At 41.2% G+C, this 115,343-nt stretch carries 102 protein-coding genes, 1 pseudogene and 1 riboswitch (2 of these 104 only partly in view); of the genes and pseudogenes, 43 read left to right on the forward strand and 60 right to left on the reverse strand.

Annotation, left to right across the window (positions count from 1 at the left end; genetic code table 11):
- Positions 1–378 carry the 5' portion of a hypothetical protein gene (locus tag ACSC9N_RS08110; protein ID WP_010326695.1) on the reverse strand. It extends 108 nt beyond the left edge of the window, so 378 of the gene's 486 nt are visible here — the first part of the coding sequence; its start codon is at positions 376–378; its stop codon lies beyond the left edge, outside the window.
- A gap of 210 nt (positions 379–588) precedes the next feature.
- On the opposite strand from ACSC9N_RS08110, the gene ACSC9N_RS08115 reads away from it, so the two are divergent.
- Positions 589–1,287 carry a DUF1826 domain-containing protein gene (locus ACSC9N_RS08115; RefSeq protein WP_010326694.1) on the forward strand — a complete coding sequence of 233 codons (699 nt, stop codon included), beginning with the start codon at positions 589–591 and terminating at the stop codon, positions 1,285–1,287.
- A gap of 118 nt (positions 1,288–1,405) precedes the next feature.
- On the opposite strand, the gene ACSC9N_RS08120 is transcribed toward ACSC9N_RS08115, so the two are convergent.
- The 3 genes from ACSC9N_RS08120 to ACSC9N_RS08130 form a co-directional block, all read right to left on the reverse strand.
- Positions 1,406–2,464: an asparaginase gene (locus tag ACSC9N_RS08120; RefSeq protein WP_010326693.1), complete on the reverse strand. Its 1,059-nt coding sequence runs from the start codon at positions 2,462–2,464 to the stop codon at positions 1,406–1,408.
- Positions 2,465–2,798: 334 nt separating this feature from the next.
- Positions 2,799–3,506 carry an SDR family oxidoreductase gene (locus tag ACSC9N_RS08125; protein WP_010326692.1) on the reverse strand — a complete coding sequence of 236 codons (708 nt, stop codon included), beginning with the start codon at positions 3,504–3,506 and terminating at the stop codon, positions 2,799–2,801.
- A 277-nt stretch (positions 3,507–3,783) separates the two neighbouring features.
- Positions 3,784–5,940, reverse strand: coding sequence for a TonB-dependent siderophore receptor (locus tag ACSC9N_RS08130; RefSeq protein ID WP_010326691.1), 2,157 nt, complete (start codon positions 5,938–5,940; stop codon positions 3,784–3,786).
- Positions 5,941–6,342: 402 nt separating this feature from the next.
- Here ACSC9N_RS08130 and ACSC9N_RS08135 point away from each other — a divergent pair, with 402 nt between their 5' ends.
- A complete protein-coding gene (locus ACSC9N_RS08135) occupies positions 6,343–8,436 on the forward strand; it encodes a TonB-dependent siderophore receptor (RefSeq protein WP_010326690.1) in 2,094 nt (697 codons plus the stop codon).
- A gap of 114 nt (positions 8,437–8,550) precedes the next feature.
- Here ACSC9N_RS08135 and ACSC9N_RS08140 read toward each other — a convergent pair whose 3' ends face one another.
- From ACSC9N_RS08140 to ACSC9N_RS08190, 11 genes are all read right to left on the reverse strand, one after another.
- Positions 8,551–8,664 (reverse strand): hypothetical protein, encoded by a 114-nt coding sequence (locus ACSC9N_RS08140; protein ID WP_010326689.1) that lies wholly within the window; start codon positions 8,662–8,664, stop codon positions 8,551–8,553.
- Between the two features lie 205 nt (positions 8,665–8,869).
- Positions 8,870–12,016 (reverse strand): efflux RND transporter permease subunit, encoded by a 3,147-nt coding sequence (locus ACSC9N_RS08145; protein ID WP_029575020.1) that lies wholly within the window; start codon positions 12,014–12,016, stop codon positions 8,870–8,872.
- Positions 12,006–13,232, reverse strand: coding sequence for an efflux RND transporter periplasmic adaptor subunit (locus tag ACSC9N_RS08150; RefSeq protein WP_010326687.1), 1,227 nt, complete (start codon positions 13,230–13,232; stop codon positions 12,006–12,008). The genes ACSC9N_RS08145 and ACSC9N_RS08150 overlap by 11 nt, the downstream gene beginning before the upstream one ends.
- Position 13,233: 1 nt before the next feature.
- Positions 13,234–14,556 (reverse strand): TolC family protein, encoded by a 1,323-nt coding sequence (locus ACSC9N_RS08155; RefSeq protein WP_004693168.1) that lies wholly within the window; start codon positions 14,554–14,556, stop codon positions 13,234–13,236.
- A gap of 47 nt (positions 14,557–14,603) precedes the next feature.
- Complete coding sequence (locus tag ACSC9N_RS08160) at positions 14,604–15,032, reverse strand: cation efflux protein, CzcI-like (RefSeq protein ID WP_004693170.1); 429 nt, start codon at positions 15,030–15,032, stop codon at positions 14,604–14,606.
- A gap of 65 nt (positions 15,033–15,097) precedes the next feature.
- The gene (locus ACSC9N_RS08165) at positions 15,098–16,006 is read right to left on the reverse strand and encodes a cation diffusion facilitator family transporter (RefSeq protein WP_004693172.1); all 909 of its coding nucleotides are present in this window, start codon (positions 16,004–16,006) and stop codon (positions 15,098–15,100) included.
- Positions 16,007–16,136: 130 nt separating this feature from the next.
- On the reverse strand, positions 16,137–16,973 hold the full coding sequence (locus tag ACSC9N_RS08170) for an SDR family NAD(P)-dependent oxidoreductase (RefSeq protein WP_010326685.1): 837 nt from the start codon (positions 16,971–16,973) through the stop codon (positions 16,137–16,139).
- Positions 16,974–17,729: 756 nt separating this feature from the next.
- Entirely contained in the window at positions 17,730–18,617 is an 888-nt protein-coding gene (locus tag ACSC9N_RS08175) for a DMT family transporter (protein ID WP_058951991.1), read from the reverse strand.
- 265 nt (positions 18,618–18,882) lie between these two features.
- Positions 18,883–20,160: a DcaP family trimeric outer membrane transporter gene (locus ACSC9N_RS08180; RefSeq protein WP_029575018.1), complete on the reverse strand. Its 1,278-nt coding sequence runs from the start codon at positions 20,158–20,160 to the stop codon at positions 18,883–18,885.
- Positions 20,161–20,400: 240 nt separating this feature from the next.
- Positions 20,401–21,768 carry an MFS transporter gene (locus ACSC9N_RS08185; protein WP_010326682.1) on the reverse strand — a complete coding sequence of 456 codons (1,368 nt, stop codon included), beginning with the start codon at positions 21,766–21,768 and terminating at the stop codon, positions 20,401–20,403.
- Between the two features lie 281 nt (positions 21,769–22,049).
- Positions 22,050–22,964, reverse strand: a complete 915-nt coding sequence (locus ACSC9N_RS08190; protein WP_005399482.1) for a LysR family transcriptional regulator — start codon at positions 22,962–22,964, stop codon at positions 22,050–22,052.
- 115 nt (positions 22,965–23,079) lie between these two features.
- Between ACSC9N_RS08190 and ACSC9N_RS08195 the strand changes: the two genes are divergently transcribed.
- From ACSC9N_RS08195 to accC, 15 genes are all read left to right on the forward strand, one after another.
- Positions 23,080–24,189: a muconate/chloromuconate family cycloisomerase gene (locus ACSC9N_RS08195; RefSeq protein WP_010326681.1), complete on the forward strand. Its 1,110-nt coding sequence runs from the start codon at positions 23,080–23,082 to the stop codon at positions 24,187–24,189.
- A 29-nt stretch (positions 24,190–24,218) separates the two neighbouring features.
- Entirely contained in the window at positions 24,219–24,509 is a 291-nt protein-coding gene (gene catC, locus ACSC9N_RS08200) for a muconolactone Delta-isomerase (protein WP_010326680.1), read from the forward strand.
- A gap of 145 nt (positions 24,510–24,654) precedes the next feature.
- Positions 24,655–25,575, forward strand: coding sequence for a catechol 1,2-dioxygenase (gene catA / locus ACSC9N_RS08205; protein WP_004979728.1), 921 nt, complete (start codon positions 24,655–24,657; stop codon positions 25,573–25,575).
- Between the two features lie 78 nt (positions 25,576–25,653).
- Positions 25,654–27,051, forward strand: a complete 1,398-nt coding sequence (gene benA, locus ACSC9N_RS08210) for a benzoate 1,2-dioxygenase large subunit (protein WP_130235425.1) — start codon at positions 25,654–25,656, stop codon at positions 27,049–27,051.
- On the forward strand, positions 27,048–27,557 hold the full coding sequence (gene benB, locus ACSC9N_RS08215) for a benzoate 1,2-dioxygenase small subunit (RefSeq protein WP_395475140.1): 510 nt from the start codon (positions 27,048–27,050) through the stop codon (positions 27,555–27,557). The genes benA and benB overlap by 4 nt, the downstream gene beginning before the upstream one ends.
- Before the next feature lie 90 nt (positions 27,558–27,647).
- The gene (benC, locus tag ACSC9N_RS08220; protein WP_010326677.1) at positions 27,648–28,664 is read left to right on the forward strand and encodes a benzoate 1,2-dioxygenase electron transfer component BenC; all 1,017 of its coding nucleotides are present in this window, start codon (positions 27,648–27,650) and stop codon (positions 28,662–28,664) included.
- Between the two features lie 15 nt (positions 28,665–28,679).
- Positions 28,680–29,465, forward strand: a complete 786-nt coding sequence (gene benD / locus ACSC9N_RS08225; protein WP_010326676.1) for a benzoate diol dehydrogenase BenD — start codon at positions 28,680–28,682, stop codon at positions 29,463–29,465.
- 53 nt (positions 29,466–29,518) lie between these two features.
- Positions 29,519–30,751 carry a benzoate/H(+) symporter BenE gene (benE, locus tag ACSC9N_RS08230; RefSeq protein WP_010326675.1) on the forward strand — a complete coding sequence of 411 codons (1,233 nt, stop codon included), beginning with the start codon at positions 29,519–29,521 and terminating at the stop codon, positions 30,749–30,751.
- Between the two features lie 27 nt (positions 30,752–30,778).
- Positions 30,779–31,459 (forward strand): 3-oxoacid CoA-transferase subunit A, encoded by a 681-nt coding sequence (locus tag ACSC9N_RS08235; RefSeq protein WP_010326674.1) that lies wholly within the window; start codon positions 30,779–30,781, stop codon positions 31,457–31,459.
- A gap of 13 nt (positions 31,460–31,472) precedes the next feature.
- Positions 31,473–32,123: a 3-oxoacid CoA-transferase subunit B gene (locus ACSC9N_RS08240; protein WP_010326673.1), complete on the forward strand. Its 651-nt coding sequence runs from the start codon at positions 31,473–31,475 to the stop codon at positions 32,121–32,123.
- A gap of 251 nt (positions 32,124–32,374) precedes the next feature.
- Positions 32,375–33,580, forward strand: a complete 1,206-nt coding sequence (pcaF, locus tag ACSC9N_RS08245; RefSeq protein WP_010326672.1) for a 3-oxoadipyl-CoA thiolase — start codon at positions 32,375–32,377, stop codon at positions 33,578–33,580.
- 99 nt (positions 33,581–33,679) lie between these two features.
- Complete coding sequence (gene pcaD, locus ACSC9N_RS08250) at positions 33,680–34,456, forward strand: 3-oxoadipate enol-lactonase (RefSeq protein WP_010326671.1); 777 nt, start codon at positions 33,680–33,682, stop codon at positions 34,454–34,456.
- Between the two features lie 1,090 nt (positions 34,457–35,546).
- Positions 35,547–36,002, forward strand: a complete 456-nt coding sequence (gene aroQ, locus ACSC9N_RS08255) for a type II 3-dehydroquinate dehydratase (RefSeq protein ID WP_010326669.1) — start codon at positions 35,547–35,549, stop codon at positions 36,000–36,002.
- Between the two features lie 16 nt (positions 36,003–36,018).
- Complete coding sequence (gene accB, locus ACSC9N_RS08260) at positions 36,019–36,438, forward strand: acetyl-CoA carboxylase biotin carboxyl carrier protein (protein ID WP_010326668.1); 420 nt, start codon at positions 36,019–36,021, stop codon at positions 36,436–36,438.
- Between the two features lie 16 nt (positions 36,439–36,454).
- Complete coding sequence (gene accC / locus ACSC9N_RS08265; protein ID WP_005399493.1) at positions 36,455–37,816, forward strand: acetyl-CoA carboxylase biotin carboxylase subunit; 1,362 nt, start codon at positions 36,455–36,457, stop codon at positions 37,814–37,816.
- 63 nt (positions 37,817–37,879) lie between these two features.
- Here the strand turns inward: accC and ACSC9N_RS08270 are convergent, their stop codons facing one another.
- From ACSC9N_RS08270 to ACSC9N_RS08295, 6 genes are all read right to left on the reverse strand, one after another.
- Positions 37,880–38,347 (reverse strand): hypothetical protein, encoded by a 468-nt coding sequence (locus tag ACSC9N_RS08270; RefSeq protein ID WP_010326667.1) that lies wholly within the window; start codon positions 38,345–38,347, stop codon positions 37,880–37,882.
- A 211-nt stretch (positions 38,348–38,558) separates the two neighbouring features.
- Positions 38,559–42,164 (reverse strand): urea carboxylase, encoded by a 3,606-nt coding sequence (gene uca, locus ACSC9N_RS08275; protein WP_010326666.1) that lies wholly within the window; start codon positions 42,162–42,164, stop codon positions 38,559–38,561.
- Positions 42,165–42,169: 5 nt separating this feature from the next.
- Entirely contained in the window at positions 42,170–42,820 is a 651-nt protein-coding gene (locus ACSC9N_RS08280; protein ID WP_010326665.1) for an urea amidolyase associated protein UAAP2, read from the reverse strand.
- Between the two features lie 17 nt (positions 42,821–42,837).
- Positions 42,838–43,578, reverse strand: coding sequence for an urea amidolyase associated protein UAAP1 (locus ACSC9N_RS08285; protein ID WP_010326664.1), 741 nt, complete (start codon positions 43,576–43,578; stop codon positions 42,838–42,840).
- A 27-nt stretch (positions 43,579–43,605) separates the two neighbouring features.
- Positions 43,606–43,709: riboswitch (guanidine-I (ykkC/yxkD leader) on the reverse strand.
- Positions 43,710–43,853: 144 nt separating this feature from the next.
- Complete coding sequence (locus ACSC9N_RS08290) at positions 43,854–44,747, reverse strand: LysR substrate-binding domain-containing protein (protein WP_010326663.1); 894 nt, start codon at positions 44,745–44,747, stop codon at positions 43,854–43,856.
- 319 nt (positions 44,748–45,066) lie between these two features.
- Complete coding sequence (locus ACSC9N_RS08295; RefSeq protein ID WP_010326662.1) at positions 45,067–46,239, reverse strand: thiolase family protein; 1,173 nt, start codon at positions 46,237–46,239, stop codon at positions 45,067–45,069.
- A 521-nt stretch (positions 46,240–46,760) separates the two neighbouring features.
- Here ACSC9N_RS08295 and ACSC9N_RS08300 point away from each other — a divergent pair.
- Complete coding sequence (locus tag ACSC9N_RS08300) at positions 46,761–47,372, forward strand: TetR/AcrR family transcriptional regulator (RefSeq protein ID WP_004693224.1); 612 nt, start codon at positions 46,761–46,763, stop codon at positions 47,370–47,372.
- 61 nt (positions 47,373–47,433) lie between these two features.
- Here the strand turns inward: ACSC9N_RS08300 and cysK are convergent, their stop codons facing one another.
- The 8 genes from cysK to rutD all read right to left on the reverse strand — a co-directional run bounded on the left by cysK (position 47,434) and on the right by rutD (position 54,898).
- Positions 47,434–48,432: a cysteine synthase A gene (gene cysK, locus ACSC9N_RS08305; protein WP_010326661.1), complete on the reverse strand. Its 999-nt coding sequence runs from the start codon at positions 48,430–48,432 to the stop codon at positions 47,434–47,436.
- 161 nt (positions 48,433–48,593) lie between these two features.
- Positions 48,594–49,430 (reverse strand): NAD(P)-dependent oxidoreductase, encoded by an 837-nt coding sequence (locus ACSC9N_RS08310; RefSeq protein WP_010326660.1) that lies wholly within the window; start codon positions 49,428–49,430, stop codon positions 48,594–48,596.
- 45 nt (positions 49,431–49,475) lie between these two features.
- Positions 49,476–50,831 (reverse strand): pyrimidine utilization transport protein G, encoded by a 1,356-nt coding sequence (gene rutG, locus ACSC9N_RS08315; protein ID WP_010326659.1) that lies wholly within the window; start codon positions 50,829–50,831, stop codon positions 49,476–49,478.
- Positions 50,832–50,867: 36 nt separating this feature from the next.
- Positions 50,868–51,404, reverse strand: a complete 537-nt coding sequence (rutF, locus tag ACSC9N_RS08320) for an NADH-dependent FMN reductase RutF (RefSeq protein ID WP_228127605.1) — start codon at positions 51,402–51,404, stop codon at positions 50,868–50,870.
- Positions 51,405–51,477: 73 nt separating this feature from the next.
- A complete protein-coding gene (gene rutC, locus ACSC9N_RS08325; RefSeq protein WP_010326657.1) occupies positions 51,478–51,861 on the reverse strand; it encodes a pyrimidine utilization protein C in 384 nt (127 codons plus the stop codon).
- 30 nt (positions 51,862–51,891) lie between these two features.
- On the reverse strand, positions 51,892–52,641 hold the full coding sequence (rutB, locus tag ACSC9N_RS08330; RefSeq protein ID WP_010326656.1) for a pyrimidine utilization protein B: 750 nt from the start codon (positions 52,639–52,641) through the stop codon (positions 51,892–51,894).
- A complete protein-coding gene (rutA, locus tag ACSC9N_RS08335) occupies positions 52,638–53,750 on the reverse strand; it encodes a pyrimidine utilization protein A (protein ID WP_010326655.1) in 1,113 nt (370 codons plus the stop codon). The genes rutB and rutA overlap by 4 nt, the downstream gene beginning before the upstream one ends.
- 344 nt (positions 53,751–54,094) lie before the next feature.
- Complete coding sequence (gene rutD, locus ACSC9N_RS08340; RefSeq protein ID WP_029575017.1) at positions 54,095–54,898, reverse strand: pyrimidine utilization protein D; 804 nt, start codon at positions 54,896–54,898, stop codon at positions 54,095–54,097.
- 389 nt (positions 54,899–55,287) lie between these two features.
- Here rutD and ACSC9N_RS08345 point away from each other — a divergent pair, with 389 nt between their 5' ends.
- The 11 genes and pseudogenes from ACSC9N_RS08345 (at position 55,288) to ACSC9N_RS08395 (ending at position 67,397) form a co-directional block, all read left to right on the forward strand.
- On the forward strand, positions 55,288–55,605 hold the full coding sequence (locus ACSC9N_RS08345) for an ArsR/SmtB family transcription factor (RefSeq protein ID WP_004693230.1): 318 nt from the start codon (positions 55,288–55,290) through the stop codon (positions 55,603–55,605).
- A 100-nt stretch (positions 55,606–55,705) separates the two neighbouring features.
- Positions 55,706–57,439 (forward strand): SulP family inorganic anion transporter, encoded by a 1,734-nt coding sequence (locus tag ACSC9N_RS08350; RefSeq protein ID WP_010326652.1) that lies wholly within the window; start codon positions 55,706–55,708, stop codon positions 57,437–57,439.
- A 233-nt stretch (positions 57,440–57,672) separates the two neighbouring features.
- Positions 57,673–58,866 (forward strand): serine/threonine transporter SstT, encoded by a 1,194-nt coding sequence (gene sstT, locus ACSC9N_RS08355; RefSeq protein ID WP_004979798.1) that lies wholly within the window; start codon positions 57,673–57,675, stop codon positions 58,864–58,866.
- 39 nt (positions 58,867–58,905) lie between these two features.
- Entirely contained in the window at positions 58,906–59,574 is a 669-nt protein-coding gene (locus ACSC9N_RS08360) for a YoaK family protein (protein ID WP_058951996.1), read from the forward strand.
- 20 nt (positions 59,575–59,594) lie between these two features.
- Positions 59,595–60,131 carry a DUF2058 domain-containing protein gene (locus tag ACSC9N_RS08365; RefSeq protein ID WP_005399509.1) on the forward strand — a complete coding sequence of 179 codons (537 nt, stop codon included), beginning with the start codon at positions 59,595–59,597 and terminating at the stop codon, positions 60,129–60,131.
- A gap of 263 nt (positions 60,132–60,394) precedes the next feature.
- Positions 60,395–61,633, forward strand: a complete 1,239-nt coding sequence (locus ACSC9N_RS08370; RefSeq protein ID WP_010326650.1) for a mechanosensitive ion channel family protein — start codon at positions 60,395–60,397, stop codon at positions 61,631–61,633.
- A 278-nt stretch (positions 61,634–61,911) separates the two neighbouring features.
- Complete coding sequence (locus ACSC9N_RS08375; protein ID WP_010326649.1) at positions 61,912–62,094, forward strand: hypothetical protein; 183 nt, start codon at positions 61,912–61,914, stop codon at positions 62,092–62,094.
- Between the two features lie 237 nt (positions 62,095–62,331).
- Entirely contained in the window at positions 62,332–64,182 is a 1,851-nt protein-coding gene (locus tag ACSC9N_RS08380) for an ABC transporter ATP-binding protein (RefSeq protein ID WP_010326648.1), read from the forward strand.
- Between the two features lie 303 nt (positions 64,183–64,485).
- On the forward strand, positions 64,486–65,514 hold the full coding sequence (locus ACSC9N_RS08385) for an AraC family transcriptional regulator (RefSeq protein ID WP_004693238.1): 1,029 nt from the start codon (positions 64,486–64,488) through the stop codon (positions 65,512–65,514).
- A gap of 71 nt (positions 65,515–65,585) precedes the next feature.
- A complete protein-coding gene (gcvH, locus tag ACSC9N_RS08390; RefSeq protein WP_058951997.1) occupies positions 65,586–65,966 on the forward strand; it encodes a glycine cleavage system protein GcvH in 381 nt (126 codons plus the stop codon).
- A gap of 252 nt (positions 65,967–66,218) precedes the next feature.
- A pseudogene (locus ACSC9N_RS08395) lies at positions 66,219–67,397 on the forward strand (MFS transporter).
- A 47-nt stretch (positions 67,398–67,444) separates the two neighbouring features.
- On the opposite strand, the gene ACSC9N_RS08400 reads toward ACSC9N_RS08395, so the two are convergent.
- Complete coding sequence (locus ACSC9N_RS08400) at positions 67,445–68,638, reverse strand: PilT/PilU family type 4a pilus ATPase (protein WP_010326644.1); 1,194 nt, start codon at positions 68,636–68,638, stop codon at positions 67,445–67,447.
- 239 nt (positions 68,639–68,877) lie between these two features.
- Positions 68,878–69,939 carry a 3-deoxy-7-phosphoheptulonate synthase gene (locus ACSC9N_RS08405; protein WP_010326643.1) on the reverse strand — a complete coding sequence of 354 codons (1,062 nt, stop codon included), beginning with the start codon at positions 69,937–69,939 and terminating at the stop codon, positions 68,878–68,880.
- Here ACSC9N_RS08405 and ACSC9N_RS08410 point away from each other — a divergent pair.
- Positions 69,918–70,031, forward strand: coding sequence for a hypothetical protein (locus ACSC9N_RS08410; protein ID WP_157843581.1), 114 nt, complete (start codon positions 69,918–69,920; stop codon positions 70,029–70,031). The two genes, ACSC9N_RS08405 and ACSC9N_RS08410, sit on opposite strands and share 22 nt — an antisense overlap.
- Positions 70,032–70,417: 386 nt before the next feature.
- On the opposite strand, the gene ACSC9N_RS08415 is transcribed toward ACSC9N_RS08410, so the two are convergent.
- Complete coding sequence (locus ACSC9N_RS08415; protein ID WP_131230358.1) at positions 70,418–72,517, reverse strand: sensor domain-containing protein; 2,100 nt, start codon at positions 72,515–72,517, stop codon at positions 70,418–70,420.
- A 123-nt stretch (positions 72,518–72,640) separates the two neighbouring features.
- On the opposite strand from ACSC9N_RS08415, the gene ACSC9N_RS08420 reads away from it, so the two are divergent.
- Complete coding sequence (locus ACSC9N_RS08420) at positions 72,641–73,342, forward strand: IS1 family transposase (protein ID WP_005005861.1); 702 nt, start codon at positions 72,641–72,643, stop codon at positions 73,340–73,342.
- Positions 73,343–73,789: 447 nt separating this feature from the next.
- On the opposite strand, the gene ACSC9N_RS08425 is transcribed toward ACSC9N_RS08420, so the two are convergent.
- The 3 genes from ACSC9N_RS08425 to ACSC9N_RS08435 form a co-directional block, all read right to left on the reverse strand.
- Positions 73,790–74,959, reverse strand: coding sequence for a fatty acid desaturase family protein (locus ACSC9N_RS08425; protein WP_010326640.1), 1,170 nt, complete (start codon positions 74,957–74,959; stop codon positions 73,790–73,792).
- A 12-nt stretch (positions 74,960–74,971) separates the two neighbouring features.
- Positions 74,972–76,000 carry a flavin reductase family protein gene (locus ACSC9N_RS08430; RefSeq protein WP_010326639.1) on the reverse strand — a complete coding sequence of 343 codons (1,029 nt, stop codon included), beginning with the start codon at positions 75,998–76,000 and terminating at the stop codon, positions 74,972–74,974.
- Between the two features lie 227 nt (positions 76,001–76,227).
- A complete protein-coding gene (locus ACSC9N_RS08435; protein ID WP_010326638.1) occupies positions 76,228–77,343 on the reverse strand; it encodes an S-(hydroxymethyl)glutathione dehydrogenase/class III alcohol dehydrogenase in 1,116 nt (371 codons plus the stop codon).
- A 118-nt stretch (positions 77,344–77,461) separates the two neighbouring features.
- Here ACSC9N_RS08435 and ACSC9N_RS08440 point away from each other — a divergent pair, with 118 nt between their 5' ends.
- Positions 77,462–79,015 carry a phospholipase D family protein gene (locus ACSC9N_RS08440; RefSeq protein ID WP_058951999.1) on the forward strand — a complete coding sequence of 518 codons (1,554 nt, stop codon included), beginning with the start codon at positions 77,462–77,464 and terminating at the stop codon, positions 79,013–79,015.
- A gap of 258 nt (positions 79,016–79,273) precedes the next feature.
- A complete protein-coding gene (locus ACSC9N_RS08445) occupies positions 79,274–79,711 on the forward strand; it encodes a hypothetical protein (protein WP_010326636.1) in 438 nt (145 codons plus the stop codon).
- A 61-nt stretch (positions 79,712–79,772) separates the two neighbouring features.
- Here the strand turns inward: ACSC9N_RS08445 and ACSC9N_RS08450 are convergent, their stop codons facing one another.
- From ACSC9N_RS08450 to ACSC9N_RS08480, 7 genes are all read right to left on the reverse strand, one after another.
- On the reverse strand, positions 79,773–80,366 hold the full coding sequence (locus ACSC9N_RS08450; RefSeq protein ID WP_010326635.1) for a uracil-DNA glycosylase family protein: 594 nt from the start codon (positions 80,364–80,366) through the stop codon (positions 79,773–79,775).
- Positions 80,367–80,396: 30 nt separating this feature from the next.
- Positions 80,397–81,107, reverse strand: coding sequence for an SGNH/GDSL hydrolase family protein (locus ACSC9N_RS08455; protein ID WP_010326634.1), 711 nt, complete (start codon positions 81,105–81,107; stop codon positions 80,397–80,399).
- Between the two features lie 178 nt (positions 81,108–81,285).
- Complete coding sequence (locus ACSC9N_RS08460) at positions 81,286–81,609, reverse strand: pyrimidine/purine nucleoside phosphorylase (RefSeq protein ID WP_010326633.1); 324 nt, start codon at positions 81,607–81,609, stop codon at positions 81,286–81,288.
- 151 nt (positions 81,610–81,760) lie between these two features.
- Positions 81,761–82,504 carry an SDR family oxidoreductase gene (locus tag ACSC9N_RS08465; protein ID WP_005399526.1) on the reverse strand — a complete coding sequence of 248 codons (744 nt, stop codon included), beginning with the start codon at positions 82,502–82,504 and terminating at the stop codon, positions 81,761–81,763.
- Positions 82,505–82,519: 15 nt separating this feature from the next.
- Positions 82,520–83,218 carry a histidine phosphatase family protein gene (locus tag ACSC9N_RS08470; RefSeq protein WP_010326632.1) on the reverse strand — a complete coding sequence of 233 codons (699 nt, stop codon included), beginning with the start codon at positions 83,216–83,218 and terminating at the stop codon, positions 82,520–82,522.
- Positions 83,215–84,336 carry a phosphotransferase family protein gene (locus ACSC9N_RS08475; RefSeq protein WP_439036021.1) on the reverse strand — a complete coding sequence of 374 codons (1,122 nt, stop codon included), beginning with the start codon at positions 84,334–84,336 and terminating at the stop codon, positions 83,215–83,217. Before ACSC9N_RS08475 ends, ACSC9N_RS08470 begins: the two co-directional genes overlap by 4 nt.
- Positions 84,337–84,432: 96 nt before the next feature.
- Complete coding sequence (locus ACSC9N_RS08480) at positions 84,433–85,674, reverse strand: acyl-CoA dehydrogenase family protein (protein WP_010326630.1); 1,242 nt, start codon at positions 85,672–85,674, stop codon at positions 84,433–84,435.
- A gap of 94 nt (positions 85,675–85,768) precedes the next feature.
- On the opposite strand from ACSC9N_RS08480, the gene ACSC9N_RS08485 reads away from it, so the two are divergent.
- A complete protein-coding gene (locus ACSC9N_RS08485) occupies positions 85,769–86,686 on the forward strand; it encodes a LysR family transcriptional regulator (protein ID WP_010326629.1) in 918 nt (305 codons plus the stop codon).
- Positions 86,687–86,922: 236 nt separating this feature from the next.
- Positions 86,923–87,477, forward strand: coding sequence for a thermonuclease family protein (locus ACSC9N_RS08490; RefSeq protein ID WP_004979847.1), 555 nt, complete (start codon positions 86,923–86,925; stop codon positions 87,475–87,477).
- A gap of 64 nt (positions 87,478–87,541) precedes the next feature.
- On the opposite strand, the gene ACSC9N_RS08495 is transcribed toward ACSC9N_RS08490, so the two are convergent.
- The 4 genes from ACSC9N_RS08495 to ACSC9N_RS08510 form a co-directional block, all read right to left on the reverse strand.
- Positions 87,542–88,144, reverse strand: coding sequence for a nitroreductase family protein (locus ACSC9N_RS08495; protein ID WP_010326628.1), 603 nt, complete (start codon positions 88,142–88,144; stop codon positions 87,542–87,544).
- A 187-nt stretch (positions 88,145–88,331) separates the two neighbouring features.
- Positions 88,332–88,823 (reverse strand): hypothetical protein, encoded by a 492-nt coding sequence (locus tag ACSC9N_RS08500; RefSeq protein WP_010326627.1) that lies wholly within the window; start codon positions 88,821–88,823, stop codon positions 88,332–88,334.
- A gap of 107 nt (positions 88,824–88,930) precedes the next feature.
- Complete coding sequence (gene fumC, locus ACSC9N_RS08505; protein ID WP_439036022.1) at positions 88,931–90,325, reverse strand: class II fumarate hydratase; 1,395 nt, start codon at positions 90,323–90,325, stop codon at positions 88,931–88,933.
- A 111-nt stretch (positions 90,326–90,436) separates the two neighbouring features.
- Complete coding sequence (locus ACSC9N_RS08510) at positions 90,437–91,444, reverse strand: NAD-dependent epimerase/dehydratase family protein (RefSeq protein WP_010326625.1); 1,008 nt, start codon at positions 91,442–91,444, stop codon at positions 90,437–90,439.
- A gap of 71 nt (positions 91,445–91,515) precedes the next feature.
- Between ACSC9N_RS08510 and tusD the strand changes: the two genes are divergently transcribed.
- Genes tusD through ACSC9N_RS08530 form a run of 4 tightly spaced genes read left to right on the forward strand, consistent with a single transcriptional unit; the run spans position 91,516 to position 92,897 of the window.
- On the forward strand, positions 91,516–91,884 hold the full coding sequence (tusD, locus tag ACSC9N_RS08515) for a sulfurtransferase complex subunit TusD (RefSeq protein WP_010326624.1): 369 nt from the start codon (positions 91,516–91,518) through the stop codon (positions 91,882–91,884).
- A gap of 44 nt (positions 91,885–91,928) precedes the next feature.
- Positions 91,929–92,279: a hypothetical protein gene (locus ACSC9N_RS08520; protein ID WP_010326623.1), complete on the forward strand. Its 351-nt coding sequence runs from the start codon at positions 91,929–91,931 to the stop codon at positions 92,277–92,279.
- Positions 92,280–92,289: 10 nt separating this feature from the next.
- Positions 92,290–92,571 carry a DsrH/TusB family sulfur metabolism protein gene (locus ACSC9N_RS08525; RefSeq protein WP_010326622.1) on the forward strand — a complete coding sequence of 94 codons (282 nt, stop codon included), beginning with the start codon at positions 92,290–92,292 and terminating at the stop codon, positions 92,569–92,571.
- Between the two features lie 14 nt (positions 92,572–92,585).
- Entirely contained in the window at positions 92,586–92,897 is a 312-nt protein-coding gene (locus ACSC9N_RS08530; protein WP_004979945.1) for a TusE/DsrC/DsvC family sulfur relay protein, read from the forward strand.
- A gap of 2 nt (positions 92,898–92,899) precedes the next feature.
- On the opposite strand, the gene ACSC9N_RS08535 is transcribed toward ACSC9N_RS08530, so the two are convergent.
- From ACSC9N_RS08535 to ACSC9N_RS08545, 3 genes are all read right to left on the reverse strand, one after another.
- Entirely contained in the window at positions 92,900–93,388 is a 489-nt protein-coding gene (locus tag ACSC9N_RS08535; RefSeq protein ID WP_010326621.1) for a winged helix-turn-helix transcriptional regulator, read from the reverse strand.
- 133 nt (positions 93,389–93,521) lie between these two features.
- The gene (gene mtlD, locus ACSC9N_RS08540; protein ID WP_010326620.1) at positions 93,522–95,663 is read right to left on the reverse strand and encodes a bifunctional mannitol-1-phosphate dehydrogenase/phosphatase; all 2,142 of its coding nucleotides are present in this window, start codon (positions 95,661–95,663) and stop codon (positions 93,522–93,524) included.
- 205 nt (positions 95,664–95,868) lie between these two features.
- On the reverse strand, positions 95,869–96,768 hold the full coding sequence (locus tag ACSC9N_RS08545; RefSeq protein WP_005399541.1) for a LysR substrate-binding domain-containing protein: 900 nt from the start codon (positions 96,766–96,768) through the stop codon (positions 95,869–95,871).
- A 100-nt stretch (positions 96,769–96,868) separates the two neighbouring features.
- Here ACSC9N_RS08545 and ACSC9N_RS08550 point away from each other — a divergent pair, with 100 nt between their 5' ends.
- Both ACSC9N_RS08550 and ACSC9N_RS08555 read left to right on the forward strand, forming a co-directional pair.
- Positions 96,869–97,285 carry a CidA/LrgA family protein gene (locus tag ACSC9N_RS08550; protein ID WP_010326619.1) on the forward strand — a complete coding sequence of 139 codons (417 nt, stop codon included), beginning with the start codon at positions 96,869–96,871 and terminating at the stop codon, positions 97,283–97,285.
- 9 nt (positions 97,286–97,294) lie between these two features.
- Entirely contained in the window at positions 97,295–97,996 is a 702-nt protein-coding gene (locus tag ACSC9N_RS08555; RefSeq protein ID WP_010326618.1) for an LrgB family protein, read from the forward strand.
- Positions 97,997–98,015: 19 nt separating this feature from the next.
- Here the strand turns inward: ACSC9N_RS08555 and ACSC9N_RS08560 are convergent, their stop codons facing one another.
- The 10 genes from ACSC9N_RS08560 to ACSC9N_RS08605 form a co-directional block, all read right to left on the reverse strand.
- A complete protein-coding gene (locus tag ACSC9N_RS08560) occupies positions 98,016–99,242 on the reverse strand; it encodes an MFS transporter (protein ID WP_010326617.1) in 1,227 nt (408 codons plus the stop codon).
- 75 nt (positions 99,243–99,317) lie between these two features.
- Complete coding sequence (locus tag ACSC9N_RS08565; RefSeq protein WP_010326616.1) at positions 99,318–101,582, reverse strand: TonB-dependent receptor; 2,265 nt, start codon at positions 101,580–101,582, stop codon at positions 99,318–99,320.
- Positions 101,583–101,597: 15 nt separating this feature from the next.
- Positions 101,598–102,857 (reverse strand): MFS transporter, encoded by a 1,260-nt coding sequence (locus ACSC9N_RS08570; protein ID WP_130235416.1) that lies wholly within the window; start codon positions 102,855–102,857, stop codon positions 101,598–101,600.
- Positions 102,845–103,225: a hypothetical protein gene (locus ACSC9N_RS08575; protein WP_130235415.1), complete on the reverse strand. Its 381-nt coding sequence runs from the start codon at positions 103,223–103,225 to the stop codon at positions 102,845–102,847. The genes ACSC9N_RS08570 and ACSC9N_RS08575 overlap by 13 nt, the downstream gene beginning before the upstream one ends.
- Positions 103,222–103,866, reverse strand: a complete 645-nt coding sequence (locus ACSC9N_RS08580; RefSeq protein ID WP_130235414.1) for a GNAT family N-acetyltransferase — start codon at positions 103,864–103,866, stop codon at positions 103,222–103,224. Before ACSC9N_RS08580 ends, ACSC9N_RS08575 begins: the two co-directional genes overlap by 4 nt.
- A gap of 27 nt (positions 103,867–103,893) precedes the next feature.
- Positions 103,894–105,729 carry an IucA/IucC family protein gene (locus tag ACSC9N_RS08585; RefSeq protein WP_130235413.1) on the reverse strand — a complete coding sequence of 612 codons (1,836 nt, stop codon included), beginning with the start codon at positions 105,727–105,729 and terminating at the stop codon, positions 103,894–103,896.
- The gene (locus ACSC9N_RS08590; protein WP_130235412.1) at positions 105,726–107,177 is read right to left on the reverse strand and encodes a lysine N(6)-hydroxylase/L-ornithine N(5)-oxygenase family protein; all 1,452 of its coding nucleotides are present in this window, start codon (positions 107,175–107,177) and stop codon (positions 105,726–105,728) included. Before ACSC9N_RS08590 ends, ACSC9N_RS08585 begins: the two co-directional genes overlap by 4 nt.
- The gene (locus ACSC9N_RS08595; RefSeq protein ID WP_130235411.1) at positions 107,170–108,954 is read right to left on the reverse strand and encodes an IucA/IucC family protein; all 1,785 of its coding nucleotides are present in this window, start codon (positions 108,952–108,954) and stop codon (positions 107,170–107,172) included. Before ACSC9N_RS08595 ends, ACSC9N_RS08590 begins: the two co-directional genes overlap by 8 nt.
- 418 nt (positions 108,955–109,372) lie before the next feature.
- Entirely contained in the window at positions 109,373–109,840 is a 468-nt protein-coding gene (gene ybaK / locus ACSC9N_RS08600; RefSeq protein ID WP_010326609.1) for a Cys-tRNA(Pro) deacylase, read from the reverse strand.
- A 167-nt stretch (positions 109,841–110,007) separates the two neighbouring features.
- Positions 110,008–111,204, reverse strand: a complete 1,197-nt coding sequence (locus tag ACSC9N_RS08605) for an alkane 1-monooxygenase (protein WP_010326608.1) — start codon at positions 111,202–111,204, stop codon at positions 110,008–110,010.
- A 169-nt stretch (positions 111,205–111,373) separates the two neighbouring features.
- Between ACSC9N_RS08605 and ACSC9N_RS08610 the strand changes: the two genes are divergently transcribed.
- The gene (locus ACSC9N_RS08610; RefSeq protein WP_010326607.1) at positions 111,374–112,306 is read left to right on the forward strand and encodes a helix-turn-helix transcriptional regulator; all 933 of its coding nucleotides are present in this window, start codon (positions 111,374–111,376) and stop codon (positions 112,304–112,306) included.
- A gap of 282 nt (positions 112,307–112,588) precedes the next feature.
- On the forward strand, positions 112,589–114,793 hold the full coding sequence (locus ACSC9N_RS08615; protein ID WP_010326606.1) for an OsmC domain/YcaO domain-containing protein: 2,205 nt from the start codon (positions 112,589–112,591) through the stop codon (positions 114,791–114,793).
- Between the two features lie 69 nt (positions 114,794–114,862).
- Here ACSC9N_RS08615 and lpxB read toward each other — a convergent pair whose 3' ends face one another.
- On the reverse strand, positions 114,863–115,343 hold the 3' end of the coding sequence (lpxB, locus tag ACSC9N_RS08620; RefSeq protein WP_010326605.1) for a lipid-A-disaccharide synthase. It continues 692 nt past the right edge of the window; only the last 481 of its 1,173 coding nucleotides appear in the window; its start codon lies beyond the right edge, outside the window — the gene reads right to left on this strand; the stop codon is at positions 114,863–114,865.

A 115,343-nucleotide genomic window follows, 5' to 3' on the forward strand; every position in this document is an offset into this window, starting at 1 on the left:
ATTTTTTTCGAAAGCACCATAAAGATAATATTTCAAAGGTTCAAGATCATCGATCGATATCTTAAAATTTACGCGGTGGCTAATTTTATTTCTTATCTTATTCATAGCCTTAATTGAGGGTATAAGTTCCTTATAAGGCTCAGAAATTTGAAAATTAGATAATAAATTTATTTTTTGAGCAAAGGTCAACTTACAGTCATCCCAACTTAAAGTCTTATATTCAGCTTTTAAATACTCATCAAGATAGTGTTCTATTATTAAATGGCATGACAAAAAATACCCTAATTCCTCATAGTTAATATTATCTAATCGTTGCCATGTTATAGATCCTTCCGAAATATTCCCGACTAAAGGTGGAAGCCCTTTCTCGTTTCTCATTAATTAACCTTATTTGATTTAAGCCGTATAACTTCATTTTATGTTAAATCGAAATATCGTAATCTGAACTGTGCAGCTACGCAAGTCTCGGTGGCAAGGGCTTCTATTACAGATGATATTCTTCTTCAAGAAATTACCCAGCTATTTTTAAATGCAATATACCTAAAGCTAGATGTTATGATTACATCCTGTTTATGATCTAATTCTCATATGAAAAATCCATTTTCTGACAACGCCCAAATTAGTGTAGTTTCTAACTTCTCTAAACTTGTAAATTCGAATTTTCAAGGAGAAATGAATGCTATCTGCTGGCGTAGAGATTTGGTTGGCGATTTTAAAGAAATTGTGGCTAAACTTGAGTTAAAAGAGAATATTACAGAAGTTTCCGTTGAAGATCTTTTAGCTTTACAACTTTCAGAAAAAGGGAATCTCGCAAGGGAAATCATTTTAAAAGATATACAGCTATTAACCGATTTTGGCGCATCCCCTGCACTTAACTTATTGAAATGTTATGAACGTGATGACGAGCTAGATTTTATTTCAACAGATGTATATTCGTTTCATATTGATCGTTCACCCATAGAAACAGATACTTTCTTATGTACCTACCACGGTGCTGTAAGTGATATCGTGCCCAATGCTCAAGTTGAGAAAAAAGTTCTCATTCCCGAAATCAGAGAAAAGCTTAAAAAGCGGCATGATGGCCCAGAAACAGAGTTTGAAACTTTCCTAGAAGAGTACTTTTTCGACCTGCATTATCAACCTAAACCGAATGCAAAACCTGTGAATTTAGGCTTAGGACATCTTTGGCGCTTGGCGGTAGATCATCCGACGCAACAGGTCTTGCCTTGTGTGCATAGAGCGCCTGTCGAAAAAGATGGTGAGTATAGGTTGCTATTGATTTGTTAAATATTTATTCGATATAGAGTCGATGAATTTAATCTATTTATAGACGGTAAAAAAGCACCTTAAATTTTTAAGGTGCTTAACTGAAAAGCATTACTATGCAAGTTCACAGTTATTGATTTTAGTAATCCCAAAAAATGCGTTGGATTTCCTTGGCATCTTTTGTTTTTGTTAAAGCAAGTGCAGCAAGTAATTTAGCTTTTTGCGGGTTAAGATCATGTGCGACCACCCAACCATATTTGTCATCTGGTTGTTCTGCATTTCTAAGAATAAAACCTTGAGGTACGCGAGATGAACGAATAATTTGCACACCTTGTTTTTGTAAGTCAGTTAATGTTGGAACAATATAATTGGCTACCGATCCATTCCCTGTACCTGCATGAATAATAGCTTTTGCCCCTGCTTTAGCATAAGCCGTGTATGCATCCGGCAACATATTGCCTGAACCATAAACAATTTGTACCAGCGGTAAGCTATCACCTTTAATATTTTCAATATTAAATTCTGAGCTCTTATTATGACGTTTTGCTGTATTTCTGAACCAGTAAGGTTTTCCTTCGACTAAGGTCCCGAGTGCACCCCATTGGCTCATAAATGCATTGGTATGGATATTAATTGTTTTTGAAACATCTCGTGCTGCAAAAATGTCGTCATTCATGAGCACAAAAGTTCCTTTACCTTTTGCACTATCGTCGGCAGCAAGTGCAACCGCACTATAAAGGTTCAACGGGCCATCAGCAGAAAGTGCAGTACTTGGACGCATTGACCCGACCAATACAATCGGCTTATCTGAATGAATCACTAAATTTAAAAAGAAAGCTGTTTCTTCTAGTGTGTCTGTTCCATGTGTAATCACGACACCATTCACATCAGACTTTTTAAGTAAGTCATTGACTTGACGTGCAAGGGATAATAATTCTTTATCCGTAATACTTTCTGATGCAACTTGCATGGCCTGCACACCAGTCACATTGGCAAGGTTTTGAATCTGGGGAACCGCATTTAATAATGCATCCACAGGAACTTTTGCCGCAGTATAGGTTGCACTATTGGTAGAGCTTGCTCCAGCACCTGCAATCGTTCCACCAGTAGCGACAACAACGACATTATTTTTGGCAAATGCTGCACATGGGAGTAATAGGCTTAAACTTAATGTCAAAGCTGAAATCGTTTTTTTCATAGGTCATCCTTTTTGAGTCATTTTATTCTTAGCATTTTTCATACCATAGTAAAATTACTGGAAAAAGATAGGATTGTATAGGTGTAGAAATTGTATTTTTTGTCCATCACATTTCTTAAATACGATTAATCATGGTGCATCTCTTGTAGTTTTGAGATGAGTCCTATTTACCCAATACAGAACAGTTGCAAGAAAATATTCAAAATACGGTACGACTATTTTTAAATGGTTATCGCACTTTTTAGCAAGTTGTTATTTTATTTAGGATGAAAGCAATATGCAGTCCCTCCAAGAATGAAAAACTGCACCGTATTATTTAGGCGGTGGCTATTTATTACCACGTTATTTCATGACCTTGAAAGTCGACAAACTGTTGTTCATTTTTACCAATAAAATCTTCAACCACACGTACAATGCCCGTTGTGCTTTCTTTTACGTTGATGGGTGCATGGCTTCCGCCCATTTCAGTTTGCACCCAGCCTGGATGTAAGTTCAGCACGCCTATTTGGGCAGGAATTGCCTCATTTATCGCAAAGCCCCGTGTGATACTATTGAGAGCAGCCTTGCTTGCGCGATACAGCTCCATACTTCCATCATCGTTTAAAGCAACGCTTCCCATGCGAGAACTCATAAATGCAATGACACTCTTTTCTTTCATCAAAGGAAGAAGTGTTCTCGCAATCGTCACGGGTGCAATGCTATTTACCCAAAACAGATTGGCAATCTCATTGGGCGTGCACTGCTCAACGCGTTGATGTTTTGGCCCAAGAATGCCCGCGGAAACCAACAGTAGGTCGATGGATTTTTCATGATATTTACTGAGTAAACGGTCTGCCGTTTGTACATAGCTTAAATCTAATTCGGTTAATTCAAGTCGGTCGGGATACTCAGAAAGCAGTTGATTTAAGCCTGTAGAGACTTGGTCTATGTCTCGGATGGTCGCGATAACCTGCCAGTGCTGATTAAGCAGCTCACGAACCAGACCTAGGCCAATCCCTCTAGAAGCTCCAACCACGATTGCCCGTTTATTCTTATCAGACATAAAATGTTCCTCTATCACGATAATTCAAGGTGTTAAAAACGCTTGAGCTCAAACCTTCAAAGTTTGCTTTGGGATATTGATTCACAAGCTTAAGAATTCGCTTTGATCATAGTGCAGTAAGAATTTTTTATACAAACCTATTTCTGTAGACTTATTCAACCTTCATCATTCATTCAATGAATAAGCCCACAACTAACACATGAGTCTTACCAGCAATAGGTTTTCCTACGACCCAAAATTGGAGAATTTAGAAAACCTAAAACCTAGCGATTTCTGTCTAGAAGTTCACAGTCCATGAAAATTGTGCTGTACGTGGTGTACCCAGAAATAAATAGTCATCCCCGAAAAAGCTTCCTGCATCTCGCCAATATTTTTTATTGAACAGGTTGTCCACATTCAGGCGAAGCATATTGTCATAACCATAAGCACGGAAGTTATAAGCTGCACCCGCATCGAATACGGTATAGCCTGAAACTTTAACCGTACCCGTTTTGTTGGCGTATTTACTGCTGCTGTATTGCATACCTGCGAGTAAACGTAAACCTTCTACTTGAGGCATTTGATAAGACACATGACTGGCAAAACGAACTGTCGGTACGTTTTGAGTTTGATGCCCTTTATAAGCATCGACCTGTATATCTTCCAAACGTGAACGGGTCAGTGCCAAAGTCGATGTCATATCCAGATTTTCAGCAACACGACCTTGCAAGCCCAATTCCAAACCTAGATTATGCTGTTCACCATCGGTGACATAGTAATTGTCTAAGTTGGTATATTGATGGTCTTGTGTTAAGTCAAACAAAGCGGCAGTAAATAGTAGCTCTTGCCATTGCTGTTTAAGACCTAATTCATATTGAGTTGAACGTCTTGGTGCTAAAGTTTCAAAGGCATTTCCTACGATACCTTTATCCTCATTACCATAGGCAGACCACGGCGCTTGACTGCCGTCACTTATCCCTTTGGCATAAGAAGCATACAGATGAGTGTTCTGCCAAGGCTGATACATCAACGCGAGCTGTGGCAAGAAGCGATTGAAGTCGGTGTCACGAATACTGTTGCCATCCGCAGCATAGGCACTTTCATTTAAATGCAAAAGCTTACCGCCCAGCAAAACTGACCATGCATCATTAAATTCGATTTGATCCAACAGGTTGAGGGCTGTTTGTTGACTATCTAACGATTTGTAATGATTACCTAAGGCTTTGTCCGTAGGCGTATATGTAATAGGATCATTATAAATATTTCCTGAACCTATCCATTCATTGATTGCATCATACTGAGTATGGCGTTTGTAGGCATGTGACAACTCTAAACTCAGGTTATGTTGCCATGCTCCAGTGTTGAATTTTCCGTTTAAGCCCGTTTTAAATTGATTGGTTAGATAACTATCATCTGGGCTGCGGAAATCATAAATATCGTAGTTACCATCAGTGTCAAAGGTGTAGGCAAAGGCTGAGTAATCATCTACGACCACACGACTTTGTGAAACAGACAGATTGCCGTTCCATTTATCATTGATTTGATAACTATATTTCAGACTCGTATTTAGACTTTCATTGGTGATTGGTTTGCTCCAGCTTTGATAACCCAGCAAACGATCCCATTCCACTCCTGTCGGTACAGTTTCACCACCAAGTAGCTGATAACCTGGTACTGAACGTTGTTTTTGACGCTGTGATTCAAGATCAAATTCAAGTTTTGAACGATCTGAAATTTTCCAGTCTAAAGCCAAGGAGCCAAACAAACGTTTTCCATCGGCATGTTCAACATACGGGTGAATGTCTTCATAAGCTGCATTCACGCGATAACCAAATTGTTGATTGTCTCCAAGCCATCCACCAAGGTCGGTTGCCACACGGCTACCGCCATGACTGTCTGCTTCGATGGTTAAAGATTGGACATCTTTGGGGCGTTTACTCACATAGTTCACTACACCGCCTGGCGTGGACATACCACTTTGAATCGCACTCATGCCTTTTAGGATTTCAACTTGTTCTTTATTTTCAAGCGCCACGTTTTGCTCACCGCGTAGCAAATTACCGTTCAGTAAATAACTTGATCCCGCATTTAAGCTAAATCCACGCATCACAAAGTTTGCATAGTAACCAATAGGTGCATAGCCATCCCCAACAGACGCATCGTTCTTTACCACATCGCTCAGTGTTTTCGCATGTTGATCTGCGATCAGTTCAGCAGTAACGGTGTGAATAGATGCAGGAATTGCTGCAAGGTTTTGCTGACTAAAGCCAGACAAATTAACTTTGGGTTGATAATAAGCCAGTTGTTCAGTCTGAGCAGTAGTTGTAATGGTTGCGAGTTGCTCTACATCACTCTCTTCTGCCGCATGTACCCATACCGAGTTCAGCCCTAGACATGAAAATGAACCAACCGCCAATAATGCTTTTTGTAAACGAGAAAATGGATACGTTTTCACTGTCGTTGCTAACCCCAAAAGATAAATTTACAGCCTGAATTTTGCGGCATGAGTATTCACAATTTTCTTAAAATGAACAAGCACATTATTCAACATATCTCAGCTTTTTTTTAAAATTATCTGGCAATAGCTTTGAGTGTGTAGATTTTGAAATTGAGTTTAACTATCTGATTTTAAATTATAACGTTGATCTGCGTTCAATATCTTCAGCCGTATTTGATACAGCATATGGTAGATGGGAATTTATCTGAATTGAAACAGTGTATTGTGGATTGGAACCTAAAAGCTTAGGTTGATTTATTTCATTTTTTTAAGATATTTTTTAATTTTAGAGTGATTTTTTAACTATAAATCCATTAAAATGTTATAACATAACAATACAAGTCTAAACTACTCTCCTTCATGATGAATAAATTCTCTCTTTTTTCCTCAAGCATATATTTAAGCCTGCTGAGTTCTTTCACTTGGGCCGAAACTTCAACAGAAGTACTCCAGACCATCCAATTACAAGCCGAAACTGAGGGTGAAAACCTTCAACAAAGCACAGCAATGACTAAGTTTTCACATGACATTTTAGACGTGCCATTTAGTCGAAGTGTGTTATCCAAAGCTTTAATTCAACAACAAGATGTGCAACGTATTGACGATGCATTAACACAAGTGAGCGGGGTCTATAATCAAACCAATTATGGTGGCGGCTTTTGGGATAACTTTTCATTTAGAGGTTTTAGTACAGACCCCAATATTGGGGCACAAATCATCAGAAATGGTCTAAGTGTCAACCGTGGACTCAGCGCTCCGCGAGATATGGTGAATATTGAATCCCTCGACTTTTTAAAAGGCCCAATGGCTGCGCTCTATGGCCGCGGGGAAGCTGGCGGTCTACTGAATATCAACACTAAAAAGCCTGAATGGGAAAGTTCTTCAGAAGTGAATTTACGCGCCAATAGTTTAGAAAAATACCGTGCTAGTTTTGAACATACTGCCCCAATCAGTGATCGTGTGGCTTATCGTATTGCGGTCGCACATGAAGATAATCAAAGTTTTCGTGATCATGTGCAGAGTGAGCGTTGGTTTTTCTCCCCCCAACTCACATGGAAAATTTCAGATTCAACCCAATTAGATTTTGACAGCGAATTTACCCGACAAGATGGAACCTTCGACCGTGGTGTAAGTAGTTATCAAAAACAATTCGTGATGGACCCTAAAACATTTACAGGCGAACCTGATGATGGTGATCATATTCAAAAAGATCATTTCTATCAGCTTCGACTTGCACATCAGTTTAATGATGACTGGAAAATGAATAATGCTCTTAGTGTGAAAGATACTCAGCTCAAAGGCTTTTCCAGTGAACCTCGTCGTATTCAAAGTGATGGACGTACATTAGAGCGCCAGCGTCGCTACCGTGACAATAAAAGTGATGACATTCTCTTTCAAACTGAACTACTGGGGACGATCCAACAAGACTGGGCCCGTCATGAAGTACTTTTGAGCACTGAACTTGGGCAGATGAAGTACCGTCAATTACAACTGCGTCGAAACCACAGCAGTAGCGTGCCAAATAGCATTGATATCTATACTCCTATTTATGGACAATACTTACCCGAGCTTCCACTTTTCATTAATACCGAAGAACAGCAACGCTATTTTGCACTGAATATACAAGATCAAATTTTCCTTAATGATCAATGGAGTGTGCTATTTGGAGCACGCTTTGATCACGTCACCCAAGACTTTCAAAATAAACTTGCAGGTACATCCAGTAAAAAGGATTTACAACAAACCAGTCCACGTTTGGGTTTAAACTACCGACTGAATGATCGTTGGTCATGGTATGCCAACTATGGAGAATCCTTTGCACTCAACAGTGGCATGGACCGAAACGGCGATGTGTTTAACCCTGAAAAAGGCAAAAGCTATGAGATTGGTGGGAAATATCGGATTACCCCACAGAGTTTGCTGAGCTTAGCCCTCTTTAAAATGGATAAAGAGAATGTCTTAACCACAGATCCAGCAGATAGTAACTATCAAATTACCGCTGGAGAAGTCTCAAGTAAGGGACTAGAGTTCGATCTAGAGACACAGCTCAATGATCAATTTTCTATACGTGCCAACTATAGCTACACAGACGCTCAAGTGGAAAAAGACCAAAGTCTTGCTAAGGGTTCACGACTTAGCAATGTTCCGAAGCACAGCGGCTCTATCAGTAGCAACTATGAATGGACCCTTGCCAATGCGGACAAAGTTGGACTCGGTGCAACAGCAATCTATGTGGGCAAACGTAGTGGACACAGTACAGATAACGGCTTCAGCTTTCCTGAGTACACTTTGTTGAATCTAAACGCTTATTATGCGCCAACAGATCAGCTACGCTACCAGTTCAATGTGCACAATCTCTTAGACGAAACGTACTATGTTGCAAGCTATAGTGATATGTGGATTCAACCCGGAGATCCTTTAAATGCATCTGTCTCGGTGCAATGGAAGTTTTAAAGTTTAAAAAACCAGACTTGTCTCGTAGGAGTTGAGTCTGGTGTTAGAAAAATAAGATTCTGATTAGTTTCTGAAGTATTAGCTGCCTTAGTTTTCTTTAGCGTTACTATGTACTTACTTCAAAAAGTATTCCCAAATGATAAATCCAAGAAAAAATCCAAGAAACGAATATAAAGTAATGATAAAGAATACAAACCAAGCTCTATTTTTCTTCAGTAAAAAGTTCATTTTCAATACCTCAACGCTCTATCTATATTCATTATTCTAAGGTTTCCTATACGAAAGGACAGATACAGTTCTTTGTGAAAAAAATATAACAGACTATAACAGATTTGCCATTTTTAACTCTCCAAAGCGATCAGACTGATATCAAGTAGTATAAAAAAGTATGAGGAGACTATTTTGCCTCCCCATGCTTCAACTGATTAAGGGATTAAACTTTCGTTTCTTTTTTTGCATTCATCCAACGATACAACACTGGCAATAGCACCAAGGTCAATAACGTCGAAGAAATAATTCCACCAATCACCACGGTCGCCAGTGGACGTTGAACCTCTGCTCCTGTGCCTGTGGCAAGCGCCATCGGCACAAAACCTAAGGACGCCACACAAGCGGTCATTAAAACAGGCCTTAATCGCAAAATCGCTCCCTGCCAAACGGCTTCATGTAAGCGGTATTGCCCTCTTAACTCTTTAATGAAGGTCAGCATGACCAAACCATTTAAAACGGCAACGCCAGACAAGGCAATGAAACCAATGCCCGCCGACATTGACAAAGGAATGTCTCTTAACCACAAGAAAAGCACACCACCAGTTAGGGCAAATGGAACACCCGTGAACACCAGCAAGCTTTCTTTGATGTTATGGAAAACAGCCATCAGCAAAATAAAGATCGTCAATAATGCCAGTGGAATCACAATCTGCATTCGAGCCTGTGCCGAGGCCAAATTTTCAAACTGACCACCATATTCAATCCAGTAGCCACTTGGAAGTGGGTATTGTTTAAGCTGACTTTGTACTTCTGTGACAAAAGAACCTAAATCGCGCCCTTCCACATTCGCTGTGACAATCACACGACGTTTGCCATTTTCACGGCTGACTTGGTTGATGCCATCCATCATTTTTACAGTGGCAATATCGGTGAGTAAAATACTGCCACCATTCGGAAGCTGTATTGGCAGTTGCGCGATCCCACTGACACTACGGTCTTGTTCACTAAGTCGAATCACAAAGTCAAAACGGCGGTCACCCTGTAAAATTTCACCAACATTTTGTCCGCCAATGCTTGCTGATACATAGTCTTGTATGGTTTTGACACTTAGGCCGTATTGCGCCGCCAAGCTTTTATCAATTTCAACATTGAGCAAAGGTAAACCCGACGTTTGTTCAACTTTAACGGCGGTACTGCCTGAAACCTGTTGAATCAATTTACTGATTTTTTCAGCTTCCGTATTTAATACTTGCATGTCATCGCCAAAGATTTTGACACCGACATCGCTACGTACACCCGATATTAACTCATTGAAACGCAGTTCAATTGGCTGAGAAAACTCACTGTTGTTACCGGGCAATGTTGCTAAATAGGCCTGCATACGGCTACGCAGTTCATCGAGTGTTTCTTTTGGATTTGGCCATGCATCACGGGGTTTCAGCATGACGTAACCATCTGAAATATTCGGTGGCATCACATCGGTCGCCACTTCAGCCGTGCCTGTTCGCGCAAAAATAGCCTGTATTTCAGGGAATTTCTTCAGAAGTAGCTTTTCCGTATTTTCCTGAATACGAAGTGATTCTTCTAAGCCTGTGCTTGGAGAGCGCAGTTGCTGTACAGCAAAGTCACCTTCACTCAGTTGCGGTGCAAACTCACTGCCGATACGTGTTGCAAGTAATCCCGTCAACACCAATAAGCACAGTGCGAAGGTCAAAACCACCGCTTTATACTGATAGGTACAGTCCAATACTCGCTGATATCGCTCTTTTAGCCACAGCATCCAACGGCTTTCAGTTTCTTTAATGTCACCTTTGACAAAAAGTGCGACAGCCGCAGGTACAAAGCTGATCGACAAAATAATGGCTGCAACGAGTGCAAGTACAACAGTCAAAGCCATTGGGTGGAACATTTTTGCCTCTACACCAGTCAGTGCAAAAATCGGTAAATACACCACTAAAATAATCAGCTGACCAAAAATGAGTGGACGGCGGGCTTGACGCGCTGCCAAAAACACTTCTTTAAAACGTTCCGACTGAGTCAACGGTCGTTTGAGTAACTGCTGGGCATGGGCTAAACGGCGAATACAGTTTTCAACAATTACCACTGCACCGTCGACAATAATCCCGAAATCCAATGCCCCTAAACTCATCAGGTTGGCACTGATGTTCTGCTGTGCCATACCCGTTAAAGTAAACAGCATAGACAGTGGAATCACACAGGCTGTAATTAACGCCGCACGAATATTACCTAAGAATAAAAAGAGGATCACAATCACCAAGATTGCGCCTTCAACCAAGTTCTTTTGCACCGTTTTAATGGCTTTTTCCACCAAAGTCGTGCGGTCATAAACCGTTTCTATTGTGACACCTTGCGGTAAACTGCTTTGCACCTCCTGAATTTTGGCATCTACAGCTTTAGACACCGTTCGACTATTTTCCCCCATCATCATCATAGCGATGCCGAGTACAGTTTCTTCGCCGTTATAGGTTGCTCCTCCTGTTCGGAGGTCATGATCAATTGAAACCTGCGCAATATCCGCGACACGAATGGGGTTCCCATTTGGGCTGGCAACCGTTGTATTTTCAATGTCTGCAAGACTGTTGAGTGTCCCCGGAACACGGACTGTGAGCTGCTGACCATTTTCCTCAATATAACCAGCGCCACGGTTTTCATTATTTTCCTGTAAAGCAGTTTGTAGTTGGCTTAAGGAAATATTCAACTGTTGCATACGGTTTAAGTCGGGAGCAACCACATAGGTTTTATTAAACCCGCCAATACTGTTGACCTCGGCAACCCCCGCAACACGTTGCAATTGTGGACGAACGATCCAATCTTGGATCTCCCGCAAGTCCATCGCGCTATAAGCCGTACCATCCACTTTTTTGGCATTCGGTTCAGCTTTAATGACCCATTGATAAATTTCACCTAAACCCGTCGAAACTGGTGACATGGTTGGGGAAACATCGCTAGGTAAGTCCGCTTTGACCTCTTGCACCCGTTGATTAATCTGCTGACGTGCCCAATAGATGTCTGTGCCATCCTCAAATACAATGGTGACTTGGGACAAACCATAGCGTGAAATAGATCGAGTCAGCTGTAAATCTGGAATACCCGCCATTGCAGTTTCAATTGGATAGGTAATCCGCTGCTCAACCTCCAATGCGGTAAAACCATTGGCTTGGGTATTAATTTGTACTTGCGTATTGGTAATATCGGGCACTGCATCAATCGGCAGTTTTTGATAGCTATAAACCCCGACCGCAATCCATGTACAGACAAAGAGCATGACCCAAATTGCATTTTGAATAGAGAACTGAATAATTCGTTCAAACAAACCCTCAGGCTTGGGTAAATCATGATTAGTGTGCATGATCAGCCTCGCCTTTTTCTAATTCAGACTTAAGAACAAAGCTGCCTTGACTGACATAGCGTTGTCCTGCTGTTAGGCCTGAAATCACTTCCACCCATTGAACATCATTTGAAGCTTGCCCAAGTTGAACGGGCTGCGCTTTCAAATGCACTTGTCCTTTTTGTTCAGCGTCGACCACAAATACCGAAGTTTGACCTTCAATGTTTTGAATAGCACTTTTATGGACGCGAAGTGCTGTTTTTGAACTGGTATTGTCTAAAAAGATATTCACTAAAACATTTGGACGTAGTTCAGCCGCTTGGCTTTTTAATTTAGCACGTACCACCAAGCGTCCTGTTTGTGCATCGGCTTGAGAGGTTAAGCTTTGGATAATGGCTTCATATTTTTGTTCAGAAGCATTCGGCTTAAATGTCAGACTCTGATTGGCTTGTAACTGACCTGAGTACTGAGCAGGCAGATTAAACTCAAGCCATAACTCTTTAAATTGTTCAATCACAAAAAGCTGATCGGCCAATTGTACGTTTTCACCCACTACGATATCTTTTTGGCTAATCACACCTGAAATGGGTGCTTTAATGGCAAAACGACCATTTACTCCACCTGTTGCCCCTAGGGCGTTTAAGCGGCTTTGCACCGATTGCACAGTAATCTGCGCTTGTCGGTAAGCATTTTCTGCCCGTTGGTAATCCTGCTTGGCGGAAATGCCCTGTGACCATAACTGCTGTTCACGTTGATAATCTTGACGTGCCAAATCCAAACTGGCTTGAGCCATCCGCAAATTGGCCTGTTGATCAATCAGTTCTGGGACGGACAGTACAGCTAAGGTTTGTCCTTTTTGTACGTTTTGACCAAGTTCAACATTCACCTGTTCCACATGCCCACCAAAGTTTGGCGAAATATGTGCTTGCTGATCGGTATTAACCACAAGCTTTCCAGGCAGAACGGTAACTTGAGACACCACGCCTTGTTGAGCTGAAGCGATTTGAATGCCTTGCTCTGTCAGTTGCTGTGCCGTCAGTTGAATTTCACCTTCCTCGGCATGTCCTTTTTCTGCCTCGGGTTCATCAGCATGTTCAGATTCTTCATGCGCATGTTCATCAGTGGTTGTATCTTTCGAGCTAAACCAAATTCCAACAGCGATGAGAAATGTAATGAGGAGCAAAAGCCCAATCATCAATGGCTGTGATATTTTTCCAAATTGGTTTTTTAGTTGCATATTATTGTGCTCCGCCAAGGATGAGGTCTTGTATTTGTGCGATTGAATTTTTACTGATTTGGCTATAAGCATCTGAACTACTGATCTGCTCATAGCTAGTACCGAGGCTGAGTGCTTCTGCGCTCAATGCAGTCTGCCAAGCTTGACGTAATAACTGCAACTGCCCAAGGCGTATGCTTTGCAGCTGTAAGTTGGCTTGTTGAATGTCGGTAATGGACAGCTTTCCCGCTTTAAAACCTTGCAGCGTGCGGACTTGCACTTGTTCTGCCAAAGACGTTTGTTGACTCATCGAACTAAACTGTTTATTTAGTCCTTTGAGTTCATGCATGGCATTGGCGATATCTAAAATTTGCTGTTTTAACTCACGCTGTTGCTGCTGATTCAACAGGCTTTGCTGACGCTGGGCCATCGGAATGCTGTATTGCTGACGGTTAAAAATATTCAGCGGAATATCCACGCCGACACCTAATGTGGTATCGCTACTTTCATTCGGTGCTTGGCTCCGTTTCATGCCGACATTTAAGGTCGGATTGGGACGTGCCTGCACTTTTAAACTTTCAATGTTTAAATTGGACTGTTGAATGTTCAGTGCATATAGCTTTTCCAACCAACCTTCAGCAATATAGCGCTGTACTGTGGCATCGCTTTGATCTGGCCATGGCATTGAGGTCGCATTGAGTTGAATATCGGCTTTGGTTTCGCCCCAAAGGTTTGAGAGTTGACGCTGTGCTACTTGTTCTGACAGTACCGCTTGTTGGTATAAGCGCTGCATATCCAAACTTTCGATTTGCGCACGTTCATAGTCAACCAAAGCAATACTGCCCGCCTGATAACGTTTTTTGGCACTGTCTAAATTGTTTTGACTCACTTTGAGTTGTGCTGCGTACAGCGATTTTTCAACTTGTGCCAAAGCCAACTGAGACCATGCAAATTTCACCACCAATTGGCTTTGTGCTGTCCACAGTTGTTGTTGTAACTGTCCTTGTTGCTGCGCTGTTTCTGCGAGTTTTTGATTAAGCTTACGCTGTCCAAAAACATCTAAGGGCTGACTGATGGCAATACTGAGCTCTTGATTGGTATTTGAACCCAAACCATCTTGATTGATATTTAAGCTAGGATTTTGCCATAGGCCACTGTTTTTGATGTTCAGCTCTGAAATGCTTTGACGCTGTTGCCCAATGTCGCTTTGGTTTTGATAGCGCTCTACTTTTGCTAAAGCTTCATCCAAAGTCTTGATCGGTTCGGCAAAACTCCATTGCATTGCGGCTGTTGTTATGCCCACAGCAAGGGCTTGGCGTATAAACGCCTTAAATTGATTCGACATGTTTTTTCCCACTAATTTTTAGAAGAAGTGGTGGGAAATGTTTTAGGCTACCCCACCATTAGCGGGGAAAGTTCAGGAGGAGGATGTTGCCCCAATAAATCAGGGGCTTGATAGGCATTGTGCCAAAAAAACTGCGGACGCTCACGAACTTCAAACGCGAGCGGCATTTGATAGTTTATTTCTTTCGGAATAATCAAATGTGCCATTGAAGGCAAATGATCTTGATGGTCTTGATGGTCTTCACCCAATTCAAACTGATCATTTGCCGTTTGAGTATGGCTATCGGCACTGCTTTGCTGGTGTGCCTTATCATCAGACACACACAAGGTGGTTTGATGATGCCCAAAATGAAAATTTTGTTGCGTCACGACTTGAGTTTTTTGTTCTTCATGGACGCAAAAAGCTGCCGCCACGTTCCAAAGACTTTGGAACATGAATAAAGCAACTAAGACGCTAATCCACGTGGTAGAACGCATAATGTCGTACTGAAATAAAGTGACGCTATTGTAAAGCCTAGACTAAGTCTAAGGTCAAGTCTTTTTTAATGACTATGTTCATGTTGGTGTGGATGGCATTCATCTTCTTCAATCTGCAAAGTCACTTGCGTAATCCCATGCTCATGCCCCAATAACTCCACAGCTTGGTGGTATAAAGCTCTCTGATCTACATCAGGTGCAATCAAATGCGCTGTTAAATGCACATTCTTAGAGGTAATGGCCCAAACTTTAAGCTGGTGAATACCTTGTACACCCTCTAAAGCCAGCAAATCATTGCGTAAAGATTCGATATCAATTTCACTTGGTACACCTTCGAGCAAAATATTGATACTTTGTTTCAGTAGCACCCAAGTTCTAGGTAAGACCCAAAAGCCAATCAACACCGCAATAACGGTATCTACCCACATCCAACCTGTGAAATAAATCACCAGTGCGCCAATGATCACACCCACAGAGCCCAAGGCATCACTGAGCACTTCAAGATAAGCCCCTTTCACATTTAAGCTGTCTTGACTGCTCGACACCAAAATCTTCATTGAAATCAGGTTAATGATTAAACCCAGAACCGCAACAACCAACATACCCAAGCTTTGAATTTCAGGTGGCTGACTAAAACGCTGATAGGCTTCATATAAAATGTAAATGGCTACCACAAACAACATCATGGCATTAAACAAAGCTGCCAAGATTTCAAACCGTTGATAGCCAAAAGTACGTTTATCATCGGCAGGTTTTTGCCCAATTTTGATGGCTGCTAAAGCAATCGCTAAAGCAGCGGCATCGGTAAACATATGCGCTGCATCGGACAGTAAGGCCAAGCTTTGCGTGATAAATCCTGCGACCACTTCTACAATTAAGAAGGTAAACGTCAGGGCAAGTGCGATGGTTAATTTCTTGGCATTTTTTGCAGTCACTTCAACATGACTGTGATCATGGTTATGAGAACCACTCATGTAGGACTCCTTATCATTTTATTTAACGGAATGCTTTAGCATTGAAATCGAAGCTTTTTTTAATTTAAAAATTACTCGATTTAGTATACTCGGTTAAAACAATAAAATCATCTTTCATGTGAATACGTCTTTATTTACGGCGTTTTTTCCCTGTCAAAAAGCTCATGGCCTGCGTATAGCCTGTTGGTGTAATACGCTGTACCAGATCGATAATTTTGGCATCTGTTCCAATTAAGACACGGCGCTCATCTTTTTTTACAGCCTTTAAAATGGCCTGTGCTGCCACATCTGGCGGGGTTTTAAGCATTTTATTGAAAGAACGGCTAGCACGCTCTGGGTTCATACCCAGCGCACGAATACTGTCACTCATTCGAGCACTATTGGCAATATTGGTACGTATCCCACCCGGGTGAACACAAGTTGCACTGACACCACAGTTTTCTAGGTCTAGTTCTTGGCGTAGTGCCTCGGTAAAACCACGGACAGCAAACTTTGTCGCATTATAGGCACTCTGAGTAGGTTGAGCAGTGAGCCCAAATAGACTTGAAATATTCACAATATGCCCAGAGCCACTTTGTTTTAAGTAGGGTAAAAAAGCTTTGGTTCCATACACCACACCCCAAAAGTTGATGTTGAAAATCCACTCGGCATCTTCATAGCTCAGACCTTCAACAGTACTCGCTAACGCGACCCCTGCATTATTAAAAACTAAATTGACCTGCCCGAAATCCTGCTCACACTGCTTTGCCCAATCCTCTACTGCTTTACGGTCTGAAACGTTCAGTTTTGTGAGCGTGACTGAAACAGGATAATCTTTGACGTGGTTTAAGGTTTCCGCCAAACCTTGTTCATTGAGATCACTGAGTGCCAAATGTGTACCTTGTTTAGCCAGTTGAATCGCCAACTGCTGCCCAATGCCTGAACCTGCGCCTGTGATCGCTGCCACTTTATTTTCAAAATTTTTCATAATGCTCTCTAAATATCGTTTTAAACTTAAACGCCATGCTGAAGGTTCAAGTACTTTAGTTCTACGCAGACAAGGTCTATTTTAGTTAATGTACAAAAATTACAGTCATGAATGAAATGATCATTTCTAATGATTCAGTATGTATAAAATTCATGAGTGGTATTTTAAATATAAGATCATTTTTAATTTTCTTGTATTTTCAAGTGATAGGACTCTGAAAACAAGTTACTGATATCTACATAGTGTGTCACATAGGCTTTAGACTATAACAGTCCTGAGCAATTCTGCTTCATCTGTTATATTTTTTTAATCTTGTTTTTGTACCTGTTTCATCAGTCGTTTGCTTTACATAATGTACTCATCACCTCAGTTGAGTGCAGTAACCATGAAAGATCTAGACTCAAAAAAACCAGCAAAATATGCAGATAGTTCAATTTCAGATAAAGCATTTAAAAACATGATTATCTGGTTCGCGATTTACTGTGGGCTTTTTTGTATAGGTGTGATTTTCTTTGTCGGTGCAGATCAAAACTACCTTCTTCAATAAGAATCTGAAGTTTGCTGCACTAATATCAACATCTAAATTCGGGCCTCAAAATTAAACTCCACGAGAAAATACACTTTGGAGATTAAACCTAGACATGGGTTTAATCTCTATTTTTTTGAGTTGAAGACTAGTAAAACGGCAGTTACATTACATTTTGAATGGTTAATGTCATTACAAATGAATGACAGGGGCTGTGTAAAGATCAGACTTCAAGCCCAAATCACTAAAAATGCAGCAACCACCACCAATACAATACCGAGATGTTCAGCACGTGCCAGCTTTTCTTTAAAGAAGTAGGCTGAAATCAACATACTAAAAATAATCTCAACCTGCCCCAAAGTTTTTACAATGGGCACTGACTGCATACTCATGGCACTAAACCAACCCAGTGACGCCAAAAAACTACATAAGCTGACACGAAATGTAAGTCCAATACGCTGCCACATGGCCCATAATGTTGCACGGCGAAATATACCCAAATACATTAAAAGTAAACAGCACTGTGTCCCAATCACCATTAAGAGCACCCAAGCTGCACGGTGAATAAACGGTAAATTATCTAGTTCTAAACTGGCCTCACGTACCAAGAGCGAGGTAATGGCAAAACATAAACCACTACCGATACCTATACACAAGGTTTGCACCGAAAAATCAGAAAAGTCCCGCCCTTTGGACATTAAAAAAACTGCGAAGCCTCCGACAGCAACCCCAAACCAGCCTAAAAGGCTTAAATGATCGGATAAAAAGAGCACGGCAATAATCGCGGCAAGTACTGCTTCACTTTTAGCAAGACCCACTCCAATTGCATAATTTTTTTGCTTAAAAAGCTGAACCATCAATGCTGTTGCTGCAATTTGGCTCAACGCCGCAATAAGCACATAGATAGCAAAACGGAGATTGAAATGGACGGACTCTGTCACAGGTTGGAAATGGTAAAGGCAACTGATGTAAATCAGTGCTAAAGGTAAAGCAAAGATGAACCGCGCTAGAGTCACTCCATAAACATCTACAGTAGTACTGAGTTGCTTTTGAAAAGCGTTGCGCCAAGCCTGCATGAAAGCGGCCATAAGCGTAAAAAGAATCCATGTTATTGTCATCAAGTACTCTATATACAGTTACTTACCTCACATAATGTAACCCGTTGATGGCAGCACATGTGCTTTATTTTCATGACTTATTCTTATGTGACAAATAACTTAAGTTCTGACGAAACTTCGACTATTGCATGACTTTCGCAACATTTCCTCAAAACTGAGTATCGAGCAAAACATAAAAAGCCGAAGGGGTTATCCTTCGGCTTCTATGTGAAATTTCACTTCGATCTATACATATCAAAGTGAAAACGGGTTATCACTTAAAGTATTAGAAGTTATAAATCGCAACCAAGTTCACACGGTTGTCTTCACCTTTTTTACTACCATTTGCCGCAGGTGCAAACGCTTCACGCTCACCGTAGACATACTCTACGCCAAGGCTAACAGGCTGAACTGGGCTATAGAATAAATTACCCCATGCCTGCCATAAGTTTTTATTGATTTTGGTATCATCAGCTACAGCATCAAGGTAGTCCTGATTTTTATCAAAAGTCATATAACCATAAGCCAAAGTACCACGTAATTTGTCATTAAACTTCTGTGTTAAACCGACAGTAATTGAGTAAAACTCACTTTGTTCAATACTTGTGCCTGTTGCAACTACGCCAGGGTTAGTAAAGGATACAAAGCTGCTATCGCCTTTAACATGGTAGTAGTCGGCTTTCACAGAAGTCACAGGGGTGATGTCAAATTTGGCACCAACACCTACGCCATACGCCCACTCTTCTTGATTTTGAATGCGTTTTTCATGCGCCATTGCACGCCCACTGACTGAAAGTGCATCATTAAACTTATGATTCAGTCGTCCTGTAAATGCTGGCATACGTTGGCTCATGCTGGCATCTTTCGGGTCTTCCACTGCCGCGACTAAGTTAGTATTTGGCGTAAATTTATGGGTATAACGCACTTGAGGTGTACGTTTAATTGAAGCACCCACATAAGCCAAAGCATCAATCGTTTCAGGGATGTAGTCTGGAGTCGCAAAGTTTGACCACGTTTGACCAATTAACCAGTTACCATAGTTTAAATACGCATGACGAATACGTAAATTATCAAGGTTTGCGCCGCCTAAAAAGTCGACCTCAATTTTGGCATTTAAGTTCTGATCGGCGACTGGCGCTTTAAAGTCCAAACCTAATCGCGTTGCTGAAAGGGTTGATCTTAAGCGATCGCTATTTTCAGCATTTCCTTCTAAAGGCACGCTATTGATTTGGTTATAGGGCATATCACGAGAGCCACCTTCGGCCTGATACGATGCGTCCGCGCGAACATTACCGTATAAGTTGAACTCTGCCCCACCTTTGGTCAAACCTAAACCCGTTTTTTCAACCGTTTTTGGCGTCGTCAACACTTGACGTTCAACAGCGCTCAATTGAACAGCTTGCTGCTGTTGTTGCTGAGTATTCTGTTGAAGCATTTGTTTTAACGCATTAATTTCATTTCTAAGTTGCTCAATCTCTGTCGTCGTATTGCTTTGTGCATGTAATGCTGCACTGCTTAACATCGATAAAGTGACAACTAAAACGTTCTTCTTAAATTGTTTCATTTAACACGGGTCCTGTGTATTTAAGTCTGTCCTGACTTTTACTCTTTAATATTTAGCTCTATTTTTCATCGCTGTTTTCTAACGCAATGCATTTCTTTTAATACTTTAAAATGAAACTTTTTATTGCATTAAAAATCGCGTTAAAAAACAACTTATAAAAAGCAAATTGATTTTAACAGTTCATACAGTTTTTGAAATGAGCCTACTACTAATGCACTAGACTCATGGGTTCGGTATTCTTTAATTGGCTGTGGATTTAACTGCATCAAACACTTGTTTTGATTTGGTTTTTTCACCATCTACAGATACTTTTAAGTTGACCATAAACACGGCCAAAGCCGCAATCACCCCAGGTATCGCAATCACGAGAAAATTCATTTGATGTGGCAACTCAAAAGTTAACAATGCACCTGTCAGTACAGGTCCAACAATTGCGCCAATGCGTCCTATGCCTGAAGCCCAGCCCATACCTGTAGAGCGCACAGCAGTTGGATAGAACTGTGCGACAAAGGTATACAGTAGAATTTGTGAACCAATGGTTGCTGCGCCTGCAATCGCAATTAAACCGTACAGCACCATTTGTGGACTGTTGAAACCGAGTAGAATCAGCGCAATAGCACCCAAGGTGAACATGGTTGTCAAAACTGGTTTTAAGTGGAAACGGTCTGCGAGCGCACCACCGCCAATCGCTCCAACCATACCGCCAATATTTAAAGCAAATAAGAAAATCATACTTGCACCAAGCGAATAGCCTGCTTGAATCATTAGTTTTGGTAACCAGCTTCCAAGCGCATAGACCATGAGTAAGCACATAAAGAATGCCACCCAAAACATCATGGTGCTAAAGGTACGGCCTTGTTGGAACAATGCCTTTAATGGAGCGTCATCACCAGCAACAGGTTCGTTGAGCTTAAATGTCGTTTCTGGCTGAATCGCTTGCTCCGGTGCAATTTTTTGCACAATTTCACGGACTTTTTCAGTTTCACCCTTTTTAGTCAGGAACATTAAAGACTCAGGTAGAAACTTCCAAAGAATCGGCAAAGCCAGAAATGGAATGATGGCGATATAGAACATGATTTTCCAACCATAGTCTGTTACCAACCATGCACCCAGTAAAGCTGACGTCATGCCGCCAATAGCATAGCCACTGAACATAACCGCAACGAGTGTGCTACGAATACGCTTCGGAGCATATTCAGTCATGAGTGCGACCACGTTTGGCATCACCCCACCAATACCAAGTCCCGCAAGAAAACGTAAAATACCAAACTCAATAGGATTACTTGCAAATGCGCCTAGAAAGGTGAAGCCACTAAAAATAGCCACACAAATCATAATGGTCTTTTTACGGCCCAATTTGTCAGACAACGTACCAAAACTCATCGCACCGAACATCATGCCAAACAAGGCTGTACTCGCAAGTAAACCTGCTTGTACTGCACTGAGTCCCCACTCTTGCATCAGAAGTGGCAATGCCACGCCATAGATGACTAAATCATAACCGTCAAAAATAATAATCAGTAGACACCAAATGAGTACACTCCAATGAAAGGGCGTAAATTTGGCTTCATCGACCACCGTGTTGATGTTAACTGGATTTGTATTCACTTTAAGCCTCCTGCTTGCGAATGTTTGTTGCTGTGCACATTGCAGCAAAAGTAGCTTTCTTGTCCAAAACCGAATAACTCTATATTTATACCTTTAAGGTCGGTTAAGGTTTTTATTGTTTTAAATAAATAGGTTATATAACTAATGTTTTAAGTGGGAGACAGAAAATAAGCAAAACCAAGTGAAAATGACTATAAAAAAAGCCATCCCCTAAGGATGGCTGAAAGGGTTCGTTTTAAAATGTAGACTTTAAAAGTATTGTGAAATTTAAATTCCCAAGTTTAGATAAATGCGCGGTCATATTTGATCGCTTCAAGGTCATAGACCTGATAAATACAATCAAATAACGAACGAATGTCCTCGCTTTCATCCATGGAACGAATGGCGAGAAAAATGGGGCTAGTCGCTGCATCATCTAAGATTGGAATATAGTTCAAATGCGGCAGTTGAATGGTTCGTGCACTTTCTGGAACCACACAAATTCCTTCTCCGGCTGCAACTAACCCTAGTGCCAACTGTATTTCACGGACTTCTTTTAAATGTTTGGGTTCCAGTCCATATTCTGAAAACAGCCCTTGGACTTGGGTAGAAAAGTTTGGCTTGGGATGACTTGGATAAAGAAATAAGTTTTGATCGACCAAGTCCGACAGATACACACCTTGTTTTTGCGCCGTCAAAGGATGACTAGAATGTGCCGCCAACATCAGCGGTTCTTCACGCAGTAAAACCCGACGCACAGCAGGATCTGAAATACGTAAGCGTCCAAAACCAACATCAATCCGCCCTTCTTTTAAGGCCTGAATTTGATCCTTGGTACTCATTTCGATCAATTCGATTTTTAAATGCGGTTGTTGCTGCCGAAATAAATACACAATTTTAGGCAATAAACCATATAACAATGAACCCACAAAGCCCATAGTCACCGTTTTTTCAACCAAGCCTACACGTTGTGTCATGGCTTTGACTTCTTCGGCATTAGACAAAAGTTTAACAGCGTGTTGATAGAAGAATTGTCCTGCTTCCGTGGTTTTGAGTGGACGGCTGCCACGTTCAAATAATTGCACCCCCAATTCAGCCTCCAGGTTTTGTATCTGGCGGCTTAAAGGAGGCTGTGCAATGAATAATTTTTCAGCAGCTTTGGTAAAACTCTGCTCTTCTACAACAGCTACATAGTAGCGGAGGTGTCTCAATTCCATGACTATTTATACCTTTAAGATATATTAAAATGCTAATTTGATCTTCGACAGTTCATATTTATTCTTTTAAGGTATATCAAATCAGGTACACAACGCAAGGCTGCGCAGAGTTAAGATGTATAAATCTATAGAAACCTTACTCGTCGAAATCCCCACTATTCGCCCACACAAAATGGCGGTAGCGACTATGCAAACGCAAACGCTTGTCTTGGTGAAAATCAGCACTGAAGATGGCTTTGTCGGTTGGGGTGAAGCGACAACAATTGGCGGACTGGGCTACGGTGAAGAAAGCCCAGAAAGTATTAAGACCAATATTGAAACTTATTTTGCACCTTTATTGAAGTCCCTTAAAGCTCAAAATATTGCACAAACCATGCGTGCTTTGAAAAAAAATATTAATGGTAACCGTTTTGCCAAATGTGCAATTCAAACGGCTCTACTCGACATCCAAGCGCAACGTTTAGATTTACCCCTTTCTGAAGTATTGGGTGGCCGCTTACGTGACAGCTTACCTGTACTTTGGGTATTGGCATCTGGTGACACTGAAAAAGATATTGCTGAAGGCCGAAAAATGATTGAGGCAAAACGCCACAATATTTTCAAACTTAAAATTGGTTCACGCCGTGTAGAAGAAGATGTCGAACATGTTCTTGCGATTAAACAAGCACTGGGTTCAGACATTTCCATCCGTGTCGATGTGAACCGTGCATGGTCTGAGCTAGATGCGATTAAGGGTATTCAACTCCTACAAAATGGTGGTGTTGACCTGATTGAGCAGCCGTGTGCGATCGACAACATTGATGCGATGCAGCGTTTAACACGACGTTTTGATCTTGCCATCATGGCGGATGAATCGCTCATGGGACCAAGCTCAGCCTACCGTTTAGCCAAAACCAATGCGGCCTCTGTTTTTGCAGTGAAAGTGGCTCAGTCTGGTGGACTAATCGAAGGTCATGAAGTGGCGAAGATTGCCAACTTAGCCGGTATAGATTTGTATGGCGGAACCATGCTTGAAGGTGCAGTCGGCACGATTGCTTCGGCACATTTGTTCTCGACTTTTGAAAATTTAGCTTATGGCACCGAGCTATTCGGCCCACTGCTCTTAACCCAAGATATTTTAAAAACCCCACTTCAATACACTGACTTCGCTTTGCACTTACCTCAAGGCAAAGGACTCGGTATTGAGTTGGATGAAAACAAGATTGATCAGCTGCGCCGCGCTTAAGCGACGTCTTAACCGTTTAGGAGTTACACATGCTTTTTCACGTACGTATGGATGTAAACATTCCACTGGATATGGCTGCTGAAACTGCCAGTAAAATTAAAGCAGTCGAAAAAGCATATTCGCAAGAGCTACAAGCTCAAGGCAAATGGCGACATATTTGGCGCATTACAGGTCAGTACTCAAACATCAGCATTTTTGATGTAGACAGCAATGAAGAGCTACACAACATTTTGCAAGGTTTACCCCTGTACCCGTATATGAACATTGAAGTGATGCCTTTGAACCGACATCCATCGTCTATTCGCGAAGATGATCGTTAATTGAAAAAAGATTTTATGCAATTTAATCACTGGAACCTAATGAATGATCTAGTGAAAGAAATTAACAAGGAACGTGGCAGCTAAGCTTTTCAACCTATTCATAAAGCTAGCCACCACACAGCAAACATACTTAAGGAGCAATAGTATGAATCGTCAACAGATTGATGCATTAGTCAAAACAATGAATGTGGATACAGCAACCGGTTCTGTAGACGCACGTACTCAACAAATTGTGGTTCGCCTATTGGGTGACTTATTCCAAGCGATTGAAGACTTAGATTTGAGCCAAACTGAAGTTTGGAAAGGTCTTGAATACTTTACGGATGCAGGTCAAGCCAATGAACTTGGTTTACTTGCGGCTGGTCTTGGTCTTGAGCATTACCTCGACTTACGTGCAGATGAAGCCGATGCCAAAGCAGGCATTACAGGCGGAACGCCACGTACCATCGAGGGTCCTTTATACGTAGCTGGTGCACCTGAATCGGTTGGTTTTGCACGTATGGATGATGGTTCTGAAGAAGGCAAAATTCCGACTTTAATTATTGAAGGGACAGTGACTGACACTGATGGTCAGATTATTGAAGGTGCAAAAGTTGAAGTTTGGCATGCCAATAGCTTAGGCAACTATTCTTTCTTCGATAAGTCACAATCAGACTTCAATCTACGTCGTTCAATCATGAGTGACCAAGATGGTAAATACGTTGCTCTCACCACGATGCCTGTTGGTTATGGTTGCCCACCAGAAGGGACAACTCAATTTGTATTGAACAAGTTAGGCCGTCACGGTAACCGCCCTTCGCACGTACATTACTTCGTATCTGCGCCAGGCTACCGTAAGTTAACCACCCAATTCAACATTGAGGGTGACCAATACCTGTGGGATGACTTTGCATTTGCAACACGTGAAGGCTTAGTGGCTACCGCTGTTGATATCACCGATGAAGCCGAAATTGCGCGCCGTGGTTTAACTGGTCCATTCAAACACATTCAATTCAATGTTGAACTTGTGAAAGACCAAGCGGCTGCACCATCAACTGAAGTTGAGCGTCGTCGCGCCAGCGCTTAATTACCCTTGGAACCGAAATAGCCACTGCAAAGTCGCATTTCGGGGACTTCCTCACTTTTGGAAAGTCGGAGAACGGACATGCCACGTATCCCAGTTATTAATACTAGCCATCTCGATCGTATCGACGAATTACTTGTCGACAACTTTGAAACAGGCGAATTCAAACTTCATCGTTCAGTGTTTACTGATCAAGCCCTTTTTGACCTAGAAATGAAGTATATCTTCGAGGGTAACTGGGTTTACTTGGCACATGAAAGCCAAATTCCAAATAACAATGACTATTACACGACGTATATTGGCCGTCAGCCTATTCTGATTGCACGTAACCGTAATGGTGAACTCAATGCCATGATCAATGCCTGTTCACACCGTGGTGCACAGCTTTGTCGTAATAAACGTGGCAATAAAGCAACCTATACATGCCCTTTCCACGGTTGGACATTTAACAACTCTGGCAAACTTTTAAAAGTTAAAGATCCAGCAGATGCAGGTTATTCAGACTGTTTTAACCATGAAGGTTCACATGATCTGAAAAAAGTTGCACGTTTTGGCAACTATAAAGGTTTCTTGTTCGGTAGCTTAAATCCAGATGTCCCCTCTTTAGAAGAATACTTAGGCGAAACCAGCAAAATCATTGACATGATTGTGGATCAGTCTGAACAAGGTCTTGAAGTTTTACGTGGCGCGTCTACCTACACTTATGAAGGCAACTGGAAACTCACTGCAGAAAATGGTGCAGATGGTTATCACGTTTCTGCGGTGCACTGGAACTATGCAGCGACCACCCAACAACGTAAAGAAAAACAAGCGGGTGACAACATCCGTGCTATGAGCGCAGGCGCTTGGGGTAAACAAGGCGGTGGTTCATACGGTTTTGACAATGGTCACATGCTGCTTTGGACACAATGGGCCAACCCAGAAGACCGTCCAAACTTCCCGAAAGCCAACGAATACTCTGAAAAATTTGGCGAAGCAATGTCGAAGTGGATGATTGAGCGCTCACGCAACCTTTGTCTTTATCCAAATGTCTATTTGATGGATCAATTCGGTTCTCAAATTCGTGTACTGCGCCCAATTTCAGTCAATAAAACTGAAGTCACGATTTACTGTATTGCCCTTGTAGGCGAAAACGCGGAAGCACGTACACGCCGTATTCGCCAATATGAAGACTTCTTCAATGCCTCAGGTATGGCTACACCAGATGATTTAGAAGAATTCCGTGCATGCCAAGCAGGTTACGCAGGCATTGAACTGGAATGGAATGATATGTGCCGCGGTTCAAAACATTGGATTCATGGCCCAGATGATGCTGCCAATGAAATTGATCTAAAACCAAAACTTTCAGGTGTGAAAACTGAAGATGAAGGCCTCTACCTTGCACAGCACCAACACTGGTTAGACATGATGAAAATTGCAATTGCCAATGAAAAGGCATTGGCTGTTGAAACTGCAAATGAACAAGGAGAAGTGGCATGAATGCTCCTACAACACTCAACACCGTTAGTATCGAACAAGTCAGTCAGTTTCTATATCAAGAAGCGCGTTTTTTAGATGATGAGCAATGGGATGATTGGCTTGCATGTTATGCCCCTTCTGCATCATTTTGGATGCCTGCATGGGATGACGACGATACCCTGACTACAGATCCGCAGTCTGAAATTTCACTGATTTACTACCCAGACCGCCAAGGTTTAGAAGACCGTGTGTTCCGGATTAAAACTGAACGCTCTTCTGCGACCATGCCAGACACACGTACTTGTCACAATGTGAACAATATCGAAGTGATTGAGCGTGATGGCGACAAAGTTACCGTCCGTTTTAACTGGAATACGCTGAGCTTCCGCTACAAAACCAGTTATAGCTACTTTGGTATGTCGCGTTATGAAATCGACTTTTCAGGTGAAAAACCACAAATTTTAAGTAAATACGTGGTACTGAAAAACGATTACATCAACCAAGTGATTGATGTTTATCACATCTAAGTTTTAGCCACACATCCTTAGTATGCTTTCAGCCAAATGGAGTTTTGGCTGAAAGTTCCAAGTTTCAACGTTTTTAAAGGATATTCAGCCATGTCAAACCACAATGTTGCACTTCAATTTGAAGATGGCGTAACGCGTTTTATTACCGTGACTCAAGGTGAGTCTTTATCAGATGCCGCTTACCGCCAAAAAATTAACATTCCGCTAGACTGCCGTGATGGTGCATGTGGGACTTGCCGTGCATTTTGCGAATCTGGTAGTTATGACATGCCTGAAGAGACGTATATTGAAGATGCGTTAACACCAGAAGAAGCGGAACAAGGCTATATTTTGGCTTGCCAATGCCGTCCAAGCTCGGATGCCGTATTCCAAATTCAAGCTTCATCTGAAGTCTGCAAAACCGAAATTCATCAGTATCAAGGCACTTTAGTCGCTGTTGAAAACTTATCAGAATCGACCATTACTTTTGATATTCAGCTTGATGAAGGTCAACCTGACATTCACTTCCTTGCTGGTCAATATGTCAACGTCGGAATTCCAGAGACAGCAGAAACTCGTTCCTATTCATTTAGCTCGAAACCGGGCAACCGTTTAACTGGCTTTGTGGTACGTAATGTGCCGAATGGCAAAATGAGTAGCTTTTTAAGTAGTGCTGCCAAAACTGGCGACAAAATGACCTTTACAGGTCCATTTGGTAGCTTCTACCTGCGTAATGTGGTTCGTCCTGTTGTCATGCTTGCGGGAGGTACAGGTATTGCCCCTTTTATGTCTATGCTACAGATTTTAGAAGAAAAAGGCGCTGAACACCCTGTTCGTTTGGTGTTTGGTGTCACCAATGACTTCGACTTAGTTGCTTTAGAACAACTGGATGCACTTCAAGCTAAACTCCCATGGTTTGAATACCGTACTGTGGTTGCAAGTCCAGACTCTGCGCATGAGCGTAAAGGTTATGTGACTGGGCACATTGACAATGAATGGCTCAATGGCGGTGATGTTGATGTCTACCTTTGTGGTCCTGTCCCTATGGTTGATGCCGTTCGTGGTTGGTTAGATAGCGAAGGTGTAAAACCTGCAAACTTCCTGTTTGAAAAATTCTCTGCAAACTGATTGGGGCCACTTATCATGTCTGATCGTCAAAGATTTTTAAACAAAGTCGTGATTGTGACTGGTGCCGCTCAAGGCATTGGTCGCGGTGTTGCACTCCAAGTGGCGGATGAAGGTGCGCAAGTTGTCTTAGCCGACTTATCTGACTATGTCGATGAAACATTAGCAGAAATTGAAGCACATCAAGGCGATGCAATAACAGTCAAAACCAACCTTGAAACCTTCGCAGGTGCTCAAAGTGTTGTAGACAAAGCACTTGAAGTCTATGGCCGTGTCGATGTGCTCATCAATAACGTCGGCGGTGCAATTTGGATGAAACCTTTTGAAGAGTTTTCTGAAGAAGAAATCATCAAAGAAGTAAATCGTTCATTATTTCCAACGCTGTGGTGTTGTCGTGCTGTTTTACCTGAAATGATTAAAAATCAGAAAGGTACGATTGTAAATGTGTCTTCTATAGCGACTCGTGGCATTAACCGTGTGCCTTATTCGGCATCCAAAGGTGGGGTTAATGCCCTTACTGCATCACTTGCTTTTGAGCATGCCAAAGATGGGATCCGAGTGAATGCAGTTGCGACAGGTGGAACCGAAGCGCCGCCGCGTAAAGTGCCACGTAATGCAAATCCACTGTCTGAAAATGAAAAGTCGTGGATGCAACAAGTGGTCGATCAAACTATTGATCGTAGTTTTATGAACCGTTATGGCACGATTCAGGAACAAGTGAATGCGATTGTATTCCTTGCTTCAGATGATTCGTCATATATGACAGGTACAGTTGTTCCTGTCGGCGGTGGCGATCAAGGTTAATTGATTGTTACATTATTTTATATACAGGATCATGTCTGCATGGAGGCAAATGAATGGCTACCCTGTTTAAAACTTTGAAAGAAGATTGGTCTATTTCAGCCACTGTCGCAGGATTTTTGGCCGTGCTGATTTCCTATTCAGGACCACTCATTATCTTCTTTCAGGCTGCGCAACAAGCTCAGGTTTCCCCGGCCATGATGATTTCATGGATTTGGGGTATTTCTATTGGAGCAGCCGTGGCAGGAATCTTTCTTTCCATTAAGTTCAAAGTCCCTGTGATTACCGCATGGTCTGCGCCAGGTACGGCTTTATTGGTCACCCTGTTCCCGAATATTAGTCTGAATGAAGCTGTAGCCGCTTATATTACCTCAGCCGTGGTGATTTTTCTGATCGGGATCAGTGGTTACTTCGATAAATTATTGAAATGGATTCCGCAGTCAGTAGCCGCTGGAATGATGGCAGGTATTCTATTTCAGTTTGGTTTAGGTCTATTTAGTGCCACTAACAGCATGCCGATTATTGTGTTTAGCATGCTGTTTGTCTTTTTAGTCGCAAAACGAATTTCACCGCGTTATAGCATGCTTTGGGTACTGCTTTCAGGTGTGGCCTTGAGCTTTGGGCTTGGTGAAATGAATGCGGTGAGTTTAGATTTCCAACTTGCTATTCCTCAGTTCATTAGCCCTGAATGGACTTGGCACTCAACCTTAAACCTTGCCCTGCCTTTGATTTTAGTCAGCCTGACAGGACAGTTTTTACCGGGCATGGCCATCATGAAACTGAGCGGTTATGACATGCCTGCCAAGCCGATTATCACCACCACCAGTATTGCGTCTTTAGCTGTTGCATGTGTCGGCGGTATCACCATTGTTTTAGCGTCAATTACGGCTGCACTGTGTATGGGCAAAGATGCGCATGAGTTAAAAGAAAAGCGTTATATCGCAGGCGTTGCTAACGGCATTTTCTATATTTTAGGTGGTTTGTTTGCAGGCAGTATCGTTCTGCTCTTCAGCTTGCTACCGAAAGAGCTTGTTGCTGCTTTGGCTGGCTTGGCTTTATTAGGTGCAATTTCAACCAATATCGCTGTAGCCATGAAAGATGAATCTCAACGAGATTCCGCACTCATTACCTTTTTAGCTACAGCTTCAGGTATGCACTTTTTAGGTCTAAGTTCCGTTTTTTGGGGCATCGTTATTGGTTTAACTGCGCATCTAATTTTAAGTAAACGTAGTCCTGATATTTCAGCTTTAGCTTCAACTCCAAGCTCAAATCCAAGTTCCAAAAGTTAATAGGTACGCTGTGCCTAGGACAATATTATGATTGATAAAAGTTCAGCTTCTTTAACAGAAGCACTTTCGCAAATAAAGGATGGTTCCACCATCATGATTGGTGGTTTTGGTACCGCAGGACAACCTGCTGAACTGATCGATGGCTTAATTCAACTCGGCATTAAAGACCTCACCATCGTTAGCAACAATGCTGGTAATGGCGACTATGGTTTAGCCAAGCTACTCAAAGCGGGTGCTGTGAAAAAAGTCATCTGTTCGTTTCCGCGTCAGTCCGACTCTTGGGTCTTCGATGAACTCTATCGTGCAGGCAAAATCGAATTGGAACTGGTGCCTCAAGGCAACTTGGCTTGTCGTATTCAAGCCGCAGGTATGGGACTTGGTGCAGTGTTTACCCCCACTGGCTACGGTACCTTATTGGCTGAAGGCAAAGAAACCCGTCACATCGACGGGAAAGATTATGTGTTGGAATATCCAATCAAAGCCGACTTCGCTTTGATTAAAGCACAACAAGGCGACCGTTGGGGTAACTTGGTCTACCGCAAATCGGCACGTAACTTCGGCCCGATTATGGCCATGGCCGCAGGTGTAACCATTGCACAAGTGTCTGAAGTGGTGGACTTGGGTGAATTAGACCCTGAACACATCATCACCGCAGGTATTTTTGTTCAACACGTGGTACAGGTTCAACCTGAACCTGTTGCTGTGTAATCGGGAGAATATCATGAGCTATCAAAAACTCAGCCGTAACCAAATTGCAGAACGTGTCGCACAAGATATTCCAGATGGTGCTTATGTCAATTTAGGCATCGGTTTACCGACCAAGATTGCCAGTTACCTGCCAAGTGACAAAGACGTGTTCTTACATTCTGAAAATGGCTTATTGGCTTTTGGTCCACCACCTGAAAAAGGTCAAGAAGACCCTGAACTGATCAATGCAGGTAAAGAATATGTGACCATGCTGCAAGGTGGTGCCTTTTTCCATCATGGGGATTCTTTTGCCATGATGCGTGGTGGTCACTTAGATATCGCAGTATTAGGTGCCTTCCAAGTGGCAGCCAATGGTGACTTGGCCAATTGGCATACAGGTGCGCCTGATGCGATTCCCGCTGTCGGTGGTGCGATGGACTTAGCCGTTGGTGCCAAGAAAGTGTTTATCACCACCGACCATGTGACCAAACAAGGTGAACCAAAGATTGTGGCTGAACTGAGCTACCCAGCAACAGGTTTGAAATGTGTTGATCGCATCTACACCGACTTGTGTGTGATTGATGTCACCGCAGACGGTTTAAAAGTGATTGAGAAAGTCCACGGCTTAAGCTTTGCAGAATTGCAGGCAATGACCGGTGCAACTTTAGTGGATGCGACACTGTAAATTTCAGAAAAATTTGCTAGAGCTTATAGTCATCAACAACCTGTCGAGCGCTTTAAAAGTATTGTTTTTGCAACAGCAGTGGAAAATTGCTGTGAGTGAACAGGTTTTGTTGATGACAACGTTTTTGGTCACTTTTTTAAAAAAGTGACGAGAACGAGCTACTTCTATTTGACTGAACACGGTAAGACTCCGTCGTGACTAGATACAGTTGATCTGTCAGCAGAGTCCCGTTTTAAAGGACAAGATTAAAAATGAAAAATGCTTATATCATCGATGCCATCCGTACCCCATTCGGCCGTTATGCAGGTGGACTCGCTCCAGTGCGTGCCGATGACTTGGGCGCAGTGCCGATTCAAGCCTTAATACAACGTAATCCAAGCGTAGATTGGAGCCAAGTCGATGACGTGATTTACGGCTGTGCCAACCAAGCGGGTGAAGACAACCGTAATGTCGGACGTATGTCAGCATTGTTGGCAGGTTTACCAGTTGAAGTCCCAGCCACGACCGTAAACCGTTTATGTGGTTCATCCCTAGATGCCATTGCGATGGCAGCCCGTGCAATTAAAGCCGGCGAAGCAGATTTAATCATCGCAGGTGGCGTCGAAAGTATGTCTCGTGCACCTTTTGTCATGGGTAAATCAGAAACCGCTTATGGCCGTAGCCAGAAGATTGAAGACACCACTATGGGCTGGCGTTTTATTAATCCTAAGCTCAAAGCGATGTATGGTGTAGAGACCATGCCGCAAACCGCGGAGAACGTGGCACAACAATTTAATATTGATCGAGCCGATCAAGACCAGTTTGCCTTGGCGAGTCAACAGCGCACCGCAACCGCGCAAGCTCAAGGCTTTTTTACGCATGAGATCATCCCTGTGAATATTCCACAGCGTAAGGGTGATCCGATTGTGGTCGACACGGATGAACATCCACGTGCATCAACCACCTTGGAAGCTTTGGCAAAACTGAAGCCAGTCGTGACAGCAGAAGGCACCGTCACTGCAGGAAACGCATCAGGCATCAATGACGGTGCGGCTGCTGTACTGATTGCTTCAGAACAAGCGATTCAAGTGTACCAGCTTAAACCGCGTGCCAAAATCATTGCTTCAACAGCAGTGGGTGTAGAACCGCGCATCATGGGCTTTGCACCAGCACCTGCCATCAAAAAGTTACTCAAACAAGCCAATCTCACAATCGAGGAGATGGATGTGATTGAACTGAATGAAGCTTTTGCGGCACAAGCACTGGCCGTTACACGTGACCTAGGTCTAGCGGATGACACCACACAAGTGAATCCGAATGGTGGTGCGATTGCGATTGGTCATCCACTCGGTGCTTCAGGGGCACGTTTGGTGACAACTGCATTGAATCAATTGGAACAAACCGGTGGCACTTATGCCCTGTGTTCAATGTGTATTGGTGTTGGTCAAGGCATTGCCATGATTATTCAGCGGGTTTAACCCTTCTTCTGATCTGACGTGGTGTTTTTGCTCATAACACTTTTTGCTGATAACAACAGTGGAAACACTCAAAATTTTTAATGAATTAAGGAAAAGCATATGCCAAGTTTTACTTCAAATAATGCCGAAATTCACTATCAAACTTTTGGTGACCCAAAAAATCCCGCGATCGTTTTTTCAAACTCGCTAGGCACGAACTTCAACATGTGGAAACCACAAATTACTTTTTTCCAGAAAAATTATTTTGTGATTTGCTATGACACTCGCGGGCATGGCCGGTCTTCTGCGCCTCAAGGGCCTTATGATATTGAACAACTTGGTCTAGACCTGATCCATTTACTGGATCATTTAAACATTGAGAAAGCCATTTTTTGCGGTATCTCAATGGGCGGACTTACAGGTCAGTGGTTAGTCATTCATAAACCTGAACGTTTTCACCGTGCCATTGTATGTAATACCTCTGCCAAAATTGGCAATGAACAGGCATGGAATGATCGCGCATCATTAGTACGCACCCAAGGTTTAGAACCCATTGCATCAACGGCTGCGAGCCGTTGGTTTACCGAACCCTTTATCCAAAGCAACGCAGCAACTGTAGCAGCGCTTTCAAACGACTTAGGTGCTGGCAGCCCAGAAGGTTATGCGAGTTGTTGTGAAGCTTTGGCTAAAGCGGATTTACGTGAAAAACTCGAAAGTATTTACGTGCCTTTACTTGTTATTGCAGGGCGTAAAGACCCCGTAACAACAGTCTCAGATGCACAGTACATGGTGAATCACATCCGAAGTAGTGCCCTATTTGAAATCGATGCCTCTCATATTTCAAATATCGAACAGCCCAAAGCCTTCAATCAGGCCATCTTAGACTTTATTGCTTAATGATCTAGGTCTGAACTCAAAACAGCCCTACATGGGCTGTTTTTTTCGTACCTATCTAAAGAAAGCGATAGGAATGCTTAAAACTCATTATTAAAAATATGCTGGCTTTGGTTCATTCTATTTTTCCTCTTAAAATCATCAAAACTCAAAAATTGTATATAAAACAAACTGAAATTATTATGATTTCAAAATCATATCTTCAGAATTTCACTTATTGCCAATCCTAAACTCACTAGATCCCATCATGTATAGCCACATCTACCCAGTTAAAATGAGCAAAATAGCCAATCGTTTTGTTTTATAAATTTTCTCGCACAGCAAAAGCCAATACTCAACAAGAGGATATTTTTTCAGTACATTCCACTACTCAGCAATTTTTCTACAGTTTTTTGCTTATTTAACGGCAAAATTTTTCAGTGAAGAGGATGCTGAAAAACACCGTTAGAAACCTGAATTTTCCTTTTACTGTTTCAAGTTTTTCAGTTTTTTTCTAAAAGATCATGGCATCAGCTAAATAGACCTTAACAACAGACAAAAATGTCTATATACATTTCAACGTAACAAGTTGATGTTTTAATTGATGAAAGTGATATTTTTCAAGTTCAATATTGATCCAATAAAGCTGAGAAGCTGTATTGATCATGGTCGTCCAGCCAGCCAAAAGAGCTGGAATAAATTGATCAGATAATGCACATATACAAACCATATCAGACTTTAGTTTTATTTTGATATACAGTTTAGTCATATAAGAATTGATCTAGATCTGATGTAGCGTGAGCTACCGACTAAGAAGTCTGAGTTGCCCTCTTTTCAAGACTTGAGTTGTACCTGTGGCATAAAACGAAAACAAATCTGCTGCTTTTAGTCAATTTGGCTTACAATGTAAAAAAGAGTAATAATCCGAAAATTTGTAATCTTTTAACATTGCCAATTCCTTGCAAAATTTACATTATATTGCCGAAGTTTGGCACTAAGCATCTACGTCAATTCAAACAAACTATAAAAAAAATGTAGAACTTTATGCCATAATACGCAAACTTTGCAGCCATCTTGCAAAGATATATTGCAATTTATAAATGGAGCAAGCTAAATGAGTTCGACCATTTTGGTTATTCATGGACCGAATCTAAATTTGCTAGGAAAGCGCGAACCAGAAGTATATGGTTCTCTAACGCTGAACGACATCAATCAGCAACTCATTGCACAAGCTGAAAATGCTTCAATTTCTCTCGACACTTTCCAAAGTAATTGGGAAGGTGCCATTGTTGACCGTATTCATCAAGCCCAAGCGGATGGCGTCCAATTTATTATTATTAACCCTGCTGCACTCACGCATACCTCTGTTGCTCTACGTGATGCCCTGCTTGGTGTAGCCATCCCATTTATTGAAGTTCATTTATCAAATGTTCATGCGCGCGAAGCGTTTAGACATCATTCATATTTATCAGATAAAGCCGTTGGCGTTATTTGTGGCTTAGGTGCTCAAGGTTATAGCGCTGCGCTCAATTACGCTCTCACTAAAATTCAACCCTCTACGCAATCATAATTAGGAATACTGTCACATGGATATTCGTAAAATCAAGAAACTCATCGACCTGATGATTGAATCTGACTTACAAGCGATTGAAGTTAAAGAAGGCGATCAATCGATTGCACTGACTCGTCGTAGTCCAGTTGTTGCAGCTGGTGCTCCTGTTGCTATGGCAGCTCCTGTTGCTCAAGCTCCAGCGGCTAAAGCACCACGTGGTGCTGTAGAAACTTCTCCAATGGTTGGTGTGTTCTACGCGGCTCCAAGCCCAGGTGAAGCGCCATTTGTTAAAGTCGGTCAAACCATCACTGCTGGTGAAACACTTGGTATTATCGAAGCAATGAAAATCATGAACCCGATTGAAGCAACGCAAAGCGGCGTGGTTGAAGAAATTTTAGTGAAAAACGGCGAAGTGATCCAATTCGGTCAACCATTATTCCGCTACCGCGCGTAATAGACGGGGACTTATAATGTTGCAAAAAGTTTTAATTGCAAACCGTGGTGAAATTGCCCTGCGCATCACCCGTGCCTGCAAAACTTTAGGGATTAAGACTGTAGGAATCTATTCAGATGCCGACAAAGACTTAATGCACCTACGTTTTGTAGACGAAGCAGTATGTATTGGACCGGGTGCGAGCAGTGAAAGCTACTTGAACATTCCTGCCATTATTACAGCGGCTGAAATTTCAGGTGCAGATGCCATTCACCCAGGTTATGGCTTCTTATCAGAAAATGCTGAATTTGCTGAAATTGTAGAAAACTCAGGTTTTATTTTTATTGGACCACGCCCTGAACACATCCGTTTGATGGGTAACAAAGTTTCTGCGATTACTGCAATGCGTAAAGCAGGTGTTCCAACTGTACCGGGTTCTGCAAATGCGGTTACACCGCAAAATGCACTGGCTGAAGCTAAAGAAATTGGTTTCCCATTGATCGTGAAAGCTGCCTCTGGTGGTGGTGGTCGTGGTATGCGTATTGTAGAACGTGTCGACACCCTGCTTGAATCCGTTCAAGCCGCACAGCGTGATGCTGAAATGTGGTTTGGCGATGACACGGTGTATATGGAACGTTTTCTACAAACACCTCGTCACGTTGAAGTTCAAGTTCTTGCTGACGGTAATGGCCATGCGATTCATCTCTATGACCGCGACTGCTCTTTACAGCGTCGCCATCAAAAAGTGTTAGAAGAAGCGCCTGCGCCAAACTTACCTGAACAAGCACGTGCTGACATTTTAGAAGCTTGCGTAAATGCTTGTAAATTAATGCAGTACCGTGGTGCAGGTACATTCGAGTTTTTGTTTGAAGATGGTGAATTCTTCTTTATTGAGATGAATACACGTGTTCAAGTTGAACACCCTGTAACTGAAATGGTGACAGGTATTGACATTATTGAACAACAGCTCCGCATTGCTGGTGGCTTAGGTCTTGAAATTGAACAAGATCAAGTTGAAGTCAAAGGTCATGCGATTGAATGCCGTATCAATGCTGAAGATCCAACGACCTTCTTACCATCACCAGGTAAAATTGAGAATTTTTATGTGCCAGGTGGTGCAGGTATTCGTCTTGATTCACATATCTATCAAGGCTATAGCATTCCGCCATACTATGACTCGATGATTGCGAAGCTGATCGCACACGGTAAGGATCGTAAAACATCACTTGCTCGCATGCGTCAAGCGCTTGATGAAATGATTCTGACCGGTATTAAAACCAATATTCCATTGCATAAAGATTTGATTCTTCAAGATGAAAAATTCTGTGAACAAGCAATGGATATTCACTACCTTGAAAAGCATTTGTTAAAGCAAATTGAAGGAAATCAAGATAAATAATTGTCTTGATTCTTAAATAAAAAACCGCGATAAATCGCGGTTTTTTATTTATAAAAGAATTAATTAAGGCAGCACACGACGTAGTGTTGCAAAACATTGTTGTGCTTTATCATTGGCACAAAAATTAATGGTCGATGGACTTTGCCATTTCACAAAATACTGAGACATTTCACCAGTCTGATCTTCTTGAGACCCAGAACAATCCACTTGGTTATTGTCAAATTTGACCTGTAAAATCAAAGCAGGCAGTTGTACATTTTTATCGGTAGATGGCTGGTAATCATAAATTCCCGTGGACCATTCTTCCCCACTTTTAATCACAACATCACTATTACTTTTAAAATTATAGTATTCAACGCATTTACGATTATTTGGAATTTCCATTCCCCATAAGCCCACAATTTCAGGGCGAGTCGTTACACGAATATTATTTTGATTTGATGCTTGAGTATCCTCAGCCTGACTTGGTGTATTTGCCATAAGCACTGATGAAGTTAACATGAATAACATGCCGAGTAATGTTTTTTTCATACAAGCCATAATGTTTTTAAGCGTCTCACTAAATTAGCATATTTTGATTCAAAACATCATTTTATAACCATTTCATAACAATCTATTTTTTGTTATGGGTTGCAATCTTAATTTAACAAAACGATTTATTGTCAGTACTAGATAAATTCTCCTTTCAGAATCGAAAAAAGACCGCTTAAGCAGTCTTTTTTGTATTTCTTGATATTTGAGTTTAGGCTACAGGTGCCAGTGTAAACAGCACCTGACCTGTTTTTACCGTTTGCCCTTTTGCAATGGTAATGGCTTCAACCTTCATCCGCTCAGGTGCAATAATGGGAATTTCAATTTTCATGGCTTCAATCACGGCCAAAGTTGCCCCTTCTTCCACAATGTCTCCAGAGGTACATTCAATTTTCCAAATAGAACCCGGCATATGCGACTCTACTGCACAACCACCTTCAGGAATTTGAATTTCACTGTCATCTAAAACAGCATCTAGGCTTTCAGAAACATGTTCAGCCAAACCAGCCTCATGCCAGCGACGGCGTTCCTCTTCAAAGTTCGCTTGCTGTACCGCTTTAAAACTCGAAATGGATGCCGCATTTTCAATGAGGAAGTCATTATATTCTTTTAGGTTTAAAACCCCATCTTCTACGTGAAGCTTTAAGCGCCCCGCTTTAAAGTCTTCCCGCATTTGCATCAGTTCTGTTTCAGACACTTCATAAAATTTAATTTGATCAAAGAAGCGCAGTAGCCATGGTTTTCCTTGTTCAAAGTCTGGATTTTTGCGGTAACGACTCCACATTTGGGTTGTACGCCCAACAAACTGATAACCGCCCGGGCCTTCCATACCATAGACACACATATATGCGCCACCAATACCGACTGCATTTTCAGGCGTCCATGTACGTGCAGGATTATATTTAGTAGTCACTAAACGATGACGTGGGTCCAGCGGCGTTGCCACAGGTGCCCCCAAGTACACATCTCCCAAGCCCATCACCAAATAATTGGTGCTGAATACGATATCCTTCACTGCTTGCTTTGAGTCTAGCCCATTGATACGACGAATAAACTCAACATTGTCAGGACACCACGGCGCATCTGGACGTACTGTTTGCATATAACGTTCAGTCGCCAACTGAGTTTGCGAATCTTCCCAAGCCAAAGGCAAATAGACTGTGCGCGACGGGACTTCCATTGCGGTCACATCAGGCAATTCACTTTCTGCATGCTGTAAAAGGTCCAATAAATGTTTTTGATCTAGCACCAATGAATCAAAATGAATTTGCAGCGAACGAATACCCGGTGTTAAGTCTATAATCCCTTCTATACTTTGATCTTTGACCCATTGCATTAAAGCATGAATACGGAAACGTAAATTGAGGTCTAGAACCAACTCTCCATATTCAACCAGTAAATAACTGTTCCCTGCGGGACGATAAATCACATCAGGTCTAACGTTCTCACCTTTTTGGGCCGCTAAAACTGCATCTGAGAGGGTTTCCATTTCAGCATGAAAGCTTGGAGAAAATTCTACATTTTCAGTCGTATCTGCGGTTAACGCTGCGCTATATTTTTGATTCAATACTTGTGCTTGATCATAAGAAATTGGGATAAATTTAACTTTATCACCCGCTTTGAGCTGACCAATTTTCCATAGTTCTGAGCTGACCACCACCGCAGGACAAACAAAACCGCCTAAGCTTGGACCATCAGGCCCTAAAATAATTGGCATATCTCCAGTGAAATCAATCGCGCCAATGGCATAAGCATTATCATGAATATTCGAAGGATGTAGTCCTGCCTCACCACCATCGGTACGTGCCCATTCAGGTTTTTCACCGACTAAACGAATGCCTGTACGACTTGAGTTAAAGTGAATTTCAAATTCTTGCTCAAAGAAGCGCTCAATATCGCGTTTGGTGAAAAAGTCGGGCGCTCCATGTGGTCCATACATCACTGCAATTTGCCAAGTCTGGCTAAAGCTCGGCACCTGCGCTGCACCAAGTGCAACGGTTTCTACTGAAGTATAAGCCGTAATGGGCAACATATCTCCAATGAGTAAATTCCGTCCTGCATGACCACCAAACTGACCTAAAGTAAAAGTCGCTTGCGAGCCTAAATAGGCAGGTACATTGAATCCGCCTTTAATACCAATATAACTGCGACAACCTGTGGTGATTTTACCTGTTTTAAGAATTTGCCCTTTTTTAACATTAAGGGTCTGCCACATGGCAACGTCGACACCATCCAATGTCGCAAGCATGTCGCCACCCGTAATCACGATTTGGCTGTCACAATGGAATTTTAAAGTTGGGCCTTGTAATGTACATTCGAGCCCTGCGGTATTAAATGGATTTCCCAATAGTTGATTAGCAACATTTAACGATAGTGGATCAATCGCACCTGATGGTGGCACTCCAACATCCCAGTACCCCAAACGACCATTGACGTCTTGTATTGACGTTTGAATACCAGACTGTAATACCTCAACTTTTTGGGTTTTCCACTCAAAAGTATTTAAGAAACGTGTAGTCTGTGTCCCTGCTTTAAACACTTCACAGTCAATAATATTTTGTAAATACTCAAGATTGGTTTCAATTCCTGCCACTGAGGTTTTTGCCAAAGTATCGCTCATGGCCTGAATTGCACTTTCACGGTTTTCGTGAGTCACAATGATTTTGGCAATCATTGGATCATAAAAGGAAGACACGTTTGAACCTGTTTCTACCCATGTTTCATTACGCGCTTGCGGATCAAACTCGACATAAGTCAATAACCCAGCACTGGGTTGAAAATTCTTAATTGGATCTTCAGCATATAAACGGACTTGGATCGAATGGCCTTTAGGTGCAAGTGTATCTGTTGGCGCAGTCCAGTCACCGCTACCTAAAGTAACCATCCATTCCACAAGGTCTACACCAAACACTTGTTCAGTCACGCCATGTTCAACTTGTAGACGTGTATTCACCTCTAAGAAATAGAATTGCTGGGTGTCAGTATCCATCACAAATTCAACCGTACCTGCCGAACGGTAATTTACTGACTGCATCAGTTGAACCGCAATACCCTGAATATAAGTACGTTGTTCAGCATTTAAATGTGGTGCTGGAGTCTCCTCGATTACTTTCTGGTTACGGCGCTGTACTGAACAGTCCCGCTCTCCCAAAGCCAGAACCAAACCTTGGCCATCACCAAAAATTTGGACTTCAATATGACGCGCATTTTCCACAAACTTTTCTAAATACAAACCTGCATCTTTAAAGTTCGCTTGTGCCAAATAAGATACCGTTGCATAAGCATCTTTAAGCTCTGCTTCATTCCACACCAATCGCATACCAATACCGCCACCACCTGCGGTACTTTTCAGCATCAAGGGATAACCGATACGATTCGCCTCTACCAGTGCTTCCGCTTCATCTGCTAAAAGTTGGCTCCCCGGTAACAATGGCACGTTCGCCTGAATGGCTAGTTCACGCGCAGTATGCTTTAAGCCAAAACTCCGCATTTGCGCTGAATTCGGCCCTAGAAACACAATGCCCTGTGACTCACACAAATCACAAAACTTCACATTTTCAGACAAGAAACCATAGCCTGGATGAATGGCTTCAGCACCCGTTTCTTTCGCGACCTGTAAAATTTTTTCAATATTTAGATAACTTTGGCTGGCTGGACTATCACCAATAAATACCGCTTCATCGGCTAACGTTACATGTAAGGAATCACGGTCTGCTTCTGAATACACCGCAACAGACTGAATGCCTAAATTCTTTAATGTACGAATTACTCGGCAGGCAATTGCCCCACGGTTGGCGATGAGAACTTTTTTAAACATGCTGCTTACTCCTTGCCTTCACGTACAATCAGTTGAATTTGGGTCGGGTTATAGGCATTACAGGGGTTGTTCAGCTGTGGGCAGTTAGAAATCAGCACGATGAGATCCATCTCTGCTTGAATTTCAACATATTTACCCGGCGCCGATATTCCATCGTCAAACTTGAGATGCCCATCACTGCTCACGGGAACATTCATAAAGAAGTTAATATTCGGCCCAATATGACGAACATTTAGTCCATGCTTTTTCGCGATTGGGTGCAAAGCTAAAGCTGTCATAAAGTTATTACGGCAACTGTGCATCGGAAATGTGTCGTGTGCATAACGTACGGTGTTACTTTCACATGAACAAGCACCGCCTAAGGTGTCATGGCGACCACAGTTATCATCATGGATCGTGGCGATTTTGTTGCCATAGTTGGTATATAGAGCTGTGCCTTTTTCTAGATAAATCTGCTGATTAATGGCTAGAGTATCGGTTGCGCTGTAACGTTCTTCAGGATTGCTCGCAGAAATCAATAAAGTATCGACTGCTTGGTTGCCTTCGAGGTCAATAATGCGGAAATACTGCCCTTTCTGGACTTCACACATCCATGCCTCACCCGCTGGACAGACTTCATTTAAAACGGTTTGATCAAATGCTTGTAAACTGGTCATATGTATTCTCCTCGGGCTTAAGCAGCATCAAATGCGTAATAACGTGCGTTGTTTTGAAAACCGCGTTGGTTTTGTGGGCATGAATCACGACAAATATCGTGTGTTGCTAAAGCGGAGGCTTTGAATAAGCGCATTTTAATATCGGCAGGCTGATACTTTGCTGCTTGGCTCAAACCATGTGGCGCAGCAGATAAGAACACCAGACAGTCCATCTCAAAACGCAGTTCAATAGTTTGATGGGTATTATCGACATCGATATAAGATAAGTTGCCTGCATCATCAGGGCGAACTTTAGAGAATAGGTTGACCGTAGCTGACAGGTCGGCTTGACCTAATGAGAATTTGGTCATTTCAAGTAACAGGCTGTCGCGTCCACTTCGAAACATCTCATTTCGCGTATCTTGAAAAGTTTGAGTGCCGAATTGTTTTTGGATCTGTTCTGTGCGACTCGGACCACATAAGGCATCATTCCAACCATGATCATCGTGAACAATTGAAGCCATAACCCGACCTAAGTCCGAATACAACACATGCCCTGTACTTAGAAATGCCGTATGTTGTGCCTTTAGGCTATCTGGCATATTAAAACGTTCGAGCTTATTTTCGCTGTTGACACAGAAAAGAGAAACGTTGGCTTGTGCCCCCAAGGCTTTAAACTGTAAGACTGTGCCGCGTTGAATACGTCCAGACCAGTGATGCCCACCCGGTAAAAGTTCAGTCCATAGTGCGTTATCGTCGTGATAAGTTATTGTGCTCATGCGCTTCTGCCTAAATCGTAACTGTTTACCTCCCGGGCTTTTATCCCTCCGTGTAGCTCTTTCGAACCGTGAACTCTCGGTCGCAGACATACATAAAATAGATATGTATCGGAACCCTAGATCACTCTTTCAGATTAGATGATGCAAAGGCTGTGCCAATTTAGTATTACGATTTTTAAACTTCGTAATACTATTTATGAGCAATAAATGGGCACTTTAGATTTCAAGCACGCATATTTTTGCTATGCGCACTAAAAAGCATCAAACTTTAAGAATTACTTCATTAAAATTTCATGGAACATGTGACGCAGCCACTGATGACTGGTTTTGTGATGACAAGACATATGCCAATACTGCTTCACCCCATAACTTGGGAAGGCAATTGGTGCATTAAAGATTTTTAAATTGCCACGTGAAAGCAGCACTTCACTTAAATAATACGGGACTGTCGCAATCGCGTCGGTTTCTTGTACCACCAAGCCTACCCCTAAATAGCTCGGTAAACGCATTAAAATGTCACGTTTTAGTTCTAAATTGAGCAGTTCGTTTTCAATATGGTAATGTCCCATGCCTGCATCAATATCGATATGTGACTCAGCCAAGTACTGCGCTGTGCTGATACAGTCACCTGTCAAACGCGGATGATCTTTGGCGGCAATCACCACATAATACTGCTCAAACAGTTGCTGTTGATAAAAGCCATTTTCCAATTGTGGTAAAAAACCCAGCGCCAAATCAATCTCACCATTTGCCATTTGATAACTGGTTTCAGAGGTGATCGGACGGATATTCAAACGAATATGCGGCGCATGTTTCTTTAAGTATTGCGAAATTTTCGGCAACAACACCAAATGCGAAACATCGGTCATGGCCAAACTAAACTGTTGCTGCGAAGTGGCTTGGTCAAAATCAATCGTAAAGTTATTGATGATTTCAACCTTGTTTAAAGCCTCACTGACCAATGGAAATAATTGTTTCGACAGCTCAGTCGGCACCATTTCATTGCCAATCCGTAAAAATAGCGGATCATTATAATGTTGGCGAATTTTATTCAGAATGTTACTCACCGTCGGTTGACTCATTTCTAAATGATCAGCCGCCAGTGACACACTTTTAAACTTATAAACGTAAAAAAAGATACTGAGTAATTTACAGTCCAGTTCAAACACGAAAAAAATGTTCCTTATATGTATGTGATGGTAGACGATCCATCATCTACCCATTATAGCGATGATCCAATGCTCAAAACTTACTTTTACAGGCATCTAGGTCTAATATCAGACATTTCAGCAATAAAAGCACATTAATTATACCTTTAGCTGTACTGAACAATCGATGCTTTCCCTGAAAAGTTATGACGCATGATCTGCATGTATTTTACAAAATAAAAAAGGCCCGAATCAATCGAACCTTTGATGAAATCAACCATGCCGAATTATAGCTATTTAAATCATTTTCTTCACAGGCATAGCTAAGGATATTACAGCTTTAGTCTAGCAGCTCGACAGCAATAGCAGTCGCCTCACCACCACCGATACATAAAGCAGCTACACCCTTTTTCCCACCAGTACGTTTCAAAGCATGCAGTAAAGTCACGATAATACGTGAACCAGATGAACCCAATGGATGACCAAGTGCACAAGCGCCACCATTCACATTGACTTTAGCAGGGTCTAAATGAAAACTATCAATGGCAAGCATTGTGACCATCGCAAATGCTTCATTGACTTCCCACAGATCTACATCACCCGCAGACCAGCCTGCTTTGGCTAAAACTTTCTCAATGGCACCTACAGGGGCAATGGTGAACTCAGATGGATGCTGGGAATTACTTGCATAAGCCACAACTTTTGCCAATGGCTTAAGACCACGTGCGTCAGCAACTTCGGATGAAGTTACAACCAATGCCGAAGCACCATCCGAAATAGAACTCGAATTTGCCGCGGTAATCGTGCCGTCTTTTTTAAATGCCGGACGTAAAGTTGGAATTTTATCCACTTTGGCATTGAGCGGCTGTTCATCCTGATCAACCACAACATCGCCTTTACGGCTACTTACCGTCACAGGCACGATTTCATCTTTAAAGAAACCACCTTGAATCGCAGCAACCGCTTTATTTAAAGAACCAATGGCATACTGATCTTGCTGCTCACGGGTATAGCCTTTTTTATCTGCCATTTCTTGAGCAAGTACACCCATCGACAAACCTGTTTCAGCATCTTCTAAACCTTCTTGGAACATGTGATCGGTGGTTTTACCATGTCCCATACGGTAACCCGCGCGTGCTTTTTCAAGTAAGTACGGCGCATTTGACATTGACTCCATACCACCGGCCACCACAATTTCAGCTGAACCTGCTTTAATCGCATCAGCCGCTTGCATGACGGCTTTCATCCCAGAACCACAAATTTTATTGATGGTTGTTGCACCCGTTGAGTCAGGTAGACCTGCGATACGCATTGCTTGACGTGCAGGGCCTTGTCTTAAACCTGCTGGAAGTACACAACCAAAGATCACTTCATCCACATCGGTCGGCTGTAAGCCAGAACGGTTTAACACTTCTTTAATTGTCACCGCACCAAGTTCAGGTGCGGTACAGCTCGCCAGTGAACCTTGAAAACCACCCATTGCTGTACGTACACCGTCTACAATAACAATCATTTTCTATTTCATCCTTTTTCGCTGTTTACTTACTTTAAGCCCAATTAAAAGGCTTAAAGACATTCCCTATCTATTTTTTCATATTGCAAAGGGGTTAATCGTTTCAGATCTTATTTTAATGTTTTTCATAGTGCTACCGTCTCAAAGCGAGTCATCTATAAAGACATTAAAATAAACACACGTGAATAAGACATCTTTCCATACGACAGATGATCCATTTATCAACCCGCACTGCATTCGAGGCTTGAGCACTAAAGGTTCTCGTCTCTAAGAACACAGTGGCTATACTGACAATAGTGTAAAAATCACGAAAAAGGAATGCAATGGCCCAAATTTGATCTCTAGAGATCAAATTTATTGACAACGAAATGCGAAAATGTTCCTGAATTTATTTCTATTGTTGAACAAGTGGATATTTTTAAAACGATTGTAGTAATATCCAAGACCTTAGTTGCATTTTCATTTTCAACCAAGTTCAATAGCCTCTCTATAGTTCTCATGGAATACACTGGAATAAGCCAATGACTTCAGTACGCCAACAAAATTTTCTATTACGCAAAGAGAAAATTTTAGCCATGGCTGAGACTTTATTATTAGACAATAATCAAGACATCACCTTAAGCGAATTAGCAACGGAACTCGATATTGCGAAGGGTACGATCTACAAGCATTTCAAAAGTAAAAATCAACTTTATTTAGAGCTGATTATCTTGAATGAAACTCGCCTGCTAGAAATTTCTCAAAAGCATAACAATGATATTAAAACGTATGTTTCCGAATACATGCTTTATAATATGTTGAACTCGAACCGTACGATTTTACTGCACGTTATTGAAGAACGTTTAACCAATAATGAACGTAAACTCAAAGAACTTTTTGAGAAGCTCTACCAAATACGTGAACAACGTATTATCGAAATTAAAGACATGACCTCTGACTATTTAAAGTCTTTAGACAGCGCAATGTCCATTCGTGACTATTTATCTTATGTATGGACAGTGACCTACGGTGCGTCATTGTTACTCAATTCAACGCATTATCAAAAATCAATCGGTTCTCGTGAGCGTCTGATTAAACTGTATGTCAACCAAGCCCTCATGACACCTGATAAAATTTCACACGCAGCCCTTTAAGCTTCTAAACGGTATAAAAAAGCTAAACATTTTATGTTTAGCTTTTTTTTCATATATTTAATTAGTCTGCGGAAATATCTTCAAACAAAACTGAAGATAAATAACGTTCACCACCGTCAGGTAAGATTACTACAATGGTTTTACCTGCATTTTCAGGGCGTGCAGCAAGTTCAGCTGCTGCTGCCATCGCTGCACCACTTGAAATACCCACCAAAATACCTTCTTGACTTGCTGTTTTACGCGCCCAATCAATTGCTGTAGCAGCATCAATGGGCATCACTTCATCAACCAAGTCGAGGTCTAAGTTTTTAGGAATAAAGTTAGCGCCAATGCCCTGAATCTTATGTGGTCCAGGCGTCAAAGTTTCACCACGTTTGGTTTGATCAATAATCGGCGATTCAGCAGGTTCTACCGCAACTGAATACAAGGCTTGTTTTTTTACTTTTTCAAAATAGCTTGAAATCCCTGAAATCGTACCGCCCGTCCCGACACCAGCAACTAAAATATCAACTTTACCACCTGTTGCATCCCAAATTTCTGGGCCAGTGGTTGCTTCATGAATAGCTGGGTTTGCTGGGTTTTCAAACTGTTGTGGCAAAAAATAAGTTTCAGGATTTTCATCCAACAAACGCTGTGCTTCTTCTACCGCACCGCGCATCCCTTTTGCAGGATCGGTGAGAACCAAATTTGCGCCCAAAGCTTTCATCACTTTACGACGTTCGATACTCATGCTTGATGGCATAGTCAGGGTTAACGCATAACCTTTTGCAGCAGCAACAAATGCCAAAGCAATGCCTGTATTGCCACTGGTTGGTTCGACAATGTGCATTCCTGCTTTCAGCACACCGCGTGCTTCCGCATCCGCAATCAGCGCAGCCCCAATACGACATTTTACTGAAAATGCAGGATTACGGCTTTCAACTTTGGCTAAAACGGTGGCTGGACTTTGTATAATTCGGTTAATACGAACCAATGGTGTGTTACCAATCGCTTCTGCATTATTACTATAAACCGCTATCCCTAAATTATTAGGCGTTGGAAAAGCTGAGTCAGTACTCATACCAATGTTTCCTATGTTGTTTTTAATGATCCACTCATTATCATACCCTGATTTTTAAATGCAAACTGACATTTGGTTGGGCTTATGTTTTTATTTGATAAATAAATCACTTAAACAGAAAAAGCATGAGTTTTCCCATGCTTTTCTCCCGCGCGACCAGCTTAAACGAGCCTTACACTATTCCACTTTTCTAACTGTGTAACGGCCGCGCTAAAATCTACTTGTGCAGCCTGTTCTCGATCTGTTTTTAAGAACAGTTCTTGTGTCACTTGAAAAACAGGTGTTTTCATCTGTCCTTCTTCGGCCAGATCCATCGCAATACCAATGTCTTTTTGCAACAGGTTTAAAGCAAAAGTTTTTTGAAAAGTTCGGCTCAAAACTTTTTGCGCCATCACCGTTTCAGACATGATACTTTTACCACTGGAGTGATTAATACAACTCAATGCTCCAGCCAAGTCAACGCCTCGATTCTTCAAAATAGACAAACCTTCAGACAGTGCCCATAAATGCGTTGCCATGAGCGTATTGTTCACCGCCTTAACCGCAAAGCCTGCACCACTTTCCCCAACGTATTCAATCAGCCCTGCAAATGCCTGAATAATAGGTTTTGCCCTTTCAAATCCAGCGATATTACCACCCAACATAACCGTCAAAGTACCGCGTTCAGCACCAATGGTTTGACCCGAAACAGGTGCATCTAAGTAAATTACTCCACGTGCTGCCAAATCAGTGGAAATTCGCTGCGCAGACTCAGGCACGCCACTGGTACAATCCACCCATAAACTGCCAGATTTGGGTGGATATAACGCCATTAAAGCTTCAACATCTGCACTGGTCGGTAAGCATGAAAATATCACATCGGCTTGCATCGCTTGTTGGAGTTCAACCTGCAAAGTACCAAAAGTTTGCGCATGTGAAGCAGCTTTTTCCGCTGTGCGATTCCACACCCAAACAGGATGACCCAGTTTTGGCAAATGGGAGGCCATATGCCAGCCCATTGCCCCAAGTCCTATAAATGCAATATTCAGACTCAAAATGTACTCCTAACTGTGTGCAATAGTGCTATTGATTTGATCTGCTGATTTTTCTACGACTGGCTCTTTTTCACTGCCTCGGTTCAAGAAAAGATTAAGCAGAATGGCTGCTAGTGTTGCGGTGCCAATACCACCTAGGTCAAAACTCCCTATTTGTAAGCTGTAATTGCCTGTTCCCATAATCAAACACACGGCCCCAATCATTAAAGTACTGTTCTTGGTGAAATCAATTTTGTTATCGACCCAAATTTTTGCGCCAGCAACGGTAATCAAACCAAAAACCACAATGGATGCACCACCCAAGAGTGCAACGGGAATTGTACTAATCACTGCACCAAACTTAGGAGAAAGCCCCAGTAAGATCGCAAATACACCTGCAAAAACAAAGATTGTGGTTGAATAAACTTTAGTGACTGCCATCACCCCAATGTTTTCAGCATAGGTGGTCATCCCTGTGCCCCCAACTGAGGCAGACAGTGTGGTACATACCCCATCTGCAAAGAAACCGCGTCCCATATAAGGAGACAAATTTTTCCCCGTCATCGCCGACACAGCTTTGAAATGTCCTAAGTTTTCAGCCACCAAAATAATCGCAACGGGTGCAATCAACATCATGGCGTTTATATCAAAGGTTGGGCTGTGGAAAGTTGGCAAACCAAACCATGCTGCTTGACCGACTTTTGCAAAGTCAATTGCAGTGCCAAAACCCATGACATTGGCGAGTAAGAAGTAAATAAAATAAGATGCAACTAAACCTAAAAGTAGCAGTAAACGGCGCACCATACCTTTGGTAAATACAGCAATGACACTAATACAAATAATCGTGATTAACGCCATCCAAGAGTCAAACTGATTGGCTGACACACTTTTGATCGCAACTGGTGCGAGGTGTAGGCCAATAATCATTACGATGGCACCTGTCACAATAGGTGGCATCAACTTTTCAATCCATGCCGTACCAGTGCGTATCACAACTAAACCGATTAACGCGTACAGCACTCCACACGCAATGGTTCCACCCAGTGCTAAAGAAAGATTTGGGTTTGCTCCAACACCTGTATAACCCGTAACTGCAACCACTGCTCCAATGAAGGCAAAGCTGGACCCCAAATAGCTTGGCATACGTCCACCGGTCATGAGGAAGAAGAGTATCGTACCAATGCCTGTAATGAAGATCGTTAGATTCGGATCAAAGCCCATCAGCAATGGGGCAAGTACGGTTGCACCGAACATGGCAAAAGCATGTTGCAACCCCAAAATAATGCTTTTTCCTGCGGGTAAATATTCATCTGTTTGCACAGGCATTGTATCTAAATCGCCTTGATAAGGCTTAAATTTTGGGAACCACGATTCTTTTGTTTGCATGGGTTTCCCCTCCTTGTAAAAGTAGGAATTTTTGAATTAGCACATTGGTAATGGCTCACAGTAACCACGGTTAAAATACATCAGCGCATTTAGTCCATAACTTTGCTTCATGGCTTTGACTTGGCAAAACAGCACGTCATGGCTACCTACAGACATAGTCTGTACCACTTCACAATCAAAGCTCACCAAGGCATCCTCCAATACAGGTGCATTGGTCAACAGTGTGGACCATGTGCCTTGAGCAAAACGTTCGGGCATTGGCGTTTTCCCCCCAAACAGATTAGATAAGTGTTGTTGCTGACTCGACAACGTGTTTACACATAACACTTGATTGGTTTTAAAAGTATCAAACACAGATGCTGAGCGGTTTAAACACACTAACAACGTTGGCGGTGTATCGGTCACACTACATACTGCCGATGCCGTAAAGCCTGCCTGACCTGCCCCCCCATCTGTTGTAATCACATTGACCGCAGCCCCCAGATTCGCCATACCTTGACGAAATGTGTGTTGATCCAACATTGCCTCTGGTGCTTTATGATTCAGCATGGTTTCAACTTGATCTTGATTCATCAGTTTTGCATTCATCGTATTCTCCATGCCCTAAAAAATCGTATATCAGGGCATTAAAATTTGATTATTCCACTTAAGCCACATGTGCAACCGAAGCGATTTCAACCAAAGCCTCTGGCTTGACCAGTCCAGTCTGTACGCAATAGCGTGCAGGTTTATCGTTTGGAAAATACTCGGCATATACAGCATTAATCGCGCCATAATCGGCCCAATCTTTCACAAAAATATGATTAAAAGTGACGTCATCCATTGTGCCTCCTGCAGTTGCAAGGACTCGTTTAATGGTTTCTAAAATATGTCGAGTCTGTGCTGCGGCATCACCAACATGAACGACGTTGTTATGTTCATCAAAGGCCAAGGTGCCTGATACATAAACGATATTGTCAGCCTTAGTTGCAGGTACAAATGGTGCAAGTGGTTTCGCTGTGCCTTCAGGCACAATAATTTCTTTAGGCATGAGGTTTCCTCTATCTTTCGTATGTATGACTTATGCTGTTTTTGCCAGTGTTTGACTGCTTGGGGTTTCAAAGGTGTTCACAAAACTTTGTGTATCAGACACCCAACCAAAAAAGGTTTTGATGTTATAGAGACTTGCTTCTTGCGCCTCGATAGGCCCAGCTTGATAGCACGCATCCTTAAGAGCGACCCCAAAATACTCCAAGAAAAAACCATCCCTTAAAGTCGACTCGACACAGACATTGGTCGCAATACCGACAAAAACTAAATTTCGGATTCCTCGCACCCGCAACATACTGTCCAACGCAGTATTAAAGAATCCACTATAGCGAGGCTTTTCTATGACTAAATCTTGTGGTTCAGGCTTGAGTGCATCAATCAACTCAAAATCCCAACCACCTTTTGCCAGTAGTTTTCCCTGCAGCTCTGGATTTTTGCGCATGGTTTTTAAAGCATTCGACTTATGGAAGTTTGGTGAATCACTCCCTCCTGCTTCACGATACTGATCATCCCAACCATTTTTAAAGTAAATCACCTGAATGCCAGCTGCATGTGCAGCAGTAATGGTTTTTTGAATGTTTTCAACCACAGGTTTGGTTTTAGATACATCAAACCCGGCCAAGTCCAAATAGCCACCTACTGAGGTATAGGCATTTTGCATATCAATCACAATCAATGCCGTGTGTTCAGGTGCTAAAGCAATATGTTCAGGTTCTGCTTTTAATGTTTTTGCTTGCAGACTTTGTTTTGTAAATTCTGCACAGACTATAGATTCATTCATGCGCTTTTCTCCAAAACAACGCGTGGTGCATCCGCTTCAACCACGATATGTTCACGGCATTTCATCAAAGGTTGTATACGCTGACCAAAGTCTTCGACCCCTTGAACAAAATCATCAAAGGTAAGCAAAATACCTTCAGTCCCCTGAATTTCACCAATTTCATCCAACATGTGAGCAACATGTTCAAACGAACCGACTAACGTTCCCATATTGATATTCACAGGCGAAACCGAGGATGCCATTTGGCGAATATTGGTATCTGTTCCAGATTTGGTATCTTTACCACCTTGGTTCATCAGCCAATTAATCGCCTCCATATCCGCACCAGCATTATATGTTTGCCATTTCGCATGCGCCTCTTCATCAGTTTCTGCAGCAATCACCATAAACAACACATAGGTTTGTACATCACGACCTGTTTTATCGGTTTGCTGTTTTAAACGCTCATTGATTTCTGCATAGGCTGTCGGTGTATTCAGCCCTTTACCGAAAACAAAGTTGTAATCGGCATATTTAGCAGAAAACTCAAGCCCTGTATCAGACTGACCCGCACAAATAATTTTCATGTCTGCTTGCGGACGTGGACTCACACGGCAGTCCTGCATAGTAAAATGCTCACCTTTAAAATCTGAACGACCTGTCGCCCAGAGTTCACGCAAAATTTCTACATATTCAGAAAGATATTCATAGCGCTGTACAAAGTATTCATCTCCTGGCCACATCCCCATTTGCGTATATTCGGGTGCTTGCCAGCCTGTCACGACATTTAAACCAAAACGACCATTTGAAATGGAATCAATGGTTGACGCCATTCGTGCCACAATTGCAGGCGGCATCACCAACGTCGCAGCTGTTGCATAGATTTGGATTTTACTTGTCACCGCAGCGAGCCCAGCCATCAAGGTAAATGTTTCTAGGTTATGATCCCAAAACTCTGTTTTCCCGCCAAAGCCACGCAGTTTGATCATCGACAAAGCAAAGTCAAAACCATAATGCTCAGCACGTTGAACAATTTTTTTGTTTAGTTCAAATGAAGGCATGTACTGTGGCGCGGTTTCCGAAAGCAGCCAGCCATTATTTCCAATCGGGCAAAATACACCTATTTTCATCTCGTTTATCCTCTACACTTATTTCATTATTCGCAGAACATCAAAGGCTAAATACAGCAAGACTTTTAACCTTTAGTTTGATAAAAATATATTTGCATAAGCTATGCCAACTATTATTTATTATTATTTTTCAATATATTAAATATTTTTAATTAATTTTATTTTTTACCAAAAAGTAAAATTAGTTTTTATTTTATGCACTATCTCTGTGAGGAGTGATCAATGATTGTGCGGTAAGTGATCCAAACTAGAGTTTTTATATTTTTAGCCTAAATAAAAAAGGTGTATAGATTTCAAAACCTATACACCTTCAATTTATAAAGCCAAATTAAACAATCGATAATCTAAACTAAACTTTCCAGCACTGTTAAAAAAGCCAACATTTCCTTATTCATCACGACTGTTTCGGTTACAGTCGCTGCATGAGCGCCCTGCTTTAAAAGAGTCAACTGTGCATGCGGAAACAACCGTTTTAGGTTTTGTGAGCGTTGGTAAGGCACAAGGAAATCATCTTGGTTTGCAATCAAATGCATCGGTATATTCTGCAAAGCGGCTCGTACCTCCTCGCTCAGTTCAAAGTCCATTAAAGCACTTAGCCGTCGCAATACATTTTCATGCGGTGGAAAGTTTTGAATTTGAAACTGTTCTTGTTTTTGAATACTTTCTATATTTGCTGAAATCCAAGCTGGTGGATATAAAAACAAGGCCTGTGCTTTGACATAAGCCTCTGTGCCTGCACATGTTAAAAGATTAATTCGGGTTTCAAAGCATTTATAGGTATGCGCATCTAACGTGTCCCACCCATTTAAAATCGTGATTGACAACATCTGATACTCGGTCGATTGGCATAAGGATGCCAACTCCGCACCAATAAAACCACCCAGTGCATGGCCGATAAAATGAAACCGTTGAATATGTTGTTGCTTTAAAATCAGCAAAAGCTGCTGGCCCAAATCGCGTATACAATAATCTGGTTTTAATAATGTACTGTTTTCATGGCAACCTTCTTGATCGTAAGTTAGGACATGAAATTTGGTTTGTAGGTCTTGAATTTGTGGCTGCCAAAACTGCGCATGTCCACCTAAACCCGATGATAAGACCACATAATCAGCATCATCTATATGGGATGGAAAAATTTGTACATTCATCTCAAAGTTTACTTTTTGGTCAAAAATATTATCTAGCAATAATTATGCCTTTTAATAAATGTTTGTATTTTTTAAATTTATAATGAATTTTTTAAAAAGCTCTGTAATTATGATTTTAATGCTCTATATGATAAAATATTCAAAGCTTATTATAAATAATCATAAAGAATGAGTTTTTAATTTAAAAAATCGGCTTAAATTATATAAATATCGAGAACTTAAGTAATATTTCGAATAACTAATTTTGATGTAAATATTAAGTATATATAACTTTAGCTAATATTTTATTTCACTAAAAGCCATGCATATTGGACTTGAAAAGACAGCATTATGAACGGCTTGGTTTTATACTAAGCACACAGTTGTTTTGTTTTATGAGTAGGTTTTAAATGAACACAGGACTTGAAATAACGTCTATGCGCGACTCTGCTGAAGTTGTTGTGAGTATTTTAAAATCTCTAGCCAATACTGATCGTTTATTAATTTTGTGTCATTTGTCGCAACAAGAACTGAATGTTTCTCAAATTGAAGAAATTACCGACATCAAACAGCCGACTCTTTCTCAACAATTAATGATGTTACGTAAAAGTGATGTGGTAAATACGCGCCGTGATGGTAAGCAAATTTATTACTCCATTAAAGATGAACGCATGATTGAAGTTTTAAATACTTTGTATAGCTTGTACTGCCCAAAACCACGTCTCTAAACCAAATCACTCTATATTTTCTGTGCTATGAAAACGAATGCTAAGACTTCTTAGCATTTTTTATGCATAATATATCTATATTTATGATTTAGATTGTTTTATGTCTGATTGGAATCGTCGTCTAATCCATTATCTCCCCGCATGGCAATGGCTCAAACACTATGACACGCCTACGTTTAAGTCAGATTTACTTGCATCTTTTATCGTTATTGCCATGTTGGTTCCTCAAGGCATGGCCTATGCCATGTTGGCAGGCTTACCGCCAATCACTGGGTTATATGCCAGCATTATCCCAATGATTATTTATGCCATCATTGGTGGCAGTCCCACACTTTCTATTGGCCCTGTTGCCATCATTTCGATGATGACCTTTGCGACTTTGAACTCGATGTTTGAAGTTGGTTCACCAGTTTATATACAAGCGGCATGTTTATTAGCCCTGATGGTCGGTGTCATTTCCCTGCTGTTGGGTTTATTTCGCTTTGGTTTCCTCATCCAACTGATTAGCCACCCCGTCATCCAAAGTTTCATTATTGCGTCTGCTTTGCTGATTGCGTTGGGTCAGTTGAAGTTTATTGTCGATCTACCTTTAAAAGCCAATAATATCCCCGAGTTTGTGGTAAGTGTTTGGCAATACATCAGTTTAACTCACATAGGTACGCTGTTGTTTGGACTGTGTGCAATCGCATTTTTAATTTATGCACCAAAGTTGCTGAATACTAATGCCTTAAAAGGTTTGTTCGGATCGACCGTATTACTTTCGCGTACTATTCCTTTATTTTTAGTGGTTGCCTCGATTGCCTTGGTCTATTTTTTCCAACTGCAAACGCTTGGAATCAAAACGGTCGGAATCATTCCATCTGGTATGCCTCCACTCGATATGCCGTATTGGAACTGGACTTTAGTTCTGCAACTTTTGCCAGGTGCAACTATGATCGCGATGATCAGTTTTGTTGAATCACTTTCCATTGCTCAAGCCACTGCTTTACAAAACCGAAGCCAACTCAACAGCAACCAAGAACTTATCGCTTTGGGGTTAGCCAATATCAGTGCAGGTTTCAGTTCGGCCTTTCCTGTAGCAGGCAGCCTTTCTCGTACTGTCGTTAATGCAGATGCAGGCGCTCAGACCCCTATGGCTGGTGTGCTCTCTTCGCTGTTGATTATTGTAGTGAGCTTATACTTTACAGGTTTCTTTCAGGACCTTCCTTTAGCTATTTTGGCTGCAACGATTATCGTCTCGATATGGAAACTTGTGGACTTTAAACCCTTCATCGAAGCATGGAAGTATTCCAAAGCAGATGGTATCGCGATGTGGATTACCTTTTTTGGTGTTGTCAGTATCGATATTTCAACCGGCCTGATCATTGGCATGATCTCAACCTTTATTTTGTTGCTTTGGCGGATTAGTCGGCCACATATTGCTGTGATTGGCTTGGTCGAGGGAACGCAACATTTTCGCAATGTTGAACGCCATCAAGTTCAAACCACGGCACAAGTACTGTCAATGCGTATAGATGAAAGCCTAACCTTCTTAAATGCCAATATATTGAAAGGCGAGCTGATCAATGCCGTGAGCCAACAACCTAAGTTAGCCCATGTGGTGATTAATTGCTCCAGTGTGAGTAGTATCGACTTGAGTGCTTTAGAAATGCTGGAAGATATTAATCTAGAATTGGCCAAGCAAAACATTCAGCTGCATTTGTCCGAAGTTAAAGGCCCTGTGATGGATCGACTGCAAAGCTCAAAACTATTGAAACATTTGAGTGGGAATGTCTTTTTAACTCACTATCAAGCCATTCAGACCCTTTCACCTCAGCTGCTTAAAACTTCATAAGAGACCGAATGTCTGCTTGCACTTTTTCAATATAGTGAGAAATATCAAGCAGGCATTTATGATAAAAATCCATTAAATATGTCATTTTTATGAATTAAAATGAATAATAAAAACTGGAATTACAACAACTTAATTTTTATATCTAAATATTTTTCAGTCAGTTAGCAAATTAGGTATAAAATGGCGCACTTAAAATCCGTATTTTGTCCTCGTAATTTCAACAAGGCGCCTCTATGTTTTCTGTTTTAGCGCGAATGAGTCTAGTTACTCGAATTATTATTGCCATTATTTTGGGTATTGGTGTAGCCCTTGTTTTCCCAGGCGTTGCACCTTATTTGAGCCTGCTAGGCGACTTATTTATTAAAGCGTTAAAATCTGTCGCGCCTGTACTTGTATTTGTCTTGGTTCTTGCTTCTATTGCAAATTTTAAAGTAGGTCATAGTGCGAATCTACGTCCTATCATCATCATGTATGCCGTGGGTATGCTACTGGCTGCTTTTTCAGCAGTTGCTGTCAGCATCGCTTTCCCAAGTACTTTGTTCTTAAATTTACCTGCAAATACTGACTTACAACCACCAAGTAGCTTGATTGAAATCTTTAAGAACCTGCTGCTGAGCTTTATTGCTAACCCTGTAACTGCCATTAGTGAAGCAAACTTCATTGGTATTTTAGCGTGGGCTGTGGCCTTGGGTGCTGCATTCCGTCATGCCAAAGACTCAACCAAAGACTTACTCAATGATACTGCACACGCAGTAAATAGCGTGATTCGTTTGGTGATTAACTTTGCGCCTATCGGTATTTTCGGTCTAGTGGCGGTAACCTTTGCAGAAACAGGTTTAAGCACATTAGCAAGCTATGCACACTTATTGGCGGTCTTACTCGGCACAATGGCTTTCGTTGCCTTAGTCATCAACCCGCTTATGGTTGCTGTGGTAACACGTAGCAATCCATATCCTTTGGTATTTCAGTGTTTACGTGAAAGTGGTATCACTGCTTTCTTCACGCGAAGTTCTGCTGCGAACATTCCTGTGAACTTAGATCTTGCAAAACGTTTGGGTGTTGCTGAATCTACAGCGAGTGTAGCCATTCCACTCGGTGCGACCATTAACATGGCCGGCGCCTCAGTGACTATTACCGTGCTTACACTGGCAGCAGTCAATACACTAGGTCTTAATGTTGACTTTACCACCATGATGATTTTATCTGTGCTTGCAACAGTTTCAGCTTGTGGTGCTTCTGGTGTCGCAGGTGGTTCTTTGCTGTTGATCCCTGTTGCGTGTGGACTGTTTGGTATTTCATCTGATATTTCAATGCAAGTGGTTGCAATTGGTATGGTGATTAGCGTACTACAAGACTCTACTGAAACCGCATTGAACTCATCAACTGACGTATTATTTACTGCAGCAGTTGACCGCGCTTCAAAATAATATATTGTAGAATCAGTATATTATTTCTTTTTTGAAGTTATGCCATTTCAACACTTACCACTTTGGATTCAACTGGGGGCATTCTTTCTTGCAGTCAATGCAGGAATGATTAATGTCTTAGGACTGGTGACTGTTTTACACCAGTCTGTTTCCCATATGACTGGTAATGTAAGTGTTTTGGCGATGTCGCTTGTACATTGGCAATCCGAAAGCATTTTATATTTGCTATTAGTAACTGTCTGCTATGTCATCGGTTCATTTTATAGCGGTGTAATTCTGGGAAATAGTCACTTTCGATTGGGACGCCGCTATGGCGTACCACTCACGTTAGTGGCTTTTTTTATTTTTCTGTGTTGGTTCTTTCTGCCTTATTTTCCACGCTATGCTTTACTCTGGGCCTGCGTCGCAATGGGTGTGCAAAATGCCATGGTGAGCCATTATAAAGGCACTATCATTCGCACTACACATTTATCGGGTGTCCTTACCGACCTCGGTTTAGCGCTTGGCTCTCGAGTGCGCGGACTCGTGGTTGAGCGTCGGCGCGTAGTTTTACATCTTTTGATTTTAAGTGGCTTTTTGATCGGTGGACTCTGTGCAAGTTGGATGTATCCCTATTTAAAACTCAATTCTTTTTTAGTTCCAACAGCATTAAGCTTGATCCTTAGTGTTGTATATTGGATCATTTACTTTCGTTATCGTCGTTTTTAAACGCAGTTGTGGAATTCGCTATGGTAAAAAATGCATTACAGGCTCAGTTACTCAAAGCCGGTTTAGTTGACAACAAAAAGGCCAAAAAACTTTCTAAACAAGCAGTGCATGAGCAAAGAACAGGTCAAAGCAGTGAAGCTGAGATCAAGGCAAAAATTGCACAAGACAAACAGCAAAAACAGGCCAAAGATCAAGCTATTGAACTTGAAAAGAAAGCGATATTGCAAGAAAAAGAGCTCAAAGCGACGATCATTCAAATGATCACGCAGCATAAAATCCGGGATACCGACGGTGACGTGGCCTATCAGTTTATTGACGATGGCAAAATCAAAAAACAATATATCAATCAACAAATTTATAATGCCTTGGTTGCTGGTAGCCTCGTGATTGCACGTGATCATGAAAGCTATGCCTTCTTACCTAAAGCTTTAGCTGATCGTATTAATGCCAAACTTGAAGGCTTTATTATCGTAAATACCTCAGAGAAAAATGAAGCAGTCACCGATGAGGAAGATCCATACGCTGCATACGTGATCCCTGATGATCTCATGTGGTAATTATTGAGCCATCAGAAGCTTCCATATTGGAAGCTTCTTTTTTCCTAGTTCATTATAAAACTAATTCACCATTCCACTGACCTGACATATCCCAACCATCAACGAGCTATACTTCACGACATCCAAATAATGACTGAAAATCGAATCGAAGAGAGTAAATAAACAAGTCGTTGAAAACATGTATAAACTTAGTGACACAATTTGCTTAATTCGTATAGCTGATTACACTATTTGCAGTGTTTTAATCAAAAGAAGATCGCATTTTGGATAATTTTCATTTTATACAGAGTTTAAAAGACTGGTCGGATCAGTATCCTTGGATCGAAATGCTGACAGGATTCTGCATACTCATTTTAGTGGCTATACTGGCATATATTATTGCCAAGCATGTTGTGGTTCGTGGTATTCGGCATCTCATCACTAAGCTAAAATTTGCCAATCACGACATCATGTCGCAGCATAGCGTGATTCGTCGAATTGCGAACATTGTCCCAGCAATCGTCATTATGAATGGTATCGTCACCGTTCCTCACCTGTCTGCGAAAATGGTCAGCTTTGTCCAAATGGCGGCACAGGCCTTTATTTTCTTAACCATTGCGCTCGCGATTGGTGAATTACTGAATATCTTCAATTTAGTTTATCAACGCAATCCGAAGTCTAGAAATAAACCCATCAAAGGCTATTTACAGCTAATCAAACTGATTATTTTCATCGTTTGTGGCTTGATGATCTTAGGGACTTTCCTGAAAAAAGATGTATTCACCTTGCTGGCGGGTTTCGGTGCTATGGCGGCAGTGCTGATGTTGGTCTTCCAAAACACCATTTTGTCTTTGGTGGCTTCTGTTCAGATTTCATCCTATGACATGGTCCGCATTGGAGATTGGATTGAAATGCCATCCCTGAATGCAGACGGTGATGTCATTGATATGTCATTACATACCATCACCGTACAGAACTTTGATAAAACCTTTACCACAATTCCAACCAACAAATTGGTCACTGATACTTTTAAAAACTGGCGGGGTATGTCACAGGCAGGCGTACGTCGTATCAAACGCTCACTTTATATTGACCAAAGTAGCGTTCACTTTATGTCTGAAGCAGAACAAAGCAAACTTAAAGAGTTTTTATTATTAGACCAATATCTAGATCACAAGAGTACAGAGCTGATTGAGTTTAATCAGAAATTGAGCAATACATCTCCTTGTAATCAGCGACGTTTAACCAATATTGGGACCTTCCGTGCGTATGTTGAGCTGTACCTTAATCAGCATCCGAACATTTCAAAACACCAATCTTTAATCGTACGTCAGTTACAACCGACTGAAAAAGGCTTGCCACTGGAAATTTATGCATTTAGCAATCAAATTGCATGGAAAGATTATGAAGCGATTCAGTCGGATATTTTCGATCATTTAATTGCCATTCTTCCCGAATTTGGTCTCAAAATTTACCAAGCACCATCGGGATATGACATGCAAATCGCAATGTCAAACCCGTAATTTTTTCACTTTGGTATGCTAAAACCACTCTAGTTTTAGCATACTAAGGTCTTAAAAACGAAGAATAGGCATTTTAATATACGTTCTAAATCACCAACTCTAGAATAAAAATTATGAAAATACATAACATTAGTTTTTCAACAACTGTGTTATTTACCTTGTGTATTATGTAAGTTAATTATGTGATTATTTACATGAAATATACCTCAATATCACAATATCAACCTTTTCTCTTCATTAAATTAGCCACTCCTTTTCACTTTGTAAGACTTTCTAAAATGAATACTTTAAATAAATCTTTATGTGCCGCCCTTTTAGCTGTAGCAGCGACATCTTCTTTTGCAGCAGAAACTCAAGTTGTAGAAACCACTCAAGCTGCTGTTGCAACTGAAAATGCAGCACCTGCTTCAGAAGCTGCTGCATCTGATGCGGTTGCGACATCAGAAGCTCAAGCAAACTAATGCTTTAAGCATCTTGGGGGATTCATTTGATTGGATTCCCTTTCATCAACCATCTCTCTCAGACTTTTTATATCTATTCATCTACATTTCTTGCTATCCATACTGCTACAACATCGTTTAGCCTCTCTTAATTTACACAGACCACTGAGGTCTTTTCATGCTAAAATTTTCAAACTCTGCTTATTTATAAAACAAGTCATTACCTTATAAATGACTTATTTTTAGAAGGTTTTATTCATGTTCAAATGGTTTGAAAAACGTGTTGATCCCTATCCAGAAGAAGGTTTAAACCAACCTTTACCGACCACGTTCTTTCCGTTTGTATGGCAGGCCGCTAAAGGTGTACGTGGCTATTTGCTGATTTTGGTTTTATTCACGGCTGGTGCTGCCAGTTTTGAAGCCTTGTTTTATGCCAAAATTGGTGACTTAGTAAACTGGCTCAGTAAAAGCCAGCCAGAAACATTTTTAGCAGAACATGGTTCAAATTTAGTCCTTTTATTCTGTATTTTATTGGCCAATATTTTATTTGCCAGTTTACAGTCGATTATTAAACACCAAATATTATTTAGCACTTTTCCGATGCGTCTGCGCTGGCGCTTTCATAATTTACTGCTGAAGCAAAGCCTCGACTTTTTTCACAATGATTTTGCAGGAAGACTCTCCGCAAAAGTCATGCAAACTGCACTGGCAATACGTGAGTTCTGGGTTATTTTGGGTGACATGTTAGCTTATGTGCTCATTTATTTTGTCACAGTCAATTTGGTACTTGCCGCTATTTCCCCACTCCTAATATTGCCTTTACTGGTCTGGTTGGCGTTGTTTATCTGTGCTGCGTATTACTTCATCCCACGTTTGAGTAAAGTTTCAAATGAACAGGCTGATGCCCGAGCTGTGATGACTGGCCGTGTTACCGATGCTTATACTAATATTCAAACAGTGAAGCTTTTTGCCCATGCAGGACGTGAAAGCTTATATGCCAAATCCTCGATGCAGGAGTTCATGGTCACCGTTTATAAACAAATGCGTTTAGGTGCTAAGTATGAAATCAGTATCCTGTTTTTAAATATAGTACTGTACGCGGGCGTATTGGGCACTGCAGTTTGGTTATGGATGAATGGGCGAGTTGAACTTGGTGTTATTGCTGCTGCAACGGCTATGATTTTAAAACTGAGCAGTATTGCTGAATTTATCATGTGGCAAACCTCAGCACTTTTTGAAAGTGTCGGCACCATTCAAGATGGCATGAAAACCCTCGGTCGTTCGATCACGATTCAAGACAAACCTGATGCCAAAGACCTTGAAGTTAAACAAGGCATGATCGAATTTAAAGACGTAACTTTTGCGTATAACAGTAAAAATGTCATCGACAATTTAAACCTACGCATCCGAGCTGGTGAAAAAATTGGGATCGTGGGTCGCTCTGGTGCAGGAAAATCAACACTGATTCAACTATTGCTACATTTTTATCAATTGAAACAAGGTGAAATTTTAATTGATGGACAGAATATTGAAGATGTCACCCAAGACAGCTTACGTCGTAATATTGCCTTAGTGACTCAAGACACCTCCCTGCTACACCGCAGTGTTGCAGAAAATATTAAATATGGCCGTCCCAATGCCAGTGATGAAGAAATGTATGCTGCTGTACGTAAAGCCAAAGCCGAAGAGTTTATTCCTCAGCTGACTGACTTACGTGGTAAATCAGGTTATGAAGCCTATGTTGGTGAGCGTGGAGTGAAACTTTCAGGTGGCCAACGCCAGCGTATCGCCATTGCTCGTGTGTTCTTGAAAGATGCACCAATCTTAATTTTAGATGAAGCCACCAGTGCCCTAGACTCAGAAGTTGAAGCTGCAATTCAATCTAGCCTTGATGACCTAATGCAAGATAAAACGGTGATTGCGATTGCTCACCGTCTTTCAACCATTGCTCAAATGGATCGTTTGATCGTGCTTGATGAAGGTCGTATTGCAGAACAAGGGACACATGAAGAGCTGATTCAAAAAAATGGTATCTATGCGCACCTTTGGCAGCGTCAAACAGGTGGATTTTTAACGGAACAACATCCAATTAAAAAGAAAGAAGCCTAGTTTTACTTTCCGTCCTCAGCACGCTTAGATCATTATCATCAATGATTTTAGCGTGCTGATTTTGAAAAGATTTTACTTAACTTTTAGCATCATTTGCTGAGCCTTTATTTTTATCGAGAGTCTTATATTTTTGCTCAGAAATTTATGATATTTATAATATCGTTCCACTAAATAAGAAATGAAAAGGATACTGAATTGATATAGGCTTGGAGCATATTGTCCAACAATATGCTCCATGAATTTGAAATATTCATGCCAATATAACTTCAGTCAGAAAAGAAAGAAAAATGCAATGGATCGCGCATGAAAACAGTTTCACTTCGCCAAGATCAAGGAATTCCTGGTGTTTATGGCTTATTGTTGTTAGATGTTGTGTCTCGTTGGGGCTATAATGCAGAGACGCTATTTTCCCCTTTTCAACTCACGAGTGAACAACTCGCAGAGCCTGAGTTCCGCATACCCGTTCATACTGCCAATGAACTTGTGAAGTTGGCCAGCCGTCTCACTGGTGAGCCCACGCTTGGCTACCATCTAGGCACGCAAATGCGTATTTCAATTCATGGCTTCATTGGCTATGCCATTATGACAACTCATGATATTGGCGAAGCCTTGGTACTTGCTAACCGTTTTATTCAACTGCGCATGCCTTTTTTGCAGCTTTTCTTTTCCACCTTTGGCGAAAAAGCGACTTTACAATTACGCTGTGATGTCGATATAGAACCGTTGCGTACCGATATTGCGATCAGTATTATTTTTGGCATTGTTTCTATGAGCAAGGCGCTCACTGGCATTGAAAATCTGGCTGGGGAAATTGATTTCGATTTTCCAGAACCCGAAGGCTTTGATCGCTATCGTGCAAAGCTACCTAACCATAGTGTTCGCTTTGATCAACCACATTTACTTTTGAGTTTTGATAAGCATTATCTAGGCTTTAAAATGGTCAATGCTGACCCACTTGCAAGCCAAATAGCCATTAATCAATGTGAAGCTGAACTCTCAGCCATGGGCGAACGCCGAAGATTATCGATGCGTGTTCGTGACATTTTAACGCGCTCAGAACAACACTATTTAAGCATCGAGCACGTAGCTGACCTCTTACACATGTCTGATCGCACACTGAAACGCCAATTGGCTGCTGAAAGCACGTCTTTTTCTACTATTGTGGATGAAGTTCGTTACCGTCATGCCACGTCACTTTTGTCACGTACAGACTATAGCTTAGAGCAAATTGCGGACGAACTGGGATATAGTGATGTGGCAAATTTCAGCCGAGCCTTTAAGCGTTGGAGTGGACGCAGCCCAAGTAATTGGCGTAAAGATCCGTATTTATAGATCTTTTGTTTTGATAGAAAAGCATGTATAAATCATGCGAAAAATGATTTTTGTATTTTAAGGAGTTATTCATGAATCATCCTTCAGAATTGAAGTATGCGAGTACACATGAATGGGTGCGTATTGAAGGTGATCTTGTTGTAACTGGTATTTCAGACCATGCACAGGATGCCTTAGGCGATTTAGTCTACGTTGAAACACCAGAAGTTGGTCAACAAATCACTGCGGGCGAACAAGCGGGTGTGGTGGAATCTGTAAAAACAGCTTCTGATATTCATGCACCAGTTTCTGGCACCGTGGTAGAAATCAATGCCAATCTGGAAGATGATCCTGACTTCGTCAATGATGACCCCTACGGCAAAGGTTGGATTTATAAAATCAAACCAGACAATATCGCAGATGTAGAACAACTCCTTTCAAGCACAGCCTATGAAGCGGGTCTAAAAGCCTAGTATTCATATTTACGGCTCAAAAAATCAGTCTGCGGACTGATTTTTTAAAAAAATTATCTTATTCTGATAAATCAACTCGATATTTATATATTCACATCAATTAAATACCTAATTTATCACTATAATTATACTTTTCACGTGCATTATCTTATAATCTGGTTGTTTCAATTTCACAGCCGTACCCTAGCTTCTGTATAAAATAATAACAACAGTTTACGTCCTGTAGCCTCATCTTCGAGCCAAGGGTTCTGCATGTCTGCTCTCAATACATCATCACTATGGAATAAGTCTTTTATTCTTTGCTTAGCGAACAATCTGTTTTTGTTCATCTTTTACTTTGCACAGACCTCAATCCTTCCAATCTATATTTTGAATGATTTGGGTGGAAGCCTTGCTCAAGCAGGCTTAGCCATGACTTTGTTCATGGCATCGTCTATCGCAGTTCGCCCTTTTAGCGGACTCATTATTGAAAAATTTGGCAATAAGAAAACGCTTTTTATCGCGAAAGCCCTATTTTGTTTGTTTTCCTTGGCCTATTTGTTTGCTGATAATTTACAACTTTTACTACTGATTCGTTTTCTACATGGCATTTGGTTCAGCATCGTCACCACAGTTGCCGTACCTATCGACAATGAGTTTATTCCAGAAAAACGTAAAGGCGAAGGCATGGGCTATTTTGTCATGTCCATTAATCTGGGGATTGTACTTGGGCCATTCCTCGGTTAAACTCTGATCCAGTCTGTATCCTATCCAATGGTCGCAGGGATTTTAGCGTTTAGTGTCTGTCTCGGTTTCTTGTTTTGCTTCTTTATCCCAATTCAGCAGACCACTCAAAAATTGACACCACCCGTGAAGCGCAAGCTCAATATCCATGACTTTGTTGAAACTAAAGCCTTGAATATTTCAATTATGGGCATGATCGTTTCTTTTTCCTATGCCAGTATCATGTCGTTCATTTCAACTTATGCAGAGTCTAAACATCTGCTGAACTATGCGAGCCTATTTTTTATCGTCTTTGCAATTTCCATGATGAGCCTACGCCCAATTACAGGCAAAATTTATGACCGTCGTGGGGCAAGTTATGTGATTTATCCAGCGATTATATTATTTAGCTTGGGGCTTATGATTCTCAGTCAGATTCAATCTCTGACGGGTTTATTGGTTGCGGCTGTATGCGTTGGCATGGGCTTTGGTTCTGCACAGCCTTGTCTACAAACTTTAGCTATTCAAGGTGCGGAAAAGCATCGGATTGGCCATGCGACCTCCACGTTCTTTACCATGTATGACTTAGGTATTGCTCTTGGCTCTGTATTGTTGGGTCTACTCATTTCTAAGCAAGGTTATAGCTTCACCTATTTATTCTGTGCACTGACAACCGTTTTAAGTTTATTGTTCTATGCCTTTATCGCGAATAGAAAGAAAACCGCTTAAAATATCAGTCCGTATGCGCATAGCAATGAACTTACGGACTCAGAAAATTAGGCGTCGGCCTTCTCTTCTTCAGCGTCTTTGGCTTTTTCAGCAACCGCTTGATCAAAAGACAAAGCACTATTTGAGTTTAACTGCGGGTTGGCACGACTACTCTTTAATTTAATCTGTAGACGTAATTCATTGACCGAGTCTGCATTTCGTAGTGCTTCTTCATAAGCGATTGCACCTTGATTGTATAAATCAAACAAAGCCTGATCAAAAGTCTGCATGCCTAACTCTCGTGATTTCGACATCACTTCTTTGAGTTCGTGGAAATTCCCTTTAAGTATCAAGTCTGACATCAACGGTGTATTGAGCATGATTTCCACTGCTGCTCGGCGGCCACGCCCATCTTCAGTTCGCACCAGACGCTGTGAAATAATCGCCTTCATATTGGAAGATAAGTCCATCAAAAGTTGATTGCGACGTTCGTCTGGGAAAAAGTTAATAATTCGATCTAAAGCCTGATTTGCATTATTGGCATGCAGTGTCCCCAGGCATAAGTGGCCTGTTTCCGCAAAAGCTATGGCATGTTCCATCGTCTCCGTGTCACGAATCTCACCAATTAAAATGACATCGGGCGCTTGGCGCAGAGTATTTTTCAAAGCATTGTGCCAAGAATGACAGTCCACACCCACTTCCCGATGAGTAATCATCGATTTCTTATGCTTGTGTACATACTCCACAGGGTCTTCAACTGTAATAATGTGCCCTGCCGAGTTTTCATTTCGATGATCAATCATGGCTGCTAAAGACGTCGATTTACCCGACCCTGTACCACCGACAACGAGGACCAAACCACGTTTTTCCATAATTACGTCTTTTAAAGACGTTGGAAGTTGTAACTTAGTGAAGTTAGGAATTTCCGCAGTAATCGTACGAATCACCATCCCCACATGCAGTTGCTGCTGAAAAACATTGACACGAAAACGCGAAACATTGGGAACGTTAATTGCAAAATTACACTCAAGCTCGGTTTCGAACTCCAATCGTTGCTTTTCGTTCATTAAACTATAAGCAAAGAGTTTGGTCTGATCAGATGGCAAATTTTGTTGACCCAATGGCTTCATGAGGCCCTGATGCTTAATACTTGGCGGAAAGTCTGCAGATATAAATAAGTCTGAACCACCATACTCAACCACTTTGCTGAGCATGTGAAACATCATCCGACGGGCTTCTTCTAAAAGTTCTGCAGAATACATAGTGTTCTCTAAAAATTAGTGCAAATAGCTGACTTTAAAAAGCATTTCTTTTCTTCAAAATACAATTTTTTATCGTGTTCTTTCAGGCTTCTGATTTTGCATAAGTTTCTGCTCTAGCTCAACCTAATTTATCGTTTGATAAATAATTTTTAGCTTATTTTTCAATTTATTATCTTCATTTATTGAACTACATCACAAAAAAAAGACCTTTCAATGAAAGGTCTTTTTGGCTGCGTTGATTAAGCACTACGTTGAACAGCGTGGCTGCGTAATGTGTCGGCAACCTCTAAAAGTACTTGCTCGGTTTTTTCCCAGCCTAAACAGCCATCCGTAACAGACTGACCATAGACCATGTCATCTGAAATTTTCTGATTACCATCAACCAAATGACTTTCAAGCATGACACCACACACATTGCTTTGCGTACGTTCTGCAACAATGCTACGCAATACATTAGGTTGATTGAGTGGATTTTTACTACTGTTACCATGACTACAGTCAATCACCAAAGCAGGTAATTCATCTTTGACTTTATCTTGCATATGACGAATATCGGCTAAAGCATAGTTAGGCCCCGAGTTTGCACCACGTAAAATCAAGTGTGGCTTCGGATTTCCTTGGGACTGAAGCATACATGCCATGCCTTGCTGCCCAATTCCCATGAACTGGTGAGGGTTTGATGCAGACTGAATCGCATCCAGAGCAATTTGAATTGAACCATCTGTGCCATTTTTGAAACCAATGCTAAACGGCATATGACTCGAAATTTCACGATGAATCTGCGACTCGCTGGTACGCGCACCAATAGCTCCCCATGCCAACAGATCGTCGAAATAAGCAGTCGCCATCGGGCTTAAAATTTCTGTAGCAATCGGCAAACCCATTTCAATAATCGCTAAATACAATGCTCGAGACTGCTCTAATCCCAACTGCATATTGGAAGATCCATCAAGTAAAGGATCGTATAAAAAACCTTTCCAGCCCACCGTAGTCCGTGGTTTTTCAATATAGGCACGCATTACGAAGAAAATCTGATCTGAAACTTTGGTTTGTAATTGTTTTAACTTTTCAGCGTATTCTAAAACCGCAATAGGGTCGTGAATGGAACACGGGCCTGTAATGACCATTAAACGATGGTCTTTGCCTTCTAATATATTTTGAATGGTTTGACGCTGTTCAGCAATTTGTAGTTTTAATGGCGTTGAAAGTGGCAACTGCGCTTTGAGTTGCTGCGGCAAACTTAAAAGTGTTTCTTGAACTGTCGTTTGAGTACTTTGTAGTGCAGTATTTAGAGCATTCATTGGTTTGTATCCTTTGGACTGTGGTGTTCAGTCCGATCTTTTATTTGAGCGTTATGGGTCTAATGGATTGCTGGGCTAAAGTCATAAATTGACTAAAGTAAAACCAATAAAAGTTGCTAAAGTATGAATAGTTAGTTGTTTTCATGAAGTACTCCAAAATTTATTAAAACAGCAGATATAAAAAAACCTGACCAGGGTTGCCGATCAGGTATTAACTAGGTGGGCAACCTCTTGATGCCCGAACGCGTTCAGGCAATTATCTAAATTGCCAGAAGTAATAATTTGCGTTAGAGATTACAGGTTGCTTTAACATTTTTATATCTTCAAAAAATATGTTATCTGAAATTTAAAATACGCTGATTTTTTTGCTTTTACAACACTTTTTTATACAAAAAATTCTGTTCTATTCCGTTTAAGCCTTTGCCTTTAACTTAATGGCCTATCATGTTTGAGTTCATGAGAACAGTCGCTATGAAGCCTAGTGTAGTTTTAGCAACTGCATTTCTGCCTGCTGAGCACAAACAGGTGGACTAAACAGATAACCTTGCCCAATACGACAGCCCATATCTCTTAACAGCTGCAATTGTGTTTCGGTTTCAATGCCTTCGGCAACGATATCCATTGATAAAATCGGGCCGAGTTTGGCTAACCCTTCGACAATGGCATAAATCGATTTATCATCACTTAAGCGTTGTACAAAAGAGCAGTCAACTTTAATAATATCAACAGGATAATCGCGCAAATGAGTAAGAGAAGAATGCCCCGTACCAAAATCATCCAGTGCTATTCGCACACCATTTGCTTTGAGTTTTTTTAAAGCACGAACCACATATTCATAGCCGCGTTCAGCCAAATGATATTCAGTAACCTCAATTTCAACAAATTTTGAGGGTATGCGGTAGGATTTGAGACGTTTTAAAAAGATCTCCGCAAAATTATCACGCATAAACTCAACAGGTGCTGCATTAATTGAAATGGGTACAATGTGTAAGCCTTTTGCCCACCATTCAGTAATCTGCTTGAAAACCTGATGCTGCATAATCTCACCAATACGGCTGGATAACTCATAATCATTAAAAGCTGCTGCGATTCGTGCAGGGCTTTGAATGTTATTCTGATCATCACGCCAGCGTAATAGCGCTTCATAACCAATAATTCGTTCTGAATCTAAACAGACCTTCGGTTGAAAGAAAGCCTCGATGGCAACATTACGAATAATTTGGTGCGCACAATTCAGTTGTTCAGATTGTTCCCGTACTGCATTAAACATATCCTGATCAAACATGCGCATACCGCCACGGCCTTGTGCTTTAACATCATTAAGTGCTGTGTCGGCACATTTGAGTAACTCACTGAGGTCATTGGCATCATCTGGATAGAGGCCACATCCAATGCTCATACCACCATTGATGTAGTTCCCCGAAAATGTGATGGGAATCTCGAGTTGTTGCAAAATCTGCTGGGCAATTTGATTGAGCTCACCGATATCCTGCACATTCGGAATAATCACACCAAACTCATCCCCACCAAGACGTGCCAAGAAAGCACGTCCTTCTAAAATTTGTTTTAAACGTTTCGATAAAATTCTTAAAAGGTGGTCACCTGCCGTATAACCCAGTGTGTCATTGATGGTTTTAAAGTGATCTAAATCCATCAACATGACGGCTAACTTTTGTTTTTTATCACGTGCACTGCTATACAGTTTTCTGATTTTTTCTTTAAACGCACGTCGGTTATTTAAACCGGTTAACTCATCACGTTCACTGCCTTGTTTTAATTTTTGTTCGGTGAGATATTGCAGCGTGATATCACGTGAAACACATAAAATACTCTGGGTCTTTCCGTCAACATCAAGTACAGGTGTCAGAACATTATCCCAATAATAAACTTTACCATCCGATAAACTCATGCCATTAAAACGGGAAATTTGGCCTTGGCCTGCATCATACAATGCTTTTTTGGCTTTTTTACGCGCCGCAGGAGGCAAAAGTTCGACCCAAGACATACCAAAGTCCTTAACATCTGCACTTCCCAATAACATGACACATGCCGACTTATTCATATGTGTGACCATACCATCTGGCTCAACTACAATAATGCAGTCTACGCTGGCATTTAACATATCCGAATGGGCACGTAACAGCGCCAAAGACTCAATATAAATTTTCATGCCCTGATGAATATCAGTGCAACTCAGTTGAAATCCAGCGGTAGAGCGATCCATTTCACCTTGGACTAAGAACCAATGATACTGGCCCTGACGATTACGAATCCTACAGGTTTTTTCAAATGTGAGCTCGGCAATTATCGGTTGATGCAAAAATTCATCTAATGCTAGTACATCTTCTGGATGAATATATTCGACCAAATTGAAGCTATCTGCGGATAAATCCATTCCTCCGACATACTGACGTAAGGATAAATTTATATATTTGCAGAGGTCATTATGAATCCAAAAAAGCTGAGGAATAATATCAATCAGATGATGGTTTTTTTTTGAAGCAGAACTCTTTCCTGCCCGTTGATCATAAGCAATATTTTTAGATTTATTCTTAGGCTGTGAATGGGTTCGAGACATAATAATTATCTGCAACTTAAACTTGCTGGTTTAGTCCATAACCAGACATATTGTTTAAAAAAGAGGTGGTGTATCAAAAAGTATGCTAAAAAAAAGCAGGTTGAATTTTGATAAAATAGAGAAATGCAAATAACTCTAGAAATCAAATGTCCAACCTGCCTCAGTGACAGTATAAAGAAAAATGGCATCAAAGTAGATGGGAAACAAAACTACCAATGCAAAGACTGCAAACGTCAGTTTATTGGTGACCATGCTCTGAGCTATCTAGGATGTAATTCTGGCATTACTCGTAAAATATTACAGTTAATGGTCAGAGGCAGCGGTATACGAGATATCGCTGAAGTTGAGCGCATTAGTATCGGTAAAGTCTTACGGACTTTAACTGAATCGGCCTATCAAATTCAGCCTAAACAAAGTCATTATGAATCTCTCGAAGTAGATGAATTCTGGACTTTTGTTGGAAATAAAAATAATAAACAATGGCTTATTTACGCCTACCATCGAGAAACAGGTGAGATTGTTGCTTATGTTTGGGGTAAGAGAGATTTAGCTACAGTCCAAAGGTTGAAGACAAAGCTTAAACAATTAGGTATTCACTACACCCGAATTGCAAGTGATCATTGGGACAGTTTCATCACTGCTTTTAAAAACTGCAAGCAAAGTATTGGTAAGTTGTTTACTGTAGGAATTGAAGGTAATAATTGCAAAATAAGGCATCGAATAAGGCGTGGTTTTAGAAGAAGTTGCAATTTCTCCAAAAAGCTTGAAAACCATTTTAAAGCCTTCGACTTAACCTTCTTTTACATCAATAATGGCTTCATTTAATGTCAGCATACTTTTTAAAACACCACCAAAAAAGAAATCAAGCAAAGTCATGAAAAACAATGAAAAAACAAAAAAGTAAATATAAGTATAATGACACTGCGTGATTACCATCACAATATGCATCATATACAACTTATATAAGCGTATACCAATGAAAAATTGCAACTATTACACAAATTAGACAAATAACTGAGAGCCGTTTTCAATAGCAAATGAGCATTCATTTGAGCAACACCGAAAAGCTAAACAACTTTCAGTGAAAAACTAATATTAACAATAATTTATTTTAAGTAAATACCGACTATTCACATAATGATTAAATTTAATCCGACTTACACAAAGACATCATATAGAGGGGTTTTACGCCCTACTTTTGTGCAAAAAAAGCAGAAACCTAATGGGTCAATATTATCCAATAAAGTTTCTGCTCTAGTACATGCTTGTGAGCTATGATTTAAAGATTCTTTTCTTCAATAAACTCAGATTGTGTTTCAGAAAAGACTGTGTAGGGTCACTTTTTTCATAACATTCATTTGGCAGTGAGTATTTAGCCAATTTCACCCAAACAGATGAAAACTGTTTGATAAAGCTCGCTTCATTGTAATGAATCCCATACTCTGCACACAGTGCTTTAATTTTGGGTGCGACTTGTGCGTAGCGATTGGCAGGCATGTATGGGAAAAGATGATGTTCGATTTGATGACTCAAGTTCCCGCTTAATATATGCAAGCCCTGTGTCCCACTAAAATTACTTGAGCCTCGAATTTGACGCAGATACCACTCGGCCCGTGTTTCATTGTCGATATTGTCCATTTCAAAGTTTTCAGCGTCTTCGGTAAAGTGACCATTAAAAATCACCGCGGATGCCCATAAACTACGAATAACATTGGCTACTGCATTACCTGCAAAGACTGGCAGTGCATTTGGCCCAGCAATGATGGGGAAAAAGACATAGTCCTTAATCACTTGGCGTTTCATTTTCTGTCTAAAATCATATGACTCTGCCCAAACTTCGCGCCAAGTTTTTGTTTTATAGGCGACCACATCCTCTATATGCAGATTTTGTATACCTACATACCATTCAAAAAACACCATCAATTGTGCAGCTAAAGGTAGATTCAACAAAAAGCGCGGTTCCCAGACCTGTGCATCGCTCACACGGACTAAGCCATAGCCGACATCATGGTCCATACCAACAATATTGGTGTAGGTATGATGGATATAATTATGCGTATGTTTCCAGTCGGGGCCTGTGGCTATAGTATCCCAGTCATAATTTGTGCCATTGAGACTCGGGTCATTCAACCAATCAAACTGACCATGCATGACATTATGCCCAAGTTCCATATTTTCTACGATTTTAGATACCCCCAATAAACCTGTGCCCAAAAGCCATACTGGAGGCAGCCATCCTGCAAACATGAGCATTGCACGTGCGCTTATTTCGCTATAACGCACAAAATTTCGGATTTTGTAAATATACTCAGCATCTTTTTCATTGAGATTTTCCATCACTTCACGACGGATCGCTTCAACTTTCACACCAAACTCTTCGATTTGTGCAGGACTTAAATATTTGGATTTACTGCTTTCACTAAAATAAACGGGAAGATTCATATCTATACCTTCTTAAAGGTTGATCACAACAGGACTAACCGCCTGTGAAATACATAATTTAATTTGTGTGTTATTGTTTTGATCAAGCTCGCCTGTGAGCAGATTCCGCACCACGCCCTGAACTTTTGTACATGAACAAGTATTACAAATGCCCATACGACAGCCATGTGCGGGACGTAAACCCGCTTGTTCTGCACTGTCTAATAAATTGCTTTGGGCTTGAAACTGTTGCTGCGAACGTTGAAACGTGACCACTTGAGCGCTCTGAGTATGATCGACAACAATTTGAAAGTATTCGGTATGCAGATGGTCAACTAAGTCTAAAGCCTGATAAATTTCTGTCAGGCTTTGCATCATATTGGCAGCACCACAGGCATAGCATTCACGTTGTTCAAAACCTTCCACCTTTTGGCTAAGCAAGTCTAGGCTCAGATGTTGTTTATCCAGCAAGGTATTTACATGATGGAATTTAAACTGCGGATAATGTTCAGTAAGTTGTTGCAGTTCTGCATGAAAGGCATCATCCCGCGTAAAGTAAATTAAATCGATATAGGAAACTGTTTGTGGTTGTTTTAATGCAGCCTTAATCAATGCGTAAATTGCGGTAATACCACTCCCCGAGGCAATCATCAATGCAGAGTGAAGCTGACTTTTTAAAACAAATTCACCTTGCGTTTGGGAAATTTCAACTACACTTTTTACAGGCTGTTGAGTGAGTGCATTTGAGACTTTGCCCTGTTGTTTGACAGCAATCACAAGATTGCCATTTTCTAAAATCTCGACAATCGAATAGCTGCGCTGCCAACGTACACCAGCAATGAGTACTGTCACTAAGATACTTTGCCCAGCGTGATAGTCGGTTGCTTTAAAATGATGATTTGGCTGTAACTGCATGTACACAAAGTCATCTGACAAGTGATGCTTTGCAACAATCCGCGCTTTGGCTTTTTTCCATGCCCATAGCGGATTTACTTTTTCAGCCAGAAAATCGATGAAATCTTCACGTACCCATTCAGGACGGTATTCAACATGCTTTCCCATAGTCACCCTCTGCTTTAGTTTATTTTTATACAAGTGTGCATTATTGAGACATCAAGATAAGGTGAGAACCTATTTTCGACTATGTCATAAAAGGACAAAATCTAACGAATTGACATTTTTTATCATTTTTGTCTAACAACATGAACAGTTTTGCCAATTCACTTTTCTTCTAATCAAAAACAAAAAAACCAAGCCGCAGCTTGGTTTTTTAAACATCTTACAGCGAATTAGTCTTCAAAATGAATCACCGTACGGATTGATTTTCCATCATGCATTAAGTCAAAGGCTTCATTGATTTTGTCGAGACCCATAGTATGCGTAACAAATGGCTCTAAACGAATGTCACCAGTCATGGCTTCTTCAACCATACCTGGCAGTTGTGAACGACCTTTTACACCACCAAAAGCCGTCCCTTTCCAGGTACGGCCAGTGACCAGTTGGAATGGACGTGTTGAAATCTCTTGGCCTGCACCCGCCACGCCAATAATCACAGACTGGCCCCAACCACGGTGTGCACATTCAAGTGCTGAGCGCATGACATTAGTGTTACCAATACATTCAAATGAGTGATCAACTCCCCAACCAGTCATTTCAACAATGACTTCTTGTACAGGACGGTCATGATCCTTAGGGTTTACAAAATCAGTTGCTCCGAATTCTGCTGCTAATTTATATTTGTCAGGGTTCGTATCAACCGCAATAATACGGCTGGCTTTGGCTTTTTTTGCACCTTGTACAACTGCTAGACCAATACCACCTAAACCAAAGACTGCAACGGTATCACCCTCTTGTACTTTGGCTGTATTTTTGACTGCACCTAAACCAGTGGTCACGCCGCAACCCAATAGGCAGACGTGTTCAGGGTTAGCATCTGGATTGATTTTAGCCAAAGACACTTCTGCAACAACGGTATATTCAGAAAAGGTTGAACAGCCCATGTAGTGATATATCGGTTGTCCATTATAAGAAAAACGCGTTGTACCATCTGGCATCAGACCTTTGCCCTGCGTCGCACGGACTGCAACACATAGATTGGTCTTGCCTGACTGGCAGAATAAACACTCGCCACACTCAGCCGTATACAGTGGAATAACATGATCACCCGGCTGAACGCTGGTTACACCTTCACCGACCTGAACTACGATACCCGCACCTTCATGGCCTAAAACTGCTGGAAAAACACCTTCAGGATCATCACCAGATAAAGTAAATGCGTCGGTATGGCATACACCTGTATGGGTAATCTTGACTAAAACTTCACCTTTTTGTGGTGGAGCGACATCAATTTCTACAATTTCCAGAGGTTGTCCAGGTCCAAAGGCAACAGCTGCACGTGATTTCATTTTCGCTATCCTTAACAGGTCTTTAACAGATGCGCTACAGTAACCGCTTTTTATTCTCTGTTTCAACCTATAACATGTGAAATATATAACTTATAAAAATTAGGTCTTTAAAAGAAATATGGCGATACTAACTCATTGTCGACCGCTGATTTTGCTTAGCACCGTTTTAACACTCGCGGGATGCCAGCTCGCCCCCAATCAGGCTAAGCCTTCAGCCCCTGTAGAGGTATATGCAGAGCATTGGCTCAATGGTCAAGATGCGTCTACACAGCAAAAACAGGGACTTACGGCTTATTTGGCGTTGTATGAGGCATTTATGAGCATTGCCTCACGCTTACACTTGATACGAGAGGCCAAGCACAGTCTAGATGTCCAATACTATATTTGGGGAGATGACTTTATAGGCCATATGATGTTGCACGAACTGCTGAATGCTGCGGATCGTGGGGTGAAAGTACGTTTATTAATTGATGACCAAAACGGCACGGCACTTGATGAAACCTTCAAAAAGTTGGCCGCTCATCCCAACTTTGAAATCAAATTATTTAACCCTTACAAATACCGCCATTTACGTGTGATTGATTATGCTTTCCGCTTCAATCACATTAACCATCGTATGCATAACAAACTGATCATTGCTGATGGTGCAATTGCGGTAACTGGTGGTCGTAACATCAGCAGTGAATACTTTGATGCCAGTGAAAAATTCCAATTTACTGATTTGGACATTTTGTTTTATGGACAAGCGGTAGAACATGCTAACAGTGTATTTCTAAATTTCTGGAATGATGATCTCAGTTATACAATTCCCCAATTAGTGGGTCGTGGAACAAAAGAAGAACTGGCTCAATTAAAACAGCACTATGAAGCGGATGCCTTAGATAAAAATGTGATTGAACAGAAAATTGATTTGGCTCGGATACAAGTCGATTCAGAGCTAACTAAACATCCTGTTAACTGGGCAAAGGCTCATTTCATTGCCGATTCTCCCAATAAAATTCGCGGCGAAGCAAAGCCTGATGAAATCATTGTCAAACAAATGTTCGATTTGATGGGCAAGCCTGAAAAGCATATGGAGTTGGTCTCCGCATATTTTGTTCCAACCACAGCAGGTGCGGACTACCTTTCCAATTTGGCAAAAAATGGAACTCGAATTCGAGTCTTAACCAATTCGTTATTGGCTAATGATGTTGCCATTGTGCATGCATTTTATAAAAAATATCGCCGTGGCTTGCTCGAAAATGGTGTCAAACTGTATGAGTTTAAACCTTATATCGAACGAGAGAAATACACATGGTATGAAGTGGTAACTGGCCATGTGATTCCAGCTAAAGGTCGAAGTTCCTCACGGCTCCATGCCAAATTTTTTGATATAGATGGAAAAGTCTTTGTCGGTTCGTTTAACTTTGACCCGCGCTCAGCCCATTTAAATACAGAAGTGGGCTTAGTGGTGGAGTCAGATCAATTGCAAAATGCAATCTCACACAAGTTAGATGAATTTCTCCCGCATATTGCATATGAGTTAAAGCTTAACCCTCAAGGCGATATCATTTGGCTTGAACATCAAAAAGATGGAACTGTCATTGAATATCAAACAGAACCTGAAACCACAAAATTTCAGCGTTTTATGATGAAAGCTGTATCATACCTACCCATTGAAGGGATGATGTAATTACAGGTGGATGACATTATCCATGCTCGCTAATGTAAGATAGCTTTCTGTTTAGGCTGAGTTGTTTTGTTTTTAATCTCAGCTTAAAAATGCTTTAGCTATTACTACTCTTAATAAACGCCATTGAATATAAGACTCGAACAGAATAATTGGCTCTGATACCTAAATTCATTCAAGGGCTTGAAAGGTTTTACTCAGTACACACTTTGATTTAACATGCAGCCCTCCTTTTTTATCACTCCTTTATAAAGTTTAGTAATGCAATTTTTTGATTTAAGTCGTCAGTTTAATCTCAGCAATATTTTAACCCCCTACAAAACACTAGAAGATCTTGCCCGACAAGAATGGTTTCTAAGTAAAGTGCGTGTTGAACATGACTGCTTGGTTGACAATGACATGGTTGAAGGACAAGTCGTTTTAAAATCCAATCAAAATATCCAAATTGAACTGGAGTGGCAAATCCAAGATACAGGCCATGAACTTTTGGTTCAGTTTAAAGGGATCGAAACAGCTGCAAGTGAAGAGACTTTTGTTTTGGTGAAAGGTGCTCAATTGATCGATGAATCGCAACAACCACTTTCGGCAGGTGCACTCAGCCTTTGGATTGATGGAACCTTATTTCCTATGCTGCCGCAACTACGTAAACAGATTAAAGCGCGGCTTAATCTCTGGGACTATGTTGAGTACGAAGACTAAAGCAGACCACTATCTACGAATGGTTGGAAGATTCAGTCATGTGGATAATCCCAAAAGTTACCTAAAGTAAGCCTATTTCAGAAAATAAGTTTTGATAAGCCTCAGCTTTTTTCTCTAAAGCCAAAGGATAGGCACGAGAAGAAGATGGCATCCGATAAAGCCTCAGGTCTCGTCCAGCAAAATGTGTCTCGGACTTCATGCCAATTTGTGGTTTTAACGTACCTGTAGGCATAGACAGCATGAGCGTATCAGTAGCTTTATCGCCAGTGGTCATCACACTATGACAATCGGGCATTTGTTCAAGTAAATGTTGTATATTGGTTGGGGTAATAATGTGCAAAAACTTATCTGAAGCATTGCCTTTTTGGCGAATCACTTCATAGGCCGTATCAAAAATCGCAATGCCCCGTTCATTTAAAAATGTACGGATCTGTTGTTCTTTAAATGTCTTCTGCTCGATATTGAGAAAATAATTTTTATCTTGGAAAAAACACAGACCAAATATTTTCCACATATCATTTTGAAAGTTTGGATAGTAAAAGTCCATTTTCCAACGGGCCTTAGGCGGTGGAAAGCTGCCCAGCATCAATAATTTGGCATTAGCTGGCAGGAAAGGTTTAAGTGGATGTTTTTCAATTTCAACTGAATGTGTCATAAGCTATAAAAAATTTGTCTTTATTGTATTTTAAAAAGATTGGCGTATTTTTTCAGTCACTTGTTTACCCCAATACTGATAAATTTCTTTGCTCGGGTGAAAGCCATCCTCTGCCATATCCAAATTCAGATTTTTAAATTTCTCTAAATCGTATTCAATCCACTCCATCTGATTTTGCTGTGCGACAAATTGACCTAATTCTAAGTTCATCGCTTTAGCATATTGACCGAACAACCATGCAAGTGGGTTTGGAAGTGCAGGAAACTGATCCATCGGGGGAATACCAGATGCAATTGTTAGTTGTGGACTAAACTTATTTTTGAGTATTTGATAAAGCTGCTTCTGTTTTGCGATCCAAGCCTGCGGCGAAGTGAATTTTGTAATGTCATTTACGCCCACAGAAGTAATGATGACATCAAAATGCTGTGTCTCAAGCATTTGGATGGACCGAATGACTTGATCTGTAGTGAAGCCTGTCGTTGCTTGTAAATAAAATTGAATACTAAATTCTGATGACAGTTCTTTTAAAATTGAACCCAATAACGCATCATCTTGAACATTTACACCAACACCCGCCGCCGCTGAATCCCCCAAAATGAGCAAAGCAAGCGACTTACCCACGCCCTTTTGTCCAATGCGCTCTCCTTCGGGTTCAGCCAATCTTGGTGTATTTTTTTTGACGGCATAACCTTGAAATAGAATGACTGGAATCAAAGCCAGGGTATAAATTTTTAATCGCATATTCAGTGACTGGGTCTAAGCTAACTGAGAGATGAAAATAGTATACGTTGAATTGCACCGATACACAGACTTAAATATTTTTCAGAAATATTGCTGCAAAGTAAATAACATAACACCTATTAAATCAATAATTTATAAGACTTAATATTATTCTAACAATTTGAGTCTTTGTCTTCGGCTATTTTTCTAAGTGACAAATATAATCTACAACTTCACTTGCCATCATACTAAAGCGGCTGTTGGCAGGAACATCAAAACTTTCACCTGCATAATACAGAGTCATTTCAGTCTGTAGCCCAATTTTAACTTGGCATTGACCTGAAACAATTTCAATATGCTCCGCAACATGCGTTTCAAACGTCAGCGGTTGATCTGTAGGCAAAATAACCCCAAGGGTCTTTTGTGAACCATCTTCACATTGAATGACATGACTGATTGAGCGCCCACCAAAATGAACATTGGGCTTTTTTCTGACTGAAACAAAGTCGAATTGTGTGGACATCTTGATCACCTTTTTCTTCAATGCTACCTCGATTTTATGACCAACTCATGAATACACTCAAATGATAATCTGGAAATAGCAACATATGTTTAGAAGGCAGTGGCATAGTTAAAAATAAAAAGGCTGATTTACAGCCTTTTTATTTCAATCATTAACCCAGTTTATTGACCAATTTCAGTGGTAAAATTTTCATTGCTAAACCCAGTGGTAACCACGGCCATTTAGGAACATAGGCTTTTACAGGGGCTTTTTCAATTTCTGCGGCCAACAGTCGTGAACCTGTTTTTTCATCCACTTCAAAAGGTAGCGGTTTGGCACCCTCATTAATTTCTGTACGAATATAGCCAGGAAAAATAGTCGTGACTTTAATTGGGGTATTGAGCAGTTCTGCACGAATACCTTCAGCCAAATGTGCAACACCCGCTTTACTTGCACCATACGCTGTCAAATGTTTCGGCATACCGCGGACTGCACTCATAGACGAGATAACAACCAAATGCCCTGCATTTTGCTCACGGAAAATTTCAACTGCAGCTTCGCACTGCGCTAGAGCTGAAATAAAGTTGGTTTCAACCGTGGCTTTATTAATCGCAAAACTGCCTTTACCAATTCGACGTCCATCTCCAATTCCAGCATTTACAATCACACGGTCTAAATGACCAAACTCTTGTTTAAATGCACGAAAAACTTCAAATACTTGATCATAATTGGTCACATCTAAAACTTTAGGGATAACTTTTATTCCATACTTACTTTCCAGTTCCTGTTTTAGGCTTTCAAGGCGATCTAAGCGTCTTGCACAAATTGCCAAGTTATAGCCTTTTTGTGCAAATTCGCGTGCCATACCTGCACCAATGCCAGAACTTGCCCCTGTAATTAAAATTGTTTTAGCCATGTCTTAATCCTGTCCTTAGATCCATGTCAGTAAGTTTGAGTTTTCGGCTTTAATAAAATGATGTTCATTCAGACTTAAAAGCTGCGGTTCATTGCCCACCAGTCGTAATGTGGTCATGCTGCTGTTGGCAATAGCCCAATTAAGCGCAAAGGTTTTATTTGGACTTAAACCCAAAAGTTTGCCTGCAACCACTGAAATTACACCACCTGAAGTAAACACCACAGCATAGCGCGGTTTGCTTTGAGCCAGTTCATCACACAAATCTTGTAAAGCGACTTCAATTCGACTTTTAAACTCAGGCCATGATTCATCGTACTCATGGTGATAGTCGCCACCTGTCCATCGTTCAATTGCCCCTTCAAATATCTTGGCCAAATATGCACGTGGGTTCGACTCTTTAGCCACATCGGCTTTTAGTAAATGTGGCTCGTTAAAACGCGGTTCGTAATGAGCAAAGACTTGCTGATGATTGAACTCATTCCATGCAGAATCTGTTAAGACATCTACTTCAGGAAAGCATTCAGCCAAAGAAATACATGCCGTTTGCTGATGTCGCTGCATGGAGCCTGACACCACCACAGGCGCTTCTTTTAAGATCTGATCAAAATATTGACCCAAAATTTTGGCTTGAAGTTCACCATTGGGAGAAAGTTGATCATAACTTTCTGCACCAAAAGATGCTTGCCCGTGGCGAATGAAATAAATAGTGGTCATTTGCCTAATATTTCCTTCATTTTAATAATGTATTTTTGAGCAACTTCATTGGCTTCAATTTTCTGTAAACTAATCAATTTAAGTGCGCGAATATGGAGAGCGTGAATCAAAATCCAAAAATCTTTGAAAGCTGGGTTATTGGTCTGTTTATGGTGATAGCGATAATAAATTTGTTGGGCAATCACAGCTAAACGGAAAATGCCAAAGACTTCGTAAAAGGTCCAATTCTCGACGTCTAAACCCGTTTTTTCTAAATAATAATCGACCACTTCTTTACGTGTGAACATGCCTTTAAGATTTGTCGGTTGACGACGTGTCGCTTTAAAAAGTGCACTATCCGACTCTTCAACCCAATATGCCAAGGCCGAACCTAAGTCCATGAGTGGATCACCAAGCGTTGCCATTTCCCAATCCAAGACACCAATAATTTGTGTCGGATGATTCGGATCTAAAATAACATTATCAAAACGCCAATCGTTATGAATTACACAAGTTTTTGAGTCTTCTGGAATGTTATCCTTCAGCCACTTACGTACATATTTAAATGAAGGGACGTTAATGGTTTTGGCTTTTTCAAAACGAGCGTCCCAACCTTCCACTTGACGACGGCAGTAACCATCACCTTTACCAAGATTCTCAAGTTCTGTGCCTTGGTATGGCACTTGATGAAGTTCGATCAGTTTATCAATCACATTGATACACAACTCACGAACTTGGGCTTCTTTAAAATCTAGCTCTCTCGGTAAATTGGCACGTGGAATAATGCCTTCTACACGTTTCATCACGTAGAAGTCACAGCCAAGAACAGATTCGTCCTGACACAATGCAACCATTTCGGGAAGTACAGGATAAAAAGGGGTTAAATGCTTTTGCACATGATATTCACGTGCCATGTCATGTGCAGATTTAGCTTTGGTACCTTTGGGTGGGCGGCGTAGAATTAGATCGACATTGTCGTATTTCAATCTATACGTCCAGTTAGATGCACCGCCTGAGTATTGCGTGACTTCAACCTGCCCTTGTAGATCGACACCTTGTGCTTTGAGCCAGTTTTCTACGGCTACAGCATCCAGTTCTTCACCCGCCCGAACTGTTCCACCTACATCAATCGCTGACATTCTTTTTTCCCAAACTCTCAATCTTTTCTTTATAACTTAGAAGATCATCTATTTTTATTTCAAAACAATGAATTAAAGAGATGATCTTCTCCTCTATTATTTTTTACGACGCGTACTATAGCCACGTTTTGCCAGTTCTAATTTAGCAATCATGCCTTTATGGACTTCATCTGGCCCATCAGCCAATCGCAGTGAACGTGCTTGAGCGAAGAAACCTGTCAAAGGTGTATCACGCGACACACCTGCTCCGCCGTGAATTTGAATCGCCATATCGACCACTTTTTCAAGCACACTTGGCGCAACGACTTTAATTGCAGAGATTTCGGTTAACGCTGCCATATTCCCTAAAGTATCCATTTTATACGCAGCATACAAGGTTAATAAACGTGCTTGATCAATTGCAACACGTGCATCAGCCACGCGCTCTAGGTTTCCACCTAATTTTAAAATTTCTTTGCCAAATGCAGTACGACTCATACCACGATCGATCATCAATTCTAAAGACTTTTCCGCAGCACCAATACAGCGCATACAGTGATGAATACGACCTGGCCCTAAACGACCTTGGGCAATTTCAAAACCTTGACCTGCGCCACCAATAAAGTTAGAAATAGGTACACGAACATTACTAAAGCTAATTTCGCCGTGACCATGTGGAGCATCGTAGTCACCAAAGACTGGTAACATTCGTTCTATTTTGACACCAGCCGTTTCAACAGGCACTAAAACCATCGAGTGTTGATGGTGGCGATCTTTCGTTTCATCTGGTGTATGTGCCATAAAAATAATAATTTTGGCATTGGGGTCGCCTAAGCCTGAAGACCACCATTTACGGCCGTTTAACACAATTTCATCGCCTTCGATCACGGCTGTTGCTTGCATATTGGTCGCATCAGATGAAGCAACGGCAGGCTCTGTCATGCAGAAAACAGAGCGAATTTTTCCATCCAAAAGCTGCGTAAGCCACTCTTGCTTTTGAGCTTCAGAGCCATAACGCCACAATACCTCCATGTTGCCACTGTCAGGCGCATTACAGTTAAACACGGTCGGCGCAAGAAGACTTCGACCTGTGAGTTCTGCAATATGAGCGTACTCTTGAACCGATAGACCTTGACCCAATTCAGGACAAGGCAAAAACATATTCCATAAACCCGCAGCTTTTGCTTTGGCTTTGAGCGTTTCAAGTTGTGCGGGCCACTGCCATTTGGTCCAGTCGCCACCTTGGTTCAGTTCATGTACCTCATGCCAAAAGTCTGTTTCGATCGGCTCAATTTCGTTTTGAATAAATTGTTTGGTACGTTCTACATAATCTTGAGCACGTGCTGAAAGTTCAAACATGGCTGCTTCCTTCGATCTATTTTGATATTTTCGCTTTACATCAACATAACCTGAAAACTAATATGAACAAAATGATTTTATTTTATAGATCAGCATGAACAACATTCATAGTAAGTCACCCATTGATATGGGACTTTTTCATCGCATCGATATCAATTTATACCCACTTTTTATTGCGATTTATGAGCAAAAAAGTATTTCAAAAGCAGCTCAAATCTTGTCGATTACGCAGTCTGCTGCCAGTCATGCCTTGCAGCGTCTACGTAGCCATTTAAAGGATGATTTATTTGTTCGCTCTGGCAGCCAAATGCTTCCAACACCTTTTGCAGAACAAAATTATCTGATTATTAAAAATGCTTTAATTGCAATCCAAAGTATTTCCATGCAGCAGCAAAGCTTCGACCCGAACATGGTTCAAAGCCTAAAAATTGCGATTCATGATGAAATAGAACCGATTGTTTTCCCAAAGTTAGTCGCTCACTTTCAAAAACTTGGATTAAGTATTCAGTTTATGAGTAGTAAGCTTGACCGTAAAACAGTAGATGCTGATTTAGTTTCTCAACAAATTGATTTTGTGATTGATTTGGAACAAAACTTTGGCGATAAAATTCAATTTGAGAGCTTGGTCAAAGACCAGTTTGTGGCTTGTACTCAGCTCCAGCAAATCAATGCTGAATTGTATTTGGCTGCACCGCATATTGGTGTGTCATCAAGGCGAACTGGTGTTTTGGTTGAAGATGTTCATTTAAATCGTAAGCAACTGTCTAGGCAGGTTTTTTTGCGTTGTCAGCACTATTCCACTGCGCTACAAATTTTAGAGCAATATCCAAATGCAATTTTAACGATTCCTCAAAATATTTTGAGCCATTTGCATGTTTCCCCTCTACTCAATATTTTTGATGTTCCTGTGAAACTGCCGCAGATGAATATTGGAATTTATTGGCATAAAAATTTAACTGAAAATAAAAGACACCATTTTTTAAGGAACGAAATTTATAAAATTTTTGCTTAGGCTATTTTTTTATCTCATAAATCCGCTTAGGCTATTGCTAGATAAATTATAAATTCACGCAACTCGACTAGTTATTGGCTTTTTTACTTCGTTAAAAATTTGTTCCAGTTTACTTGTTTAATTAAACATCTATTTTCTTATGAAAAATAAACACTTGGTATCACTTAAAGCATTTTAAATAGTGTATCTGCCATACAATGTCTTTTTGATATTTTTATTTTCTATTGCTCTCCTCTATGTTTGATCACCTGTCCAATAGCTGGCTCATCGGTATTGGCTTCGTCCTTTGCCTGATACTGGTATTTACTTTTTATAAAATACAAAATGCTCTCAGCCAATTTCTCCATCCCTTTAAAAAAGGTAAAACCTATTGGTGTCGAATTACGGCTATAAGTGATGGTGATACGCTAACATGTTATCGCTTTAACTTTCGACGCTCTGAAACCAAATTACGCTTTGCCTATATTGATGCGCCTGAGTCCACTCAAAGCTATGGGCCTGAATCCAAACGCTTAATCAAAAAAATGGTTTATCGGAAAGTGGTTCGTGTTCGCATTACAGACATTGACCGTTACGGTCGTTGTGTAGGTGAAATCTACCGTTTTCGGAGAAGTATGAATGAGGAGATGGTTAAACGTGGTGCAGCATGGGTCTATGAGGACTATATTAAGGATAAAAAGCATTTAAAACATATGAATGCTTTACAAAGTCATGCGAAAAAGCACAAGAAAGGTTTGTGGCGCGGCACCCGCCCTATTCGCCCGAGTGACTACCGCAAAATGAAGAAGTAGTCGACCTGTAAAAAACTCAGCCTAAAAAAAGCCGCTCCATCGTGTAGAGCGGCTTTTTGATTAATTATTTGAAGACTTTAAAGCGTACAGCATCATCCACAAAGCCTTTTTCTTTGGCTTCCCCCTCAACCGAGCCGAAGACCAGTTGTGCACGCAGTTTCCAACTTGCAGGCACATTCCACTCAGCATGGACTTCTTCATCTACAATTGGATTGTAATGCTGTAAAGATGCACCTAACCCTAAGGTATGTAATGCAGTCCAAGTTGCAAACTGTGCTATTGCAGTTGAATGCTCTGCCCATACTGGGAAATTTTCAGCATAAGATGGAAATTGCTCTTGTAGACCCTGAATTACATCCAGATCTTCAAAAAATAAAACTGTACCTACACCTGCTGCAAAACTGGCCATTTTTGCCGTTGTTTTAGCCGCACTTTCTTCATCTTTAGCATAAGACTTCAGTTTTTCAGCCACAAAAGTCCAGAACTTTTCATGTTGCGTATTAAATAAAATCACCGCCCGAGATGACTGTGAATTGAACGATGATGGGCTTTGTTTAATGGCAGTTTGAATCAAATCAGTTAAAAATTCAGGGCTGTACTCGACCTTTTTACCAATGGCATAAATGGTACGACGCTTTGTGATTAAGTCGATGAACTGATTTGACATATTATAAAATCCTTACGGCTATAGTGTGAATGATGACGCAATGTATCAAGCAATATTAATTCCAATATTTGACCAAATAATAAAATTTAGTGCTTTAGATGCAGTTTAAATACTTTCTTATGCTCGCAAATACATAGTTTTGCTATCGATATAAAAAATCCTCCATTTGGAGGATTTTTTGAATGACTTAAAATTTAGCTTCTAAGACTTGAGTGGAAATTTTATTTTTCCATAAGTCACGAAGAACAGGTAAATAGAACTTTTCACCCAGTTCAACCAATTCTGCATCGATCAATGCATGAATCTCATGCATAAATAAATAATCAAGTTCAACTGTTTTCAACTGTTGCTGTGCTTTTGCAAAGTCTTTGCGTTTTTGTTGTGCACGTTTCACTAGAGCATCGGCAAAATCTTTATCTTTAAACTGTTTGATCGCGTTTAAGCGTAATTCAATCACGCCCCAACCACTCAACAACAGTTTGAAAAGTTCAAAGTCAGTCGTGGTTGATTCCCATGTCATTTCTTCAAGATTTTCATTTTCAGGTAGAACAGGAAGTAATAACTCCATAACACTTGGGAAAATCTTTTTGAAATTTAAAACAAATTTAACAGGATGTTCACCCGGATAATCGTTAAATTGCACGTTTTTCTGAACATCTGTCAAATAAATATCAAGCATGGTAACTCATCAGCAGTTTATCTTTAGTCGACCATTGTACCGACTTCACCCAAAGATAAAAACTGCTGATGTTCATTTGCTCTTTAGTTGAGCATCTGGACCAAGGGCTATTTTACATTTGGGGAAATCATTTGCTCTGGACGTACCACTTCATCAAACTGCTCAGCCGTGACTAAGTTCAACTCTACGGCCACCTGTTTTAACGTTTTCCCTTCTTTATAGGCTGTTTTGGCAACTTTCGCTGCATTTTCATAGCCAATCACTGGGTTTAAAGCCGTAACTAACATCAATGAGTCATGTAAGAAGTGATCAATTTTTTCACGGTTTGGTTCAATACCCACTGCACAGTGATCATTAAAACTATTACATGCGTCACCCAAAAGCTGAATCGACTGCAACAAATTAAACGCAATCACTGGCATGAATACATTCAACTCAAAATTACCCGATGCGCCCGCAACATTAATCGTGGTGTCATTGCCTAAGACTTGAGCCACCACCATGGTCATCGCTTCACTTTGAGTCGGGTTCACTTTCCCCGGCATAATACTTGAGCCTGGTTCATTTTCAGGAATACGTAACTCGCCAAAACCACAACGTGGGCCACTTGCCAACCAGCGAATGTCATTGGCAATTTTGTTCAAGCTTACCGCAAGCGTTTTTAATGCACCTGAGGCAAACACTGCTGCATCACGCCCAGCCAATGCTTCAAATTTATTTGGTGCAGTCACAAAAGGTAGCCCTGTCAACTGTGCCAGTTGCTCTGCTGATTTTTCTGCATAATCAGGATGAGCATTCAATCCTGTACCTACAGCCGTTCCACCTAAAGGCAGCTCATACAAGCCTAAAAGTACTTGTTGTAAACGCTTTAAGCCGTGATCGAGCTGAGAAACATAACCGCTAAATTCTTGGCCTAAGGTTAAGGGTGTCGCATCTTGTAAATGAGTTCGACCAATCTTAACGATGTCTGAAAATGCTTGAGACTTTGCAGCTAAAGTATCTCGAAGCTGTGTCACCGCAGGAATCAGTAATTCATTGATCTGGATACTTGCTGCAACATGAATCGCCGTTGGGAACGAGTCATTGGTCGACTGAGCACGATTTACATGATCATTCGGGTGTACAGGTTTTTGTGCGCCTAAAGGATTGCCGATTTTCTGATTGGCGATATTGGCAATCACTTCATTACAGTTCATGTTGCTTTGTGTGCCTGAACCAGTTTGCCATACCACCAAAGGAAACTGACTATCCCACTGCCCTGCAATCACTTCATCCGCAGCACCGACGATGTATTGCGCCAATTCTTGTGGAATTTGGTTGAGCTCAGCATTGGTTAATGCTGCTGCTTTTTTCACTAAGCCCATGGCACGAATCATTGGACGTGGTAGACGTTCACTGCCAATTTTAAAGTTTTGGAAACTACGCTGAGTTTGAGCACCCCAAAGTGCTTCACTCGGTACTTCAACTTCGCCCATCGTGTCATGTTCAATACGTGTTTGCATTTTAACCTCTTCCTTTTTAACTGAATTGCAAAATGATTATTTTGCGCTTGTTTTCCTTATTTTAATGATTAAGCAAAAATATGTAAATGATAATTGTTATCAGTAAATTAATTAACGGCCATCTAAATTTTGTTGGTAGAAACGCCATCCATCTTCAAGGGTCTGTTCTAAACTGCGCTTCGCTTCCCAGTGTAAAATGTTTTTCGCTTTACTACACTCGGCTGCGACCTGATCTAATTCCACGATGTGCGAATCCTTCACATCGACTGTAGCAATATCACTTTGCGTCACGCTTTCAACTTTTTCAATCAACTGCTGTATCGACACACTTTGACCTGCAATATTAAAGGCTTCACAAGCAAACTGTTGGGTGCTTAACCATTGTAACGAAGCCGCAATCGCATCACAGGCATCGAGGATATGTAAAAAACTACGCTCTACGGTATGGTCTGTGGTTTGTGCACTTTTTCTAAGTTCAATATGATCACGCTGTTTTGCAGCGACTTGCATCAACAGTGGAATAATATTTTTCGGTAAAGGCGGGAATAGTTCTCCGAGCATCGCATTTTCAAATGCACCAGCGACATTGCCCATTCTTAAAATTGCAATTTTCCATTCATTATCCGTTTTTGCTGTATCTCGAATAATTTCTTCGACCATTTGCTGCGACTTGATATACGGGTTTGGATAGCCGAAATTCAGCTCCAAATCTTCTTCTAGATGTAGGCTGGATTCACCATAGACCGCAAGACTGGAAAGATGAACCAAAGTTCGGACACCTGTGCGCTGCATGGCACGCAGTAAACTCATGATACAACTGACATTGTCATTATAGTATTCCAAAGGCTTCAATACAGATTCTTCAAGCGATTTAAAACTTGCTGCATGCACCACCGCATCGATGGAATACTGCTCAAAAACTTTGTTTAAAGCAGGCGTATTTCGTATATCAATTTTGACAAAAGGCACGTACATGCCACTAATAAATTCTAATCGTTCAAGAGTTTGCAAGTTCGCATTGGATAAATTGTCTACAATAATGACCTCTTGCCCATGCGCCATAAAGCTCAAAGCAATATGAGAGCCTATAAAGCCTAAACCACCAGTCACTAAAATCATTGTATACTACCTTTTTATTATGAAGTCCGAATGTACCAAGCAAGATTTGGACATTCCTCTAGTGAAGTTTGATGAGTACTTTATTACTAATTACCTCCGCACCGAGTTCAATTCATGCATGGCATGCTCTAGGTTTAGCGCAAGCACTGCATGGGAAAAATGAACCCTTTCGAGTGTTTTTCTACCAAGATGCTGTTCAAGTTGCCAATGCCCTGCAATGGGTACCTGACGACCAACGGAATCTATGTTCTGAGTGGCAAAAACTCGCAATTCGCCTACCCGTTTGTGTAAGTGCAGCTTTGGCCCGAGGAATTACCGATGCCGAAAATGCACAGCGTCATCAGTTAGCACAGCATAATCTTGCTACAGGTTTTGACTTGGTAGGCCTAGGGGAACTGGCCGATGCCGTTCAATCTGCAGAGCGCTTAATTCAATTCTAAGTGCTAAGTTTTCAAGAATTTGTTGCTTTTAAAAGGTATATTGTGTGAAATCTGTACTGGTTATTTTAACTCAAGCCAATTTGAACTCTTTGCAAGTGCATGAAAGCCTGTCTGCAACCATGGTTCTTGCAACTTTTGGCTGTGAAGTCAAAGTCTTATTACAAGATGCTGCACTCAGCTTATTAAACAATGCTCAATCATTTGAACCCTTAAAACATGCTTTTAAACTGGCTTCAAACATGGTTGATAGCTTTGAGTTTTATGACTTAAGCCCAATTTGGATTGAAACCAAGAATCAAGCTTCTGCTTTTGTTCAACAAACCGAGCAAGAAATAGAATGTGTTGAACTCAATGCCAATTTAATACAGCAGTTTGACCATGTATTGTATTGGTAAGGAAACAATTATGAGCAAAACACTTTATCTCGTGCAGTCTCCATTTTCCGCGACGGAACAAGTGCTGAGTAAATTACAAAACCTCTATCAATCAGGGGATGATGTGGTTTTAATGGGTGATGCAGCCCTGTATATACAACATACTTTTATTCAGCAGCTAGCTTGTGTATTTGTGCTTGAACAGGATGCTGAAAATATTGCTGCTATCCATTCGAGTAACCTAGAAACCATCAGCTATGTTCGGTTTGCTGAGCTATGCTTAAGCCATAGTCGTTGTATCAATTTAAAATAATTTTGAGTGTTTAGATGAATTTAGAATTAGACCAAGATGGTCATTTGGTTGATTACACCATTTGGAATCAAGAGGTTGCAAAAGAGCTAGCAAAATCTTTAGAGCTTGAATTGACTGATTGGCACTTTGAAATCCTCATGGCAGTGCGTCAGTTTTACCAACAGTTTGGACACTCACCTGCAACACGTCCGCTGATTAAGTTTTTAATGAAAACAGTCAGTGCAGACATCAATAATGCCATACTGCAAGAAAAGTTTAATACTGGGCTTGTAGCGCGCCATCTGAGTCGTTTGGCAGGCGTGCCAAAACCTGCAAACTGTTTATAAACTTAAGCTTGTTTAACGTCTGATTGAGCAGCTAAAGCATCGACATAAACCTGTGTCGGTATCGCTTTGATGTCTTTGGAATGTATGGCATCACCACATTCGTTACAAACCAAATATGGCTGAATGCTATGCCCGCAGGTTTTATGGATAAATTGCACGGGACGACCTAAGCCCTCGTCCATCCATTGATCGGCCCATGTTGCCATGGACATCAGCACAGGGTATAAAGCCAAACCTTTTTCAGTCAAACAATATTCAAAGCGCTCTTGACGATCTGTATAGGGTCTTTTCTCCAAAATATCATGTTCAACCAAACGCTTTAAACGCTCAGAAAGCACATGACGAGTGACACCCAAATTTTGTTGAAAACTTTCAAAACGGCGTGCACCCAAGAATGCATTTCGTAAAATCAACATCGTCCACCGATCGCCAATCACCGACAGCGTTCGTGCAATTGAACACGGTTGTTCTCCGATCTCATCCCATTTCATTGTAAAAAACCAAGTCTCTCTTAGGTCTAACGTTAAAAGATTTAAGACCATAAGAAAAGCCCTTTTTACCCAGCTTTTCTTATGTTGTTTTCACATTTTAGTCGGCTCAAAGACATCTGAACGTCATGAAGACTTAAGCACAGCTCATTTCAGCCTTTTGAGGTTGGTCATGGATCATAAAGTCTTCCATTCCCAGCTCACCTTTTTGATATTCATTGAGACGTTTTTGAATGACATAATACAGCGCCTTTTTGTGTGCTTTTGACAGGTTCATCTGTTGAAGTTGCTGCTTCAGATGCCCTAACAATACATCCACAGGCTGGCTCTCTTCTTCCATCAAATACAGATAGCCAAAAATCGCACCACTTAATAGCGCTTCAAAAGAAAATCCGTTTGAAACATTGTACGCGACCGATGAAAATACACGTTCAAATGCACTCAACTTACGCAGTGGATCACGCCCAACCCGACTACATGGGTCTTTATAGGCATACTGGCAAGATTGATCAAAACTTCGGGCTAAACGCGTTAAATCATTTTTGCGTTTTGGCAGATAGTGCGCCAGACCTTGCGTCACTTCTGCAAGCAGTTTTTCAACATAATACTGCACTCGCGGATCGCCCATCGCTACACCAATGGTCTGATGCCCGAGTAGGCTGGCATACCACGCAGTCATGGCATGTACGCCATTCCATAAGCGGTTTTTAATAAGTTGAATATCTGAAATTTGATCTACCAAGATCATTTGACGCATTTTACTGAGTAAGGGACTTTTGTTTTCCACATAGATTGGCATATCCATTTCAGCATTGAAAAGAATTAAATCCATATGCTGTAAAATATGACTCGGTTGGAAATTTTGTCTTAAATCTTCTACATATTCACTGGCACGGCGTTCTTGATCTACGCTGAGTTTACTGACATCTTCAACTTCAATTTGATTACTCTCGTCATCAAGTTGATATTGCTTAAAAATATTGTATTTAATGCACAGTTGACGATATAGATTTTTATCGCTCAGCTTAGATACCATACGGTTCACAACCGTATCGCAGAAATAGTGCTGCTCTAAAATAAAATCAGCAACAGCATGGTCTGTTAATTCTACCAAGGCTTTACGTACCTGCTCTAGAACCAACTGCTTGGCACCAATTTTATTTAAGATAATTAACAGCGTCAGTGGAGTTTGAACTTGCTCATCTTGCGCCAGATAGCGTGCATAGAGGCCCTGTGCAATGGTTGCAGCTTCACTGGCTAATGCATTTTCAGCTAAACAAATCGCAATTAAACTCGACTCGACGTACATGGCATGCATCTGCTGTAAGTCTTCAGCATCAATAATATGCATATTTTCAATACGCTCATCATAAGACACTTGCCCATAACGTATGCAATATGCGCCAAAAGCATTTACGGCTGAACGGTATAAACTGTTACGTGTAGACGCATAGATTTTTTTAGGACGCGTATAGCCATCCCAATGCGACAGGATTTGTGCAATATAGCCTCCGCCAATGGCACCAAACCCATGAATCCCCACAGTTAGTTGATTTAAAGTTTGAGGAAAGCTTTCTTGTAAATTAGGCATTTCCAGATGTGAGCTGTAGATATCTAATTCTGTTAGATAGTCATACATATTTTCAAAATAATAATTGGCATGTGCCAACATGCTTGCATTGGGTTCTTTAATATCTTTAAACAGTACACAGATGCCCCCAGCATCATGTGCCGAGCGGATACCATTTTCAGAGTCTTCAAACATGAAACACTGCGCAGGTTCGAGGTTCAGTTTTTGCGCTGCACTTAAAAAAATTTCAGGATGTGGTTTCCCCTTTTCAACCTCATCACCACAGACCAAAACATCAAAAAACTTATAAACATTGGCATTGATTAAATACTCTTCAGCAATCGCTCTTCGGCTAGAAGTCGCCACGGCCATACGTAATCCTGCTTTACGTAAGCGTTCTAGAACTTGTACCAAACCTTTTTTAATCGGCACACCATATTGGCGCACTGTTTCTAATTCTAATTCATCTGCTCGCTTACGAATCTCTGCATAGGGAACTTCCTGTCCATATTGCTTTTGCGCCAAGGCTTCCGCACTTCGAGCGCTTAAGCCTAAACATGCCATAAGGTAGGCATCTGAAAACTCGACCCCAATTAGCTCTTTGGATGCCTGTTTCAAGGTTTGAAACCGTAAACGTTCGGTATCAAACATTGTTCCATCCATGTCAAAAAGCGCACCGTGCACAATATCATTCTTAAATTTAAACATTTAGCCTCCGTTTTTATGTTTGCACTTAGACTATACAAAAATCGGGCACAGAGACTTTGATCTGATTTTATGAAACATTTTTGTTTAATTATTGATCAATAAATTGGCATTTAGGCATTTTTTTGTAAGCATAAGGTAATCTTAGGTAATCAGAACGTAATCAAAGTGATCATTTTTTAATAAAGCGTGTTTGAAGATGAAATATCTAAAAATGAATTTGATCTTTATATTCATCAATGATCGATAACCATGCACGTGTTGCAGGATTCATCACCACGGTTGAATTCCATGCCATATTTAAGTTCCACCGCAAGCTTGGTTGTTCCACTAGACTGACGCTGAATTTTGCGCGATCTAACTGCTCACAATAAATTTGCGGCAATAAAGCAATACCGACACCTGACTCGACCATTTTGGCAATAAAGTCCCACTGGCTACTTTTGCATAACACTTTGGGTTCAAAACCAGCCGCCATCGCCGCATCTAGAATCACATGGTTTAAAGTAAAGGTGTCTGCATACAGTAAAAATGACTCTTCTTTAAGTTCAGCAAACTGTACCACATCGCGCTTTCTCCACTGTGAATCGTAGTTGGAAAGCAAACACAACGGTGAATCGATAATTTGAATGCCTTGAATGCTGGGTTTTAACTCGCCCAATAAAATCCCAACGTCAATTTTTTTGGCCAAAATGGCTTCTTCAATGCCTGTTGCACCGACTTCTAAAAAGTTCAACTCAATGTTGGGATACAATTTGTGAAATTTAACAATTAAGGAACTCAACAATACTGAGCCTAAAGGTGGCAACCCCAATCTCAGCACACCTTGTTTCAACCCACGAATTTGATCTGCTGCTTCAAAGATCTGTTGCTCCTGCTGCAAAATCTGCACGGCATGTAGATAAACTTGTTCTCCCATATAGGTCAGTTTGACTTCTCGCTTGCGCCCTGCTTCACCTTTATGAAATAGAGGCAGTCCTATCTCGTCTTCTAATTGTTTTAAAGATTTACTAATAGTGGGTTGAGTCACAGATAGTTCCTCCGCAGCAAGACTAAAACTGTGACTTTTCACCAGCTGCACAAATATTTTTAGCGCTTTAAAATCCAAAATTATTCCAATTAAGCATAATTATTATTTTATTATTCATAATTACAAGATCAGGTCAAACTTAAAATAACACCAACAACTTATACCCTGTGGTCTTCCAATGCTTTCGTTCAAATTGCCTTATCGTTCTACTCTTCAAGTAGCTTTGCTGATTGGGATTTGGTATATCGGAACGCTGATACAAGTCGCCCTGTCTTTACCGATATCAGGTGGGGTCGTGGGTCTAACGCTTTTACTTATTTCTCTGTTAGCGGGTCTATTTAAGCTGGACTGGGTTAAGTCGGGTTCGGATTTACTTTTAGCTGAACTGTTGTTGTTTTTTATTCCTTGTATTATTGGCTTAATCAAATATAAACATCTTTTTCTTACCCAAGGTTGGCAACTGGTTTTATCTATTGTCCTTGGGACCATTTGCGTGATGACCTGCACTGCCTACTGTGTTTTCTTGGGCTTTAAGCTTGAAGCCAAGTTTCAAAAAAAGTCCAAGCAGTCACATCAGCTGAAAAGTCAAATTTAAGGAACGATCATGCATATTCATTTCGTTGCCTTGATCTGTTTTATCGGAACGGTACTGGCCTATCTTTGGGGTAAAAAGTTTTATCAGAAACACCCGTATGTATTGCTCTCACCAGCGATTTTTATTCCCTGTCTGATTATTTTGTGTCTAGTGTTTTTCAACATTCAGTATGACAACTATATGTACTACAGCAAATGGTTAGTCTGGATGTTAGGCCCTGCAACGGTCGCGTTTGCCATTCCGATTTATGAATATCGCAAAGTCATTCAACAGCATGCTTTTTCAATTGCTTTAGGCATAATCGTGGGTATGTTGGTTGGTGTAGTCAGCTCTTTTTACTTGGCACGTTTATTCCATTTCGATGCTGCAACCAGTTATAGTTTGATGAGCCGCTCTATCTCTACCCCTTTTGCCATGGAGGTCACTCAAGCCGTCGGAGGCTCAGTCGAGCTGGTGATTTTATTCACTGTGATTACGGGGATCGTTGGTGGACTCTTGGCCAACACCGTATTACTTGTTCTAAAATTGGATTCTAAATTTGCTCAAGGTGCGTCATTAGGTAGTGCCGCACATGGTTTTGGTACCAGTACTGCGTTCAGACGTCATAAAGAAGAAGGTGTCGCGGCCTGTCTCAGTATGGTTTTGGCAGGTATTTTCATGGTGCTGTTTGGCCCAAGTTTAATTCACGCTGTCGTTTATCTTCTTGGTTAAACACCATCAATAAAGGATCTCATGCCACACTACTGAGATCCTTGTTGGCTTGTATGTGTTTAAAGCTAAAGTACAGCATCAGCCCCGTCATCAACGCCAATAGAAAATAATAGGGTAAATGTTGATTCCATTGATATAAGCCTGTACTTAGTAAAGGTGCAAAAACGAAACTCAGTGCTTGCGTAGCTGTGCATAAACTGGCAATTTTAGTTTGTAGCGTGGCTGGTGCGGTTTGGGCTGCCCCTGTGGTAAAAGCTGGAATTAAACAGGCCACGGCGATGCCGTAAAAAACATAAGCCGCTTGGAAAGTCCAAATCTGACCAGCACTCAGTGAAAGTAATAAACCTAAAACCATCGTCACAAGACCGATCCAAAGTAATTGTTTAATTGACCATTTAAACCATTTTGAAATCGCCAGTTGCATCAAAACGAGCGCTATCCCCACAATCAATGAACACTGAGAAAAATACACTGCACTCTGATACGTGTCGAAATGGAATCGATCTTGGATATAAAAACCAGCAGTTAAATTCAGGGTGACAATCGCGACATATAAGCTAAAACCCAGCAATAACCAAATCCCTAACTTTGACCATTGCAGCTTTTCTGTAGACACGTCTTGTAATTTAGCTGTGGTTTCGTCCCATTCTTGTGTCTGTGATGCTTGCTTTCCTTGAAAGCCTAGTACAATCCAAGCAGCCATACTCGTTAGAATAGCCACTGCGCCCCATAACGGTGTCAACATGCTCCATGTCAGCAATAATGTCGTCGCTAAAGGACCTATCACCACGCCTAAACTGTTCAGCGCGCCAAACTTCGCCATATTCTGGCTACGTTCCTGTTCACTGTGAAAAGCCGTCATGACATAACTTTGCAGCGCAATTTGTGGCATCGCCATAAAAAAGCCAGTACTGGCACGGGTCAATATCAATAAACTAAACAAAGCAGCAAATGAAATGGCATAACTCAGCCCATAACTGAGTACCGCCGCAAATAAGCCCCAAGTGATCGCCATACCGATAAAACCGATACTTAACAATTGATAAATGCTGATTTTTTGAGTTTGTTTAGAAATATAAATAGCTGAGATGGCCATCACCAAAGCACCAGCCGAAACCAACGCTCCACCTTGCAGTTCCGTCAAGCCCAGTTGCCGAATAAACGGCGCAAGTAAAGGTAAAATCATCGAAAAACAAGCGCCATTGGCAAGGCTGCCTGCAATAAAGATTTTGTTATTGCTATTCATTTTATTATTTAAACCATTTCTTAAGGCGAGATTACAAAGCAAAGAGGTAGCTGAAAGCTACCTCTGGTTGTGCAATTAGTATTTTAATGTGTAGCTCAAACCATAGGTTCGACCTTGAGCAGGTAAGCTTGAAATAGCACCATAAACTGACTCCACCGCTTGACTATAGACTGATTTGTAGTCCGTATTCCAAACGTTATATACACCAAATCCGACCGTACCTGGGCCTGCTTTGGCATTGGCTATGACGTCCATTGTTGCGAAACCTTTGATTTCAGCAGGAACCGTTGAACCGTACTTTACAGCATCTTTTTTGGCTTTATCAGTACCACCGATAGCAAGTGCTTGAACACGCAGGCTCATATCGTTGTTAAACTGCCACTCAGAAAATGCTGTACCTTTCAGTGGTGCAACACGGATTGCATCTAGCTCTTGCCACTTTCCTGCGGTATTTTTAAATTGTCCGCGGGTATAAGCCATGGTTCCACCCACTGTCCAATTTGGCTGTAGTCGATATGACAGATTTCCTTCAACACCATAAACGCGCTCATCGGTATCTAGGACTTCAATCGTGTAGTTGGGACGGCCAAATTTTAAACTTTTATCTGAGTCATTATAGAAAGTGGTGACACTCGCATTTAAACCGTTTGCAGCTTGTACACGCCATCCCAGCTCATAGTTATTGACTTTAATTGGATCAATAGTTTGACTATTCACAGTAAAACTTGCGGGTACATCACGAAGCATACGTTGAATATCAGGTAAATTGGATCCTTGAGAAAAGTTTGCAAACATTTGTTGAGCATCTGTTAAGTGATAAACCGCGCCCAAATTAAATAATGTCGCATCATGCTTTACCTTACCGCCATTTAAAGTTTTGGCTTGGTAGCCTGGCTGCAAGTCCGCTGTAATTGCCTCCATATACGGCGTCGATTCCTCTACTTGGCTTTCTACACGCTCATAACGTACCCCTGCTTTTAAACCTAAACGATCCGTTACATCAAAGTCCGTTTGCACAAAAGTACCCAACTTTTCTGTTTCTACATCAGGTCCAAAAGCATAATAATTAAAAGGTTTATAATTTAGACCGTTGCTGGCAACAAATACAGCACTATCATACATTTGAATATTTTGTTCATCTTGTTCATTTTCATAATCAATGCCGTAGCTGAGTCCCAAATTGCGACCATTTAAATCAAACTGTTTCTGCAAAGCAACACGCGCACCGTACACATCAATATCTGTTTCCGATTGATAAACGAGGTATAAACCGCCACCCATTGCTTGAGCTGAAGGAAACCAACGCGCCTGTTCGTTACGATAATACGCTTCGGCATTTAAGGTATGACCCAATACATTTTGATTTTCATATTGTGTATTAAATGCATAGCGTTCAGTTTGAGGTTGAGTCTCAAGTTGCATGCCTTTAACTGCAGCAAGGCTGGCTGTATAGGTCGGGTCTCGTTTTACATAAGCTAAATCTGGACCATAGTCAGGTCCATACTCACTGTCTTGTTCATCATTAAAATATTGTGCACCAAAACTTAAACTTTGTTCATCTGAAATATTCCACGTCAAACGACCATTGAGGTCCAATGTGTCCGTATCTTGACGGTCAGTCTGCGCAACCTCAGGTCCTATGCGGTTGCCATGGCTATCCTGAATTTCACCGCGTGTGGTATAACTTGCACCGAAGGCTCCTTGCAATGCCCCTTGATTAAATAAGACACTTTGTGATGCTTCATAAGCCATAGCATCAGCTTTAAAGTTATTACCCGCCGTCACCCCAACTTTAGTTTCAAAGCTAATTGGGTCTTGACCACCACGTTTAGTAATAATATTAATAATCCCGCCTGTTGCTCCAGAGCCATAAATACTGGTCGCCCCTGAAACCACCTCAATACGTTCAATCATAGACGGTTGAATGCTATTTAATTGGCGTGAACCATCGCGATAACCCGTTTGTGGCACACCATCAATCATGTATTGCACCACACGACCGCGCATGGTCATGCCATAGTTTGATGTTGTTCCACTACTCGGTGTAAGGGATGGAACCAGTGTTCCCAAAATATCGGCAATGCTCTTGCCAGCATTGGCCTGTTTCTCAATTTCAGCTTGATCGATGCTATAAACAGTGCCTGCAATGTCCGCAATACTCTTTGCAGAGCGGGTTGCTGTCATCACAATCGGTGCAAGTTGTGTGGTTTCTTTTTGTTGGGCTTCAACACCGCTTGTCTGACTTGCTGAATTTGTTAGAACGTTATCTTGAGCATATAACTGTGTACATACAGCCAGTGTTAAACAAGTCAACTGCATAGGTAACATAAAACGGTTCATTTCTTTTTCCTTTTATTAAACTTCTTGATTCAACAGTTTTTGTTGAGTTTTTTGATGACGTGTAATGATGTATTGGCTCAGTAGTACACTGACTACAGACGCAACCGCCAACACCACATAAAAATTGCCATAGCCAAGTGCTTTGGCTAAAAAGCCCGATGCGGCTCCCCCGATGAAATAAACCAACAGTTCAAAGCACACTAAAATGGTGAAGTCGGTGCCTGCCTGTTCTTTGGAACTGCTTTGCATGAAATAGGCATATAACGAAGTCATCGCGACATAACGAATCGCAAGCATGACAATGACAAATCCCCCCAAGAGCAGATGCCACTGGTTTAACCAACCCAAAATAATGGCTGCACCAATCAGCCCATACAACGCTGTTCGGCACCACCCCGCCCAAATGAGCAATTGTGTAGCCTGAATTTTTTTCAGTAAAAATGCGGCACTCACAGCAGCCAACAAACCAACACCTGCTCCAATCACAGACATCAGTAGCCCAATTTGGGCAAGCGTCCATTTTTGGTCAATCAGCATTGGATTGAGCATCGCCATTGCTGGTGCTTCTACCACGCGATAACACAGGATCAGTGCCAAGGCAGATAAAATTTCAGGGCGTTTAAAAGCACGGACTAAGCTTGGAGCTTGTTTAACAATATTTGCCTGTTCGTTTGCATTTTCTTGAATATAAAAAACAGCAAACATCGTTAAAGCGGTCATGAGTGCTAAACACACCAATGCGCTTTCCCAACCGTAATATTGGTATAGCCATAATGTCGCTGCACCCCCCAACATACTCCCCAAAGCAACCCCTATACTCTGGGCCATACTGCCTAGACGATATTCAGACGCTGAAAAGGTTTCTACGGTATAACCATCTATGGCAATGTCTTGAGTCGCCGCAAAGCTTGAAATCCAGAAGCCAATCACAACAAACACCACCAGCCCATAAGAGAACTGGGTAAATGCCAAGGCCAATACCCCAAGTACTAGGGCTATTTGTGTAAAGAGCAGCCATGTTTTTCGTTTACCTAACTTCTTGATATAAAGTCGGTCAATGAGTGGCGCCCATAAGAACTTAAACGCCCATGGAATATAAAGTAGCGACAGCATTCCAATCCAACGTAAATCTACCCCCTGATGTCGCAAAATAGCGGGCAATGCCACATTGTAAAAATACAAAGGCAAGGCATGTGCCAGATATAAAACAATGACAACGGCTAAGCTCAAAGCTGAGATTTGGCGTGTTGCTCTTTGTGTATTTAGGTTTTGCATATCCACCTCTGCACTGCCCATTGCAGTGCATCAGAATGATCAAGTGTGACGTAGTAAGGCACCCGCCATGCAGCATGCAGTGAAGGTGTATTCAGTCGTTGTTGATCGGTTGGGTCTTGTGCAATTCGAACCAAACCCAAGCAGTATTGAAAAAAAAGTTGTTTGTATTTTTTGTACCAAACCGCTTGCAGTTGACGGTATTCCTCAGGAAATTCCGTACCGATATCGGTTTGCATGACCAAAACAAAGTGCTGTTTTTTTAAGAAAAAACGTTCGACATGACTGAGCCATTGTTCAAATTCGGCGACAGTGACATGCGCTGAAAAGCGCATGTCCATGATTTGTATATGTTCTGAGCTATAGCTCATGTAAGTTCCTCAGTCCTATTGAGTGGGTTATGGTTTTGCATAAATGCATTTGAATCAGCTAAATACCCTCCAAATTTTTCATAGAATTTTTGTTTAAAGCAGTAATACAACATGGCCGTTTTTTCAGGCATCGGGATCAAGCGCTGCGCCTCATAGCACATTTCTTCGACCACTGCGGCATAGGGTTTAACCGTATGGTCAGGCTCCCCGACAATTTTGTCGGAAGGTGCATTTTCAAAAATATAGAAACCTAATAGCCGCATTACTGGACGCAAGTAGCCTTTACCAAAAGCCGACTTTTCACCAAACAGTAAGTGCCACCCAAGGTCTAAATCATCACCATCGTAATAACGTCCTAGACGGTCACGCTTACCTTCATAGATTTCGGTATAACCCACATCCTGTCCATCCACCCCAACGATCAACAAACGGTGATGGTCATCGGCCAGCATTTTTTCAAAATACACCGCGAGATCAATTTCAGACTTATTCAGCTGCCACTGTGGAATAACATGGGGCTCATGCATCCATTTATGTAACAGTGCTAAGTCCTGCGGATACTGTACTTGGCGCAAGTAAAATTGCGTCTCATTCTCATAGTATTCGTAGAAATCGGGAAGTTGCTGTGAAAGTGTTTTCATATGGTAGCCTGCTAATTTTTGAGTGTTTTATGATGCGATACGCTTTGTGGTTGTATCGTCAGTTGACTTGGATACCTGCTCTGACCATCGTTTTAAGGTTTCAGGGCTGACAGGATTGGCAATTGGATCTAAAAATACAGGGACAGGACGTTCTGCTTCATCGTTATAACTGGTAGTAAATAGACGCACTCGGTTTAAACAAATTTTTTCAAATTCGGCCCTAAACATGGCAAATTTTTCAATGCGTTCTGCCAACTCTGGATGCGCCTGATGAAAAGCATCAATGACCGATGAAATGGTTTGCCAAAATTCAACTTCACTATGCTCAGGGTAGTCTTGTAGGAATACATTACAGATATAACGGTAATGCACCATAAATAGCCCAGTGAAAATAAAATGGCTGAGTTCATGCGCAGGATGACGCAGTAAAATTTGTCCTTCGATAGGTAAACTGGCCAATTCTGGAAAGTCTTCATCAACCAAATTGATATCATCAATAAAGTCTTTCAGCACCATTTTCTGCGGTACGCCATTGGCATGAATAAGCATGGTATTTTCCCCATGTGGAGAAAAAGCCAAGCCATATTTGTACAAGCAGATTAAGAGTGGAGTAACAGATACTTCGGCAAAGCGTTTTAACCACTGCAACGGACTCAAACCTGACGCCTGAATCAATACAGCTAATATTGACTGGCCATTGATATCTCGATGTAATAAAGCCGCTTGAGAAAGTGCCTGTTCACCTGTTCCAATCACTGGATCTACACTTTCACGCCACAAACATCCAAACAGTTCTTTAAACTGATACGGCGCACCTTCAATCTGATCAAAACAAGGCTGATGAATAGTCAAAGTTGCCACTTCACCTAAGAATGCAACGCCTGACTGTTTCAAGTCTGAATCTTGAGATTGAATCTGCTTTAACCAAGCTGTGACGGCTGGAGCTGCTAAGTTTCGTTTAGACGGTAACCCACGATACACCGCAGTATTGAAGATACTGACAGGTAATTTGACATAATGACGCTCAGGCTGACTGATATTGCAAAGCGTGCGAATCGACTGCATAGGTACATGGTCATCTTGGCCAACGCCTAATTCAATAATGCGCTGATCCACGATTTCATTGGCATAAGTTGGCACTAACCATTGATGCCACTGCCATGCATGTACTGGAATAAGGAAATAGTCACGACAAGAGCAGCCTCTTTCATGTAACTGTTGTTCAAAGCTATCTAACTCTTCTGCATCCAACTCATATTGATAAAGTGTCCCCGCTTGCCACTCCTCGGTAGAACGGAACTCCGCCAAATCACGATGCACCGCGAGCCACAGCACTTTGACCGTTGGCGAAAGTTCAGGAGCGGCACTTAAGTAGTCGTCATAACCAAAACCCATACGGCCTTTGCTCATAATCAACCACGGATGACCACGGAGCATACCTTCAATTTCATAATGCGATGCCGTCAATGCTGCTTCACTGCTTAAACGACGTTCATCAAATAAATGCGCCTCAGCTAACCATGTATTGTTCATTTCTTTAATGAGATATGCCTTGGTAAAAGGCTTAACTTCGGTTTGATTTGAAAACGCGCGAATAAAAGTATGTAAGTTCCATGCAGGAAGGTCTTCAACCACGCTCAACTCACGTACTGAACCCTCCTCAATCTGCCAATGTCCCAATAAATAGTTTTGTGCTTTAAAAGTATAGGTTTGATCATCCAACGTCAGCTGGTAACGATTGTCCTTTAAATCGGTCACTTGAATAATTTCTTCATATAAAAATTCAGCAATCGCCATTTCAATTAAACGCTGTCCTGCCAAGCGCCACTGTTTCTGATTCACTTGAAGTTGTGCAAAGCTCATATGATTTTCTCGAATGTATAAGGCTGCATAGAGGGATGTGACCCTGTTTGTATTTTGCGCTGCTCAATATTTTTTGATTTAGGAATCGATGGTGCTAAAGCTGCTGTTTGTGTAGTCGATGTGTCATTCTGCACATACATTTCAGGGTTCTGTTCAGGTCTGAAATGCTGAAAGGTCTGTTCATTACTGTCCAGCTCATACAGCTGATAACCCAGTAGTTGATTGGCAATGGTCGCAGCACGAAAAGCACCTAAACCTAAATCAGGTGTACCTACGCCATGACTGTGCATTTCTTGGTTTTGCACATAAATTTCACCCATTGCTGTATGCTCCAAGCGATAGTCTTGGCTCACTTTCCAACGCCCCGCTTGATCTGTTGCAATCAAGGGCTTTAAGTATTTTAAAAATGAAAACTCAGGGCTGTAATAACCTGTAGATGCCACTACAAAATCAACATCCATATAAAAATGTTGCTTGGTTACGGTATGTTCAAGACTCAAGCGAATCTGCTGACTTTCCCGTAACTCAGCATCAAGCAACTGAATTTGTGCATGCAAATGTGTTGCTTGTGTAGCCGAGGCAATACTACGGTGGTAAAGTTTTTGGTAAATCTCACGTATGGTTTTGGCACTAATGCCTTTGTACAGCAAGCTTTGATCTTTCAACTGCGCTGCTTTTTGTGTTTCTGAAAGTCTATAAAAATGTTGGGTATAGTTCGGACTAAAATGTTCCAAGCCCAAAGGTGCATATTCCATTGGGAAAAAGCCATTGGAACGCGTCAGCCAATGCAGCTTAAAGTTAGCCGTTGGTACACAGTCATGTTGATACTGCTGATCAAACAAATCTAAAAAGACTTCAGCAGAAGACTGTCCTGAGCCTAAAACTATGACATTGCCTTTGAGCTTTCTTTTTTTATGGGTTAAGTACTCTGCTGAATGAATGCACTTTTCAGGCACTTGTTGTTGTAACTTACGCAGACATTCAGGCAAATAAGGCTGGTTGCCCGAACCAATCACCAAGTTTCGACACAAGTAACGAACAAAACGGCCACCTTGCTCAACCACCACCTCAAAACCTTCGCTTTTGGCATAAATGGCCTTCACCGTCGATTGGTACTGTATATGACCCAGTTGATCTGCCACCCATTGGCAATAATGGTTATATTCACGGCGCGGAATATGAGGCTGCTCAAGGAAGTAGAACTTATATAAGCGCTGCTGTGATTTTAGGTAATTCAAAAAACTCAACGGACTGGTCGGATCGACCATCGACACCAAATCAGCCATGAATGGAACTTGCAAGACCGTATTGGGAAGTTGCATACCTGCATGCCAGTCGAACTGCGCTTTTTTTTCAAAAAAAAGATAGTGCAATTCTGTCTTTTCATGCAACAAACTGGCTAGGCTTAAGTTAAATGGCCCAAGGCCAATCGCAATAAAATCAAGCATAGAGAGCATCCTCTTGTTTGATATATAGCGGATTGGCTAACTGAATATAGACAGACTGATTTTCAACGGGTGCAATCAATTCATCCAGTTCATATAAGCGAGTCAGTAAGTTACCCTTATAAGGCAGCGTCGGTTGATACAACAGACTTTGAATCAAACTACTCTCTGGATATTGCTTCAACAGGTCAAAGAGGTGTTGCTGTAAAACAGACAGTAAATCTTGCTCACTAACAAAACCTGTTGCACCGATGGCATTGATGATGCCAAACAAGGTATTGCCAAAGAAATAATAACTAAAGCGCTCATCGACAAAAGTCTTTGAACCTACCGCATGGGCCTTATCATGCAGTTCTGGAAATTGTTGTAAAATTTCATCTGCGAGTTCTTCGATATAATAAAAACCTTGGTTGTCCCGTAGCCATAGCCACTGTGGCCAGCCATCTTTCAATTCAACCAAGACATTTTGCTGATGTGACTCAAAGGCCATACCATAACGATGGTAGACGTACATGAGTGGGCTCAGACTGATGTTCAAAAAGGTCTTAAACCAATCAAGTGCGATTTTCGCCTTATCCTCCAACTTTTGTTGAGATGCAATCTGATCAAATAATGCATTAAAACGATTACGTTCTTCTACGGGATGATCCTGACACAATGAAGCAATACACGTGACTTGCTGTTCGGGAGTAAACGGCTGATCACGTACAATACAAATCGTTTCATCGATGATTTCACCATCCAACTGAAGAGCAATCCATGCAGGATCATTGACCGCTTTTAGGCTTGGACATTGTTTTAAGATACTTTGCCCTAACTCACTGTGCCAAAGCCGATGCGTCATTTCACCGCGGTGACATTCTTTTGCTAAATTGACGCGAATAGAGTTGGTAATCATCACTGAAAGTGAAGGTTTCAGCATCCACGGCGCGTTAAAACTCGCCAAAGTACGTACAGAAGTGGTTGGTGAAAATATCCATGCTTTTTCGCCCAAATCGATGATTTTCAGTTTAGCTTTTAAACTTTTAAACCATACTTTGCTTTGCAAATAGCGGGCTTGCCACGGATGCAGAGGTAGCAGTTTGTAATGTGCATATGCAGCTAAGGTTTCAAGTTCCGATTCAGACAAATGCCATTTGATTTCTTGTTTAAGTTGTATTGAAAAAACCTGCTCAAGCGCTGTTCCTTCTGCAATATATTCAGATGCCACCAGCCAATAATGCAGTTGGGTCTGACCACAAGCTTCTGGTGAATATTTTTGCCAGTCCTCATGGACAAAACCTGTTCGGCTTTTCGGTGCTGGATGCATGCTATGACCTAAAATCAAAGCCTGTTCAGACTCTATAAAACTTTGCTTAGCCTGTACGAGTGCATCAAAATCCTCTGCCCGAATATTTAAAAACTGTTGTAATGCATCACGACTTTGAATCCAACGCTCAACCAAGGATGCAGCATCGACATGGCCTTCGGATTGTTGCACTAACTCTTCGAGTAGCAGACTGACCATGGCTGCTGCGCTAAAGTTAAGCTTTTGGCCTTTTTGAAAAATTTGCGGTAAATCCGCAATACGATGTCGCCCAACACGACTGACATAGCTCAACGGAACAAAAAGCTGTGCTTGGATTAAACTAAGCGGCAAAGATAACAGCGTCAAACCTTGGCTAAACGCGAGTTGAGTTGAATTTTGTTGATACTTCTCAAACAAGCTTACCTTGCCTGTTTCTTGTGAGTATGCATTGACAAGATGCTGCATCGCCAAGCGATTGGCTAGCTCTTTCATCTGACCATTTCCTCTTTTTAAAGCTTATTCCAAGCTCATTTCATGTAATTATGTTTCTTAAAGGTGTTCACGTTGGCCAACGCTGCAAAAATCATGTTAATAGTAATTATTATCATTTATCTTTGCAATTTTGTTTACTTTTGGAAATATACGCACTACACCAACATATATTATTGTTTTTTAATAATTTTAAACATTTAATCAGTTTTTCTAATAAAGCCTATACGAAATTACACCATAGCTTTAAATGATAGTTTATGAATTTATAATTGATTCGAACTATAAAATTTCCCTATATTTCATAAGGAAAAGCCCATTCAGGTGACTGAATGGGCTTTCATTTGTGCTCAAATTAATACTCAAAAGAGCTCAAGGCTTAAATCAAATAGGGACGAAGAAGTGAAGACTTCAATGTTCTTTATTGATCCAGTACATCAGCAAAAGTAGCTGAAAGTACTTTTGCTAAATCCTGTGGTTTTAAACCGATATCTAAGCCGCGCTTCCCCCCACTGACATATAGTTTCTCCAACTGTTGTGCGCTTTGATCGATCACGGTTTTTAACCTTTTTTTCTGTCCAACAGGACTAATCCCACCGACCAAATAACCTGTCAGTCGTTCTGCATCTTTAGGGTCGGACATTTTTAGTTTTTTTGCCCCCACTGCCTGTGCAACTTTTTTCAAGTTTAACTGATGGTGTACAGGAAGAATCGCAACAAAATAGTTTTTTTCATCGGTCACTAACAGTGTTTTAAACACCTCTTCGACACGTAGATTTAATTTTTCTGCGGCTTCAAGCCCAAAGCTTTTTGCATTGGCATCATGTTCATATTCATGAATAGAAAAATCGATTTTATTGGCTTTTAAAAGTTTGGTTGCAGGTGTCATTTCTGTTCAATATATTCACTACATACTCAGCATTATATGCCTATTCAAAAAGAAAGTTTAGCGGTACGCCTATCATGATCATCGAACTTACAGGCACTCAACCAATCAATGACTGTAAGTTCGATGTAAACTATGTATGCAGCTTGTTATCGCTGAAATATCACAGTTTAGTCAGCACTTAATCCAAATTTTTTGAAGATTTGAGCACGGCGCTTTGGCAAGATATTGGCTTTGGTCAAATCACCTTCGTAATGATCAAACACTCGTTGATCCATCATTTTAAACCACAGCTTTGGAATTAACGCTGGAATTAACATCGTGGCATAACCACTCGGTAGCTCAGGGGCTTCATCAAAATGTCTTAAGGCCTGAAATGGGCGGGTTGGATAGGCATGATGATCTGAATGGCGTTGTAACTGGTATAAGAATAAGTTAGTCACAATGTTGTTATTATTCCAGCTGTGTTCTGGCATGGTTCGCGCATAGCTGCCATCTTCTTTTTGGCTACGCTTTAAACCATAGTGTTCGATATAATTAATAATTTCAAACAGACTCACGCCATAAAATGCTTGTGTCACCAGATATGGCGTCACTTTTTTACCAAACAATTTCAACATGACTGCATGAAAACCAGCACTCATCGCCCATCCATGAAACAGTTCATTTTCTTTGGAGAAGAAAGACAGACCTTTTCGTTTTAGGCGTTTATGTTCAATTTCAACAGCCGACTTCAACCCGCCGAAAACGGTACGCGGCCAAAACTCATAAAAAGTCTCCCCCATTTTCGATGAAGCAGGGTCTTCTGGTGTTGCAGCACGTTTATGATGCCCATAAGGGTGCTCAATGCGGAAATGGTTGTAGACCAACGGCGCTAAAGTCATATGCGACCAATAATGATCTGATTTTTTAGGACGGTGGCACAGCTCATGTGCTGTATTCACTGCTACTCCATTAATTGCCCCCATAGAGACACCCAGTAATATTTGGTCGAGCATCGATACATTTTGGCGAGTCACCACATAACCTGCAAACAAATTGGCTGCCATTTGTAGCGGAATGAACAATTTCACTATACGGTCATAGTACGGGTCATTTACCAAGACCTTAATTTCATCATCCGAAGGATTATTTTCATCTGCACCGACCAGACCATCTACCGCAGGAATAATGACATGCAGTAACAGCGGCCCACCCAAAGCGAAGATTTTCTTAGTGGGTTTCGGGCCAAAATGATAGCCCGCTAAAATGCCCATGCCAATCACAGGAAGCCCAGGACTCAATAACCAGCCAAAACGCTTTTTATCGATCCCTGCTGCATTTTTGACGACCACGCTAGCATTCGTCATTTTCACTGATGCATTCATTACCATTCTTCCAATTTTCTTGTTATGCCTTTATATTTCTAGAAATGGGACATAAAGAACAGTTGCTAACGTCCAAGAAAACAGCGTAATCGTCCTTGGCCTGAAATGACTTAAATTGACCCTAAATCAAATATTAAGCCTAAGATATAAAGACTAGAAATCGTAAAGTATGGATGCTTTAAGTAAAATTTTTGAAGATATACACCTCAACCAATCTGAGTACCTCTACCTTAAACCTCATGGTGAGTGGGCTTTTCGCTATACCGAACAATCAACCATGATGGCCTATGCGGTACTTCAAGGACAACTCACTATTTGTTTAGATGCTAAACAAATTATTGTTGCTGAAGTGGGCGACTTGATCTTACTGCCTTCAGGGCCAAGTCATGAGTGTCGCTCCTCAACTACCGACCAACTGTTAGAAGTATTCAATATTTCTGACTTATTTGCCCAAAACCAACACAAAGAAGTCTCTTTTGGTAGTGATGCGACACAACAAAAAACCGTGATCTTGGCCTTACATGCACATATGGACCCCATTATGGCGCGTCCTTTAGTACAGGCCTTACCCGCATTTATTCACCTTCAACACAAAGATCTCAGCACGGTTCCTGAATGGTTGCAAATTGGGCTGCAGTTTCTCGCTCTAGAAGTCCAACGTATACGCCCAGGCCGTGACAAAATTTTGGATCATTTGGTGAGTATTTTATTAATTGAATGTGTGCGTGATTATATTGATGCGCTGCAAGACTCGAACAATTGGCTGAGTGCTTTATCTCATCCTGAACTCTCCAATGCCCTTGCTAAAATTCATGCGGAACCTGCACAGCCTTGGACTGTTGAGTCCCTTGCAGAACAGTGTTGTATGTCACGGTCTAAATTTGCCACATTGTTTAGCCAAATTTTAGGCACAAGCCCTTTGGCTTATTTGCAACAACACCGTCTGCGTTTAGCCGCCCAATACCTGCGTAATGGACAAGGAACCATTCAGCAAATAGCACATAGGGTAGGTTATAACTCAGAAACGGCTTTTAGCCAAAGCTTTAAACGACAGTACCAAATGAGCCCAAGTCAATATAGAAATAATCCAAACCCAACTTAACGTGCCCGTCCTTAATGGTTTAATAGTAATCTTCTCTCAGCTTATGTTTTTGTACGTCGAGATAAATACCTTGAACTTGCAGACAAAGATTAGCATCTTGTGAAAATCACACTATAATATCCCGCATCCTTGCTAGAGATGGCTTCAAACCACTGCTTGTTTGTTCTTTTTCGCTCTAGCCACACTTTTTTAAGTCCAGTTTTCATCCGTGATTCGGCTTATTTTTCAATATTTTATCTCTTATATGTCCATGCTGACATATAAGAAAATTTAGGTGCCAGCATGGAAATCAAGGTTAATTATCTCGATAATCTTCGCCAAGAAGCGAAGTTCGATGATTTTACAGTCATTGCCGATCAACCGATTCGCTACAAAGGTGATGGCTCTGCACCCGGTCCATTTGACTATTTTTTAGCATCTTCTGCGCTTTGCGCGGCTTACTTTGTCAAAGTGTATTGTTTGGCACGTGACATTCCAACTGACAACATTCGTTTGTCACAAAACAACATTGTTGACCCTGAAAACCGCTATAAACAAATCTTCAAAATTCAAGTTGAGCTCCCAGCGGACATTTCAGAAAAAGATCGCCAAGGCATTTTACGCTCTATCGACCGTTGTACGGTTAAGAAAGTAATCCAAACAGGCCCTGAGTTTATTATTGAAGAAGTAGAAAGCATTGATGCCGATGCACAAGCCCTGCTTATTCCAAGCCTTGCTTCTGAAAGCAGCACCATCATTGCAGGTAAAGACCTGCCTTTAGAAGAAACCATTGCCAATATGTCAGGTATTTTGGCTGGTCTGGGCATGAAAATTGAAATCGCTTCTTGGCGTAATATTGTGCCAAATGTGTGGTCTTTACATATTCGTGATGCTCAGTCGCCAATGTGTTTTACCAACGGTAAAGGCTCAAGCAAAGAAAGTGCATTAGCTTCTGCGCTGGGTGAGTTCATTGAACGTCTGAACTGTAACTTCTTCTATAACGACCAGTTCTGGGGTGAAGACATTGCCAATGCCGAATTTGTGCATTATCCAGATGAAAAATGGTTCATGCCAGGTCCAAATGGTGAAATGCCTGAAGGTGTACTGGATGAGTACACCCTTGAAATTTATGACCCTGAAGAAGAACTGTTAGGTACGCATTTATACGACACAAACTCAGGGAAAGCTGAGCGTGGTATTTGCTCTTTACCTTTTGTTCGCCAGTCTGATGCGGAAGTGGTTTACTTCCCATCAAACTTGATTGAAAACTTGTACCTTAGTAACGGCATGAGTGCAGGAAACACCTCAGCTGAAGCACAAGTACAGTGTTTATCTGAAATTTTTGAGCGTGCCGTAAAACGTGAAATTTTGGAAGGTGAACTGACCCTGCCAGATGTACCACAAGAGGTTTTAGCGAAATATCCTAGCATTTTAGCGGGCATCCAAGGTTTAGAAGAGCAAGGTTTCCCTGTATTGGTGAAAGATGCCTCTCTAGGTGGTCAATACCCTGTAATGTGTGTGACGTTAATGAACCCGCGTACAGGTGGTGTATTCGCCTCTTTCGGCGCACACCCAAGCTTTGAAGTTGCGCTTGAGCGCAGCTTAACTGAGCTACTTCAAGGCCGTAGCTTTGAAGGTCTGAACGACTTACCTCGCCCAACATTTAGCTCAAATGCGGTCACTGAACCCAATAACTTTGTTGAGCACTTCATTGACTCAAGTGGTGTGGTGTCATGGCGCTTCTTTAGTGCCAAATCAGACTATGACTTTGTCGAGTGGGACTTTACCAATCAAGGCCAAAACTCAAATGCTGATGAAGCTGATGCACTGTTCGGTATTTTGGAAAATATGGGCAAAGAAGTCTATATGGCCATTTACCAACATTTAGGCGCAACGGCGTGTCGTATCTTGGTACCGGGTTACTCAGAAATTTACTTGGTTGAAGACTTGGTTTGGGATAACACCAACAAAGCGCTACTTTACCGTGAAGACATCCTCAACTTACATCGTTTAGGCGACGAACAGCTTGAAGCGCTGGTTGAACGTTTAGAAGAATGTGAGCTAGACGACTATACTGAAATCAAGACTTTGATCGGGGTTGAGTTTGATGACAATACCGAATGGGGTCAATTGACTTTGCTTGAACTCAAACTACTCATCTATCTTGCATTAGAGCAGTTTGAAGAAGCGAAAGATTTGGTTGAAGCATTCTTACAATACAACACCAATACCGTTGAACGTGGTCTGTTCTACCAATGCATGAATGTCGTACTCGAAGTAATGTTAGATGACGACATGGAACTGGAAGAGTATGAAGCAAACTTCCGCCGTATGTTCGGTGATGAACGTATGGATGCGGTAATAGGCACAGTTGAAGGTCGTATTCGTTTCTATGGTTTAACAGAAACCAGTATGAAACTTGAAGGTTTGGACCGTCACTTACGTTTAATCGACAGTTATAAAAAGTTACACGCTGCTCGTGCTAAAGCCGTTGGATTAAAACCTTAAAATAAAAAGAAACAACCCAAATACGTTTGGGTTGTTTCTCACTGCACTATCACGATGTCTTAAAGAGAATTAATCTAAAATATTTAAAATCGCCTCAACAGGATTTTCACTATTACCTGCAAGTAACTGTTTATGCATGGTAATGTGCTGCATAGCCTGAATCTGTGCTGTTTCTATATTCATTAATTTTTCAATTTCAGCCGCCAATTTCTCAGGTGTTGCATCTTTTTGAATTAATTCTTGTATCACTTTCTTGCCCGCAATAATATTCGGCAATGAATAATATTGAATCTTGATCAAGAATTTCACCACATGATAAGTGAGCCAGTTCAACTTATAGAAGGTTACCATTGGTCGGTGTAACAGCATAGCTTCCAAAGTTGCTGTACCTGAAGCCAAAGCTACAATATTAGCGGCGTTCATAACTTGACGCCCAATCTTCGACTCGGTGCCTGAGTTTTCAAGCAAGTCTATTTGATCGACCAATGCTTTCGGATACTGAGTAAGCAAAGCTTCGATTTGTTGCTTACGTGCATCATTGATTGCTGGT

Source organism: Acinetobacter sp. PC34 (assembly GCF_051789135.1).
GTDB lineage: Bacteria > Pseudomonadota > Gammaproteobacteria > Pseudomonadales > Moraxellaceae > Acinetobacter > Acinetobacter johnsonii.

What these genes read in the sequence shown, in the direction of transcription:
- ACSC9N_RS08190 (WP_005399482.1), bottom strand. Translation starts at nt 22,964, where the DNA reads ATGGAATTGAGACACCTCCGCTACTATGTAGCTGTTGTAGAAGAGCAG.
- accB (WP_010326668.1), top strand. Translation starts at nt 36,019, where the DNA reads ATGGATATTCGTAAAATCAAGAAACTCATCGACCTGATGATTGAATCT.
- ACSC9N_RS08525 (WP_010326622.1), top strand. Translation starts at nt 92,290, where the DNA reads ATGAGCAAAACACTTTATCTCGTGCAGTCTCCATTTTCCGCGACGGAA.
- ACSC9N_RS08615 (WP_010326606.1), top strand. Translation starts at nt 112,589, where the DNA reads ATGGAAATCAAGGTTAATTATCTCGATAATCTTCGCCAAGAAGCGAAG.
- ACSC9N_RS08360 (WP_058951996.1), top strand. Translation starts at nt 58,906, where the DNA reads ATGCCATTTCAACACTTACCACTTTGGATTCAACTGGGGGCATTCTTT.
- sstT (WP_004979798.1), top strand. Translation starts at nt 57,673, where the DNA reads ATGTTTTCTGTTTTAGCGCGAATGAGTCTAGTTACTCGAATTATTATT.
- ACSC9N_RS08510 (WP_010326625.1), bottom strand. Translation starts at nt 91,444, where the DNA reads ATGATTTTAGTGACTGGTGGTTTAGGCTTTATAGGCTCTCATATTGCT.
- ACSC9N_RS08605 (WP_010326608.1), bottom strand. Translation starts at nt 111,204, where the DNA reads ATGAATGCATCAGTGAAAATGACGAATGCTAGCGTGGTCGTCAAAAAT.
- ACSC9N_RS08575 (WP_130235415.1), bottom strand. Translation starts at nt 103,225, where the DNA reads ATGAGCTATAGCTCAGAACATATACAAATCATGGACATGCGCTTTTCA.
- ACSC9N_RS08595 (WP_130235411.1), bottom strand. Translation starts at nt 108,954, where the DNA reads ATGAAAGAGCTAGCCAATCGCTTGGCGATGCAGCATCTTGTCAATGCA.
- rutA (WP_010326655.1), bottom strand. Translation starts at nt 53,750, where the DNA reads ATGAAAATAGGTGTATTTTGCCCGATTGGAAATAATGGCTGGCTGCTT.
- ACSC9N_RS08385 (WP_004693238.1), top strand. Translation starts at nt 64,486, where the DNA reads ATGAAAACAGTTTCACTTCGCCAAGATCAAGGAATTCCTGGTGTTTAT.
- ACSC9N_RS08145 (WP_029575020.1), bottom strand. Translation starts at nt 12,016, where the DNA reads ATGCACACTAATCATGATTTACCCAAGCCTGAGGGTTTGTTTGAACGA.
- ACSC9N_RS08450 (WP_010326635.1), bottom strand. Translation starts at nt 80,366, where the DNA reads ATGACACATTCAGTTGAAATTGAAAAACATCCACTTAAACCTTTCCTG.
- aroQ (WP_010326669.1), top strand. Translation starts at nt 35,547, where the DNA reads ATGAGTTCGACCATTTTGGTTATTCATGGACCGAATCTAAATTTGCTA.
- ACSC9N_RS08150 (WP_010326687.1), bottom strand. Translation starts at nt 13,232, where the DNA reads ATGCAACTAAAAAACCAATTTGGAAAAATATCACAGCCATTGATGATT.
- ACSC9N_RS08165 (WP_004693172.1), bottom strand. Translation starts at nt 16,006, where the DNA reads ATGAGTGGTTCTCATAACCATGATCACAGTCATGTTGAAGTGACTGCA.
- ACSC9N_RS08365 (WP_005399509.1), top strand. Translation starts at nt 59,595, where the DNA reads ATGGTAAAAAATGCATTACAGGCTCAGTTACTCAAAGCCGGTTTAGTT.
- ACSC9N_RS08610 (WP_010326607.1), top strand. Translation starts at nt 111,374, where the DNA reads ATGGATGCTTTAAGTAAAATTTTTGAAGATATACACCTCAACCAATCT.
- ACSC9N_RS08580 (WP_130235414.1), bottom strand. Translation starts at nt 103,866, where the DNA reads ATGAAAACACTTTCACAGCAACTTCCCGATTTCTACGAATACTATGAG.
- ACSC9N_RS08285 (WP_010326664.1), bottom strand. Translation starts at nt 43,578, where the DNA reads ATGAGCACAATAACTTATCACGACGATAACGCACTATGGACTGAACTT.
- ACSC9N_RS08420 (WP_005005861.1), top strand. Translation starts at nt 72,641, where the DNA reads ATGCAAATAACTCTAGAAATCAAATGTCCAACCTGCCTCAGTGACAGT.
- ACSC9N_RS08550 (WP_010326619.1), top strand. Translation starts at nt 96,869, where the DNA reads ATGCTTTCGTTCAAATTGCCTTATCGTTCTACTCTTCAAGTAGCTTTG.
- ACSC9N_RS08160 (WP_004693170.1), bottom strand. Translation starts at nt 15,032, where the DNA reads ATGCGTTCTACCACGTGGATTAGCGTCTTAGTTGCTTTATTCATGTTC.
- ACSC9N_RS08140 (WP_010326689.1), bottom strand. Translation starts at nt 8,664, where the DNA reads ATGAACTTTTTACTGAAGAAAAATAGAGCTTGGTTTGTATTCTTTATC.
- pcaF (WP_010326672.1), top strand. Translation starts at nt 32,375, where the DNA reads ATGAAAAATGCTTATATCATCGATGCCATCCGTACCCCATTCGGCCGT.
- gcvH (WP_058951997.1), top strand. Translation starts at nt 65,586, where the DNA reads ATGAATCATCCTTCAGAATTGAAGTATGCGAGTACACATGAATGGGTG.
- catC (WP_010326680.1), top strand. Translation starts at nt 24,219, where the DNA reads ATGCTTTTTCACGTACGTATGGATGTAAACATTCCACTGGATATGGCT.
- ACSC9N_RS08155 (WP_004693168.1), bottom strand. Translation starts at nt 14,556, where the DNA reads ATGTCGAATCAATTTAAGGCGTTTATACGCCAAGCCCTTGCTGTGGGC.
- ACSC9N_RS08380 (WP_010326648.1), top strand. Translation starts at nt 62,332, where the DNA reads ATGTTCAAATGGTTTGAAAAACGTGTTGATCCCTATCCAGAAGAAGGT.
- ybaK (WP_010326609.1), bottom strand. Translation starts at nt 109,840, where the DNA reads ATGACACCTGCAACCAAACTTTTAAAAGCCAATAAAATCGATTTTTCT.
- ACSC9N_RS08170 (WP_010326685.1), bottom strand. Translation starts at nt 16,973, where the DNA reads ATGAAAAATTTTGAAAATAAAGTGGCAGCGATCACAGGCGCAGGTTCA.
- ACSC9N_RS08445 (WP_010326636.1), top strand. Translation starts at nt 79,274, where the DNA reads ATGCAATTTTTTGATTTAAGTCGTCAGTTTAATCTCAGCAATATTTTA.
- ACSC9N_RS08470 (WP_010326632.1), bottom strand. Translation starts at nt 83,218, where the DNA reads ATGACCACTATTTATTTCATTCGCCACGGGCAAGCATCTTTTGGTGCA.
- ACSC9N_RS08195 (WP_010326681.1), top strand. Translation starts at nt 23,080, where the DNA reads ATGTATAAATCTATAGAAACCTTACTCGTCGAAATCCCCACTATTCGC.
- ACSC9N_RS08570 (WP_130235416.1), bottom strand. Translation starts at nt 102,857, where the DNA reads ATGCAAAACCTAAATACACAAAGAGCAACACGCCAAATCTCAGCTTTG.
- accC (WP_005399493.1), top strand. Translation starts at nt 36,455, where the DNA reads ATGTTGCAAAAAGTTTTAATTGCAAACCGTGGTGAAATTGCCCTGCGC.
- ACSC9N_RS08125 (WP_010326692.1), bottom strand. Translation starts at nt 3,506, where the DNA reads ATGTCTGATAAGAATAAACGGGCAATCGTGGTTGGAGCTTCTAGAGGG.
- ACSC9N_RS08485 (WP_010326629.1), top strand. Translation starts at nt 85,769, where the DNA reads ATGAACAACATTCATAGTAAGTCACCCATTGATATGGGACTTTTTCAT.
- ACSC9N_RS08180 (WP_029575018.1), bottom strand. Translation starts at nt 20,160, where the DNA reads ATGAAACAATTTAAGAAGAACGTTTTAGTTGTCACTTTATCGATGTTA.
- ACSC9N_RS08480 (WP_010326630.1), bottom strand. Translation starts at nt 85,674, where the DNA reads ATGTTTGAACTTTCAGCACGTGCTCAAGATTATGTAGAACGTACCAAA.
- ACSC9N_RS08490 (WP_004979847.1), top strand. Translation starts at nt 86,923, where the DNA reads ATGTTTGATCACCTGTCCAATAGCTGGCTCATCGGTATTGGCTTCGTC.
- ACSC9N_RS08435 (WP_010326638.1), bottom strand. Translation starts at nt 77,343, where the DNA reads ATGAAATCACGTGCAGCTGTTGCCTTTGGACCTGGACAACCTCTGGAA.
- rutD (WP_029575017.1), bottom strand. Translation starts at nt 54,898, where the DNA reads ATGAATGTACAAATTTTTCCATCCCATATAGATGATGCTGATTATGTG.
- ACSC9N_RS08295 (WP_010326662.1), bottom strand. Translation starts at nt 46,239, where the DNA reads ATGATTGTTATTGTAGACGGTGTACGTACAGCAATGGGTGGTTTTCAA.
- ACSC9N_RS08235 (WP_010326674.1), top strand. Translation starts at nt 30,779, where the DNA reads ATGATTGATAAAAGTTCAGCTTCTTTAACAGAAGCACTTTCGCAAATA.
- ACSC9N_RS08585 (WP_130235413.1), bottom strand. Translation starts at nt 105,729, where the DNA reads ATGAGCTTTGCACAACTTCAAGTGAATCAGAAACAGTGGCGCTTGGCA.
- ACSC9N_RS08560 (WP_010326617.1), bottom strand. Translation starts at nt 99,242, where the DNA reads ATGAATAGCAATAACAAAATCTTTATTGCAGGCAGCCTTGCCAATGGC.
- ACSC9N_RS08415 (WP_131230358.1), bottom strand. Translation starts at nt 72,517, where the DNA reads ATGTCTCGAACCCATTCACAGCCTAAGAATAAATCTAAAAATATTGCT.
- ACSC9N_RS08270 (WP_010326667.1), bottom strand. Translation starts at nt 38,347, where the DNA reads ATGAAAAAAACATTACTCGGCATGTTATTCATGTTAACTTCATCAGTG.
- pcaD (WP_010326671.1), top strand. Translation starts at nt 33,680, where the DNA reads ATGCCAAGTTTTACTTCAAATAATGCCGAAATTCACTATCAAACTTTT.
- ACSC9N_RS08240 (WP_010326673.1), top strand. Translation starts at nt 31,473, where the DNA reads ATGAGCTATCAAAAACTCAGCCGTAACCAAATTGCAGAACGTGTCGCA.
- ACSC9N_RS08375 (WP_010326649.1), top strand. Translation starts at nt 61,912, where the DNA reads ATGAATACTTTAAATAAATCTTTATGTGCCGCCCTTTTAGCTGTAGCA.
- ACSC9N_RS08460 (WP_010326633.1), bottom strand. Translation starts at nt 81,609, where the DNA reads ATGTCCACACAATTCGACTTTGTTTCAGTCAGAAAAAAGCCCAATGTT.
- ACSC9N_RS08555 (WP_010326618.1), top strand. Translation starts at nt 97,295, where the DNA reads ATGCATATTCATTTCGTTGCCTTGATCTGTTTTATCGGAACGGTACTG.
- ACSC9N_RS08495 (WP_010326628.1), bottom strand. Translation starts at nt 88,144, where the DNA reads ATGTCAAATCAGTTCATCGACTTAATCACAAAGCGTCGTACCATTTAT.
- benC (WP_010326677.1), top strand. Translation starts at nt 27,648, where the DNA reads ATGTCAAACCACAATGTTGCACTTCAATTTGAAGATGGCGTAACGCGT.
- rutB (WP_010326656.1), bottom strand. Translation starts at nt 52,641, where the DNA reads ATGAATGAATCTATAGTCTGTGCAGAATTTACAAAACAAAGTCTGCAA.
- fumC (WP_439036022.1), bottom strand. Translation starts at nt 90,325, where the DNA reads ATGCAAACACGTATTGAACATGACACGATGGGCGAAGTTGAAGTACCG.
- uca (WP_010326666.1), bottom strand. Translation starts at nt 42,164, where the DNA reads ATGTTTAAAAAAGTTCTCATCGCCAACCGTGGGGCAATTGCCTGCCGA.
- catA (WP_004979728.1), top strand. Translation starts at nt 24,655, where the DNA reads ATGAATCGTCAACAGATTGATGCATTAGTCAAAACAATGAATGTGGAT.
- ACSC9N_RS08135 (WP_010326690.1), top strand. Translation starts at nt 6,343, where the DNA reads ATGATGAATAAATTCTCTCTTTTTTCCTCAAGCATATATTTAAGCCTG.
- ACSC9N_RS08465 (WP_005399526.1), bottom strand. Translation starts at nt 82,504, where the DNA reads ATGGCTAAAACAATTTTAATTACAGGGGCAAGTTCTGGCATTGGTGCA.
- ACSC9N_RS08400 (WP_010326644.1), bottom strand. Translation starts at nt 68,638, where the DNA reads ATGTATTCTGCAGAACTTTTAGAAGAAGCCCGTCGGATGATGTTTCAC.
- ACSC9N_RS08115 (WP_010326694.1), top strand. Translation starts at nt 589, where the DNA reads ATGAAAAATCCATTTTCTGACAACGCCCAAATTAGTGTAGTTTCTAAC.
- ACSC9N_RS08405 (WP_010326643.1), bottom strand. Translation starts at nt 69,939, where the DNA reads ATGAATGCTCTAAATACTGCACTACAAAGTACTCAAACGACAGTTCAA.
- tusD (WP_010326624.1), top strand. Translation starts at nt 91,516, where the DNA reads ATGAGTACTTTATTACTAATTACCTCCGCACCGAGTTCAATTCATGCA.
- ACSC9N_RS08455 (WP_010326634.1), bottom strand. Translation starts at nt 81,107, where the DNA reads ATGCGATTAAAAATTTATACCCTGGCTTTGATTCCAGTCATTCTATTT.
- rutG (WP_010326659.1), bottom strand. Translation starts at nt 50,831, where the DNA reads ATGCAAACAAAAGAATCGTGGTTCCCAAAATTTAAGCCTTATCAAGGC.
- mtlD (WP_010326620.1), bottom strand. Translation starts at nt 95,663, where the DNA reads ATGTTTAAATTTAAGAATGATATTGTGCACGGTGCGCTTTTTGACATG.
- rutC (WP_010326657.1), bottom strand. Translation starts at nt 51,861, where the DNA reads ATGCCTAAAGAAATTATTGTGCCTGAAGGCACAGCGAAACCACTTGCA.
- ACSC9N_RS08280 (WP_010326665.1), bottom strand. Translation starts at nt 42,820, where the DNA reads ATGACCAGTTTACAAGCATTTGATCAAACCGTTTTAAATGAAGTCTGT.
- ACSC9N_RS08565 (WP_010326616.1), bottom strand. Translation starts at nt 101,582, where the DNA reads ATGAACCGTTTTATGTTACCTATGCAGTTGACTTGTTTAACACTGGCT.
- ACSC9N_RS08345 (WP_004693230.1), top strand. Translation starts at nt 55,288, where the DNA reads ATGAACACAGGACTTGAAATAACGTCTATGCGCGACTCTGCTGAAGTT.
- ACSC9N_RS08120 (WP_010326693.1), bottom strand. Translation starts at nt 2,464, where the DNA reads ATGAAAAAAACGATTTCAGCTTTGACATTAAGTTTAAGCCTATTACTC.
- ACSC9N_RS08500 (WP_010326627.1), bottom strand. Translation starts at nt 88,823, where the DNA reads ATGCTTGATATTTATTTGACAGATGTTCAGAAAAACGTGCAATTTAAC.
- ACSC9N_RS08175 (WP_058951991.1), bottom strand. Translation starts at nt 18,617, where the DNA reads ATGACAATAACATGGATTCTTTTTACGCTTATGGCCGCTTTCATGCAG.
- ACSC9N_RS08300 (WP_004693224.1), top strand. Translation starts at nt 46,761, where the DNA reads ATGACTTCAGTACGCCAACAAAATTTTCTATTACGCAAAGAGAAAATT.
- ACSC9N_RS08530 (WP_004979945.1), top strand. Translation starts at nt 92,586, where the DNA reads ATGAATTTAGAATTAGACCAAGATGGTCATTTGGTTGATTACACCATT.
- cysK (WP_010326661.1), bottom strand. Translation starts at nt 48,432, where the DNA reads ATGAGTACTGACTCAGCTTTTCCAACGCCTAATAATTTAGGGATAGCG.
- ACSC9N_RS08430 (WP_010326639.1), bottom strand. Translation starts at nt 76,000, where the DNA reads ATGGGAAAGCATGTTGAATACCGTCCTGAATGGGTACGTGAAGATTTC.
- ACSC9N_RS08350 (WP_010326652.1), top strand. Translation starts at nt 55,706, where the DNA reads ATGTCTGATTGGAATCGTCGTCTAATCCATTATCTCCCCGCATGGCAA.
- ACSC9N_RS08440 (WP_058951999.1), top strand. Translation starts at nt 77,462, where the DNA reads ATGGCGATACTAACTCATTGTCGACCGCTGATTTTGCTTAGCACCGTT.
- benE (WP_010326675.1), top strand. Translation starts at nt 29,519, where the DNA reads ATGGCTACCCTGTTTAAAACTTTGAAAGAAGATTGGTCTATTTCAGCC.
- benA (WP_130235425.1), top strand. Translation starts at nt 25,654, where the DNA reads ATGCCACGTATCCCAGTTATTAATACTAGCCATCTCGATCGTATCGAC.
- ACSC9N_RS08310 (WP_010326660.1), bottom strand. Translation starts at nt 49,430, where the DNA reads ATGGGCTGGCATATGGCCTCCCATTTGCCAAAACTGGGTCATCCTGTT.
- benB (WP_395475140.1), top strand. Translation starts at nt 27,048, where the DNA reads ATGAATGCTCCTACAACACTCAACACCGTTAGTATCGAACAAGTCAGT.
- ACSC9N_RS08590 (WP_130235412.1), bottom strand. Translation starts at nt 107,177, where the DNA reads ATGCTTGATTTTATTGCGATTGGCCTTGGGCCATTTAACTTAAGCCTA.
- ACSC9N_RS08475 (WP_439036021.1), bottom strand. Translation starts at nt 84,336, where the DNA reads ATGTCAGCGATTGATGTAGGTGGAACAGTTCGGGCGGGTGAAGAACTG.
- rutF (WP_228127605.1), bottom strand. Translation starts at nt 51,404, where the DNA reads ATGAATCAAGATCAAGTTGAAACCATGCTGAATCATAAAGCACCAGAG.
- ACSC9N_RS08535 (WP_010326621.1), bottom strand. Translation starts at nt 93,388, where the DNA reads ATGAAATGGGATGAGATCGGAGAACAACCGTGTTCAATTGCACGAACG.
- benD (WP_010326676.1), top strand. Translation starts at nt 28,680, where the DNA reads ATGTCTGATCGTCAAAGATTTTTAAACAAAGTCGTGATTGTGACTGGT.
- ACSC9N_RS08425 (WP_010326640.1), bottom strand. Translation starts at nt 74,959, where the DNA reads ATGAATCTTCCCGTTTATTTTAGTGAAAGCAGTAAATCCAAATATTTA.